Annotated in this window: 91 protein-coding genes and 3 pseudogenes (1 of these 94 only partly in view); 32 read left to right on the top strand and 62 right to left on the bottom strand. The window is 69.9% G+C overall.

Going from position 1 to position 107,992, the window contains the following annotated elements:
* The 3 genes and pseudogenes from ACIA8E_RS24670 to ACIA8E_RS24660 form a co-directional block, all read right to left on the bottom strand.
* Window positions 1-81: pseudogene (locus ACIA8E_RS24670) on the bottom strand (electron transfer flavoprotein subunit beta); the annotation flags it as partial.
* A gap of 200 nt (window positions 82-281) precedes the next feature.
* Window positions 282-788, bottom strand: a complete 507-nt coding sequence (locus ACIA8E_RS24665) for a flavin reductase family protein (protein WP_399301481.1) — start codon at window positions 786-788, stop codon at window positions 282-284.
* A gap of 196 nt (window positions 789-984) precedes the next feature.
* On the bottom strand, window positions 985-1,311 hold the full coding sequence (locus ACIA8E_RS24660; RefSeq protein WP_399301480.1) for a TlpA family protein disulfide reductase: 327 nt from the start codon (window positions 1,309-1,311) through the stop codon (window positions 985-987).
* 218 nt (window positions 1,312-1,529) lie between these two features.
* Here ACIA8E_RS24660 and ACIA8E_RS24655 point away from each other — a divergent pair, with 218 nt between their 5' ends.
* Window positions 1,530-2,252: a lysophospholipid acyltransferase family protein gene (locus tag ACIA8E_RS24655; RefSeq protein WP_352268088.1), complete on the top strand. Its 723-nt coding sequence runs from the start codon at window positions 1,530-1,532 to the stop codon at window positions 2,250-2,252.
* Between the two features lie 30 nt (window positions 2,253-2,282).
* On the opposite strand, the gene ACIA8E_RS24650 is transcribed toward ACIA8E_RS24655, so the two are convergent.
* The 5 genes from ACIA8E_RS24650 to ACIA8E_RS24630 all read right to left on the bottom strand — a co-directional run bounded on the left by ACIA8E_RS24650 (window position 2,283) and on the right by ACIA8E_RS24630 (window position 6,926).
* Window positions 2,283-2,975: a B3/4 domain-containing protein gene (locus ACIA8E_RS24650; RefSeq protein WP_399301479.1), complete on the bottom strand. Its 693-nt coding sequence runs from the start codon at window positions 2,973-2,975 to the stop codon at window positions 2,283-2,285.
* A 23-nt stretch (window positions 2,976-2,998) separates the two neighbouring features.
* The gene (locus ACIA8E_RS24645; RefSeq protein WP_399301478.1) at window positions 2,999-3,598 is read right to left on the bottom strand and encodes a transglutaminase domain-containing protein; all 600 of its coding nucleotides are present in this window, start codon (window positions 3,596-3,598) and stop codon (window positions 2,999-3,001) included.
* Between the two features lie 78 nt (window positions 3,599-3,676).
* Entirely contained in the window at window positions 3,677-4,738 is a 1,062-nt protein-coding gene (locus ACIA8E_RS24640) for a threonine aldolase family protein (RefSeq protein ID WP_399301489.1), read from the bottom strand.
* The gene (locus ACIA8E_RS24635) at window positions 4,735-5,502 is read right to left on the bottom strand and encodes an SDR family NAD(P)-dependent oxidoreductase (protein WP_399301488.1); all 768 of its coding nucleotides are present in this window, start codon (window positions 5,500-5,502) and stop codon (window positions 4,735-4,737) included. Before ACIA8E_RS24635 ends, ACIA8E_RS24640 begins: the two co-directional genes overlap by 4 nt.
* 26 nt (window positions 5,503-5,528) lie before the next feature.
* Window positions 5,529-6,926, bottom strand: coding sequence for a DUF6421 family protein (locus tag ACIA8E_RS24630; RefSeq protein ID WP_399301477.1), 1,398 nt, complete (start codon window positions 6,924-6,926; stop codon window positions 5,529-5,531).
* A 337-nt stretch (window positions 6,927-7,263) separates the two neighbouring features.
* Here ACIA8E_RS24630 and ACIA8E_RS24625 point away from each other — a divergent pair, with 337 nt between their 5' ends.
* Both ACIA8E_RS24625 and ACIA8E_RS24620 read left to right on the top strand, forming a co-directional pair.
* The gene (locus ACIA8E_RS24625) at window positions 7,264-7,389 is read left to right on the top strand and encodes a hypothetical protein (protein WP_388739764.1); all 126 of its coding nucleotides are present in this window, start codon (window positions 7,264-7,266) and stop codon (window positions 7,387-7,389) included.
* 90 nt (window positions 7,390-7,479) lie between these two features.
* On the top strand, window positions 7,480-8,163 hold the full coding sequence (locus tag ACIA8E_RS24620; protein ID WP_399301476.1) for a glycerophosphodiester phosphodiesterase: 684 nt from the start codon (window positions 7,480-7,482) through the stop codon (window positions 8,161-8,163).
* Window positions 8,164-8,231: 68 nt separating this feature from the next.
* Here the strand turns inward: ACIA8E_RS24620 and ACIA8E_RS24615 are convergent, their stop codons facing one another.
* Entirely contained in the window at window positions 8,232-8,789 is a 558-nt protein-coding gene (locus ACIA8E_RS24615; protein ID WP_399301475.1) for a GNAT family N-acetyltransferase, read from the bottom strand.
* Window positions 8,790-8,863: 74 nt separating this feature from the next.
* On the opposite strand from ACIA8E_RS24615, the gene ACIA8E_RS24610 reads away from it, so the two are divergent.
* The 7 genes from ACIA8E_RS24610 to ACIA8E_RS24580 all read left to right on the top strand — a co-directional run bounded on the left by ACIA8E_RS24610 (window position 8,864) and on the right by ACIA8E_RS24580 (window position 13,024).
* Window positions 8,864-9,250 carry a VOC family protein gene (locus tag ACIA8E_RS24610; RefSeq protein WP_329165250.1) on the top strand — a complete coding sequence of 129 codons (387 nt, stop codon included), beginning with the start codon at window positions 8,864-8,866 and terminating at the stop codon, window positions 9,248-9,250.
* Between the two features lie 144 nt (window positions 9,251-9,394).
* On the top strand, window positions 9,395-9,991 hold the full coding sequence (locus ACIA8E_RS24605) for a DUF5134 domain-containing protein (protein WP_399301474.1): 597 nt from the start codon (window positions 9,395-9,397) through the stop codon (window positions 9,989-9,991).
* Window positions 9,992-10,077: 86 nt separating this feature from the next.
* Window positions 10,078-11,013 carry a M56 family metallopeptidase gene (locus ACIA8E_RS24600; protein WP_399301473.1) on the top strand — a complete coding sequence of 312 codons (936 nt, stop codon included), beginning with the start codon at window positions 10,078-10,080 and terminating at the stop codon, window positions 11,011-11,013.
* A 34-nt stretch (window positions 11,014-11,047) separates the two neighbouring features.
* Window positions 11,048-11,767: a phosphatase PAP2 family protein gene (locus tag ACIA8E_RS24595; RefSeq protein ID WP_399301472.1), complete on the top strand. Its 720-nt coding sequence runs from the start codon at window positions 11,048-11,050 to the stop codon at window positions 11,765-11,767.
* A 19-nt stretch (window positions 11,768-11,786) separates the two neighbouring features.
* Window positions 11,787-12,479: an HAD family hydrolase gene (locus ACIA8E_RS24590; protein WP_399301471.1), complete on the top strand. Its 693-nt coding sequence runs from the start codon at window positions 11,787-11,789 to the stop codon at window positions 12,477-12,479.
* A gap of 79 nt (window positions 12,480-12,558) precedes the next feature.
* Window positions 12,559-12,738 carry a hypothetical protein gene (locus ACIA8E_RS24585; protein WP_388739745.1) on the top strand — a complete coding sequence of 60 codons (180 nt, stop codon included), beginning with the start codon at window positions 12,559-12,561 and terminating at the stop codon, window positions 12,736-12,738.
* Between the two features lie 61 nt (window positions 12,739-12,799).
* Window positions 12,800-13,024, top strand: coding sequence for a hypothetical protein (locus ACIA8E_RS24580; RefSeq protein ID WP_267006717.1), 225 nt, complete (start codon window positions 12,800-12,802; stop codon window positions 13,022-13,024).
* A gap of 260 nt (window positions 13,025-13,284) precedes the next feature.
* Here the strand turns inward: ACIA8E_RS24580 and ACIA8E_RS24575 are convergent, their stop codons facing one another.
* The gene (locus tag ACIA8E_RS24575; RefSeq protein WP_399301470.1) at window positions 13,285-14,775 is read right to left on the bottom strand and encodes an LVIVD repeat-containing protein; all 1,491 of its coding nucleotides are present in this window, start codon (window positions 14,773-14,775) and stop codon (window positions 13,285-13,287) included.
* Window positions 14,776-14,933: 158 nt separating this feature from the next.
* Here ACIA8E_RS24575 and ACIA8E_RS24570 point away from each other — a divergent pair, with 158 nt between their 5' ends.
* A complete protein-coding gene (locus tag ACIA8E_RS24570; protein WP_399301487.1) occupies window positions 14,934-15,620 on the top strand; it encodes a DUF305 domain-containing protein in 687 nt (228 codons plus the stop codon).
* Between the two features lie 78 nt (window positions 15,621-15,698).
* Complete coding sequence (locus tag ACIA8E_RS24565) at window positions 15,699-17,081, top strand: FAD-dependent oxidoreductase (RefSeq protein WP_399301469.1); 1,383 nt, start codon at window positions 15,699-15,701, stop codon at window positions 17,079-17,081.
* A gap of 33 nt (window positions 17,082-17,114) precedes the next feature.
* Here the strand turns inward: ACIA8E_RS24565 and ACIA8E_RS24560 are convergent, their stop codons facing one another.
* Both ACIA8E_RS24560 and ACIA8E_RS24555 read right to left on the bottom strand, forming a co-directional pair.
* Window positions 17,115-17,501, bottom strand: coding sequence for an ArsR/SmtB family transcription factor (locus ACIA8E_RS24560; RefSeq protein WP_399301468.1), 387 nt, complete (start codon window positions 17,499-17,501; stop codon window positions 17,115-17,117).
* Between the two features lie 217 nt (window positions 17,502-17,718).
* Window positions 17,719-18,135 (bottom strand): thioesterase family protein, encoded by a 417-nt coding sequence (locus tag ACIA8E_RS24555; protein ID WP_030975907.1) that lies wholly within the window; start codon window positions 18,133-18,135, stop codon window positions 17,719-17,721.
* A 304-nt stretch (window positions 18,136-18,439) separates the two neighbouring features.
* On the opposite strand from ACIA8E_RS24555, the gene ACIA8E_RS24550 reads away from it, so the two are divergent.
* The 3 genes from ACIA8E_RS24550 to ACIA8E_RS24540 all read left to right on the top strand — a co-directional run bounded on the left by ACIA8E_RS24550 (window position 18,440) and on the right by ACIA8E_RS24540 (window position 23,309).
* On the top strand, window positions 18,440-20,200 hold the full coding sequence (locus ACIA8E_RS24550) for a glycoside hydrolase domain-containing protein (RefSeq protein WP_399301467.1): 1,761 nt from the start codon (window positions 18,440-18,442) through the stop codon (window positions 20,198-20,200).
* 37 nt (window positions 20,201-20,237) lie between these two features.
* A complete protein-coding gene (locus tag ACIA8E_RS24545; protein WP_399301466.1) occupies window positions 20,238-21,317 on the top strand; it encodes a peptidoglycan-binding protein in 1,080 nt (359 codons plus the stop codon).
* 174 nt (window positions 21,318-21,491) lie between these two features.
* The gene (locus ACIA8E_RS24540; protein ID WP_399301465.1) at window positions 21,492-23,309 is read left to right on the top strand and encodes an ABC transporter substrate-binding protein; all 1,818 of its coding nucleotides are present in this window, start codon (window positions 21,492-21,494) and stop codon (window positions 23,307-23,309) included.
* Between the two features lie 134 nt (window positions 23,310-23,443).
* Here the strand turns inward: ACIA8E_RS24540 and ACIA8E_RS24535 are convergent, their stop codons facing one another.
* From ACIA8E_RS24535 to ACIA8E_RS24445, 19 genes are all read right to left on the bottom strand, one after another.
* Complete coding sequence (locus ACIA8E_RS24535) at window positions 23,444-24,883, bottom strand: aldehyde dehydrogenase family protein (protein ID WP_399301464.1); 1,440 nt, start codon at window positions 24,881-24,883, stop codon at window positions 23,444-23,446.
* 35 nt (window positions 24,884-24,918) lie between these two features.
* Entirely contained in the window at window positions 24,919-25,698 is a 780-nt protein-coding gene (locus tag ACIA8E_RS24530) for an SDR family oxidoreductase (protein WP_399301463.1), read from the bottom strand.
* Window positions 25,698-26,603: a dihydrodipicolinate synthase family protein gene (locus ACIA8E_RS24525; protein ID WP_399301462.1), complete on the bottom strand. Its 906-nt coding sequence runs from the start codon at window positions 26,601-26,603 to the stop codon at window positions 25,698-25,700. The genes ACIA8E_RS24530 and ACIA8E_RS24525 overlap by 1 nt, the downstream gene beginning before the upstream one ends.
* 13 nt (window positions 26,604-26,616) lie before the next feature.
* Window positions 26,617-27,414, bottom strand: coding sequence for an enoyl-CoA hydratase-related protein (locus ACIA8E_RS24520; RefSeq protein WP_399301461.1), 798 nt, complete (start codon window positions 27,412-27,414; stop codon window positions 26,617-26,619).
* Complete coding sequence (locus ACIA8E_RS24515; protein WP_399301460.1) at window positions 27,411-28,598, bottom strand: CaiB/BaiF CoA transferase family protein; 1,188 nt, start codon at window positions 28,596-28,598, stop codon at window positions 27,411-27,413. The genes ACIA8E_RS24520 and ACIA8E_RS24515 overlap by 4 nt, the downstream gene beginning before the upstream one ends.
* Window positions 28,595-29,986 (bottom strand): FAD-dependent oxidoreductase, encoded by a 1,392-nt coding sequence (locus ACIA8E_RS24510; RefSeq protein ID WP_399301459.1) that lies wholly within the window; start codon window positions 29,984-29,986, stop codon window positions 28,595-28,597. The genes ACIA8E_RS24515 and ACIA8E_RS24510 overlap by 4 nt, the downstream gene beginning before the upstream one ends.
* 13 nt (window positions 29,987-29,999) lie before the next feature.
* Window positions 30,000-31,316, bottom strand: a complete 1,317-nt coding sequence (locus tag ACIA8E_RS24505) for an MFS transporter (RefSeq protein ID WP_399301458.1) — start codon at window positions 31,314-31,316, stop codon at window positions 30,000-30,002.
* Between the two features lie 107 nt (window positions 31,317-31,423).
* Complete coding sequence (locus ACIA8E_RS24500; RefSeq protein ID WP_328335207.1) at window positions 31,424-32,032, bottom strand: XRE family transcriptional regulator; 609 nt, start codon at window positions 32,030-32,032, stop codon at window positions 31,424-31,426.
* Between the two features lie 326 nt (window positions 32,033-32,358).
* Window positions 32,359-33,297, bottom strand: a complete 939-nt coding sequence (locus ACIA8E_RS24495) for an LD-carboxypeptidase (RefSeq protein ID WP_399301457.1) — start codon at window positions 33,295-33,297, stop codon at window positions 32,359-32,361.
* Window positions 33,294-34,433: a M20/M25/M40 family metallo-hydrolase gene (locus ACIA8E_RS24490; RefSeq protein ID WP_399301456.1), complete on the bottom strand. Its 1,140-nt coding sequence runs from the start codon at window positions 34,431-34,433 to the stop codon at window positions 33,294-33,296. The genes ACIA8E_RS24495 and ACIA8E_RS24490 overlap by 4 nt, the downstream gene beginning before the upstream one ends.
* 4 nt (window positions 34,434-34,437) lie before the next feature.
* Window positions 34,438-35,568, bottom strand: coding sequence for an o-succinylbenzoate synthase (gene menC / locus ACIA8E_RS24485; RefSeq protein WP_399301455.1), 1,131 nt, complete (start codon window positions 35,566-35,568; stop codon window positions 34,438-34,440).
* Window positions 35,565-36,365: a hypothetical protein gene (locus ACIA8E_RS24480; RefSeq protein WP_399301454.1), complete on the bottom strand. Its 801-nt coding sequence runs from the start codon at window positions 36,363-36,365 to the stop codon at window positions 35,565-35,567. Before ACIA8E_RS24480 ends, menC begins: the two co-directional genes overlap by 4 nt.
* Complete coding sequence (locus tag ACIA8E_RS24475; protein WP_399301453.1) at window positions 36,355-37,341, bottom strand: ABC transporter ATP-binding protein; 987 nt, start codon at window positions 37,339-37,341, stop codon at window positions 36,355-36,357. Before ACIA8E_RS24475 ends, ACIA8E_RS24480 begins: the two co-directional genes overlap by 11 nt.
* Window positions 37,338-38,330 carry an ABC transporter ATP-binding protein gene (locus tag ACIA8E_RS24470; RefSeq protein ID WP_399301452.1) on the bottom strand — a complete coding sequence of 331 codons (993 nt, stop codon included), beginning with the start codon at window positions 38,328-38,330 and terminating at the stop codon, window positions 37,338-37,340. The genes ACIA8E_RS24475 and ACIA8E_RS24470 overlap by 4 nt, the downstream gene beginning before the upstream one ends.
* Window positions 38,331-38,332: 2 nt before the next feature.
* Window positions 38,333-39,247, bottom strand: a complete 915-nt coding sequence (locus ACIA8E_RS24465; RefSeq protein WP_399301451.1) for an ABC transporter permease — start codon at window positions 39,245-39,247, stop codon at window positions 38,333-38,335.
* Window positions 39,244-40,314: an ABC transporter permease gene (locus ACIA8E_RS24460; RefSeq protein ID WP_267006696.1), complete on the bottom strand. Its 1,071-nt coding sequence runs from the start codon at window positions 40,312-40,314 to the stop codon at window positions 39,244-39,246. The genes ACIA8E_RS24465 and ACIA8E_RS24460 overlap by 4 nt, the downstream gene beginning before the upstream one ends.
* Window positions 40,315-40,390: 76 nt before the next feature.
* A complete protein-coding gene (locus ACIA8E_RS24455) occupies window positions 40,391-42,235 on the bottom strand; it encodes an ABC transporter substrate-binding protein (RefSeq protein WP_399301450.1) in 1,845 nt (614 codons plus the stop codon).
* A gap of 145 nt (window positions 42,236-42,380) precedes the next feature.
* On the bottom strand, window positions 42,381-43,745 hold the full coding sequence (locus tag ACIA8E_RS24450; RefSeq protein ID WP_399301449.1) for a M20/M25/M40 family metallo-hydrolase: 1,365 nt from the start codon (window positions 43,743-43,745) through the stop codon (window positions 42,381-42,383).
* On the bottom strand, window positions 43,742-44,644 hold the full coding sequence (locus tag ACIA8E_RS24445; protein WP_399301448.1) for a MurR/RpiR family transcriptional regulator: 903 nt from the start codon (window positions 44,642-44,644) through the stop codon (window positions 43,742-43,744). The genes ACIA8E_RS24450 and ACIA8E_RS24445 overlap by 4 nt, the downstream gene beginning before the upstream one ends.
* A gap of 114 nt (window positions 44,645-44,758) precedes the next feature.
* On the opposite strand from ACIA8E_RS24445, the gene ACIA8E_RS24440 reads away from it, so the two are divergent.
* Window positions 44,759-45,382: a helix-turn-helix domain-containing protein gene (locus tag ACIA8E_RS24440; RefSeq protein WP_399301447.1), complete on the top strand. Its 624-nt coding sequence runs from the start codon at window positions 44,759-44,761 to the stop codon at window positions 45,380-45,382.
* Window positions 45,383-45,387: 5 nt separating this feature from the next.
* Window positions 45,388-48,789, top strand: a complete 3,402-nt coding sequence (lysA, locus tag ACIA8E_RS24435) for a diaminopimelate decarboxylase (protein WP_399301446.1) — start codon at window positions 45,388-45,390, stop codon at window positions 48,787-48,789.
* Window positions 48,790-49,202: 413 nt separating this feature from the next.
* Here the strand turns inward: lysA and ACIA8E_RS24430 are convergent.
* Window positions 49,203-49,694: pseudogene (locus ACIA8E_RS24430) on the bottom strand (SDR family NAD(P)-dependent oxidoreductase); the annotation flags it as partial.
* Between the two features lie 40 nt (window positions 49,695-49,734).
* Window positions 49,735-49,959: a hypothetical protein gene (locus ACIA8E_RS24425; protein WP_399301445.1), complete on the bottom strand. Its 225-nt coding sequence runs from the start codon at window positions 49,957-49,959 to the stop codon at window positions 49,735-49,737.
* A gap of 332 nt (window positions 49,960-50,291) precedes the next feature.
* Here ACIA8E_RS24425 and ACIA8E_RS24420 point away from each other — a divergent pair, with 332 nt between their 5' ends.
* A complete protein-coding gene (locus ACIA8E_RS24420) occupies window positions 50,292-51,200 on the top strand; it encodes an MBL fold metallo-hydrolase (protein ID WP_399301444.1) in 909 nt (302 codons plus the stop codon).
* A 75-nt stretch (window positions 51,201-51,275) separates the two neighbouring features.
* The gene (locus ACIA8E_RS24415; protein ID WP_399301443.1) at window positions 51,276-51,950 is read left to right on the top strand and encodes a TIGR03086 family metal-binding protein; all 675 of its coding nucleotides are present in this window, start codon (window positions 51,276-51,278) and stop codon (window positions 51,948-51,950) included.
* 257 nt (window positions 51,951-52,207) lie between these two features.
* Here the strand turns inward: ACIA8E_RS24415 and ACIA8E_RS24410 are convergent, their stop codons facing one another.
* From ACIA8E_RS24410 to ACIA8E_RS24385, 6 genes are all read right to left on the bottom strand, one after another.
* The gene (locus ACIA8E_RS24410; RefSeq protein WP_399301442.1) at window positions 52,208-52,483 is read right to left on the bottom strand and encodes a hypothetical protein; all 276 of its coding nucleotides are present in this window, start codon (window positions 52,481-52,483) and stop codon (window positions 52,208-52,210) included.
* A gap of 355 nt (window positions 52,484-52,838) precedes the next feature.
* Window positions 52,839-53,861, bottom strand: a complete 1,023-nt coding sequence (locus ACIA8E_RS24405) for an ABC transporter ATP-binding protein (protein WP_399301441.1) — start codon at window positions 53,859-53,861, stop codon at window positions 52,839-52,841.
* Window positions 53,858-54,898 (bottom strand): ABC transporter ATP-binding protein, encoded by a 1,041-nt coding sequence (locus tag ACIA8E_RS24400; RefSeq protein WP_399301440.1) that lies wholly within the window; start codon window positions 54,896-54,898, stop codon window positions 53,858-53,860. The genes ACIA8E_RS24405 and ACIA8E_RS24400 overlap by 4 nt, the downstream gene beginning before the upstream one ends.
* The gene (locus tag ACIA8E_RS24395) at window positions 54,898-55,809 is read right to left on the bottom strand and encodes an ABC transporter permease (RefSeq protein WP_399301439.1); all 912 of its coding nucleotides are present in this window, start codon (window positions 55,807-55,809) and stop codon (window positions 54,898-54,900) included. Before ACIA8E_RS24395 ends, ACIA8E_RS24400 begins: the two co-directional genes overlap by 1 nt.
* A 3-nt stretch (window positions 55,810-55,812) precedes the next feature.
* Complete coding sequence (locus tag ACIA8E_RS24390) at window positions 55,813-56,811, bottom strand: ABC transporter permease (RefSeq protein ID WP_399301438.1); 999 nt, start codon at window positions 56,809-56,811, stop codon at window positions 55,813-55,815.
* Between the two features lie 132 nt (window positions 56,812-56,943).
* Window positions 56,944-58,776 carry an ABC transporter substrate-binding protein gene (locus tag ACIA8E_RS24385; RefSeq protein ID WP_399301437.1) on the bottom strand — a complete coding sequence of 611 codons (1,833 nt, stop codon included), beginning with the start codon at window positions 58,774-58,776 and terminating at the stop codon, window positions 56,944-56,946.
* Between the two features lie 281 nt (window positions 58,777-59,057).
* Between ACIA8E_RS24385 and murQ the strand changes: the two genes are divergently transcribed.
* Window positions 59,058-59,966, top strand: a complete 909-nt coding sequence (gene murQ / locus ACIA8E_RS24380) for an N-acetylmuramic acid 6-phosphate etherase (RefSeq protein WP_399301436.1) — start codon at window positions 59,058-59,060, stop codon at window positions 59,964-59,966.
* 62 nt (window positions 59,967-60,028) lie between these two features.
* On the opposite strand, the gene ACIA8E_RS24375 is transcribed toward murQ, so the two are convergent.
* Window positions 60,029-60,976, bottom strand: a complete 948-nt coding sequence (locus ACIA8E_RS24375; protein ID WP_399301435.1) for a MurR/RpiR family transcriptional regulator — start codon at window positions 60,974-60,976, stop codon at window positions 60,029-60,031.
* Window positions 60,977-61,062: 86 nt separating this feature from the next.
* A complete protein-coding gene (locus ACIA8E_RS24370) occupies window positions 61,063-62,139 on the bottom strand; it encodes a serine hydrolase domain-containing protein (RefSeq protein WP_399301434.1) in 1,077 nt (358 codons plus the stop codon).
* A 136-nt stretch (window positions 62,140-62,275) separates the two neighbouring features.
* Between ACIA8E_RS24370 and ACIA8E_RS24365 the strand changes: the two genes are divergently transcribed.
* Together ACIA8E_RS24365 and ACIA8E_RS24360 are read left to right on the top strand one after the other, a co-directional pair.
* Entirely contained in the window at window positions 62,276-63,196 is a 921-nt protein-coding gene (locus tag ACIA8E_RS24365) for a GNAT family N-acetyltransferase (RefSeq protein ID WP_399301433.1), read from the top strand.
* Between the two features lie 68 nt (window positions 63,197-63,264).
* Window positions 63,265-64,797, top strand: a complete 1,533-nt coding sequence (locus ACIA8E_RS24360) for a glycoside hydrolase family 3 protein (protein ID WP_399301432.1) — start codon at window positions 63,265-63,267, stop codon at window positions 64,795-64,797.
* Between the two features lie 199 nt (window positions 64,798-64,996).
* On the opposite strand, the gene ACIA8E_RS24355 is transcribed toward ACIA8E_RS24360, so the two are convergent.
* The 6 genes from ACIA8E_RS24355 to ACIA8E_RS24330 form a co-directional block, all read right to left on the bottom strand.
* Window positions 64,997-66,079 carry an aldose epimerase family protein gene (locus tag ACIA8E_RS24355; protein ID WP_399301431.1) on the bottom strand — a complete coding sequence of 361 codons (1,083 nt, stop codon included), beginning with the start codon at window positions 66,077-66,079 and terminating at the stop codon, window positions 64,997-64,999.
* Between the two features lie 124 nt (window positions 66,080-66,203).
* Window positions 66,204-67,238, bottom strand: a complete 1,035-nt coding sequence (locus ACIA8E_RS24350) for a LacI family DNA-binding transcriptional regulator (protein WP_093778711.1) — start codon at window positions 67,236-67,238, stop codon at window positions 66,204-66,206.
* A gap of 88 nt (window positions 67,239-67,326) precedes the next feature.
* Entirely contained in the window at window positions 67,327-68,391 is a 1,065-nt protein-coding gene (locus ACIA8E_RS24345; RefSeq protein ID WP_399301430.1) for an ABC transporter permease, read from the bottom strand.
* Complete coding sequence (locus ACIA8E_RS24340; protein WP_399301429.1) at window positions 68,388-69,362, bottom strand: ABC transporter permease; 975 nt, start codon at window positions 69,360-69,362, stop codon at window positions 68,388-68,390. Before ACIA8E_RS24340 ends, ACIA8E_RS24345 begins: the two co-directional genes overlap by 4 nt.
* Entirely contained in the window at window positions 69,359-70,999 is a 1,641-nt protein-coding gene (locus ACIA8E_RS24335; RefSeq protein WP_399301428.1) for a sugar ABC transporter ATP-binding protein, read from the bottom strand. The genes ACIA8E_RS24340 and ACIA8E_RS24335 overlap by 4 nt, the downstream gene beginning before the upstream one ends.
* 107 nt (window positions 71,000-71,106) lie before the next feature.
* Window positions 71,107-72,192 carry an ABC transporter substrate-binding protein gene (locus ACIA8E_RS24330; protein ID WP_399301427.1) on the bottom strand — a complete coding sequence of 362 codons (1,086 nt, stop codon included), beginning with the start codon at window positions 72,190-72,192 and terminating at the stop codon, window positions 71,107-71,109.
* A gap of 520 nt (window positions 72,193-72,712) precedes the next feature.
* Here ACIA8E_RS24330 and ACIA8E_RS24325 point away from each other — a divergent pair.
* Window positions 72,713-75,022 (top strand): beta-L-arabinofuranosidase domain-containing protein, encoded by a 2,310-nt coding sequence (locus tag ACIA8E_RS24325; RefSeq protein ID WP_399301426.1) that lies wholly within the window; start codon window positions 72,713-72,715, stop codon window positions 75,020-75,022.
* A 76-nt stretch (window positions 75,023-75,098) separates the two neighbouring features.
* Here the strand turns inward: ACIA8E_RS24325 and ACIA8E_RS24320 are convergent, their stop codons facing one another.
* On the bottom strand, window positions 75,099-78,353 hold the full coding sequence (locus ACIA8E_RS24320; RefSeq protein ID WP_399301425.1) for a LamG-like jellyroll fold domain-containing protein: 3,255 nt from the start codon (window positions 78,351-78,353) through the stop codon (window positions 75,099-75,101).
* Window positions 78,354-78,590: 237 nt separating this feature from the next.
* A pseudogene (locus ACIA8E_RS24315) lies at window positions 78,591-79,262 on the bottom strand (glycoside hydrolase domain-containing protein); the annotation flags it as partial.
* A gap of 135 nt (window positions 79,263-79,397) precedes the next feature.
* Here ACIA8E_RS24315 and ACIA8E_RS24310 point away from each other — a divergent pair.
* On the top strand, window positions 79,398-80,018 hold the full coding sequence (locus tag ACIA8E_RS24310; protein ID WP_399301424.1) for a DinB family protein: 621 nt from the start codon (window positions 79,398-79,400) through the stop codon (window positions 80,016-80,018).
* Between the two features lie 72 nt (window positions 80,019-80,090).
* Here the strand turns inward: ACIA8E_RS24310 and ACIA8E_RS24305 are convergent, their stop codons facing one another.
* From ACIA8E_RS24305 to ACIA8E_RS24260, 10 genes are all read right to left on the bottom strand, one after another.
* A complete protein-coding gene (locus ACIA8E_RS24305; protein ID WP_399301423.1) occupies window positions 80,091-81,188 on the bottom strand; it encodes an NADH:flavin oxidoreductase/NADH oxidase in 1,098 nt (365 codons plus the stop codon).
* A 155-nt stretch (window positions 81,189-81,343) separates the two neighbouring features.
* Entirely contained in the window at window positions 81,344-81,724 is a 381-nt protein-coding gene (locus ACIA8E_RS24300) for a hypothetical protein (RefSeq protein ID WP_399301422.1), read from the bottom strand.
* A gap of 28 nt (window positions 81,725-81,752) precedes the next feature.
* Window positions 81,753-84,935, bottom strand: a complete 3,183-nt coding sequence (locus ACIA8E_RS24295) for a glycosyl hydrolase 115 family protein (RefSeq protein WP_399301421.1) — start codon at window positions 84,933-84,935, stop codon at window positions 81,753-81,755.
* Between the two features lie 96 nt (window positions 84,936-85,031).
* Window positions 85,032-86,567, bottom strand: a complete 1,536-nt coding sequence (locus ACIA8E_RS24290) for a sodium:solute symporter family protein (protein WP_399301420.1) — start codon at window positions 86,565-86,567, stop codon at window positions 85,032-85,034.
* A 61-nt stretch (window positions 86,568-86,628) separates the two neighbouring features.
* Window positions 86,629-87,897 (bottom strand): glucarate dehydratase family protein, encoded by a 1,269-nt coding sequence (locus ACIA8E_RS24285; RefSeq protein ID WP_399301419.1) that lies wholly within the window; start codon window positions 87,895-87,897, stop codon window positions 86,629-86,631.
* A 37-nt stretch (window positions 87,898-87,934) separates the two neighbouring features.
* Window positions 87,935-89,035 carry an endo-1,4-beta-xylanase gene (locus tag ACIA8E_RS24280; protein WP_399301418.1) on the bottom strand — a complete coding sequence of 367 codons (1,101 nt, stop codon included), beginning with the start codon at window positions 89,033-89,035 and terminating at the stop codon, window positions 87,935-87,937.
* Window positions 89,036-89,131: 96 nt separating this feature from the next.
* Window positions 89,132-91,522, bottom strand: a complete 2,391-nt coding sequence (locus ACIA8E_RS24275; RefSeq protein ID WP_399301417.1) for a glycoside hydrolase family 3 N-terminal domain-containing protein — start codon at window positions 91,520-91,522, stop codon at window positions 89,132-89,134.
* A 52-nt stretch (window positions 91,523-91,574) separates the two neighbouring features.
* Window positions 91,575-92,468: a carbohydrate ABC transporter permease gene (locus tag ACIA8E_RS24270; protein ID WP_399301416.1), complete on the bottom strand. Its 894-nt coding sequence runs from the start codon at window positions 92,466-92,468 to the stop codon at window positions 91,575-91,577.
* Window positions 92,469-92,472: 4 nt separating this feature from the next.
* On the bottom strand, window positions 92,473-93,402 hold the full coding sequence (locus ACIA8E_RS24265) for a carbohydrate ABC transporter permease (RefSeq protein WP_399301415.1): 930 nt from the start codon (window positions 93,400-93,402) through the stop codon (window positions 92,473-92,475).
* A gap of 2 nt (window positions 93,403-93,404) precedes the next feature.
* Complete coding sequence (locus ACIA8E_RS24260; RefSeq protein ID WP_399301414.1) at window positions 93,405-94,652, bottom strand: extracellular solute-binding protein; 1,248 nt, start codon at window positions 94,650-94,652, stop codon at window positions 93,405-93,407.
* 224 nt (window positions 94,653-94,876) lie between these two features.
* Between ACIA8E_RS24260 and ACIA8E_RS24255 the strand changes: the two genes are divergently transcribed.
* Together ACIA8E_RS24255 and ACIA8E_RS24250 are read left to right on the top strand one after the other, a co-directional pair.
* Complete coding sequence (locus ACIA8E_RS24255) at window positions 94,877-95,935, top strand: LacI family DNA-binding transcriptional regulator (RefSeq protein WP_399301413.1); 1,059 nt, start codon at window positions 94,877-94,879, stop codon at window positions 95,933-95,935.
* A gap of 387 nt (window positions 95,936-96,322) precedes the next feature.
* Window positions 96,323-98,977, top strand: a complete 2,655-nt coding sequence (locus ACIA8E_RS24250) for a SpoIIE family protein phosphatase (protein ID WP_399301486.1) — start codon at window positions 96,323-96,325, stop codon at window positions 98,975-98,977.
* A 102-nt stretch (window positions 98,978-99,079) separates the two neighbouring features.
* Here the strand turns inward: ACIA8E_RS24250 and ACIA8E_RS24245 are convergent, their stop codons facing one another.
* The gene (locus ACIA8E_RS24245; RefSeq protein ID WP_399301412.1) at window positions 99,080-99,796 is read right to left on the bottom strand and encodes a cupin domain-containing protein; all 717 of its coding nucleotides are present in this window, start codon (window positions 99,794-99,796) and stop codon (window positions 99,080-99,082) included.
* Window positions 99,797-100,032: 236 nt separating this feature from the next.
* Between ACIA8E_RS24245 and ACIA8E_RS24240 the strand changes: the two genes are divergently transcribed.
* The 4 genes from ACIA8E_RS24240 to ACIA8E_RS24225 all read left to right on the top strand — a co-directional run bounded on the left by ACIA8E_RS24240 (window position 100,033) and on the right by ACIA8E_RS24225 (window position 103,904).
* Entirely contained in the window at window positions 100,033-101,121 is a 1,089-nt protein-coding gene (locus tag ACIA8E_RS24240) for a WD40/YVTN/BNR-like repeat-containing protein (RefSeq protein ID WP_399301411.1), read from the top strand.
* Window positions 101,122-101,155: 34 nt separating this feature from the next.
* Window positions 101,156-101,833 (top strand): uracil-DNA glycosylase, encoded by a 678-nt coding sequence (locus tag ACIA8E_RS24235; RefSeq protein ID WP_399301410.1) that lies wholly within the window; start codon window positions 101,156-101,158, stop codon window positions 101,831-101,833.
* The gene (locus ACIA8E_RS24230; protein WP_399301409.1) at window positions 101,830-102,861 is read left to right on the top strand and encodes an N-acetylglucosamine kinase; all 1,032 of its coding nucleotides are present in this window, start codon (window positions 101,830-101,832) and stop codon (window positions 102,859-102,861) included. Before ACIA8E_RS24235 ends, ACIA8E_RS24230 begins: the two co-directional genes overlap by 4 nt.
* Before the next feature lie 119 nt (window positions 102,862-102,980).
* The gene (locus tag ACIA8E_RS24225) at window positions 102,981-103,904 is read left to right on the top strand and encodes a sirohydrochlorin chelatase (protein ID WP_399301408.1); all 924 of its coding nucleotides are present in this window, start codon (window positions 102,981-102,983) and stop codon (window positions 103,902-103,904) included.
* 129 nt (window positions 103,905-104,033) lie between these two features.
* Here ACIA8E_RS24225 and ACIA8E_RS24220 read toward each other — a convergent pair whose 3' ends face one another.
* Window positions 104,034-105,095, bottom strand: a complete 1,062-nt coding sequence (locus tag ACIA8E_RS24220; RefSeq protein WP_399301407.1) for a lactonase family protein — start codon at window positions 105,093-105,095, stop codon at window positions 104,034-104,036.
* A gap of 131 nt (window positions 105,096-105,226) precedes the next feature.
* Entirely contained in the window at window positions 105,227-106,741 is a 1,515-nt protein-coding gene (locus ACIA8E_RS24215) for an FUSC family protein (RefSeq protein ID WP_399301406.1), read from the bottom strand.
* A gap of 477 nt (window positions 106,742-107,218) precedes the next feature.
* Here ACIA8E_RS24215 and ACIA8E_RS24210 point away from each other — a divergent pair, with 477 nt between their 5' ends.
* Window positions 107,219-107,368, top strand: coding sequence for a hypothetical protein (locus tag ACIA8E_RS24210; protein ID WP_399301405.1), 150 nt, complete (start codon window positions 107,219-107,221; stop codon window positions 107,366-107,368).
* Between the two features lie 123 nt (window positions 107,369-107,491).
* Window positions 107,492-107,992, top strand: partial view of an APC family permease gene (locus ACIA8E_RS24205; protein WP_399301404.1) — the start only. 933 nt of this gene lie beyond the right edge of the window; the window shows 501 of its 1,434 coding nt (coding positions 1-501); its start codon is at window positions 107,492-107,494; its stop codon lies beyond the right edge, outside the window.

Here is a 107,992-nt window from a genome sequence, read left to right as displayed (position 1 = left end):
CAGCGTCAGATCATCGGCGAAATGCCGGTCACCGGTGGCGTCGGGCACGTACTTCACACAGACAACGATCCTCAAGCTCACGCCGGCTCTCCTACTGCATCGTCATTTCTGGGCTGCCTTGATGCACGCAGCATAGGCGCCTGATGGGGCGGATTCCGGTCGGGGCGACCGACGCTCCGACCGTAATATTACTCGTCAGTACACCCAGTGCGGCACCCCTGAGCAAGCGCTTTGACTGTGACCTAGCCGACGCTCGGCGCCCATGCGCCGCCTGGGATCTCTCAGTCCCGCAGCGCCGTGAAACGACCCTGATGGTAGAGAAGCGGACGGCCGGCTCCGGTCGGATCGCCGACGACGGCCTCCGCGATCACGATCCGGTGGTCGCCCGCCGGGATGCGTGCCACCACGCGGCAGACCAGCCACGCCAGCACTCCGTCGAGCACCGGCACTCCTTCCGGTCCGTTGCGCCAATAGGTGGACGGGCCGAACCGGTCGGCGCCGCTGCGCGCGAATGTGGCGGCCAGTTCCTGCTGGTGCTCGGCGAGTATGTGTACGCCGACATGCTCGGCCTCCGCCACGACCGGCCAGCTGGACGACGAGGTCCCCACACCGAAGGAGATCAGCGGCGGCTCGGCGGCGACGGAATTCAGGGAGGTGGCGGTGAATCCGACCGGCCGGTCACCGGCGGCGGTGATCACGGCGACACCGGCGGCGTGCTGCCGGAAGACGGAGCGGAGGAGGTCGGGGGATGCCGTGCGGGCGGTGCCGAGCTCGGGCGAAGCCGTCATGGAGGTGTCCTTCTGCGAGGGAGGCGTACGGGGCCGTGGGTGCTCAGGCACCCGGACAGCGCGCACTCGCGTTGCGGGCCAGATCCACGTGGGCCCGGCTGTGGAGAAGGAGTTCCGGCGGCATAGCGTCAGACTGACGATGCGTGGTGGGTGCAGTCAAGCAGGTTCCGCAATGTGGGAGATGCATCACGGTCCGTCACATCGCGTGCCCCAGTGCTGCGACGACATCCACGGTGCGTGGCTGCCCGACCGCTCGCCGGACGATCCGGCCGGCCGCGTCGAGCACCAGCACCGTCGGGGTGCGGCTGATGTCGAGTTCGCGTACGAGAGTGAGATGCGCCTCGGCGTCGATCTCGACGTGGGCGACGCCGTCGACCATTCGCGCCACCTCGTCGAGAGTGCGGCGGGTGGCCCGGCAAGGCTGGCAGAAGGCGCTGGAGAACTGCACGAGGGTGGCCCGGTCCCCCAATTCCGCGCCGAGTTGGGCAGCGTCCAGCCTTCTTGCATGTGTCGGCCCGTCCACCTTCGTCCTCCTGTCAGAGCTCTTCGCAAAGGGTCAGCACCACGGGACGCAGAGGCATTCCCGGCCGCTCCACGTGACGAGAATCTCGCGCCCCGTGGCCGCGGAGACTGGCCAGCGCGACGCACATGGGGCACCATCGGCGCAATGCCGAAAACCTACGGCTGCGTAACTTCCGCCGGGAGAACCCTCCTCAGGCGCAGAAGAAGGGTCTTCACCAGATGGCAGAACTCGTCTATCGGCCGGTCATCGGCGCCGCTCGCACCATGTTCAAGGCGCTGGACCTGAAGATCGACACTCAGGGTTCGGAGCACATCCCGAAGACCGGCGGTGCCGTACTGGTCAGCAACCACATCAGCTATCTCGACTTCATCTTCTCCGGGCTGACCGCTCTGCCGCAGAAGCGGCTGGTCCGCTTCATGGCGAAGGAATCGGTCTTCCGGCACAAGGTCTCCGGTCCGCTGATGCGCGGCATGAAGCACATCCCGGTCGACCGGAAGCAGGGCGAGGACGCGTATGCGCACGCACTCGCCTCGCTTCGGTCCGGCGAGATCATCGGTGTTTTCCCCGAGGCGACCATCTCCCAGTCGTTCACCCTGAAGAGCTTCAAGTCGGGCGCCGCACGACTGGCCCAGGAGGCCGGCGTACCGCTGATCCCGATGGCGCTGTGGGGGACCCAGCGGATCTGGACCAAGGGCCGGCCGCGCAACTTCAAGCGCAGCCACATCCCGGTGACGATCCGGGTCGGTGAGCCGGTCGAAGCCCCCACCGACCAGTACGCAGGTGCGATCACCCGGCGGCTCCGCGAGCGGGTGCAGGAGCTTCTCGAAGCTGCCCAGCGCGCGTATCCGGTACGGCCGAGGGACGCGAGCGATACCTGGTGGGTGCCCACGCATCTCGGCGGTACGGCTCCGACGGCGGCCGAGGTGCGCGAGACGAGCTGACCCGACCGGGTCACGGCCACGGCTGAAACGTCACTCCGGGGTACGGACGGTGATCTGCGCTCCGGGACTGAGCTTCTCCAGCGATTCGGCGAGTTCGGTGCCTGCGGCTTCGAGCTCGCCGATCGTCATGGGGGCGAGGCTCTCCAGCAGGAACAAGGCATTGACGGACTCCTCGGTGAGCCGGGTGCGTACGCCCTGCCGCCAGTTCCACCGCCGGCAGGTGACGCCCTCGTCGTCGCACCAGACGACTTCACCGGGCTCGGGTTGCTCCACGGCCTCCTCGCCACCCGCGACGGTGCGGAACGGCTCCTGGCCGGTGGAGCGCACCAGCCGCATGGCGCCCTCGATGCGGTCGGTGTCCTCACCGCCCACCGGGATCAGATGGGCGACGCTGATCGCGTTGTAGAGGTCGACCAGCAGGTTGATGCGCGGCAGACCGGCGTCCGTGAGGGCCCGCCTGGCGAGAGCCTCGGCGGAGTTGCGGGTACGGGACGGCTTGGCGCCGAAGGCGGTGTAGGTGTCCCGCCAGGCGGCGACATGAGGGTCCTCGTGCGGCGCCCTGCTGTCGAGCCGCGCGACGAGCCGTCGGGTGGCATCGTCGAGCAAGGCCGAACTGTCTTCGTTGCTCTCCCCGTTGACCAGGCCGCGCGCCTCGACGGCGAGGCAGGTGAAGCCGGGGGCGAGCGTGCGTACGTCGTCGGAAACGGTGAGCGTCGGAGTCATCGGCTGCCTTGCCTCGAAACGGTTCAGAGCGCGGTCGGGAGAGTGCGCCAGAGCTGCGTGCGGTCCTCGGCACACTGCATGGCGCGCAGAACTGCCGGGTGGGGTGCTGCATAGAGTACTGGATAGTCCACTCCATTGGACTGCGGTCCGGTCGCCCAGGCCAACCGCTCCTCGTCGAGCGAGAACCGGGCGTCGATGCCGGGCTTGTTGCCGCGCGGGTCCTGACGGTCCCACCGGTCCCGCCCCGGCAGGCGCACAGCGATCAGGCCGTGCAGGACGTCCGGACTCCCGTTGTCGTCGGCGAAGCCCTGATAGCAGAGCGCGGCCGGGATGCCCGCAGCGCGCAGCAGGGCGGCCAGCGCGTGGGACTTGGAGTGACAGATGCCATTGCGGGTGGCCAGGACGTCGGAGGCCCGCCAGGTGACCCGCAGATCACCCGAGTCGACGGAGTGCTCAATGGTGTCGCGTACACACTCATAGGCCGCGACTGCGTATGAGTATGCACCGACAGTCTCGGCGCGGAGGCGGTCGACGGTCTCCCTCACGACCGGATGCTCATGATCGATTGCCTCGTCAGCAGCGAGATAGGCGGAGATCTCGGGGACTTGCTGCGTCAGCTCCATGCGTACAGAGCATACGAAAGCGGTCGACCGGAAGGCAATCAATTTCCGATCGACCGCATATTCATACGATCACTCGCGCTACTTGGCCATCTCTTCCTTCAGCGCGAGAACGAATGCGTCGACGTCGTCCTCCGTGGTGTCGAAGGCGCACATCCAGCGCACATCACCGGCTGCTTCGTCCCAGAAGTAGAAGCGGAAGCGCTTCTGGAGCCGCTCACTCACCTCGTGGGGCAGCCGTGCGAAGACGGCGTTGGCCTGTACCGGGTGGAGGATCTCCACACCGTCGACCGCACGGACGCCCTCGGCGAGCCGCTGGGCCATGGCGTTGGCATGCCGGGCGTTGCGGAGCCACAGGTCCCGCGCGAGCAGCGCCTCCAGCTGCACCGACACGAAGCGCATCTTCGAGGCGAGCTGCATGGACAGCTTGCGCAGGTGCTTCATGGCCCGTACGGCGTCCGGGTCGAGGACGACGACGGCCTCGCCGAACAGCGCCCCGTTCTTGGTGCCGCCGAAGGAGAGGACATCGACCCCGACCGCGTTGGTGAACGTGCGCATCGGTACGTCCAGCGACGCCGCGGCGTTGGCTATCCGCGCCCCGTCGAGATGGACCTTCATGCCCCGCTCGTGGGAGTGCTCGCAGATGGCCCGGATCTCGTCGGGCGTGTAGACCGTGCCGAGTTCGGTGTTCTGCGTGATGGACACGACCTGGGGCATGGCCCGGTGCTCGTCGTCCCAGCCGTACGCCTGCCGGTCGATGAGCTCAGGGGTGAGCTTGCCGTCCGGCGTCGGGACGGTCAGCAGCTTCAGGCCGCCGACACGCTCCGGGGCACCACCCTCGTCCACGTTGATGTGCGCGGACTCGGCGCAGATCACCGCGCCCCAGCGGTCGGTCATCGCCTGGAGGGAGACGACATTCGCGCCCGTTCCGTTGAAGACCGGGAACGCCTCCGCGGTGGAGCCGAAGTGGCTGTGCATGACCCGCTGGAGGTGTTCGGTGTAGTCGTCCTCGCCGTAGGCGATCTGGTGACCGCCGTTGGCGAGGGCGATGGCCGCGAGAACTTCCGGGTGGGCACCCGCGTAGTTGTCACTGGCGAAACCGCGCACCTGCGGATCGTGGTGACGTCGCGCGTCGGTCCTTATGGTTGCGGGGTCAGCCACAGACGCTTTCCGTTCACTTCCGGGGCGGGCCGCTCCCATACGCCGGCGATGGCATCGGCCAGCTCCTTGACGTCGGTGAAGCCCGCGAACTTCGCATTCGGGCGCTCGGCGCGCATCGCGTCGTGCACCAGTGCCTTGACGATCAGGATCGCAGCCGCGGTCTTCGGCCCCTCGTCGCCCCCCGCCTTACGGAAGGCATCGGCGAGCGCGAGGGTCCAGGCCTCGGCGGCAGCCTTCGACGCGGCGTAGGCGGCGTTGCCCGCGGTGGGCCGGCTCGCCCCGGCCGCGCTGGTCAGCAGGAAGCGGCCGCGGTCGCTGCGCAGCAGGCCGTCGTGGAAGGCCAGCGACGTGTGCTGCACGGTACGGATCAGCAGCTTCTCCAGCAGATCCCAGTCGGCGAGGTCGGTCTCGGCGAAGGTGGCACTGCCGCGCCAGCCGCCGACGAGATGGACCAGGCCGTCGATCCGGCCGAATTCCTTCTCGGTCTTGGCCGCCCATTCGCGGGTGGCGGCCAGGTCGAGCAGATCGACGGTGTCGCCGGTGACGGTGGCGCCGCCGTGGGCGTACCGCGCGGCGTCGACGGCCTCGGCCAGCCGGGTGGGGTCCGCGTCCGAGGCGACGACGATCGCGCCGGCGTCCGCGAGCCTGAGCAGCGTCGCCCGGCCCGCCGGTCCCGCGGCTCCTGCGACCGCGATGACAGCGCCTTCGAGCACGCCGTTGCCGTTGCCCGTGCCGTTTGCGTTCATGGCCATCGCCTCCTCGGTACGGGCGCTCACGCGGCTGCCTGCTCGGCGTGCGCGGCGGTGATCCCCTTGGTGGAGGCGATCACATGCTTCAGCTTCTTGGAGAGCGCCTCATAGAACATGCTCAGGGGAAACTCGTCCGGAAGCACGTCGTCCACGAGCTTGCGCGGCGGCTGCGTCAGGTCCAGGGCGTCCGGGCCCTTGGCCCAGCGGGAGCCGGGGTGCGGCGCGAGGTAGGTCGAGACCAGGTCGTACGCGGCGAACCAGTGGACCAGCTTCGGGCGGTCGATGCCGTCGCGGTAGAGCTTCTCGATCTCGCCGCAGAGCTGGTTGGTGACCTGCGGGGCACGGTCCCAGTCGATCTTCAGGGTGTTGTCGGTCCAGCGGATCACGTCGTGCTTGTGGAGGTACGCGAAGAGCAGCTGGCCGCCGAGACCGTCGTAGTTGCGGACGCGCTCGCCGGTGACCGGGAAGCGGAACATCCGGTCGAACAGCACGGCGTACTGCACATCGCGGCCCTGCGGGAAGCCGTCGGCCTGCAGCTTCACGGCCTCCTTGAAGGCGGTGAGGTCACAGCGCAGCTCCTCCAGGCCGTACATCCAGAACGGCTGGCGCTGCTTGATCATGAACGGGTCGAACGGCAGGTCGCCGTGGCTGTGGGTGCGGTCGTGGACCATGTCCCAGAGCACGAAAGCCTGCTCGCAGCGCTGCTGGTCGCCGACCATGTCGCGGATGTCCTCGGGCAGCTCGACCCCGAGCAGTTCGACGGAGGCCTCGGTGACACGGCGGAAGCGAGCGGCCTCGCGGTCACAGAAGATGCCGCCCCAGCTGAAGCGCTCGGGCGCCTCGCGCACGGCGATCGTCTCCGGGAAGAGCACCGCGGAGTTGGTGTCGTAACCGGAGGTGAAGTCCTCGAAGGTGATGCCGCAGAACAGCGGGTTGTCATAACGGGTGGCTTCGAGCTCGGCGAGCCACTCCGGCCAGACCATCCGCAGCACGACCGCTTCGAGGTTGCGGTCCGGGTTGCCGTTCTGCGTGTACATCGCGAAGACGACCAGGTGCTGCAGGCCGTCGGCGCGGTTCCTGGCAGGCTGGAAGGCGAGCAGCGAGTCCAGGAAGTCCGGCACGCCGAAACCGCCGTGCGCCCAGCGACGCAGGTCCATGACAAGGGCGCGGTGGTAGGCGGCGTCGTGCGGGAGCAGCGGGGCAAGCTCCTCGATCGCGGCGATCGCCCGGTCCAGCGTCGCCCGGACGGTGGCCGGGGAGGGCGCGCCGTCGGCGTCGAAGTCGATCGAGCCGTCCTTCGACTGCCAGGGGCGGATCTCCTCCACGGCATTCTTGAGCGCAGGCCAAGCCGGCTGCTCAACCACCCGCTGGGCAGCAGTTATCGCGCCGGCGGCGGCATCGTGCACAAGAATTTCCGTCATCACACTTCCTCCACGGGAGAACCTCGCGTTAAGCAACCGTATCCGTGTGCGGTTCTCCGAGACAAGTGGGCCCCAGAAAATTATCCTGCCTACCCCCCATGGTCACCGCCATTTTTCCTGTCACACCCCGCTCCCGCGACCGCTTCCGTCGGCCGGACGGGAAGCGCGGCGCCTCCGACCCGCACGCCAGTTCGTTCAGGCCGCGCACGGCGCGCCCACGCACGAGTGACCCGGCTCGCGGCATACCTGCCGCCGGCGGTAGGACGGACGGCATCCACCCCCGCCGCCTGCCGTACCACCCCCTGTCGCACCACCCACCCAACGGGAGAGTTTCCGCGTGAGCATCCGCGCCGTCCTGGTCGCAGCCGTCATCACGGGGTTCCTGCTCGGCGCCGCCGAGATCCAGGGTCACGGCGCCACTCCCCCGCGCGGGGCCGCCCACCTCGTCGCGCCGGGTCGCTAGGCTGCCGAATTGCCGCAAGGCTGTAGTGCCGTACTGCCGCGTGGGTAGGAGCAGCACGCGGGGACCGCCGTCGACGGAAGCGAGATTGCCTTGACTTTTCTCACCATCGGTCATCGCGGGGTGATGGGTGTCGAGCCGGAGAACACTCTGCGGTCGTTCGTCCACGCCGAACGGGCCGGAATGGACGCCATCGAGCTGGACCTTCATCTCAGCAAGGACGGCGCGCTCGCCGTCATGCACGACGCCGACGTGGACCGTACGACCGACGGCACGGGCCTGATCGCCGAGAAGACCCTCGCCGAGCTGCGTGAACTCGATGCGGGGCTGGGCGAGCGGGTGCCCGTCTTCGAGGAGGTGCTCGACGCCGTGCGCTCCCCCGTACAGGCGGAGATCAAGGACGTGGCGGCCGCTCGCGCGCTGGCCGATGTGATTCGGCGGCGCGATCTCGTCGACCGGGTCGAGGTGTTGTCGTTCCACGACGAGGCGGTCGCCGAGATCGCCCAACTCGTGCCGGGGGTGCGGACCGCACTCGTCGCAAGCCGATGGAAGAGCGATGTGGTGGACCGGGCCAAGGCGGTGGGCGCGACCACGCTCGTGCTGAACATCCGCCGCCTCACCCTGGAGGTCGTCGAGCAGGCGCACACCGAAGGTCTGAAGGTCATCGGCTGGGTGGTGAACACCCAGGATCATCTGCGGCTGGCTCGCGGCCTGGGGCTGGACGGCGGGACCACCGACTTCCCGGAGATCCGCCGCGCCGGCCGCTTCACCGCGTAGTCGCAGTACGCGGTACCGCTGGCTGTCCTGGTGTACTGCGTGCGACCAGCCAGTCGTACCCGGTACTGCTAGTCGTCCTTGAGATCCTTGATCAGCAGTTCGAAGGCGAGATCGTCGCGCTGCGGGATGCCGAAGCGTTCGTCGCCGTACGGGAACGGGGTGAGCTTTCCCGTACGGCGATAGCCGCGGCGTTCGTACCAGGCGATCAGCTCCTCGCGCACCGAGATCACGGTCATGTGCATCTCGGTCGCGCCCCAGCTCTCCCGAACGGTGCGCTCGGCCTCGGCGATGATGATCTTGCCGAGTCCGCCGCCCTGCAGCTCGGGGCGGACCGCGAACATCCCGAAGTAGGCCGCCTCACCACGGTGTTCCAGCTGGCAGCAGGCGATCGGCTCGCCGTCCCGTTCCACCACGAGCAGTCGGCTGCCGGGAGCCTCGACCACCTGACGGACCCCGTCCGGGTCGGTCCGCTGCCCGTCCAGGATGTCCGCCTCGGTGGTCCACCCGGCCCGGCTGGAGTCCCCCCGGTACGCCGACTCGATCAGCGTCACGAGTGCGGGCACATCGGCGTGGCTCGCGTCGCGGAAGGTCAGCTGTCCCGAGTCACGGGGCGGGGCGGTGTCCATGGTGAGGCTCTCCGTTTCTCTGCTGGGCCGTGCCGCAGCAGCGTAACCCGGAGCCCTGTGCCTAGGGTCTGGCCATGGTGCATGTGCTGAGCAGCAGGGTCCTGTTGAGCCCGACGGATCCCGAGCGGTCACGGGTGTTCTACGGAGAGTCCCTCGGGCTCCCGGTGTACCGGGAGTTCGGCACCGGTCCCGAGCGGGGCACGGTCTACTTTCTCGGCGGTGGCTTCCTGGAGGTCTCCGGGCGCTCAGCAGCACCGCCCTCGCCCGCGCTGCGGCTGTGGGTCCAGGTCGCGGACGTCCAGGCGGCGTACGAGGAGCTGTCGGCCCGCGGCGTCGACGTGGAGCGGCCACCGGTACGCGAGCCGTGGGGGCTCGTGGAGATGTGGATCTCCGATCCTGACGGGGTCCGGATCGCGGTCGTCGAGGTGCCGGCGGACCACCCGTTGCGTTCCCGGCCCTGATCCCTCGACGGCGCGGAAGTGGTGTTTCCTTCCGGCGAGTTCCTGCCACGCGCTCCCCTCGTACATCAGTGCGCCGCGTACGACCTGCCCGGCTGGGGCATCGACTAGTCGATACCGACGTCGTACGTCCAGGGGAGGTGCGCTGTGCACGGACCGGCGATGTCCAGTTGGCTGCTGATGGCGTTGTGCGGAGTGACGGGCGCGTACTGCCTGCTGCGGATGCGCAACGGGACGCAGGAGGAGCGCAGAACGGCGCGCGCGGAGGCCCTGATGGGCTTCGGCATGGCGGCCATGGCAGTGCCCGCCGCGATAGTCACGCCGCCCGTGTGGGGATGGGCGGTGTACGTGGTGCTGTTCGGCGGGGCCGCATTGCGCGCCCTGTGGTTCGCCCGGCACAAGGGGCACCATCTGCACCATCTGGTCGGCTCGCTGGCGATGGTCTACATGGCGGTGGTGATGGCGGCGCCCGGCAGTGGCGCGGCGACGCACGGGGGTCACACCGGGCACGGCGGGCATCAGATGGCACAGGTCGCCGGGGGGCTGCCGCTGCTGACCGGGGTACTGCTGGTCTACTACGCCGCGTTTGTGCTGCGGTCCGGGGCGCAGCTGATACCGGTCGCAGCCACAGTGGGCGCGGGCGGCGGGCCGACCGGGGGCACCTGGGGCGCACGGCCCGAGCTTGCGCTGGCCTGCAGGCTGACGATGGGGATCGCCATGTTCGCGATGCTGCTCACGTTGTGAGACAGGAGGCACGGCGATCCGTGGCGTACGTCACTTGCCGAGCGCAGCCATACCCGTGGGTAGTGCGCCGCTCATAGGCTGACGCCATGTTGGTCTCGCTTGCGCTGCTGCTGCTCGGTGCACTGGCCGCCGTCGTGACCCCGCGGCTGATGGCGCGGGCCGAATGGCCGGAGCGCGAGCCCGTCGTGGCGCTGTGGGTGTGGCAGTGCGTGGTCGCGGGGGTGCTGCTGTCCTTCGGGCTCTCCATGACCTTCAGCGCGGCCGCCGCCTGGCAAGCGGTACGCGGGCAGGTGTTCGCGCCCGCGCCCCATGCCGTGGTGGAGGCGTACGCGCTGGCCGCGTACGGGCCGTGGTCCGCCGTCATCGCCGTGCTGCTGGCGCTCGGCGGCGTCTGGAGCGGTGCGATGCTGACCCGGGAGATCAGCCGGGCCCGGCTGCGGCGCAGGCGGCGCCGGGCCGAGCTGCTGGTCCGTTCCCCGTTGATGCCCGGCGAGGAGGCCGGCGGCGGCCCTCTCGTGGTGCTGGAGGGCGAACGCCCGGATGCCTGGTGGCTGCCGGGGACCGCACCCCAACTCGTCATCACCACCGCGGCACTTGGCCGGCTGAAAGGCCGCCAGCTGGATGCGGTGCTGGCTCATGAGCAGGGGCACGCCCAGGCACGGCACGACTGGCTGCTGCACTGCTCCGCGGCGCTGGCGACAGGGTTCCCGCAGGTTCCGGTGTTCGCCGCGTTCCGCGACGAGATGCACCGGCTCGTCGAACTGGCCGCCGACGATGTGGCGTCGCGGCGGTTCGGACGTCTGACGATCGCTCTGGCGCTGGTCGAACTGAACGAGGACCGGGGCGTGTTCGGCCCCTGCCCGACGCCGGACGCGCAACTGCCGCTGCGGGTGAACCGGCTGCTGTCCCCGGTGGAGCGGCTCACCGCCGGACGCCGGCTGCGGCTGACCGCGGCGGCCGCCCTGGTGCCGGTGGTGCCGCTCCTGGTGGCCTTCGTGCCGGGGCTCAGCGCGCTGGGATAGCCGGTGCGGCGGTCCGTCCGCGAAGATCACCCCCATGCGCTCCCCCTCGCCGCCCCTTTCCCCGCCGGACCGCCCGCCCGCCCCCGTGCCGGCCCTCGGGACGGGCATCGTCTGCGGATCCCTCGCCCTGGTGCTGTTGATCCTGGTCACCGTGGGCTGGTCCCCGTTGATGTCGCTGGACCGTACGGTCGCCGACGCGCTGCACCGGCGGGCGGTGACCGAGCCCGGACTCGTCCACGCCAACCGGATCCTGACGGACTGGGTGTGGGATCCCTGGACGATGCGTGCCCTGATCGCCGTCGCCGTGGTGTGGCTGTGGTGGCGCGGCGCCCGGATGCTCGCGGGATGGGTGGTGGCGACGAGCCTGTTCGCCACCCTGCTGCAGCAGGGGCTGAAGTCCGCCGTCGGCCGGGAGCGGCCGCGGTGGCCGGACCCGGTGGACTCCGCCCATTACGCGGCGTTCCCGTCCGGACACGCCATGACGGCCGTGGTGAGCTGCGGCCTGCTGCTGTGGCTGCTGCGCCGGCACGGCGCAGGGCGGCGGGTGTGGTGGGCGGCGCTCACGGTGGCGTGCGTCTCGGCGATCGGGGTGGGGACAACCCGGCTCTATCTGGGGGTTCACTGGCTGACCGACGTGCTCGGCGGCTGGCTGCTCGGGGCGGCGGTGGTCGCGTTCTCGATCGCCGGGTTCGCACGGTACGAGGGGCGTGGGCGGGGCGGCGCAGGCGGGACGGCCTTGCCGCGACGTCCCTGAAGCGGCAAGGATCGGACCCATGGTGTTCAAGGGTGCGCTCTTCGATTTCTCCGGGACCCTCTTCCGCGTCGAATCGGTCCGGTCCTGGCTGGGCACGGTCCTCGCCGAGCGGGGGGCGACCGTGACCGATGAGGACTTCGACCGGTACGTGGAGGGGCTGACGACCGCCGGGGCGCTGCCGGGCGGCCCGGACCCGGAACGCGTACCCGACCGGCTGGCCGAGGTGTGGGCCACCCGTGACGAGAGCGCGGAACGGCACCGTGCGGCGTACACCGGGCTGGCCCGCCAGGTCGGCCTGCCGGATCCGGGGCTGTACGACGCGCTGTACGACCGGCACAAGTCACCGGCGGCGTGGCGCCCGTACCCGGATGCGGCCGAGGTGCTGGGGGCGCTGCGCACGAGCGGGGTCCGGATCGGCGTGGTCAGCAACATCGGCTGGGACCTTCGACCGGTCTTCCGTGCCCACGGTCTGGACGCCTTCGTCGACGCCTACGTCCTGTCGTACGAGCACGGCATCCAGAAGCCGGACCCACAACTTTTTCACATTGCCTGCACGCTTGTCGGACAGGATCCCGCGGATGTGGTGATGGTCGGTGACAGCCGACACGCGGACGGTGGAGCGGCGGCCCTGGGGTGCGAGGTGCGCTTCGTGGACCATCTGCCTGTGGAGCAACGGCCGGACGCACTGCGGGCGCTCGGGTTGGTTCCATGATCCGGACAAGGAGACATGTGAGAGATGTCCCTGACGCCCAATGGGTCGGATTGTCACATCGGGGCCTTAGCCTGTAGGCATGTCCCGCTCTCCGCACTCCTCCAATTCCCTGCGTTCCGCCGCAGTGGTGAATGAAGAGATTCGTGACCTGTGGCAGCGCTCCGGCGGATGTCTTTCACCGGACGACGAGCAGGAGTACCAGCGACTGCTGGTGGAGTGGGCCGCGGTGACGGGCGGGAGTGCGAGGTCTGCCGCCTGACGACCCGACCGGCTGGGCCATTCGCTGTGCAGTCGCCTTCGGCGCGTCGCACCCTGAAGGCATGACTTCTCCCCCGATCGTGATTTTCCGCCCGTCCCCCTCCGGCGGGCGCCGCGTCACCGTGCAGCGTGACGGGCGGTTCCAGATCCTGGGGCTGGCCCACTCCGATCACGATGTGATCGTCTTCCTGGAGGGTGCGGGGCTCGACGACCCCGAGCACATCCTCGACAGTCCCGAATGGGTCGAGTGGCGGGGCGGACGGGCCCACCGGTACGAAGCCGCATAAGGAACAGCCGATTCCGGCGATCCCCCGCGTCGCCGGAATCTGGCAGCCACCCCGGTCGACCGGGTCCGTAGGACACCGGTCGGGGCCGCGCTGATGACGGACGGCATGAACCGGTCAACGCAGAGATACAGCATGCGCCCGCGCCTGACGCCGGTCAACGAGGCGTCGCACCGCCGTTGCCGGCCGAGTGCCGCCGGGCGGGGATCCGCCCGGCGGCACTCGGCGTGAGCATGCGGTTCGGCCATGTCCGCGCGGCCGGGTCAGTGGTCGAAGTAGTCCGGCTGCGTCTGCACGTTGAGCTCCGGCATCCGCACCCGCTTCGCGGGGTCGGTCCGCCGGTCGTCGAGCTTCAGGACGTCGAAGCCCTTGGCGATGTCGTTGGAGTAGATGTAGCCGTTGTAGTAGTACGCCGACCAGGGGCCGGCTGTGGTGACGGCGTCCAGACTGACGGGGCCGCGCTCGAAGTACGCGATCTCCTTCGGCGCCGAGGAGTCGGTGAAGTCCCATACCGAGACTCCGCCCTGGTACCAGGCCTGGACCATCAGGTCGCGGCCCTTGACCGGGATGATCGAACCGTTGTGGGCGACGCAGACCTCGGTGGCGGCCTGCGGACGGTCGATCTTGAAGTAGCTGCGGAAGACCAGCTTGCGGTGGTCTCCCCGGCCGACGATGTCGTAGATGCCGTCGGCGCCGCGCTTCGGCCCGATCTCCTCGTTGCAGGTGGCGGCGCCACCGCCGCCGAGCTCATCGGTGAAGACGACCTTGTCCGCCTTCTGGTTGAACGTCGCCGAGTGCCAGAACGCGAAGTTCACATTGTCCTGGACCCGGTCGATGATCTTCGGGTTCTCCGGGTCCTTGATGGAGAACAGCAGGCCGTCGCCCATGCAGGCGCCGGCGGCCAGGTCCTTCGAAGGCAGCACCGTGATGTCGTGGCAGCCGGTCGTCTTGGAGACTCCCGGGTTGGTGGGCGCGCCCGGGTTGCCGCCGTCCGGGAAGAGCACCGGGAAGTTCACGATCGCGGCCTTCTCGGGCGCCTTGCGCGGCACCTTGATGACGGAGATCCCGTCGTGCGGCGGCTGGCAGTCGGGGAACGTCTCGTTCGGCGAGTACGAGGACACGTACACGTACACGCTGCTGCGCTCCGGAACCAGCGTGTGGGTGTGCGAGCCGCACGCGGTCTCGACGGCGGCGACGTACTTCGGGTTGCGCTTGTCACTGATGTCGAAGATCTTCATGCCCTCCCAGGAGGACTTCTCCGTGGCGGGCTGGGTGGTGCTGGCGCACGAGTTGTCGCTGCGCGAGGAGTCGGTGGACAGGAACAGCAGGTTCCCGGAGACCGAGACGTCGTTCTGCGATCCGGGGCAGAGGACCTGGGCGACGGTCTTCGGGGACCTCGGGTTGCTGATGTCGAAGATCCGGAAGCCGTCGTAGTTCCCGGCGAAGGCGTACTTCCCCTGGAACGCCAGGTCCGTGTTGAGGCCCTTGAGCGCGTCCTTCGGGATGTTCGCCAGCGGGGTGATGTTGTCACTGTGGACGATCTCGTCCACGCCGGGTATCTCGCCGTCCTCGATGGCGGCCGCGGCCACAGCCTCCTGGCTCACGGAGAGACCGGTACCGATGGCTGGGTGATCACCGGGGTCGGGTGTCGCGGCCGCCGGTCCGGCCATCAGCAGCGTGGCGAAGAGCCCGGCGGCGGCTGCCGCCACACCCAGACGTCTGCGCCGCACTTGGGTGGTGTGCAACGAAGTCACTGCGTCCTCCCCTGTACCAATGCGTGGTTGAACGGTTGACTGACCTCGGCAGTATCGTCCTTCCCATGGGTATCCCAACAGATGGCAACAGGAACGTAATGAAAGTTCCCGACACTTGAGATCGCGCAAGTGCGCCGAACGATTTACAGCCACCCCAAATACCGTTGGAGGCAGCCTTGTTGATATGCCGTCAGGTTGCGCAGGTGCGCAGATCCCTGGTCGTCGCCGCCGTCGCGGCCGCCGCGCTCTCCCTCGGCGCGTGCGATGCGGGCGGCGGAGACCACGACGCGAACGCTCAGGCAGGCGGGGGCCCTTCGGTCGTGGCACCGGGCAAGCCCGGTGAGCCCGCGCAGACGCTGTCCGCCGAGGAAGCGGCGAAGGCCACCGTCGACGACACTCCCAACTCGGCGGACTTCCGCTACGTGCAGCTGATGATCCAGCACCACGCCCAGGCGCTGGAGTTGACGGCCCTGGTGCCGTCCCGTTCCTCGTCCATCCCGGTCAAGCGGCTTGCCGAGCGCATCTCCGCAGCCCAGAAGCCGGAGATCGGTGCCATGGAAGGATGGCTCAAACACAATGGCGGCGAGAAGCGCACGGGTGGCCACGACCACGCCGGGATGCCCGGCATGGCGACACAGGCGCAGCTGAAGCAGTTGCGTGCGGCCGAGGGCAAGGCCTTCGACGAACTCTTCCTGAAGCTGATGGTCACCCACCACCAGGGCGCGATCACGATGGCGACCGAGGCTCTCTCGGAGGGGAACAACGTTCAGGTCGAGGAGATGGCGGGCGATGTCGTCGCCCAGCAGACGGTCGAGATCGACCGGATGCGCGCGCTGTCCTCCTGACGCGCCGCGCGGCCGCGTCTCTCCCCTGCCCCGCCGACCGGTGCGATGCTGGAGGCACACTCCGGGAAGAGGTGCACCGTGCTCCGTGTCGCCGTCGTCGGCTCCGGACCCAGCGGGGTCTACACCGCACAGTGTCTGGTCCAGCAGTCCCGGGTGCCCGATGTCCGGGTGGACGTGCTGGACAGGCTGCCCTGCCCGTACGGCCTCGTGCGTTACGGCGTCGCCCCCGACCACGAGAAGATCAAGTCGCTGCAGAACAGTCTGCGGACCGTCCTGGAGCACGAGCGGATCACCTTTCTCGGCAATGTCCAGGTGGGCGGGGAGGGACTGCCACCCGATCGGCTGAGCGAGCTCTACCACGCGGTGGTCTACTGCGTCGGGGCGGCGACCGACCGCGGTCTCGGCGTTCCCGGCGAGGATCTGCCCGGCAGCCACTCGGCGACCGAGTTCGTCTCCTGGTACAGCGCGCACCCCGATTCGGCCACCGACAACTTTGCTCTGCAGGCCCGTTCGGTCGTGGTGATCGGGGTCGGCAATGTGGCGGTCGACGTGGCGCGGATCCTCGCGCGCAGCGCCGAGGAGTTGCGGCCCACCGATGTCCCGCACCCGGCACTCGGTGCGCTGGCCGGCAGCCGGGTGCGCGAGGTGCACATGGCGGGCAGGCGCGGACCGTCCCAGGCCAGGTTCACCACCAAGGAGCTGCGCGAGCTGGGCGGGCTGCCAGGGGCGCGGGTCGTGGTCGACAGGGCGGAGCTGGCCCGCGATCCGGCGTACGCCTCCGCCGGGATGCCGGCGGCTTCAACGGTGCCGCTGCCGGCGGTGGCGCGACGCAATATCGAGGTGCTGCGCGGGTGGGCGGAAGCCGATGTCCCTGCCGCCGGACCGGACCCGGTGCGCACGATCCACCTGCGGTTCTTTCTGCGCCCGGTCGAGCTCCTCGAACGGGACGGGCGGGTCGCCGCGGTGCGGTTCGCGCGTACCGCACCGGACGGCGGCGGAGGCATACAGGACACCGGTACCTACGAGGAGATCGACGCCCAGCTCGTACTGCGGGCCGTCGGCTACCGCGGGCTGCCGCTGCCCGGTCTGCCGTTCGATCCGGCCCGCGGCACCGTGCCCCATCTGGCGGGGCGGGTGCTGCGCGACGGCGTTCCGTCGCCCGGCGAGTATGTCGCGGGATGGATCAAGCGGGGGCCGACCGGAGTGATCGGCTCGAACCGGTCGTGCGCAAAGGAGACGGTCGCGTCGCTGCTGGACGACGCGCCACTGCTGGCGGGGCGGCCGGCGGCGCCCGATCCGGTGGCCGCGATGCGGGCGATGGGGCTGCGGCCGGTGGAGTGGGACGGCTGGCAGTCGATCGAGCGGGCGGAAGCGGCACTGGGGCGGTCGCTCGGCCGTGGGCCGGTGAAGATCCCGGACTGGGCGGGACTGCTGGAGGCCGCACACAGCGACCGGGGCTGAATCGAGGACCGCGGACGGACCCGCGGCGCGCTGTCAGCCTTCGCCGAGCCGGTCCGCCTGCCGGGTCGCGGCGGCGAGAACGCTGTCGAGCAGTCCGGGGAAGAGTGCGTCCAGGTCGTCGCGGCGCAGCCCGTTCATCTTGGCGGTGCCCCGGTAGGTCTGACTGACGATGCCGCTCTCGCGCAGCACCCGGAAGTGGTGCGTGGTCGTGGACTTGGACACCGGCAGTTCGATACGGGAGCAGGTGAGCTCACTCCCGGCGGCCGCCAGCTCGCGGACCACCCGCAGCCGCATCGGGTCGGAGAGCGCGTGGAGCACCGCCTCTATGCGGATCTCCTCACGTGCCGGGTGGGCCAGCACGCGGGCACCGGTGCCCGGGGCGGCGGTGCCACTCGCGGCAGTGGCGCTGGTGACGGTCACGTCGGCTCCTGTCGTCGCTTCGTCCGGAAGCCCCATGGTACGAGACCCATCGTACTTTGCCGTGCACCGCACCACGGCCGCGGGACGGACAGCACAGATCTTGTCCGGTGAACGAGAGCGGCCCTGCGCCTGAACGACAGCGGGCCCTGCGCCGACGCCACACATGAGGCGGGGGCCGCCATGGGCGCCGCCTCCCGCACGGCCGGACCGCCTGCGGTCAGCCGCTGAGCAGGTCCGGGTTCCCGGCGAGCGAGGCGAGATGACCGGCCGGATCGGCGATGAGCCTACGGGCGGCCAGGTCGAGCATGCCCGCCACACCCGTGACCTCCGCCGCGACCGTGCCGTCCTCCTTGATGATCTTCTGCACCACCTCGAAGGTCTTCCCGCTGCCGTAGACGAACTGACAGGTGACCCGCACCCGTTCGCCGCCGCGCAGCTCCCGCAGGAACTTCACCGTCACTTCCAGCGCGACCGGACCCACGCCACTGGCCAGCAGCTTCTCCTGCGGCAGGCCGGCGGCTCGGAGCAGCTCCCACCGGGCGTGCTCGGCGTACTGCAGATAGACGGCCTGGTTCAGATGTCCCTGCGTATCGAGTTCGTAGCCGCGCACCGTCACGTCAACAAAGAACGTCATGAACGTCGCAACATCGCTGCGCAGTCCGTCATTCCCAGTGCCAGGGCCCGAAACTGCCGCATCCGGGGGCTTCGCTCGTGAGGTTTGACCTCGAACTTCCGGACCGGTCAGCGCGGTTGGCGATCGGCACGACTTCGCGAGCTTGGTAAGAAATTTTCGGCAATAGATAGTGCAACGCAACTCAATGACGCGCTACCTTTCGCCTGCCCTGCCCACGGCGGCGCCGCACGACGATGCGAGCCGGCCCCGTGGTCCGGGTGAAAGGCGCATGTCCTGTCCATCCCAGAGGCCGACCTGGAGTGCCATGAGACTGCCCGCACCACCACGAGCGCATCTGCGCGCCGCGACCACCGTGCTCACCGCGCTGGCCGCACTGAGCACCGCCGCCCTGGCCACCGCCGCGACACCGACCGGCGCCGCCGACGGCGCCAAGGATGTCTCCTACCGGGGCTATCACGTACGTGTGCCCAGCAGTTGGCCGGTCATCGACCTGGCCGCACACCCCGATACCTGTGTGCGCTTCGATCGCCACGCGGTCTACCTCGGCCACGCCACCGATGCCGGTCAGGCCACCTGTCCGGCCGGGCTGGTCGGCCGCACCGAAGCGCTGGTGATCGAGCCGCTGGACGCGACCGGCCGGAAGTCGGTGGACAGCTCCACCCGCATCGCGCCCAAGGGCGCCGCCAGTGCCGCGGCCCCGCGGACCGGGGGTGCGCCGTCCGGGCGGATACGCCAGGCGGTGCCGGCAGCCGGAGTGCTGGTCACCGCCTCGGTGGGCGCGGACGATGCCGCCGCGCAGACCATCCTGAACAGCGCCGATCTCGACGCCGACGCCGAGGCGGTGACCCTGTCCGCAGCCCCGGCAGGCCGGGCCGAGGCCATGTCCGCGTCCTCCGTCGCAGCGCAGCCCGGCACGTACACGGGTCTCGGCTTCGACCCGTGCGCCGCACCGTCCAACGCGCAGATGTCCGCCTGGTCCGCCTCTCCGTTCCGGGCCATCGGGGTGTACATCAGCGGCATCAGCGCCGCCTGCGACCAGCCGAATCTGACCGCGCCGTGGATCCAGACGCAGACCTCGGCGGGCTGGCACATCATCCCCATCCATGTGGGACTCCAGGCGCCGTGCAACACCTTCAGCCACAAGGTGTCGTCCACCCTTGCCACCGCCGCGAGCCAGGGTCACAGCGAGGCGCAGGAAGCCGTCGCCGCCGCTGCCGCGCTCGGGCTGCCGCAGGGCAGCGTGCTCTACGACGACATGGAGGCGTACGACCAGACCAACACCGCATGCAGTGACGCCGTGATGACCTTCCTCAGCGCCTGGACCGAGGAACTGCACACCAGCGGCTACCTCTCCGGCGTCTACACCTCCGCCACCTCCATGGCCGACCTGGCCGGGGAGTACACCACCGGCACCTACACGATGCCGGACCACATCTGGTTCGCCCGCTGGAACGGCAAGGCCGACAACGACGCCACGCCCTACGTTCCCGACGAGTACTGGGCCGACCACCAGCGCATCCACCAGCTCAGCGGGGACACCGACGAGACCTGGGGCGGCGTGACCATCAACATCGACCGCGACTACCTGGACGTCGGCGTGGGGCCGTTCGCCGGTACCTGCACGGCGAGCCTCGACTTCTCGGCGTACGGATCGATTTCCGCGGGCTCCTCCGGCAGCCTGGTCAGCGCCGCCCAGTGCCTGCTGACGCGCCAGGGGTACTTCACGGGCACCGTGGACGGGGCCTTCGGATCGGGCACCACGAGCGCCGTCCAGTCCCTCCAGAGCGCCAAGTCGCTGCCGGTGACCGGCACCGTCGACTCCCACACCTGGACCGCCCTGCTGTCCGCGGGTACCAGGCCGACCCTCCAGTCCGGCTCCACCGGCACCGACGTCAAGCGCCTGCAGCGTGCGCTGATCGCGGCCCGCGGTCAGACGCTCACCATCGACGGCGACTTCGGCCCGGCGACCACCACCGCGGTCAAGGCGTACCAGACCGCCCAGGGCCTGACCTCGGACGGGATCGTCGGCAATCTGTCCTGGTCCGCCCTGCAAGCCGGCAAGTAACCCCCGATCCATGGCGATTCAGACTCCTGGGAGAACCATGCCTGCATACGGAAATCTCCGCCGGGCCGGCCGCGGTTTCGCGGTCGCGGCGGCAGCGGGACTGCTCGCGCTGAGCACCGCGATGCCCGCGGCGGCGGCAACCATTCCCGCACGGACCAATCTGCTCTCCTCCGACTGCCCGAGCACCGTCAAGCAGGGGCAGCTGAGCGGCTGTGTGACCGAGCTTCAGACGCTGCTCAACTTCGGCGGCGCCTCGCTGACGGTGGACGGCGACTTCGGCCCGGCGACGACTTCGGCGGTCCAGTCGTACCAGGCCTCCAAGGGCCTCACCTCGGACGGTCTGGTGGGCCCCGCCACCAAGTCCGCGCTGTACTACGAGGACCCCACGGTCGCCATCGACCTGCGCACCCTGCGCTGCCCGGTGGACCTGGAGACCGACGAGAACGACGGCTGCGTCACCGAGCTGCAGAACAAGCTCAACACCCACGGCGCCTCGCTGACCGTGGACCATGTCCTCGGCACCGGCACCACCAGTGCGGTACGCACCTACCAGTCCTCGGTGGGGCTGCCGGCCACCGGTGTGGTGGACCCGGCCACCAAGGCGAAGCTGTACGGTGACCCGGCGCCGCAGCAGCCGACCGACCTCGGCTCGGGCCGCTACGCGGCGGTGGTCAATTTCGGCGAGCAGGCCACCGGCCAGAACATCCAGTACGTCTGGGGTGGCGGCCACGAGACGGACTTCGGCCCGTCGATCGGCATCTGCGACGGCTACGGCGGCTCGATCACACCGTGCCCCGCCGACAGGGAGGTGGGCCTGGACTGCTCGGGATTCGCCCGCTGGCTGTACTGGCGGGCGGGGGCCGGCGACATCGGCCAGACCACCAAGGACCAGGTGGTCAACCCGCGCTTCACCAAGGTCACCGCTGCCACCGCGATCCCCGGTGACCTGGTGTTCTTCGGCGGCTCGGCGGCGACCGTGCACCATGTCGGGGTCTACACCGGCACCGTGAACGGGGTGGCGATGATGGTCAACGCCCCGGAGACGGCCTCGTACGTGCGCGACGACACCATCGCTTCGCACAGCGACCTGCTCGGTTACTACCACCTCACCGGCTGACGCTCAGCTCAGGCAGCCGGCTCCGCACGACGGGGGCCGGCCGCCGCTTTCGTCAGTGGATCTTTGTAAATTCTTGCCGTCGCTATGGACTTTGGCGCATGTCACTTACGAAGATGCACACCAGCCAATGCGCCTCCGCTGCATTCCCGTCCCCGCCCAAGGGAGTTGCCCCCTGTGAACGTGCGCATCCCGCGCAGAGCCGCCGCCACCCTCGCCGCGCTCGCCCTGCCGATCCTCGCGCTTCCCGTGCCCGCCGCCCAGGCCGACGGCGCCGGCACCACCCTCCGGGTGACCATGGACACCTCCGGAGTGGACACCCTCAATCCCTTCCTTGCGTACTTCGACGGCGCCCTGGACATTTTCGGACAGGTCTACCCGTCGCTCAACTCGCTCCGCCCGGACGGCAGCGCGGCGCCCTACCTCGCCGACTCCTGGACCACATCCGCCGACAAGCTCAGCTGGACCTTCAAGATCCACAAAGGCCTGAAGTGGTCCGACGGTCAGCCGATCACGGCCGAGGACGCCGCCTGGACGCTGAACCTGATCATGACGAACGAGACCGCCGCCACCGCCAACGGCTCACTGGTCCGAAACTTCGCCAAGGTCGAGGCCACGGACGCGAACACCCTGGTGATCACCACCAAGGATCCGCAGTCGAACATGCTGTACGTCTCCACCCCCAGCAGCATCCCGATCGTGCCCAAGCACATCTGGGAGAAGCACACCGGTGACCTGAAGAGCTTCAAGAACAACAGCTTCCCACTGGTCGGTTACGGCCCCTGGAAGCTCGCCACCTACAAGACCGAGCAGTACGCCAAGCTCGACGCCAACAAGGACTTCTTCCTCGGCGCCCCCAAGTTCGACCACCTGCTCGAGCAGCAGTACAAGACCACCGACGCCGCGGTGGCCGCGCTGCGCAGCGGGCAGCTCGACTACGTCACCAAGATGAACTCCACCCAGTTCAAGGCCCTGCAGAGCGAGAAGAACGTCAAGGCCTTCCAGACGCCCGGCCACCACTGGAGCGCCATCGAGATCAACGCCGGGGCGAAGACCCGTAACGAGAAGGCGATCGGCACGGCGAACCCCGTGCTCGCCGACCAGGCCGTGCGCACCGCCATCGCCTACGCGACGGACAAGAAGACGCTGGTCAAGAAGGTCCTCAACAACCTGGGCGCGCCCGGTGTGGGTTACCTGCCGCCCGCCTGGAGCCAGTGGGCGTGGACTCCCGAGCCCGGTGAGGCGACGGACTTCGACCCGGCCAAGGCCAACGCGCTGCTCGACGAGGCCGGTTACAAGAAGGGCAAGGACGGCATACGCACGGCCCCGAAGTCCGGCAAGAAACTGAATCTGCGCCTGGGTATCCACTCCGACACCACCGGCGACGCGCAGATCTCGTCCTACGTCAAGGGCTGGCTCAGGGACATCGGCATCGCGGTCACCATCCAGCCGTTCGGCATGACCAAGCTGAACGACAACCTCGCCAAGGGCGACTGGGACATGCTGATGGACAGCTGGGGCACCGGCCCCGACCCGAGCTACATGCTCGGCATCCAGACCTGCGACACGCGCCCGCAGGACGACGGCACCAGCGGCTCCACCGACGCGTTCCACTGCGACAAGGAGTACGACAAGCTCTTCCAGGAGCAGATCAAGGCCTTCGATCCGGCCGAGCGCGCTCGGATCGTCGGTCAGATGCAGGACATCCTGTACCGGCACAACCAGGACATGATCCTTTACTACGACAACGGCCTGTACGCGGCCCGTACGGACACCGTGAAGGGCCTTGTCTCCGGCAAGGCGGACGCGGCCGGCGTGATGCCCACCCAGCTGACCTTCTGGAACTACGCCAAGGCCGCACCGGCCGCGAAGAGCGCCGACTCCTCCATGTCCACCGGGACCGTGGCCGCCGGTGCCGGTGCTGTGGCAGTGCTCGGCGTCGTCGGCGGGCTGGCGGTCCGCCGCCGCAAGGCCGGCGCGGGCGACCGCGAGTAGCCCGCGCGCCGGGTGGGCACCGAGGCCGCCACGGCTTCGGTGCTCCGGCCGACGACAGAACCGCTGCGATTGCCGGGGCTGAAGGGGCTCCGGCAACCGCAGCGGTCCGCGGGATCGTGCGGCTGGTCAGTGGCTCACTCGTCCCAGCCCATGTAGACGGACTTGGACCAGGAGTAGAACTCGGTGGCCACTGTTCCCTGTTCGCGGTAGGTGTTGCCGGACGAATCCTTGACACCTCCGAAGGGCACGTTCAGGTCCAGTCCGGTCGTCGGGCGGTTGACCTTGATCACGCCGGCCCGCACCCGCGCAACGAACCGCTGGGCGTGGGCGAGGCTCCGGGTGCACACGCCTGCGGCGAGCCCGTACCGGGAGTCGTTGACCAACTCGATCGCGTCGTCGAGATCCTCGGCGACGAGCACGGCCACCACAGGGCCGAAGATCTCGTCACGCGCGACGGCGCTGTCCCGGCCGACACCGGTGAGCACGGTGGGTGCCAGCATCAGGCCCTGGGGGGCGTCACCGCCGGCTGCGACGGTCGCACCCTCCTCCCTGGCTTGCTCGATCGCCGCCGCGATACCGGCGAGCTGTTGCTCGCTGACCACCGGGCCCATCAGCGTGCCACCGTCCAGACCGTTGCCCGGACGGTAGCGCTCCGCCTGCTTGGTGAGCGCCGCGACGAAGACCTCGTACACGCCCGGGGTGCAGATGACCCGGGAGGACGCGGTGCAGGCCTGTCCGGTGAGGGCGAAGCCGCCCGCCGCGGCGATCTGTGCGGCCTGCTCGACGTCCGCGTCGTCGAGCACCACCAAGGCGTTCTTGCCGCCCATCTCGACCTGCACCCGGCCGCGTCGCTCGTGAACGGTGCGCTCGATGTGCATGCCCACCGTCGTGGACCCGGTGAACGACACCGCCGACACCCGGAGGTCGGTCACCAGCGCTTCACCGACGACCGGTCCGGCGCCGTGCACCACATTCAGCACGCCGGCCGGCAGACCCGCCTGCACCAGCGCATCGGCGAGGTGTCGGGGCGACACCGGGGTGAGCTCGGCCGGCTTGAGGACCACCGCGTTGCCCGCGATCAGTGCCGGCGCCATCTTCCAGGCCGGGATGGCGATCGGAAAGTTCCACGGGGTGATCAGTCCGACCACGCCCAGCGCCTCGCGGCGGGTGTGCACCAGGGTGTCGGGCTGCGAGCTGGGCAGCGTCGGGCCGCCGAGCCGCCAGCCCTCGGAACCGAAGAAGCGGAACACGTCGATCGCCCGGCGGACTTCGCCCCGGGCCTCGGCCAGCGTCTTGCCTTCCTCCCGCACCAGGTCACGGGCGATCTCCTCGTGACGGCCGCGCAGAATCTCCGCCGCGTCCATCAGGACGGCGCCGCGCGCGGGTGCGGGCAGTGCCGCCCAGTCCGGCTGGGCGTCGCAGGCCGCCGTGACCGCAGCGTCCACGGCATCCGGGCCGGAGGCCGGCGAGACGGACACCAGGTCGGACGGGTCCGCGGGATTGCGACGCTCGTAACCGTCGCCGGGGAAGTCCTTGCCACCGATCAGGTTGCTGATCCGATGCACAGTGCTCATGAATTGTGGTCCTTCATCGGGTGTGTTCCGGCCGGTCACAGGCTGCGGACGAGGCCGCCGTCGCACCGGAGTGCCGTTCCGGTGACGTACGAGGCGGGCGCACTGCAGAGGAAGGCCGCTGCTGCGGCGAACTCCTCCGGGGTGCCGTACCGCCCGGCGGGGATGGCGGCCCGGGAGTCGGCCGCGACATCGGCGACCGGCCGCTGCTCCCGGTCGGCGCGCGCGGCGTCGAGCTGCGCGACCCGGTCGGTGGCGATCCGGCCCGGCAGCAGCAGGTTGACGGTGACTCCGTCGCGGGCGACCTCGGCGGCGAGGGTCTTGAGGTAGGCCGCGAGGGCGGCCCGGCCGGCGTTGGACAGCACCAGGCCGGCCAGCGGCTCGGCGACTCCGCTGGAGCCGACGGCGAGGATCCGCCCCCAGCCGCGCTCCCGCATGCCGGGCAGCACCTGTGCCACCAGACGTTGTTGGGCAAGCAGGAGCGAGTCCACGGCCGATCCGAGGTCCGTGCCGGCGCCGTCGATGTCGACGGCGCGGCCGGGCTTCGGGCCCGGGCCGTTGAGCACCAGGATGTCCGGGTCGCCGTACGCCGCGCGGGCTGCCTCGATCAGTTCACGCGGCCCGCCCGGTGCCGTGAGGTCGACCTGGACGCCCACGGCCTCGGGCAGCCCGGCGGCGATCTCCTCGGCCAGGTCACCGCGCCGTCCGGCGACGACGACAGCGGCCCCCTCGGCCGCGAGCGCCTCGGCCACCGCACGTCCCAGGCCACCGGTGGAGGCGGCGACGACAGCCGTACGTCCACGGATTCCGAGATCCATCACCGCACCTCCTTCTGCAGAACGGCCAGGGCGGGACCCAGGTGCCGTTCCAGTTGCGGGACGAGCGACTCCGGCATGGCAGCGGCCGGCGGCCTCACGCCGGACTCCATGACCAGCCCGCGGCGCCTGATCGCCTCCTTGCGGACGGCCAGTCCGATTCCCGCCTGGGCCTCGAAGTTGACCAGCGGCAGATACGGCAGGTACGCCTCGCGGGCGGCGTCGTAACCGTCGCTGCGCCAGGCGTCGACGCAGGCGACCAGGCCCTCCGGGCAGGAGAAACCGGTCATCGCGCCGGCTGCCCCGGCCGCCAGCTCGTCCAGCAGACCGAGCCCGCCGAGGCCGCCGAAGACGGGCACTTCGAGCTGGGCGGCCAGGACCGCGACGGCCGCCGGGGTCGGCGGTGCCTCGGCCTTCACGCCGACCGCCGAGGGGACTGCCTGTACGGCGCGGACCAGGTCGGCCGTACGGATGGCGACTTTGCTGGCCTCCGGGTAGTCCTGGACGACGATGCCGGCGCCGGTGGCGTCGTGCACGGCGTTCAGGTGTGCGGCGACGACGCGCGGGTCCGGGGAGTTGACCTGGACCATGAGCCCGGCGAGGCGGTCCCCGACCACCTCGCGTACCAGCCGGGCCTCTTCGATCACCGGTGCCGTGGCGAGTCCGGTGACGCCGACGACGAGCGGCAGTTCCACGGATGCGGCGACCACCTCGAGCACCGTGCGGCGCTCCTCGACGGACAGCCGGGCGGCCTCGCCGAAGACGCCGAGCACGGTGAGGCCGGTGACACCGATCCCCTCGTAGTGCTTCACCAGCCGGGAAAGGCTGGTCTCGTCGACCTCCAGGGACGGGCCGAGGAACGGTGTGGCGACCACTCCCCAGACGCCGGAGGACAAATTGTCGACCATGAGTTGCTCTCCTTTACCGGCCCGGCCAGACGGGCGCGCGCTTCTCCTGGAAGGCGAGCACGCCCTCCTTGCCGTCCTCGCTGTCCAGCGCCTCGGTGAGGGCCGGCAGCCGCATCGCGTGGGCCTCCCGCGCCGACAGGTGCTCGGTGCGCTGCACCATCTGCTTGATGGCGCGCAGCGAGGTGGGGGCACAGGCGAGGATGTCGGCGACCCAGCGGTCGACGGCCTCGTCCAGCTCCTCGGCCGGTACGACCTCGTTGACCAGTCCCATGCGGTGCAGTTCGGCCGCGGGCACCTTGCGGCCGGTGAGCAGCAGTCCCATGGCCTGAGTGTGCGGCAGCCGGCGGACGAGCCGGAAGACGCCGCCGTCGAGCGGAATCCGGCCGACGCGCGGTTCGGTGAGGCCGAACCTGGCGTGCTCGGCGGCCACGACGATGTCGCAGCCGAGCACCATCTCCATGCCGCCGCCGAGCGCATAGCCGTTGACCCGGGCGATGACCGGGACGTCGAGGCCGGTGCGCAGGCTCAGGCCGCCGAAACCGTTGGGGTCGAGGTCGGCCCAGTACTGCAGGCCGGTCTTGTCGACCGCGTCGGCGGACATGTCGGCGCCGACACAGAACGCCCGGTCGCCGTCGCCGGTGACCACGACGACGCGGACCTCTCGGTCGGCCTCGATCTCGGCCCAGATCTCGTTGAGCCGGGCCAGCGTCTTGGCGTCGACGGCGTTGAGCACCTTGGGGCGGCTGATGGTGACCCGGGCGACGTGCCCGTCGCGCTCGTAGCGCACCTCGTCGGTGTACGGGTCGCTCATCGCAGGATGCCCTTCTCACGCAGCACGGTTATCTGCTGCGTGTCATAGCCGAGTTCGGCGAGGATCTCCTCGCCGTGCTCGCCCAGTTGCGGCGGCACCCGGCGGACGGTGGCCGCGCCCTCGGACAGGTGGATCGGCGCGTTGAGCGCGCGGATGCGGCCCGCGACCGGGTGGTCCATCTCGACGATCATGTTGTTGACCGCCGTCTGTTCGTCGTCCAGCGTCTGCTCCAGACTGCGCACCGGGGCGCAGAGGATGTCCTCCTCCTCCAGGCGTTTGACCCAGTAGTCGGTGGACTTGCCTGCGACCGCCTCGGCGAAGATGCGCTGCAGCTCGGGCCTGTGGGCGAACTGCTTCTCGAGGGTGTCGAACTCGGCGCGTTCGCCCAGGTCCTCGTCGAGCTCCAGGGCGCGGCTGATGTGGTGCAGCGGGTTGGTCTTGAATCCGCCGACCATGATCAGTGCACCGTCGCTGGTGGGAAGCACGGCGGTGAGCGGCATGGCGGCCCAGTTGATCTCGGATCCGCGGTTGAGCTGCTGACACGCCTCCTGCATCTGCATGTGGAGCATGGAGTCGTACATCGACACCTCGACCTTCTGCCCCTCGCCCGTCCGGTCGCGATGCAGCAGGGCGAGCAGGATGCCCTGGAGCAGGTGCATGCCGGTGGTGTAGTCGCACAGCGTGGTCGGGTAGAGCGTCACGGGGTCGTCGTCGGCGACCCGGCGCCACATCACACCGCTGTACGCCTGGGCGATGGCGTCCTGGCCGCCCTTGTGCGCGTAAGGCCCCGAGGTGCCGAAGCCGGTTCCGGATGCCCAGATGATCCGCGGGCTCAGCTCCCGAAGTGCCTCGTAACCGAGGCCGAGACGCTCCATGACACCGGCCCGGAAGTTGCTGACCACGACGTCGGCGCCGCGCACCAGCTCCTGGACGGCCTTGAGGCCCTCCTCGGTACGGGTGTCGATGCTGATGCTCCGCTTGTTGCGGTTGATCGACAGGAAGATGGGGTTGTCCAGGCCCGCCGGGTCCGGGATCGAGGTACGGGCGATGTCGCCCGTACCGGGCCGCTCCACCTTGATCACATCTGCGCCGTAGTCGCCGAGCAGCTGCGTGCACGACGGGCCCATGAAGACCTGGGTGAAGTCGACGACGGTGATGCCGCTCAGCGGCTGTACGGTGCTCATGCGCGGGCCTCCATGGTCGCGTCGACGGTGGCGTTCTCGGCGGGGATGTCGCCCGGGTCGGCGCCCTGGTCTCGCATCCGGCTCTGGATCATGGCCGGGTCGACGTCCCGCACCAGCACGCCTTGCTCGACCGCGGTCGCCGCGGCGATACCGGCGGCCTGGCCCATGGCCATGCAGGGCGGAATCTCACGCGAGATGCGCTGTGCCTCGGGCGTGGCCGAGTAGTGGCGGCCGGCCACCAGCAACTGGTCGACGCCGCGCGGCAGAAGCGAGCGGTACGGCGTGTAGTAGTCACGGCCGCGCGAGACACTGTCGGCGAAATGGCGACGGGAGGTGACGTCGTCCTTGGTGACGACGTATTCGCCCTGCAGCAGACGGGTCTGGCGGACACCCATCTGCTCGGCGACATCGAGCAGATACGCACTCTCGAAGCCCGGCAGGTCCGACCTGATGTGGTCGAGCACGTTGCCGATACGGTTCCGCGCCTCGAACTCGGCCTCGGTGAGCGACTCGGGGTCGGTGCCGTCGAAGCCGGTCATGTGCGGCGCGTTGCACCACACCACACCGGGTACGGGCGTCTTGAGCCACCACAGCTCCCAGGCGCCGCCGAGCAGCCGCTTGATCTTGCGGTTGATCGCGCGGGCCTCCCGCGGGTTCTCCTGCTCGAAGCGCTCCGCGGCCGCGGTGTCCACGCCGCCGAGCCGGAAGACCAGGGTGACGAGATAGTTGTCCTTGTCGTACGTGGCGCCGGCGCGGGAGGCCACGTCGATGTCACCGGTGGTGTCGATGACGACATCGCCCATGACCGCCTGCGGACCGGACTTGGTCTCGCAGACGACGCCCTTGACCGCCCCGTCCTGGACGATCGGCCGAGAGAACCAGCTGTGCAGCCGGAGGTCGACCCCGCTCTCGCGGACGAGGTCGTTGGACACGCGCTTCCAGCCGTCGGGGTCGAAGGCGACCGCGTAGCAGATCGGCTTGGGGCTGGTGTGGGAGTGGAAGTCAAATGCCCCCCAGCGGCCCCACTTGTTCCACATCTCCTGGGAGGAGACGCGTTCCTCGGCCGGCGGGTAGACCGCGAGTCCCAGCTTGGCCAGCCGTTCGACGTACTCGTCGACGATGCCGGTGACCGTGATCTCGTTGCCGTTGATCATGTCGTCCAGGACGAGGACCATGCCGCCTGAGGCGAGCCCGCCGAGCGCCGAGTAGCGCTCCAGCAGCGTCACGCTCGCCCCGCTGCGGGCGGCGGAGACCGCGGCGCTCACACCGGCGGGGCCTCCGCCGACCACGACCACGTCCGAACGCCGGACGACCGGCGCCTCGATGGCGTCAAGTGTGACGGACTGTCCGTGGACAAGTGCGCCGGACGGCGCGGCTGTTGTGGACATGGTGGGACTCCTTTCAGCTTCCGGCGCGAACGGAACCGCGGCGGAAGGCGAGCATGTAGAGCAGAACGCTGAGCAGGCACAGCACGGCGACGTAGACGGGGAAGGCCCATCCGGCGCCGGCGTCCTGCAGCCACAGCAGGACGTACGGGGCGGTGCCGCCGAAGCCCGCTACGCCGACGGCGTAGCCGAGACCGACGCCGGTGACGCGACAGCTCGTCGGCATCAAGGTGGCGGAGACCGTGTTGTAGAGGCCCATCGTGAAGGCCAGTACCGGAGCGCCCACCAGCATCACGAGGGCGAAGGTGGTCATCCCCTTGCCCTGGTAGGCGAGGACGACGAACACCAGGGGCACGACCGCGAGGCGGGTGACGATGAACGTCCGCGAGATCCGCTTCCGGTCGGCGAGCCGGCCGACCAGAGGGTAGAGCGCGCCGACGACCACGCCCGACAGGGTGGTGACCGCGAACACGGTGCTGGGGTCCTCCGCGTATGCGGAGCGCGCCAGGTTGGGCAGACCGGTGGTCCAGGTGTAGTTGATCGCCTGGGCGGCTGCGACGACGAAGATGATGGTGAGCAGCGCCAGCTTGTGGTGGGCCACCTCTGCCCACACCTCCCTCGTCCTCCGGGGCGTCCCGGCGGTGTCGGGGTCCGCGGCCTCGGCCGCGGTGTGCAGGGTCTCCGGCAGGGAGCGGCGCAGCCAGAGGAAGAAGAGGCCGCCCAGGGCGCCGATCACGAACGGGATGCGCCAGCCCCAGTCACCCATGGCCTCGGAGCCGACGGCCTCGCTGGTGAGGAAGCAGACCAGTGACGCCGCGACGATGCCGACCTGGACGTAGATGCTGATGATGCTGCCGAAGCGGGCGGTGCGACCCTCCGGCGCCATCTCCACGATGTAGGCGGAGTTGAGCGGTGCCTCGATGCCGGTGGACAGCCCTTGCAGGATCCGGCAGGCGAGGAGGATCACGCCTGCCCACACGCCGATGACCGCGTGGGAGGGCAGCAATGCGATGACCGTGGTGGTGAGGACCATCGATCCGATGGACAGCAGCATGACCAGCCGCCTGCCCAGCCGGTCGGCCAGCGTGCCGAAAACGATGGCGCCCAGTGGCCGGGCGGCGAACCCCACCGCGAAGACGGCCAGGGCGGACATGGTGGATGAAAGGCCGTCGGTGGCGGGGAAGAACTGCGGTCCTATGGAGGACGCGAGCAGGCCGTAGACCATCCAGTCGTACCACTCGACGGCGTTGCCGCCGCCGAGCGCCAGCAGTGCGCGCCGCTGGGAGAGGGGAGTACGGACTGCGGTAGCTGATCTTTCGTGGAGCGATGCCATAGCGGGGGCACCTCGCGGTGAAAGGCGCACGGCTCAGGCCGTGCGGGACCTGCGCCCGGGCCGACGGCCGGGGCGTTGAGGGAGCGGAGTACGGCGGAGGCCGGGGCCTACCAGCTGGGCGGGGTGATGACCCAGACGGAAGTGGACGGCTCGTCGCCGGGGTTGGCGTACCAGTGCGGGACGCTCGACGAGTACGTGATCGAGTCACCGGCCTCGAGCCGGTGCCGGACGCCGTCGAGATAGACGTCCTTGACGCCGGAGAGAACGATTCCGAACTCTTCGCCGTTGTGGCGGAAGGGGGTGCTGCTGGTGTCATGTCCCGGCTGGGTCTCGACCCAGAGGACCTCGAGCGCGCCGTTCAGCGTAGGGGTGAGCAGCTCGTAGCTGGCGTCGTCGAGTCCATCGGTGCCGTGGAAATCGAGAGTGCGCCGTTCGGCACGCCGCACCACGGGGCTGATCTGTTCGGTCAGGTGGAAGAGCCTGCCGATGGGGATGTCCAGGCCGTGCGCGATCTGGACCAGGGTGGCAAAGGACGGATTGCCCTTGCCCCGTTCGATCTGACTGATGAGTCCGGTACTCACACCGGATCCTCGGCTGAGGTCGTCGAGGGTGTAACCGGCTTGCTTGCGCAGTGCCTTGATCTGGATTCCCACTGTGGCGACGAGCGCGTCCAGATCCGGCTGACCGTCCTGGGGTACGTAGGTTGCGTCACTCACAGCTTCGACCTGCCTCAGTGGCGTGGGGACGGAAGGAGCTTCGCCGTTGAACAACGAGCGCTTCGGCGGAGCATGTGCGGCCTCGGCGACCCGGGCTTGGTCATATTGAAGAGCTTCATTAGATTGAAAACAACCCTTCGGAGTGAAGAACTTCAACCGAACAAGCGGTGGTCCGTATCGCGTCCGGCGCAGCGGTCGCCCGGCGAATGACCAACCTGCTCAGGACATGCGGACGCGACGAGGAACTCCTCCCCGCCGCGTCCGCACTTCACCATCCGGTGTTCCCGGCCACCGCCCGAAGGGCACCCGACCGGCCGTCGGTCCGTTCAGGCGAGCACCGGTCCGTCGAAGGTGAGCGTGCCCCCGTCGGCGTCGAGGCGGGCCGGGACGCCGACCGGGAAGGTCTGCATCGGGACGCCGTGGCCGATGTCGGCGCCGGCCAGCACGGGGGCGCCGAGGTCGCCGAGCCGGTCGATGAGCAGGGCGTCGATCTCGGCCGGGTCACCGCAGCCGGTGAAGGTGCCGCAGAGGATGCCCGCGACCCCGTCGAGGTAGCCGGACCGGCGCAGCTGGGTGAGGATGCGGTCCAGCCGGTACGGCTCCTCGTCGACGTCCTCCAGGAACAGGATGCCGCCGCGAGCCGGACGCGAGCTGGGGGTCGCGAGCGAGGAGCAGAGCAGGCTCGCGGTGCCGCCGAGCGTGACGCCCTTGGCCGTGCCGCCCACCAGGGTGCGGGCCGCGGGGAAGGTGAGACGGATGGCCTCGGCCGGGGTGAAGAGAGTCCTGGCCAGGGAGTCGAAGGCGTACGAACCAGGGGTGAAGTCGTCCGAGACGGGCATCGGTCCGAACAGCGACACCCAGCCCAGGTGCACCGAGACCGCCTCGATGAGCGCGGTGACGTCCGAGTAGCCGACGAGCACACGCGGCGCGGGGGTACCCAGGGAAGCGAAGTCGACGCCCTCCAGGCTGCGTTGGGCGCCGTAACCGCCGCGAGCCATGAAGACGGCACGGTAGCGGGGGTCGGTGAGAGCGGTGGTGAGGTCGGCGGCGCGGGTGGCGTCGTCGCCTGCCAGATAGTCGAGAGGCACGCCGGCGGCGCGCGCCGAGGGCAGCACGTCGACGATCAGGCCGAGACTCTCCAGGGCCGCGACGCCCTTCTCCAGGTCCTCGGCGCGCGGCGCGCCCGAGGCGGCGGTGACGGCGACCCGGTCACCTGCTCGGAGAGCGGGCGGGCGGAGCAGGCCCGTGTTTTCGGGGGAGGTCATGCGGACTCCTCGGGTGCGATGAGGTAGGCGGCGAGCAGAGCGGCACGGTCCAGCAGTGAGGCGACCGAGGCGCGTTCGGACATGGAGTGGGCGCCCGCACCGTCCGGGCCGAGGCCGTCGGCGGTGGGGATGCCGAGCGAGCCGGTCAGATTGGTGTCACCGGCGCCGCCCGAGGTACCGGTGAGCAGATCGGTGCCCCGCTCGGCGGCGAGCGAGGCAAGTCGCGCGGCTAGGGGGTTCGCCGGGTCGCGCTCCCAGGCGGGGCGGTACGAAAGCCGGGTAACGGTCACCTTGGCGTCGGGGCGGACCGGGGCGAGGGCGTCGAGGGCGCCGAGTACGGCAGCCTCGGCGGCAGGCGTGGCGAAGCGCAGGCCGATCTCGGCCGAAGCCGTACCTGCGACGACGTTTGCGCGGGTGCCGCCGCTGATGGTGCCGATGTTGAACTCGGCGGCGGGCGGAGCCGGGACGGCGCCCCGTACAACCGCGATCTGGTCGATGAGCTCGTCGATCGCGGAGGTGCCGAGTGAGGCGTCGAGCCCGGCGTGCGCCTCCACGCCCTGGACGTCGATACGCACCCGGGCCACTCCCCGCCTGCCGGTCTTCAGTGTGCCGCCGGGCAGCGGGGGTTCGAAGCCGAGCGCTGCGAAGGCGCCCTCGGCATGGGCGGCGATGATGCGGCGGCCGTCCGGGGAGCCGATCTCCTCGTCGTTGACGACGACCAGGCACACCGGGCGGGACGGGCGGAGGTCCTGTTCGCGAAGGAGAGCGAAGGCCAGCTCGATGGCGACGAGGGAGCCCTTCATGTCGTACACGCCGGGGCCGGTGACGGTGTCGCCGTCCTCGTCGAGCGTGAAGGGGCGCTCGGCGGTGGTGCCGACGGGAAGGACGGTGTCGCTGTGGCCGATGAGGAGTATGTGTGCGTCATCGGGGGCCGTGCCCGGCCACTCGCAGACCAGGTGGTCGCCGTGCGGTCCGCTCTCGCGGGTGACCCGGGCTCCGAGAGCCCGATAGGCCTGTTCCAGATCGGCGTTGACGGTCCGGAGGAGTTCGGGTTCTCCGGACGGGCTCTCGGCCATGACGAGGGTTTCCAGGCGGGCGAGTGCCCGCTCGCGCAGTTGCTCGGCGTCGAATCGCATCGGCTCAGCCTTCCTTCAGTACGGCGTGCCGCAGCCGGTTCGCCCGGATGAGGGACTCGTCGACATGGACACCGAGCCCCGGGCGGGCGTCGGGCACCGGGACCAGGCCCTCGGTGGCACGGATCGGCGGGGTGACGATGTCCTGGCGGTAGTACTTGTCGGAGCCGGAGACGTCCGAGGGCAGGGTGAAGCCCGGCAGCGAGGCGACGGCGAGGTTGGCCGCGCGCCCGATGCCGAACTCGTGCATTCCCCCGCACCACACCGGGATTCCGGCCTCGCGGCACACGTCGTGCACCGCGACGGACGGTCCGATTCCGCCGAGCCGGGACACCTTGATGTTGACGATGTCGGCGGCGCCCAGGTGCAGTGCGGTGGCCAGTACGGCGGGTGAGGTGATCGACTCGTCGAGACAGACGGGGGTGTCGAGCCGGGCGGCGAGGCCGGCGTGGCCGAGCAGATCGTCCTCGGCGAATGGCTGCTCGATCATCAGCAGGCCCTGGTCGTCGAGGGCGGTGAGGGCGGCCAGGTGCTCGGCGGAGTCGGCCCGGTAGCCGGTGTTGGCGTCGACCTGGAGGGCGATACCGGGGAAGGCCGCGCGTACCGCCCGTACCGGTTCCAGGTCCCAGCCCGGGCGGCACTTGAGCTTGATGCGGCGGTAGCCGTCGCCGACATGCCGGGCGACCTGGTCGAGGAGAGCGTCGACGGTCGGCTCGATGCCGAGGCTGACACCCGCGCTGATCCTCTCGGCGGTGCCGCCGACGAGGGTGGCGAGGGTCTCGTCGCGGGCCTGCCCGTACAGGTCCCAGCAGGCCATGTCGAGCCCGGCGCGGGCGAAGTGGTTGCCCGAGAGGCGGGTGGTGAGAGCCGCCGCGTCATCGGGGTGCTCCCAGGGGCGGCCGAGGACCATGGGGGCGAGGTGCTCGCCCAGTACGTACCAGCAGCTCTCGGTGGATTCGCTGCAGTAGTACGGGTCGCTGGGCGAGGCGCACTCGCCCCAGCCGACCGTGCCGTCGGATGCGGTCGCCTTGACCACGATGTGGTCGAGGTGCGACTTGCGGTGGGAACTGGTCTCGAACTCATGGATCAAGTCCAGCCGTACAAGGGAGAGTTCGATCTCGGTGATGGTGATCGTCATGAGGCGCCCTCCTGGTCGGTGCCGCGCGGAACGAACCGGTAGACCGCGAGGTCGTCGGTGACACGCAGGCAGGAGACCCCGACATGGGTGGCCAGGGCCTCGGTGAAAGTTTCCCTGAGCGAGGTGCGCAGTGCGGCGGCGGCGGGCGCTCCTATGGCGGTGCGGTGCAGATCCCAGCGCGCGGGCACGGCGATCAGCAGGTCGTCGCCCCGGGCCAGACACTCACCGGGTTGCCAGGCCCGGTCGGGGAGTCCGGGCTGGACCATGGCCGGCCGCGTCAGGTCCCAGTCGAGGAGGAACCGGTCGGTGGGCTCGCCCGCGTCGTCACCGAAGCCCTCGCCGCCGTACATCGACGGTTTGAGTACCCGGACCCGCCCGCCGAGCACATCCAGGTTGAAGTGCGCGTTACGGGTCTTCAGTGGGTCGTAGGACCAGCGGATCCGGGTCAGTCCCATGGCCAGGGTCCGCTCCCGCTGCGCGTGCTTGAGGAGCCGCCCCACCCCCTGCCCCTGGAGGTGGCGGGCGACCACGGCGAGCTGCGAGAACTGGAACAGCTCGCCGCCCCCCTCACGGGCGAGGAAGCTGTACGCGAATCCGACCGGCCGCGCCAGGTCGCCGTCGCCCTCGTACGCGGCGACGACGATGCCTCCGTTGGACTGGAGCGCGGTCAGCAGGCGGGGATTGAGGCCCCCGTCCGACGGCCGCAGGCCCATCACCTCGGCATACAGACCGATACAGGCCGCCATGGCGGCAGGACCTTCGACGTCGCGTACGACGAGTGCGGGGTCAGCGTCCATGGGCGAGATGGCAGGCCGCCTGGGCGGGCGCCGGGTCGGCGGTGAGTACGGGCAGCTCGCGTCTGTCGCAGCCGGCGGCGGCCCGCTCGGCGCCCTCCAGTTCCGGCCAGAGCGGGCAGCGCGGGTGGAAGCGGCAGCCGGACGGGATGCGGGTCGGGTCCGGGGGCTCACCGGTCAGTACGGTCGGCCGCTGGTCGCGTCCGGCCTCGGGCAGCACCGAGAGCAGGGCCTTGGTGTACGGGTGCTTGGGGTGCAGCAGCACCTCCTCGACGGTGCCGACCTCGACGATCCGGCCGAGGTACATCACGGCGACCCGGTCGGCGATGTTCCAGGCCAGGCCCAGGTCATGGCTGACGACGAGGGCGGACAGGCCGAGGCTGTCGCGGAGTTCGAGAATCAGCTTCAGGATCTCGCCGCGCACCGAGGCGTCGAGGGATGCGACCGGCTCGTCGGCGACGATCACCGAGGGATCCAGGGCAAGGGCGCCCGCGATGACGACGCGCTGCTGCTGGCCGCCGGACATCTCGTGCGGGAAGCGGTGCAGGAACCGCTCCGGAGGACGCAGTCCGGCACGCGAAAGAGCCGTGTGCACACGGGAGTTCAGCTCCTCCGTCACGCCGTGCAGCCGGGGCCCCTCGGCGACCGCGTCGTAGACGTTCTGCCGCGGGTTGAGGGCGCCGCCCGGGTCCTGGAGTACCAGCTGGGCATGGCGGCGGTACTCCTTGAGCGCCCGGGCCGAGTAGGCGAGGGGCTTGCCCTGGTAGCGGATCTCGCCACTGGTGGGCCTGATGAGGCCGACGAGCGCGCGGGCGAGGGTGGACTTGCCACAGCCCGACTCGCCGATCAGGGCGACGATCTCGCCCTGGCCGACGGTCAGGTTGGCTCCGTCCACGGCACGGGCGGGCCCACGGCCCGCGCGCGCCGGGTAGGTGATGCGGAGGTCGCTGACCTCCAGGGCCGGGGCGGTGGTGCTCATGCCTGGCTCCCTTCGGTTACGGGGGTGTGGGCGTCCAGAACGCGCAGACAGGCGGCGCTGCGCCGATCGCCCGCGGGCCACAGCTCGACGGCCTTCGTACGGCAGGCGTCGACGGCGTGCACACAGCGCGGGACGAAGGCGCAGCCCGCGCCGAGCGCCGAGACGTCCGGCGGGTCGCCGGGCAGTCCGGAGGGCGCGAACCGGGACGCGGGGTCGCCGATGGTGGGGAACGCCCTGGCCAGTGCGTCGGTGTACGGGTGCCGGGGACCTTCGATGACCTGCTGCGAAGGGCCGGTCTCGACGATCTCGCCGGCGTACATCACGGCGAGCCGTCCGCACATCTCGGAGAGCACCGAGAGGTCGTGGCTGATCATGATGACGCCGACGCCGGAGTTCCGTACCAACTCGGTGAAGAGCTCCATGATCTGTGCCTGAACCATCACATCGAGGGCTGTGGTGGGCTCGTCGGCGATGATCAGGTCGGGGCGGCAGGCGAGCGCCATGGCGATCATGATGCGCTGGCGCTGGCCGCCGGAGAACTCGTGCGGGTAACTGCCCATGCGCTGCGGCGATATGCCGACGCTGCCGAGCAGTTCGGCGGCGCGTTCGCGGGCGGTGCGCGGGGACACCTTCTCGTGGAGCAGGATCGGCTCGCAGATCTGCTCGCCGATGGGCCGCACCGGGTTGAGGGCGCTCATGGCGCCCTGGAAGACCACGGACGCGCCGTTCCAGCGCACGGTGCGCAGTGCGGACCACTTGGCGGTGAGCAGGTCCTCGCCTTCGTACAGCACCTGTCCGGTGACCTTGGCGCTCTTGGGCAGCAGCCGCAGCAGGCTGAGCACCATGGTGGACTTGCCGGAGCCGGACTCGCCGGCCACGCCGAGGGTCTCGCCCCGGTCCAGGGTGAAGCTGACACCGCGCACGGCGGGGATGAGGCTGTCGCCGTCGCGGTAGGTGACGGAGAGGTCGCGTACGTCGAGCAGGGTCATGGTCAGCCCACCATCCGCGGGTTGAGGACGTGTTCCACGGCACGCCCGGTGAGGGTGAAGCCGAGGACGACGAGAAGGATCGCGATGCCGGGCGTGCCGACGTACCACCAGGCACCGGAGGTCATGGCGCCCTGGTAGAAGGCGGCATTGAGCATGGAACCCCAGGAGACCCCGGTCGGGTCGCCGAGACCGAGGAAGGTCAGGGTGGCCTCGGAGAGGATCGCCGAGGCGACGGTGAGGGTGGCGGAGACCAGGATCAACGGAGCCACGTTCGGGAGTACATGACGGATCATCACCTGACGGTTGCCCGCGCCGAGGACCTTGGCGCGCTCGATGAACGGGCGGGCCTCCACGGCGAGGGTCTGGGCACGGACCAGGCGGGCTGTGGACGTCCAGGAGGTCACCGCGATGGCGATGGTGATGGACGCAGTGCCCTGGCCCAGGACCGCGGCGAGGGAGATGGCCAGCGGCAGGCTGGGCAGCGCGATGAACCAGTCGGTGACATGCATCAGGGCCTTGCCGAGCTTGCCCGGGTAGTGGCCTGCGAGCAGTCCGATCGTCGAGCCGAGCACCATGGTGAGCACGGTCGCGATGACGCCGATGGACAGCGAGGAACGCGAACCCCAGATCAGCAGGTCCACCACGGAACGGCCGGCCTGGTCGGTGCCGAGGAGGTAGCCGGAGCCGGGCGCGGAGAGCAGCGGGCCGTCGACCTTGGTGACGTCGAGCTGCTCGGGGCCTATGAAGAGCGGGGCGCAGAGCGCGAGGATCGTGGCGACGATCAGGATGCCCAGGCCGACGAGACCGGACGGGCGCTTGGCGTAGGCGCGCGCGAAGCGGCCGACGGAGGCCAGCCGGGGAGGCGAACCGGCCGGGGCTGCCGCGGCGGTGATGTCAGTGGTGTCGGAAGTCGTCATCGCACACGCACCCGGGGGTCGAGGAAGCGGTAGAGCACGTCGGCGAGGAGGTTCATCAGGATCACACTGGCGCTGAAGATGATGAACGTGCCCTGCAGTACGGGGATGTCGGGCACCTTGAGTGCCTCGATGGTCAGCGAGCCGAGACCCGGCCAGCTGAAGACGGTCTCGACCGTGATCGCACCGCCGACCATCGTGCCCAGGTGAAGAAAGATCACGGTGACCGAGGGAAGCAACGCGTTGGGCACGGCGTGCTTGCGGCGAACGGCGTCGTCGACAAGTCCCTTGGCCCGGGCGGTCAGCAGATAGGGACTGCCCAGCTCATCGATGATCGACGAGCGCATGATCGACACGTACTGGGCGAAGACCACGAGCACCATCGTCAGACACGGCAGCACCATGTGGCGGGCCACGTCGAGAACATGGCCGAAGCCGGTGGCACCGAGCGACGGGTCGGACATGCCGCCGGAGGGGAACAGATCGAGGCCGACGCTGAGCCAGATCAGCAGGATCATGCCCAGCCAGTAGGTGGGGACCGACCAGAAGGTGAGCGCTGCCGAGGAAGTGATCTTGTCGAAGAGGCTGCCGTGCCGCCACCCGCTGCGCACCCCCAGCCACAGGCCGACCACCACGGATATCGCGGTGGCCGTGCCCATCAGGAGCAGGGTGGGGCCGACGCGTTCGCCGATCAGGGAGGAGACGGACTGCTGGTACTGCCAGGAACGGCCCAGATCCAGGTGGACGATGTCGTTCACGAAGTGCAGGAACCGCTCCCACACCGGCTGGTCCAGGCCCAGTGTCTGGCGCAGATGAGCCATCTGCGCATCGCTGGTGGGCCGGCCGCGGGTCATCGTCTGGACCGGGTCCGAGGGCATCAGCTGGAAGATCACGAAGCCGATGCCCAGGACGATGACGAAGCTCACGGCGGCTGCGGCGAGCTTGGTGCCCAGGAAGCGGAGGAAGTCTGCCCGCCCCGAGCCCGGGCGGGAGGCGGCGTCGGCAGCGTCGCTCCCGGGCACGGGGCCGACGGCGCTCGCGCTGTCGGACGTATCGGACGTAATGGTCATGAGTTCTCGATCTGCTCGGTCTGGTGGACCCCGCGCACCCGGTGCTGCGACCGGGTGCGCGAGGCGGGCGAGGTGGTTACTCCCGCTCGTCGGCCGACGAGCGGCGCTTGATGCCGAAGGCGACGCCCGCCACGACGAGCACGCCGATTCCGATGCCGGCCCACAGAGTGGTGGAGCCCGACGAGGCTTCCTTGACGGCGGCGACCGGGGTGGCGCTGCGGAACTGGCCGAAGGTGTACTGCATCGGGTAGACACCGGCGGAGTCCGCCTTGCCGACCGCGAGGTTCTTCACGGTGCGGGCGTTCGTCGCGCTCAGGCCCGTGGCGTAATACAGGATGACGTTGTTGTCAGCCTTGTAGAGGATGTCCTGCATCTTGCCGACGGTCGCCGCGCGCTGCGCCGGGTCGAACTCGGTGACCTGCTGCTTGAAGAGCTTGTCGAACTCCTTGTCGCAGTGGAAGGAGTCCGTGGAGCCGTTCGTGCCGTCGTCCAGCGGCAGCGCGTCGCAGTTCTGGATGGAGAGCAGGTACGTCGGGTCGGGGCCGGTGCCCCAGCCGTCCATCAGCAGGTCCCAGTCGCCCTTGGCGAGATCGTCGTTGAGCTTGGTGGAGCTCAGCGGCTCCGCTGTCAGCTCGACACCGATCTGCTTCATCCACCCTGTGAGGTAGGTGGCGATCTGGGTGTCGGTGGCGGCGTCGGAGTGGGTGCCCAGGCGCAGCTTCAGCGGCTTCTTCGTCTTGGGCGAGACGCGTATTCCGTCCTTGCCCTTGGTGTAACCGGCCTCATCCAGCAGGGAGTTGGCCTTTGCGATGTCGTAGGACTGCTCGTCGCCCGGGGCGGGCTTCCACGCCCACTGCTTCCAGGTGGGCGGGATGTAGCCGGAGCCGACCTGGCCCAGGCCGTCGAGCACCTTGTCGACGAGGGTCTGCTTGTCGGTCGCCAGCGCGATGGCGCGGCGCACGGCGGCGTCGGCGAGAGCCGGGTTCCCGGTGCCGATCTTCTTGCCGGAGCGGGTACGGGCACCGGAGTTGAGGGCCACGCTCATCCAGCGGCGGCCGGCGTTCTGGAAGGCGGTGGTCCGCTTGTCGCTCTGCAGCGCCTTGAACTGGGTGGAATTCAGATCGGATACGTAGTCGAGCTGGCCGCTGCGCAGTGCGGCGACAGCACCGTCGACGGCCTTGTAGCGCTGCTGGACCAGGTGGTCGAACTTGGGGGCGCCGAGGACGAAGTCCTTGTTGGCGTCGTACTTGACGTACTGCTCGGCCTTGTAGGCCGTGAGCGTCCAAGGACCGTAACCGACGATGTCGCCGGAGTCGTTCTTGAAGTCCTTGAGGTCCGTGACGTGCTTTTCCCAGACGTGCTTGGGGACGATCGGCACACCGCTGTAGGGGATGGACACGAACGGGGTGTTCGCCTGGGGCTTCTTGGTCTTGATGACCAGCGTCGTGGCGTCGGGCGCGGTGACCGAGGCGAAGTTCTCGACGAGCGAGCCGTTGGCAGTGCCTGCCACCTCGTTCGTCCGGATCAGATTGAGGGTCCAGGCGGCGTCCTCGGCGGTGATCGGCTTGCCGTCCGACCACTTCAGTCCCTTGCGGAGGGTGAAGGTCCAGGTGAGCTTGTCGGCGGACGGCGTCCACTCGGTCGCCAGGTACGGCGCGGGGGTGCCGTCTGTGTTCAGGGAGTTCAGGGAGGGGTAGACAGCGCTGAAGACATCCAGCGAGCCGGCGAAGTACGCCAGGAACGGATTCAGCGAGTCGATGCCGTTGCCGGTCATCGCGGCGCGCAGGGTGGTGCCCTTGGTGTCGGCGGCGGCCCCGGGGGCCAGTGCGACCGAGCCGAGGGCGAGAGCACCGGTGAGGGCTGCGGCGGCCAGTGCGGTGGCACGTCGGCCTATCGCGCTGCGGACCATTGTGTGTGTCATTTCGTGCCAATCCAGGAGCGTGGGCAGGACGCGGACCACGGAGGTCCGCGTCGTACCGGTGAACGTGCTGTGTGCTGCCTTGCTGTGGCGAGCCGGGGCAATGCCGCGTGGCTCGCCTGTCGTTCGGCCGGTGACGGCCGTCGGGTCAGCCCGATGCGGGGCTGGAGGGATCCGCCCGGAGGAAGGTGTCCAGGACCCGGACACCGAAAGCGAGGCTGTCGGTGAGCACCTGCTCGTCGACGCCGTGTACGTAGTCCCAGCTGTTGAAGCCGGGCGGGGTGGTGCCGGGGGCGAAGCCGTAGCCGGCGATGCCCAGCCGGGCGAAGGCTTTGGCGTCGGTACCGCCGGACATGCAGAACGGCAGGACCAGGGCCTGCGGGTCGTGGGCGCGCAGGGCGTCCGCCATGGCCGCGAACTCGGGCGAGGTGTGGTCGGCGGCGACCGGCTCGGTCCAGCTGGCGAACTCGCGGGTCACCCTGGTACCGAGCACCGCGTCGACGGCAGCGAAGAACTCCTTCTCGGCGCCGGGCAGGACCCGTCCGTCGATGCCGGCGGTGGCTTCGCTGGGGATGACGTTGTGCTTGTATCCGGCGCTCAGTCGGGTCGGGTTGAGGGAGTTCGACATGGTCGACTCCACCAGCCGGACGGCCTCACCGAGTTGGGCGACGCTCGCCGGGTCGGCCGGGTCGATCGTGATGCCGAGCTCCGAACCGAGCCCGTCGAGCAGTGCCTGGACCGGCGGGATCAGATGAACCGGCCAGGTGTGCGCGGCCAGTTCGGCCACGGTGCGTACCAGAGTGGCCACGGCGTTGTCGGGGTTGCGGCGGGATCCGTGGCCCGCGGTGCCGTGCGCGCTGAGGGTCATCCAGGCGCTGCCGCGCTCGCCGGTGGCGACCGGGTAGAGACGGCGGCCGTTGGGCAGATGGACGCTGTAGCCGCCGGACTCACTGATGGCGGCGGTGACGCCCTCGAAGAGTCCGGGGTGCTTGTCGACGAGGAACCCCGCTCCGTACGCGCCGGTGTCCTCCTCGTCGGCGACGAACGCCATCACGATGTCGCGCGGCGGGCGGGTGCCGGTCCGGGCGAATCCGGTGGCGCAGGCCAGCATCATCGCGTCCATGTCCTTCATGTCCAGGGCGCCACGGCCGCGTACCGAGCCGTCGGAGATCTCGCCGCTGAACGGATCGAAGGACCAGTCGGAGGGTTCGGCGGGCACGACATCCAGATGGCCGTGGACCAGCAGTGCGGGGGCCAGCGGGTCGGCGCCCGGAATCCGGACCACGGTGGAGGCTCGGCGCGGCTCCGACTCCAGGACCTGCGGCGCGTATCCGGCGTCGGTGAGGACTTCGGCCACCCACTCCGCGGCTTCCCGCTCGCCGCGCGACTCGCCGCCGCCGTAGTTGCTGGTGTCGAAGCGGATCAGCCGCGAGCAGTGGTCGATCGTGTCGGTGGCCAGTGCCTCGTGGTGGGTGAACTGTTCCGCGGAAGGGTCGGTGGGCTCCTGGATCACGGAGCAGTCCTTTCAGGCGGGCCGGCGGGGGTGGCGCTCTCGCCGTCGCTCAGGGCCCAGGTGAGTGCGTACCGGCGCTGTGCGCGACGGGCCGCGCCCTTCGCGCCGGCCGCGGCAAGTGAGGCGAGCAGATGGCCGGTTGCGGTAACGGCGGTCGGCGAGTGGGTGCGCGACTCGCTTCGGGTGTTCACCGCGAGGACGTGGGTGGCGTACGCGCACACCGGGCTGTCGTAGCCGTCGGTGATCGCTACGACCGTGCCGCCCAGCGCATGGAACTCACGGGCCAAGCGCACGGTGTGTCGGCTGTAGCTGCGAAAGCTGAAGGTGATCAATACATCCTGGTCGCCGGCGTCGGCGAGCGCGGTGACGGCCGCTCCCACTCCCGGCTGGACGAGGGTGACGTCACGGAGCGCGGCGGAGAGATCGGCGGCAACCAGAGCCGCGTAGCCGATGGACTTCATGTCGCCGAACACCCAGCGGCGGCGGCCTGCTACCACAGCGCGCGCGGCAAGTTCCAGGGCGCCGTTGGCGTGCAACGCGTCGAGGGTGCCGGCCAGGTTCTCCTGCTCCCGGGCGAGAATGCGGCGCAGCGCGGTCCGGTCACCGGGCTCGCCCTCGCGGTCGGCGATGCGCTGGTCGGGAACGGGCAGCCGGCGGCCCGTCTCACGGGCGGCGCAGGCACGCAGGTCCTCGGTGTCGGCGAAGCCCGCCATGGCGAGCAGCTGGTCGAGATCCTCGGCGTTCGCGTCTGCGGCCCGCAGTAGCTGGGCGGGGCGCCGGGACAGTACGGCGGGGAAGTCTGCAGCGAGTACGGCGTGCAGGCGAGCGGCCCCGGGACCGCATTGGGCAGCAGCACGCTCCAACAGGCGGAGCGCAGGATCGGGCGTCAGGACAGACATCAAAACCTCCCTCCAAGCCGTGAACTCCACCGCTGCGACCAGGTATTTCTTCCCTGAGTATCACTTGCTGGCGGATACATTGATCTAAGGTGGCGCGAGTATTACTGTCACCGCATGCCTGAGTCAAGGGATGTTCCAGCCCCCGCCCCGACGACCGTCGACTCATCGGCCGAGGCGTCCGCAGCCGATCGGGCAACCGCCCAACTGGCCAAGGTCGTTGCCTCGGCGCGCAGGACGGCAGGACTGACGCTGGCCGCCACCGCGGCCGGGTCGGGCCTCTCGCCCGCATATGTCTCGCAGATCGAATCCGGCTCCGCGAATCCGACCGTCCGCAGCCTGGCGCAACTCGCCGGAGTGCTGGGGCTCGAACTGCACGAGCTGCTCGGCGCCGGACGTGGCGACACCTCCGACAAAAGCCCGTTCCCGGCGCGATTCACCACACTTCCGGGCTTGACCGCAATGTCGGACGGTCAAGGAATCTGGAACATGACGGCCCATGACGCGACCGTGCTCCATTCACGCCTGATAAGGGGCGAACCGGGCGATCACGCCCATCCGATCCGGCACGCCGGAGAGGAACTCGTGGTGGTGCTGGCCGGGCAGTGCCGGCTCCGTGTCTCGGACACCGCGCGCGTGCTGAATCCGGCCGACGCCTGCCATTTCGCCGCATCCGAAGAGCATCAGATCACGCAGACCAGCGACGACTTGCTCCTGCTCGTCGTCCTCACGAAGGAGTGACGCAGGTGGTTCCACCCGCCGACAACTCGGCCGACGCCGCCCCCACCCGAGCCGCGGGCCCGGACGAAGCACCGGACATCTGGCCGCTCACCGCCAAGGACATGGACGGCGAACTGCACGTGGGTTCCGTGCCGATGACGGGTCTCGCTCAGGCGTGCGGCACTCCGCTCTACGTCGTGGACGAGGCGGACTTCCGCGAGCGGGCCCGCCAGTGGCGGGAGTCCGGCGCGGACCGCGTGCACTACGCGTCCAAGGCCTTCCTCTGCCCGGAGATGGTCCGCTGGGTCGGCGAGGAGCGTCTGCACCTGGACGTCTGCAGCGTCGGTGAGCTCGAACTCGCCGTCGCCGCGGGCTTCGACCCCGCCCACATCGTGCTGCACGGCAACAACAAGCTCCCCGCCGAGCTCAGCTCGGCCGTGGCACACGGCGTCGGGGTGATCGTCGTCGACTGCGCCGAGGAGATCGACCGGCTCGCCGGCTACGCGGCCGACGCCGGCCGGGTCCAGGACGTGTATCTGCGCATCGCGCCGGGCGTCGCCGCCGCCACCCACGACTACATGGCCACCGGCAGCGACGACGTGAAGTTCGGCTTCCCGGTCAACGGTGGCTTCGCCGAACGGGCGGTCCTCACCGTCAACGGCATCCCCTCGTTGCGCCTGACGGGCATCCACTCCCACCTGGGTTCGCAGATCCTCGACCCGTCCGGCATCCGGCGGGCCGCCTCGCGGGTGGCCGCATTCGTCCGCATGCTCGCCGAGCGGCACAGCATCGGTATCGACGAGCTGGACCTCGGCGGCGGCGCCGGGATCGCCTATGTGCCCGGCCAGCAACGGCTGGCGCCCGCCGAGTTCGTAGCCGCGCTGCGGGCCGGGGTCGCCGAGGAGCTGGACCCTGCCTCCGTCCGGCTCGCGGTGGAGCCGGGCCGCTCGCTGATCGGCACCGCCGGCGTCACGCTCTACGAGGTCGGTGTGGTCAAGCAGGGTCTCGAGCGACGCTTCGTCTCCGTCGACGGCGGTATGAGCGACGCCCTGCGCCCCGCCCTCTACCAGGCCTCGTACACCGCCTGGACCGCAAACCGCAGGCTGACCGGCCGCCCCGTGCACTCCCTCGTCGTCGGCCGGCACTGCGAGAGCGGCGACATCGTCGTACCCGACATCGCACTCCCCGCCGACCTGTCCGTCGGCGATCTCCTGGCGGTGCCGGCGACCGGCGCCTACCACCACGTCATGGCCAGCAACTACAACTTCCAGCCGCGCCCCGCCGTCGTCGCCGTACGCGACGGCCAGGCGCGTCTCCTGGTGCGTCGCGAGACCCCCCGCCGACCTGTTGCTCCGCGACGGCGCCGGCGCCGCCATAGACCTCTCAGGAGACCTTCGATGACCGAGCGCCGCGTCCTCCCTTACGGCGAGTGGCCCTCACCGCTGACCGCCGATTCGGCCGCGTCCGGCTCCAGGGCCACGAGCTGGCCGTCCGGCGTCGGCGAGGAGACCTGGTGGTGCGCCAACGACCCGGCGACCGCCACCGTACGGCTGTTGCGCACCGGCCCCGGGCACGCCCCCGAGCCGGTGCTGCCGACGGGTGTCAGTGTGCGCAACCGTTCGCTGGGCTACGGCGGCCGCCCGTATACGGTCCGGCCCGGCCAGGACGGCGCCCCGCATCTGCTGGTCTTCACCGACCACCGTGACCAGCGGCTGTACGCGGCCGGCACCGCCCTGCTGGGAGGGGGCGGTGCGAGTGACCTGACCCCCCTGACCCCTGCCGACCCGCCCGAGTACGAGACCTGCTGGGCGGACCCGGTGTTCGCGCCAGGTGGCACCGAGGTCTGGCTGGTCCGGGAGGTCACCCGGTCAGCCCGGGAACCGGGCGAGGATCCGGCCCCGCGCACCCGTCGCGACCTCGTCGCCGTGCCGCTCGACGGCTCGGCCGCCACCGCGCCGGACCGGCTGCGGGTGGTCGGCGGCTCCCACCACTTCCTGTCCACCCCGCGGATCAGCCCGGACGGACGACACCTGGCGTGGCTCGGCTGGGACCACCCGCAGATGCCGTGGGAGACCACCGAGTTGATGGTCGCACCGCTGGCCGACGGAGTCGCGGGCGAGCCGGTGCGGGTGCTGGGCGGCGGTGCGGTGTCCGTGCCGCAGGCGGCTTGGGCGCCCGACGGCACGCTGTACGCGATGGCCGACCCGGACGGCTGGGCGAACCTCTTCCGGATCACCCGGGCACCCGACGGGGACTGGCACGCCGAGTGCGTACTTCCCATGGAGCGGGAGTGCGCGGGTGCCCTGTGGCGGGTCGGCGGGAGCTGGTTCGCGGCCACGGCGGCGGGAGTGGTGCTGCGGCACGGCGTCGGTGAACAGCGGTTCGGGCTGTGGGATCCCGCCGACGGCACACTGCGCGATCTGGCGCCCGAGTGGACGGAGTTCGGCTCCGACCTGTGGGCCGACGACCACGCCGCCGTGGTGCCGGCGGCCTCCCCCGCGCTCGGCCACGCCGTGCTGCGGGTGCCGCTCGACGGCAGCACTCCGGTGCGCTGCAACGGTGAGCGCGACACCACGTACGACGCCTGGCGGGCGGTGCCGGAGCGGCGGGTCGCCAAGGCCGCGGACGGCGGCGAGGTGCAGTACGTCTACTACCCGCCCACCAGCCCGGACTGCACCGGCCCGGCAGGCGAGGCACCGCCGCTGCTGATCCACATCCACGGCGGGCCCACCAACTCCAACGGCGCCGCCCCCGATGCGGAGTTCTCACTCTTCTGCAGCCGGGGCTTCGCCGTCGCCGCCGTCGACTACGGCGGCTCCACCGGCTACGGCCGCGCCTACCGGGACCGGCTGCGGCACACCTGGGGTGTCACCGACGTCGAGGACTCGGTGACGGTCGCCTCGGAGCTGGCCTCCGCCAGGCTCGCAGACCCGTCGCGTACCGCGATCCGCGGCGGCTCGGCGGGCGGCTGGACAACGCTCGCGGCACTGACGTCGACCGACACCTTCTGCTGCGGAGCGGTGTACTACCCCATCAGTGACCCGGAGACCTGGATCTACGGACAGACCCATGACTTCGAGTCCCGTTATATGGAGTATCTGGTCGGGAAGTTGCCCGAGGACCAGGAGCGGTTCGACCGGGTGTCGCCGATCCGCAAGGCCGGGCAGATCACCAGCCCGCTGGTGATGCTCCAGGGAGCCGATGACTTCATCTGCCGCCCCGACCAGGCCGAACGCATCGTCGACGCAGTGGCCCGACGCGGGCTGTGGCACCGCTACCTGCTCTTCGAGGGCGAGGGGCACGGCTTCCGCCAGGCGTCCAGCGTGAGCGCCTCACTGCGCGCCGAGGCGGAGCTGTACGCGCATGTGATGCGCATCCACGTCGATCTCTCGGACACCAGCGGCGCAGCGCCGGAGGCGCAGGGCTGAGCAGCCTCCCGCGCCCGGAGGAGTGTCACGGTTCGGCCCATCCGGCCGGTTCGTTCGCCCTCCGGGCCGGGTAGGCACGAAGGCGGAGTCAGCAGCTGAAGCGGGCGGCAGCCGGGGCCCCGGTCAACGGCTCCGGCAGCCGCAGCGGCCCGTGACCCGGGCTGATCCGGCCCAGCAGCCGCCCTCCCGTCGCCCCGGTTCAGCTGGGCAGCGTCCCCGGCAGCCCGCGACGGGACGACTGGTTTCGGTTGCAGTTGTCAGGAGGCAGCGGGAGCGCGCTCCAGCTCGGAGACGGTTGTGGGCTCCTCGGTTCCCGCTTCGTGGCGTCGGGTGAGGTGGCGGTCCAGCAGAACGCTGCCCATGTGGGCGACCCCGAAGGCCGCGCCGATCCAGGCCGTACCCGCCGGCCCCAGGTGGCCGCGGGAGCTCAGCGACACGATCCGCGCGTTGCCGGCGGCCGCGAGCGCGTCGTGCAGGCCGAGCGCGAGCGCGAAGTGGCCGAGATGGTTGGACGCGAACTGCAGCTCCCAGCCGTCCGGTGTGGGTTCGAGCGTGGGCAGTGCCATCACGCCGGCGTTGTTGACGAGGATGTGCAGGGGCCCGGTCCAGGCGTTCGTGAAGGCGGCGATCGACGCCTGGTCGGCGAGGCCGAGCCGGCCGACATGGACGGCGTCGTTTCCGGTGGCCCTGCGGATGTCGGTCGCGTTGCGCTCGCCGGCGTCCGTGTTGCGGACCGCGAGGGTGACCGAGGCACGGGCGCCCGCGAGGGCGCGGGCGGTCTCGGCGCCTAGACCCGAGGCGGCGCCGGTGACGACCGCGTGCTTGCCGGAAAGGTCGATGCCTTCGATGGCGTCGGCGGCCGACGACCCTTCTCCGAAGGGAGTCTGGATGAGCGTGGACGTCATGGCCTCAAGTCCTCGTCACTGATCGGCTGCCTGTTCCTCATCAGCCGTACGGTGCCTGGGAGGGGGCGGCCTCGTGTGTGTTCGTCGGTGTGGTCCAGCCGGCGAGCAGGCGGAGTGTTTCCGCGGAGGCGGAGCCGGGTTCGGTGGCGTAGAGCACGATGCTCTGGTCGCGCGCGCCGCCACTGAAAGCCGCCTCCGCATCCTCGGAACGCAGACGGGCCCGCCGCGAGCGCAGGAAGTCTCCCAGTTCGCCGTTGTCGTTCATGCGGCCAGTGTGCTCCCCATAGCGGCGTGACGGGCCGCTGAAGGTGGACCAGCCAGACCTAGGTTCAGCAGGGCGCCCTCGGAGCGTCCACACGCACGCAAAGCAGGTCATACTGACTGAAAAGCGGCTATCTTTTTCCGGCGAGGAAGCCAGAGGACCTCCCGGCACCGGGCTGGAGAAAGGAGCGGCTGTCCTGCACCGGCCCGCTGTCGCCTCGAAGACCGCGCTGCCGCAGGCCAGGCCCGAGCCAGCCCTCACGTGGCCCTTCAGGACCCCATCACAAGACGCCCCTCCGCCCCAGCCCTGGGGCGGGCCACCCAAAGGAGATCACCATGACCGAGTTCGCGCCTGTACCCGACTTCGCCCTGGGCCCGGACATCCCGGAGTCCGGGTATGTCGTCCAGGACCTGGGCGGCGGTGCCCACTTCGTCACCCAGGGGATGATCAACACGATGTTCGTGGAGACGAAGAACGGTGTCGTCCTCGTGGACGCCTCACCGTTCCTGGGGGACAAACTGCTGGAGGCGATCGAGTCGGTCACCCCCAAGCCGGTCACCCACCTGATCTACAGCCACGCGCACGCCGACCACATCGGGGCAGCTCACCTGCTGAAGCGGGACGGACTGAAGATCATCTCCCATGAGATCACCGGCGAGTTCATCAAGGAGGTCAAGAACGACGACCGGCGCCCCCTGCCCACCGAGACCTTCAGCGGCCGGCACAAGCAGATGGACATCGACGGGGTACGGTTCGTCCTCGACTACACGGGAGACTGGCATCAGGCCGGCAACCTCTTCATCCACCTGCCGGAGCTGAAGCTCATGGGAGCGATGGACAGCTTCGCTCCGAAGAGCGCGCCGTTCTTCCGCCTGTACTTCTCCGCACACGTTCCCGCGTACTTCGACGCCATGGACCAGTTGCTGGACTACGACTACGAGACCATCGTCACCGGCCATATGGCCCTGCCCGGTACGCCCGAGGACGTGGCGACGAACCGGGAGTACATCCGGGACCTGCGCGCCGCTGCTTCCGAAGCACTGCGCACGGTCGACATGAAGGAAGCCTCGGCCGCCGCCAAGGTGCCGGCCGACAACAAGCAGGCGGAAATCAAGGTCTGGATGGATGCGGTCACCGCCCGCGCGGCCGAACTCATGCCGTCCTGGGAAAAGCGCCTGGGAGGAACCGACATCTTCCTCTCCGACAACCTCAACGCCACCGCGTGGAGCGCCTTCATCGACTAGGACGACGCCCTACGAATGAGGGGCGAACCGCGGTGATTGCGTTCGTCGCAGTCGACTTCGCAGGAGGGATGCCGCATGCTGCCGGCGACGAAGGTGGAGCAGTTGGCGCAGAGCATCGATCTGGTCGTGGACGCCGTGCGCGGTGCACCGGTCGACCAGTATCACAACCTGACGCCGTGTTCGGCGTGGACGGTGAAAGACCTCGTCAATCACATCGCCATGATGCTGCTGATGACGAGAGACGCGGGCACCCGCACTGCATCGGATCCGGGCCTGCTGACCGCGAACCCGGTGCCCCTCCTCGCCGGGCGGCCAGAGTCCGAGTGGGCGTCGCTCCTGGCCGGCAGAGCGGAACCGGCGGTCAGGGCCTGGTCCGAGCCAGCAGCGTGGGAGGGCGAGGCCGGCCTCAGCGGACCGCCCATGCCCGCGACCGCGCTCGGCGGGATCCTGATCGCCGACTTCACCGTCCACGCCTGGGACACGGCAGCGGCCACCGGGCAACGGCGCACCATTCCCGCGGCCTTGGCCGAAGCCACGTTCGCGACATACTCGCGTGAGGCACCGCGCATGCGCAGTCTCGGCCTTCTGGGTGACGAAGTACCCCAAGACACAGACGCACCCGTGTTCGACCGCGCACTGGCCCTCAGTGGCAGAGACTCCCGATGGACACCAGTGGCGCATCAGGGTGTGCCCGACGGTCCACCGGGGCCTTCATCGCCAGCGAACCTTCCTGCCTCGCGTAATACCTGATGCGTGATTCACAGGACACTGCCTAGATCCGGCGACGCCGTGGGCCAGACCCTACGCACGCGAAGCCGCCCCGGACTCAATCCGGAGCGGCTTCGCTGAACGGGCTGCCCGCTGAACGAGGCGAGGTTGCCTGGGGCGCTTCAGCGTGTCGGGCCGGTGGTGAACTCGGCGCGTACACCGGGTCTGAGCCGACCCCTCCACGAGCTGGTCACGGAGACGTCGGACAGGAAGCCAGAACCCCAATTGCACGCAGCTCGTTACGCCTTGTCGGTCGCGATGCGACCCATCCCGCCGCTGGACCCGCTGGTGTCCGACCAGAAGCTATAGGTATGACCTTCTGTCAGATTCTTCGTCCCGGGCGTGCACTTGCCCTTTCCGCCAGCCTTGACGGTGTAGATCTTCTTTCCGCCTGCGGACTCGTCGTACACCGTGACCGAGACGCTGTATCCGTCTGCCACGGTGTCACAGACCGTGAGCCGGTCGCCCTTGGCGACGAAGGACGCAGAGCCCGCGACCTTTCCCGAGGGCTGCACGCGGATCGCCCTGCCGCTCCAGTTGGCATGCGCATTCCCGGCGCTCAACGCGAGGGCGGCGATACCTGCAACACCTATCGTCAGAGCCTGAGAGACCCTGGATCGACGACTGATCATGCGTCAAATTCCCCCATCAATGAACCTTCGGCTTGGATGGACAAGCCGCCGGAAGCCTAACCTCCGCGCACGCCATGGCTTTTCGGCGGGCCGGTCGGTCAGGGCGCGGCGGTCAGTCTTCGTCGCCAGGCGCTGGGAAGCTGAGTCCCAGGACTCTCACAGGGTTCCTTTCTGAACATGGGTGCGGGCGGACCCGCCCCATGGATGGAGCGGGCCCGCCCGATGCCGGGGCCGGAGGTCAGACGGCGGCCGGCGCGATCTCCACACCGACCACACGCCGCGCCGTGGGGTGGAAGCAGGCGTGCAGTTGCCCGGACTCCCCCACCGCTTCGAGGACGGGCCGTTCGGCCGTGCAGTGCTCCGTGGCGAAGGGGCAGCGGGGTGCGAACAGGCAGCCGTCCGTGGCCACCTTCTCGTCCAGCGGGGCCAGTGGCGCCAGCCGGTCGGGGCCGGGCTCCTCCAGACCCCGCATGATCGGGATCGCCGACAGCAGGCACTGCGTGTAGGGATGGACGGGCCCCTGGATGACGTCGTCGGTGAGGCCACTTTCGATGACCTGGCCTCGGTAGATGACGTGCAGCTCGGCGCCCTCGCCGACGTACCGCGCCGTCGCCACGTCGTGGGTGATGAACACCAGCGAGATACCCAGTCGTTCGCGCAGGTCGTGGAGCAGGGCGAGGATGCCCAGGCGCATCGAGACGTCGATCATCGAGACGGCCTCGTCGGCGATGAGCACCTCGGGGTCCACGGTGAGCGCGCGGGCGATGACCACACGCTGACGCTGACCGCCCGAGAGCTGGTGCGGGTACTTGGGAAGGACCCCGTCCGGCTCCAGACCCACCAGTTCAAGGAGTTCCGAGGCCCGTGCCCTTACACCGGACGCCGAAGCGGCGCCGCCCGTCTCCTTCGCGCGCATCCGCAGCGGGTCGCCGAGGATCTGCTCGATCGTACGGGTGGGGTTGAGGGCCGAGTACGGGTCTTGGTGAATCATCTGGATGCGGCGGAAGTACGGGGCACGCTTACGCGGCGAAAGTTTGGAGAGCTCCACGCCGTCGACCACGAGTTCGCCGCCGTCGAAGGTCTCGATCCCTGTAAGGATCTTGCCCAGCGTCGTCTTGCCGCAGCCCGATTCGCCGATGAAGGCGACGGCACCGCCCTTGGGGAGCGTGAAGTCCACGCCGCGCAGGGCGTGGACCGTGCGCTCGCCGGTGAAGGCCCCGCGGGAGTGGTAGGTGCGGGTGATGCCGCGCGCCTCGATCACGACGCGTCTCCCTTCGAGGTGGTGGGGCTGACCACGGCGGCGTCCACGTGGCACGCCCGCCGGTGGCCTGCCGAGTGCTCCGCGAGCTGCGGCTCGTCCTCGGCACAGATGTCCGTCTTGAAGACGCAGCGGTCGCGGAACACGCAACCCGTCCTCGGGATGGTGGTGAGGTCCGGCGGGCGGCCCGGCAGGGCGCGGGCCGCGGCCGGGTCGCCGACGATGCGTGCCGTGGCGCCGATCAGAGCCTTGGTGTAGGGGTGGGTGGGGTTGCGGAGGAGATCCAGCGTCGGGCCGTGTTCGACGATCCGGCCGCCGTACATCACGGCCAGGTTGTCGGCGAGCTCCGAGACCACGCCCATGTCGTGGGTGACGATGAGGGTGCTGAGGTTGTTCTCGTCGTGCACCTGGCGGATGATCTTCAGCACCGCGGACTGGGACAGTACGTCCAGAGCCGTGGTCGGCTCGTCCAGGATGAGGACCTTGGCGTTCAGAACGAGAGCGAAGACGATGCCCAGGCGCTGGCGCATGCCGCCGGACAGCTCGTGCTGATAGGAGTCCAGAACGCGGTCGCCGTCCAGGCCCATCCGCTCGGCGAGCTGTTTGGCGCGGGAGAGCAGGCCCGGGAGATCCTTGACGTCGTGCGAGCGGCCCAGATCCAGGATCTGCTTGCCGATGGTCTTCAGCGGGTTCATGGAGTTCTGCGACGCCTGGAAGACGTATCCGAGCGCCGAGCCCCGTACCGCCCGCATCGCCTTGGCGCTGAGGGTCGTCACGTCACCGATGCCGTCGACGTGGATGGCGCCGCCTGCGATCCGGCCCGGCTCGGGCACGGCGTTCATCAGGGACAGGGCCAGGGTCGACTTGCCTGAACCGGACTCCCCCACCAGGCCGGTGATCTCACCGCGGCGCAGGTCGAGGGAGGCGTTCGCGACAGCCGGGTACTCGGTACCGTTGATGCGGTAGTGGACCCTGAGGTCGCGCACGCGGACCTCGGCCTCTCCGGCCTCGGGCGCGGACTTCCGCGTCGTCGTGGTCATCAGCGCTCCCTGAGTCGCGGGTTGAAGAGCTCGTCGATCGCGTCCAGGAACAGCACCACGCCCATGATCAGGAGCAGGATGCAGGTGAGCGGGGCCAGCAGGTAGAAGATTGCCTCGGGGCTCTGCAGCGCTCCTCCGGAGAACACCGCCTGGTTGATCATCACGCCCCAGTTGGTGCTGGTGAACGGCACGATGCCGAGGAAGAACAGCCCGACCTGGGCCTCGACGAAGCCGATGACCGACAGGAGCAGGTGCATCGCCACGTACGGGGCGATGTTCGGCAGGAGTTCGCGCAGGATGATGTGCCGGCTGGGCAGCCCGAGGCCGCGTGCGGCCTCCAGGAAGCCGCGCTCGCGCAGGCTCAGCGCCTGGGATCGGACGGCGCGGGCGATGCCGCCCCAGCCGACGACGCCGAGCACGAAGCCCATCTCCAGCGGGCTGTCGAACTTCCACACGGTGGTGAGCACGACGAGCAGCGGCAGGCCGGGGACCGTGAGTACGAAGTCGGTGACGCGCATCAGCGCGGAGTCGGGCAAGCCGCGGTGGAAGCCTGCCAGAAGCCCGACGGTGGTGCCGATCGTCGAGGCGAACAGAGCGGCGAGGGAGCAGGTGAGCAGTACATAGCGGCTGCCGACGACAGTGGCCTGGAGCACGTCGGAACCGGCGAAGTCGGTTCCGAGCCAGTGCTCTGCGCTCGGCGGCTGATAGATCGAGTCCGGGTCGATGGTGAGCTGCTCGCCGTAGAGCATCGGGCCGAAGGTGCCCATGAGGACGAACAACACCAGGATGGACAGGCCGATGATCCGGCCGGGCTTGCGCGTGAGGACGCGCCGGATGCCGGTCCAGCGGGAACGCCTCGCCGAGGGGGCATCAGCCGGACGGGGCGGCTCGGTGAGCGTCGCGGTTGTCATTGGTCAGCGCCTCACTCGGGGGTCGATCACGGAGTAGAGGAGGTCCGCGACGATGTTCGCAAGCACCACCGCGGTGGTGATCAGCAGGAAGGCACCGGTCATCAGGGGATAGTCGCGCTTGCCGATGCTGTCCAGCAGCAGTTGCCCGACGCCGGGGTAGTTGAAGGTGGCCTCGATCAGGATCGCTCCGCCGAACAGGGTGCCGAACGAGAGGGCGAGGGTGGTGAACAGCGGCAGGATCGCGTTGCGGCCGATGTAGCGCATCCTCGTGCCGGGGGTGATGCCGCGCAGCTCGGAAGCGAGGATGAAGTCGTCACCGAGGACGGACACCACGCTGGAGCGCATGCTGAGCATCCAGCCGCCGTAGGAGATGAGGACGTACGTGGCGACCGGGAGGATCGCGTGGTACGCGATGGACGACACGTACTCGACGTTCCATCCGGGGTCCACCAGGAGCGTCTCGGAGACGGTGCCGCCGTACGGCAAGGCCCCCAGGTTGGTGTAGAAGACGGTGATGAGCAGGATCGCGATCACGAACGACGGGATGCCGGCGATCATCGAGGCGGCCAGGCTCAGCCCGCTGCCCAGGCGGGACGACCGCTTCACCGCCGCGACCACACCACTGCTGACACCGATGCAGAAGCTGATCAGCAGGCCGCTCATGATGGGGATGACGGTCCACGGCAGGGCGTCGCCGATGACATCCGCGACCGGCACTCCGCTGTAGGAGATCGAGATCCCGAGGTGACCGTGGAGCAGGTCGCCGATGTACTGCGTGTACTGCGTGAGCAGGGGGTCCTGCGAGGTGAACCCGTAGATGATCGAGGCCTTGGCCTTGGCGTCCTGGGAGTTCATTCCCATCGCGACGTACTTCTCGTACGCCACGTCGCCCGGTTTGCCGGGCAGGGCGTGGACGAGGAAGAACGTAAACGTGGCTACGATCCAGATCATGACCGCGCCGCCGACCAGTCGGATCGCGATGGTGCGCGCCAGTCCCTTCACGTTCCTGCACCTCCTTCCTTGTCGTAGGGGTTGTTGTGGATCAGCGCGCGAGCGGGGCGACGGCCTGGTGCGGCTGCCGCCCCGCGGTGGTGCGCCGTGCGGTAGTTGCTCGGTGCGGTTACCCGGCCTGGATCACTTGCCCTTGGCCTGGATGTAGCCCTGCATCATCCACACGCCGGGCTGGTTGGCGAGGATCTCGTCCTGCCCGTTCTTCGGCCAGTTGGTGAAGTTCTTGTCATAGGTGAACTTCACGTTGGTGTAGTCCCAGATCGGGAGGACGGGAACTTCCTGGTTGGTGGCCTTGACCAGCTGCGAGATGACGGGCTTCTTGGCCTCGGTGTCGAGGCCGGCGAGGCCGGCCGTCAACTGACCCGGGTTGATGGACTGCCCGTCGACCGTGAAGGTCTCGTCGCCGTGCATCCAGTTGCCGTCACCCTTCTTCTCGGTGTGGGTGACCTTGTTGCCGTTGGCGACGAAGCCGTCGCTCTCGCCGTACAGGCGCTGGAAGTTCTGGCGCGGGTCGGAGCCGACGGCGGTCAGCCACCAGCCGACGTCGAACTTCTCGGCGGCCATGTCCGTCTGGTAGGCGCCGAAGTCGGCGGAGAGGGACGGCTTGGTCTCGATGCCGAAAGCGGTGAGCTCATTGGCGACGACGGTGGAGGCGGCGATCCAGTCACTGAAGCCGTTGACGGTCTGCAGCGTGATCTTCCACTGCTTGCCGTTCGCCAGGTACCACTTGCCGCCCTTCTGCTTCAGGCCTGCGCCCTTCAGCAGCTCGGCGGCCTTCGCCTCGTCGTGGGCGTACGGGTTGAGCTTGCCGACCGCGTCGGCGCCCAGCCACTGCTCGGTGGACTTGCGGATCATGCCGGCGGGGGCGGTGGAGGCCATGCCGCCGACCGGCTGGCCCACCTTGGTGATGGCCTCGCGGTCGAGGATGTACGCCAGGGCCTGGCGCACCTCCTTCTTGTCGTACGGCGCCTTGCTCTGGTTGAAGGCGATGGAGGCGTTGACGTAGGAGGTGCCGTCGGCGCGCTTGTAGCCCTTGGCCAGGATCTGGTTCAGGACGTTCGTGGGGATGGCGGTGAAGGGCGCGGCATCCAGGTCACCGTTCTTCATGAAGCCCCAGATCTGCTCGTTGCCGGAGTAGTGGCGGATGACCACCTGGCTCGGAGCGATCTTGTCGAGGTCGTAGAAGTACTTGTTGCGGACGAGGATGGCCGAGCCGGGATTGACGCGCTTGACCACGAACGGGCCGGCCGAGACGTCCGTCTTCGGCGCGAAGGCCGCGATGGCCTTGCCGGTCTCGTTCAGCTTGTCGACAGCGGACTGGGCGGCGGTCGCCTGGGCCGCGTCCACCTGCTGGCTTGCGGCGATGGTGTCCCAGATGTCGGCCGGCACGAGGTGGCCGTAGACCGACTTGGGGACGATGGACTGGCCCAGGATCTGCTTCGCGAAGTTCGCGTTGTTGGTTCCGGCGGCCTGCTTGAACTCGATGTCGTGCTTGCCGACGGAGGTCACGGAGGCGACGTTGAGGCCCTCACTCAGCTGGCCCGAGCCGACCGAGGCAGTGCCCTGGGTGAGCGCGATGGCCATGGACATCTTGATGTCCTCGACGGTGACCGGCTTGCCGTCGGACCACTTGGCGTCGGGCTGCATGTGCGCGACCAGCGTGTCGCCCTTGATCTCCCAGCTCTTGGCGAGGCCGGGGAAGGCGTCGTTCGCATCCATCGGGTTCTTCTTCTCGAACCCGAGGCGCATCGAGTTGTAGCTGAGGAACGTGTTCCCGTTCGGGCTGTACGGGTTCATCGGCGCGCCCGGGGTGATCGGGTTGTTCGCGTCGACCGTGGTGAAGACGCCACCGCCGTTGGCGCCGTTCTTCGCACCGGAATCCGGTGCGCACGCGGCGAGGGTACCGAGGGTCGCGAGGGCGGCGGACGCTGCGACAAAGTGCTTGAACCGGACCATAGCGCGTGGTCTCCGATCGGCAGGCTGAAGTGGAGTGTGTGGGACAAGGCCTGGGGGGTGTGCAGACCGTAGGAGCGGCGCCATGGGTATGTCAATGAGTTGCGTTGGCTGAATCCAGTTCGTAATTTACCGCCACACGCGAGGGCCGAGATCGCCCGAATCGCGGCGAGAGGTCGACAACGGCCCAGCACGCCCTGGCGGAAACTTACGCTCAACTCTCAATCCATGTGGCAAAGTTACGCGCGCTCACCGCCCCGCCCTCCCACCGAGAGGAAACCGCGATGCACCCGCAGCTTCCGGTACGAATCGACGCCCCCACCGAACGCCGTAACCCCCGCACCCGCGACATCGACGACGTGCCCACCCTGGAGGTGCTGCGTCTGCTCAACGCCGAGGACCGGATCCCGGCCGAGGCAGTCGCCGCCGTACTGCCCGACATGGCCCGGCTGGTGGACGAGACGGCGCGCCGGATCCGGGCCGGTGGCCGGCTGCACTACTTCGGCGCGGGCACATCGGGCCGCCTCGCGGTGATGGACGCCGCCGAACTGATCCCCACCTACAGCCTCCCGCCCGGCGTCGTGGTCGCCCATCACGCGGGCGGACTGCGCGCACTGGTCGAACCGGTGGAGGGCGTCGAGGACCAGGAGTCCGTCGGGGCGGCCGACGCTGCCGAGGTGGGACCGGGCGACGTCGCGGTCGGCGTAGCCGCCAGCGGCCGCACTCCCTACGTCGGCGGCGCCCTGCGCGCCGCTCGGGCGGCGGGCGCCTTCACCGCACTGGTCAGCGCCAACCCCGGGGCCGAGCTGGCGGACCAGGTGGACGTCCATCTGGGGGTGGACACCGGTCCGGAGGCGATCGCGGGCTCCACCCGGCTGAAGGCCGCCACCGCGCACAAGATGGTGCTCAACAACCTGTCCACGGCCGTGATGGTGGCGCAGGGTCGTACGTACTCGAACCTGATGGTCGATGTGGCCGCCACCAACGACAAGTTGCGCGGCCGGGTCCTCAACATCGTGGTGGAGGCCACCGGGCTCGACGAGGACCGCTGCGGCGCTGCCCTCGCCGCCTCGGGAGGGGAGTTGAAGACGGCTCTGGTCGGCCTGCTCGCCGACTGCTCCCCGCAGCAGGCGCGCGAGGCGCTGGAGGCCGGCGGCGGGAGCGTCCGCGCGGCCCTGCGCACCCTCACCTGAGAGCGGGCGAGGATGCCCCGCGACCCGGTGGGTCGCGGGGCATCCTTGTCACCGGGGACCGGTCACTGCGGGGATCGCCGCCGGTGCACCGCCGTGTACGTGCGCTCCAACGCACGTGTCGTACGGCTGTAGTTGCGCTGGGCCACCCCGACGAACAGGCAGTCCACCAGTGTCAGCGCGGCGATCCGGCTGGACATCGCGCCGGACCGGAAAGTGGTCTCACGCACCGCGGTGGTCAGCACGTGGTCGGCCACGTCGGCGATGGGCGAACGCGGGAAGTTGGTGATCGCGATCGTGGTGGCACCGTTGTCCCAGGCCTCGCCCAACGCTGCCACGGTGTCCTCGGTGGCGCCGGTGTGCGAGATACCGATCGCCAGGTCCCCGCGGCCGAGCAGGGCGGCGGACGTGAGCGCACCGTCGGGGTCGGGCCAGGCGGTCGCCCGGCGCCCGATGCGGTGCAGCTTCTGCTGGAAGTCGAGCGCGATCAGCGCGCTCGCGCCGACGCCGTACAGGTCCACCGCGCTCGCCCCGACCACCTCGTCGATGGCCCGCTGCAGGATGTTGAGGTCGAGCTGGGCAATGGTGTCCTCGACCGCGTGGGCGTCGGCGAAGCCCAGCTTGCCGACCACGTCGGCAAGCGAGTCGCCGGGCCCGATGTCGCTGCCGGCGCTGGACCAGGCGGGGCCGCTGTCCTCGCTGCCGGCCGCCGAGGCCAGTTTGATCCGCAGGTCGGGGTAGCCCTTGAGGCCCACGGCCCGGCAGAACCGGACGACGGTGGTCTCGGAGGTGCTGCATTCCGCGGCGAGTTCGCTGATGGTCTTCCCGGCCACCCCGACCGGATCGGCGATCGCGGCTTCGGCGACCCGCCGCTCCGAGGGTGGCAGAGACGGCAGCAGGGCCCGGATCTGCACCAGGACCGTCTGTGGCGGCGTCGCGCGCTCTGCGATGGGTGCTGCGGAGCGCCGGGAGGCGTCGCCGCCTCCGCGCTGTCGGTCACGTGAGGCAGCCATGTGGGAATCCTACGGGTTCGTTGGGGTACGCGTCGCTGAGTATCCGGGATATGTACGATTCGGGCACGTGATGCACCACTTGGCGCTCAGCCGCGCACAGGCTCGGCGCGGGCCGCCACGGCGGCGTGCACAGCACGTCGCAACTCCTTCGCCCGCGCCCCGCGTCCGTAGTGCACGGCGTTGGTCAGCAGCACCACCCAGATCCCGGTGACCGGGTCGAGCGCCAGACTGGTGCCGGTGAAGCCGGTGTGCCCGGCCCCGGTCGTTGGCCACTGCGGGGACATGTGGTCCCAGACGTCGCCGGGCAGCGTCCAGCCCAGCCCCCGCGCGCCGTCCAGCCCCACGGTCTGCAGGCTGAGCGCCTCGGAGCGGGTGCGGGCCGACAGCGGCGACTCGTCGGCCAGCCAGCAGGCACGAAGGTAGTGCGCGAGGTCGGGCGCAGTGCCGAACAGCCCGGCGTGCCCGGCCACGCCGCCCAGGCTCTCGGCGTTCTCGTCGTGCACCACGCCACGCTTGGGCTCTCCGCCGGGCGGTGCCTCGGTCGCGGCGGTGACCGCCCGCCAGGCCGCGGGCGGCAGGTAACGGGTGGCGGTCAGGCCCAGCGGGTCGAGCACCAGCTCCCGCACGGCGGTGTCGAGCTGCTGTCCGGCCACCTTGGCGACGATCTCGCCGAGCAGGATGAACCCCAGGTCGGAGTAGTTGACGACAGTGCCGGGCAGGTGCTCGAGGGGCTCCGCGAGGACGGCGGCGAGCCGGTCTGCGGGGCCGCCGGGAAGCTGCCAGTAGTCCCGGTGCGGAGGCAGTCCGGAGGAGTGCGACAGGAGGTGACGGATCGTCACTTCATTCTTGCCGGCCCCGGTGAAGCCCGGCAGGTAGCGGCGCACCGGGTCGTCCAGCCGCAGCGCCCCCGTGTCGGCCAGCCTCAGCACGGCGGGCGTGGTGGCCACCACCTTGGTGAGGGAGGCCAGGTCGAAGACCGTGTCCGCGGCGACCGGGCGCCCCGACGGACCGTCGGCGGTGGTGCCGAACGCGGCGGTACGGACGGGACCGTGCGCACCGCGACCGGTGATCAGGACGGCTCCGGGCACGACACCCTGCCCCACCGCGTTCCTGACGAGGTCTGCTGGATCGGGGAGACGTGCGGGATCTTCGCGGACGGTCATCACGGCCTGCTTTCCGGTGGGGCGCGGGGGGCTGACAGCCCGATCATCCCGCTGGTAAATTTCCACCGCAATACCGAGCCCCGATGTCATTCACTTACAATCCGGTGTCCCCGGAGCGAACCCGAGGTGAGCAGGCATGACGAACCTTCCGGCGGCACGCACCGCGACCGAGCACGACCTGCCCGCCCTGCGAAGCCTCGCCCGCGCAGCCCTTGCTCACGACAGCGACGCCGAGGACGTATTCGATCTGCTGTGGGCGCAGGCCGCGGGCCACCCGCAGCTGCGGATCCTCGCCGAGGACGAGGGGGAGCCGGTCGGCGTCGCGCTCGCCGCACTCCGCCCCGCCACTGCGAGCGCCCCCGCCACGGGCCACATCGACCTCGTCGCCGTGCACCCCGAGGCACAGAGCCGCGGAATCGGCCGCGCTCTGCTCACCCACGCGGAGGAGCTCCTCGTCACCGCCGGGGCCGACCGGCTGATGATCCGCGGCAGGCCCCCGTACTACGCCTGGCCCGGCATCGACATCCGCTACACCCGCGCCGTCTGCCTGGCCGAATCCAGTGGCTACACCCGGGGCCCCGAGGGCCTCAACCTGGGCGTCGACCTGCGCACCGCCCCGCTCGGCACCGCCGAGGACGAGGCGCGCCTGGCGGCTGCCGGGGTGCAGGTCCGCCGCCTCACGCCCGCGGACGAGAAGCCGTTCCTCGCCTGGATGAACCAGTGGGGCGGCTCCTGGGACGGTGAAGCGGCTCGCGCCCTGACCTACTCCCCTCCGCGCGGCCATGTCGCCGTCCGCGAAGGTGCCGACGGCCCGGTGTACGTCGGCTTCGCCTGCCACGGCGTCAACCGCCGCTCCTGGTTCGGCCCGATGGGCACCGAATCCTCGGAACGCGGCCTCGGTGTCGGCACCGTGCTGCTCCGCCGCTGCCTCGCCGACCAGCGCGCCTCCGGACTCGACGAGGCGGAGATCGGCTGGACCGCACCCATCCACTTCTATGCCCGCGCCGTCGACGCACAGCTCGGCCGGGTCTTCTGGACGTACAGCAAGGACGTCTGACCTCTCGGTGGCCCCGACCGCCCCGGGCCGTCCCGAGGAACCGACCGTCCAGCCCGAGAGGAACCGCCATGCCGCCCACCCCCGCCCCCCGTCCCACCCGGGCCGACGGTGAACTCCTCGCCCTCGCCGACCGGGTGCTGCAGCCCGGCTTCCGTGGCACCACCGCCCCCGACTGGATCCGCCGCCGACTGGCCGGCGGACTCGGCTCGGTCCTCCTCTTCGGCCCCAACATCCGGGACCGCGCGCAGACCGCCGCGCTCACCGCCGCCCTGCGCGCCGAGAACCCCGATGTACTGATCGCCGTCGACGAGGAGGGCGGCGACATCACCCGGCTGGAGACCGTGACCGGATCCTCCTATCCGGGCAACCTCGCCCTCGGCACGGTCGACGACCTCGAACTCACCGCCGCCGTCGCCACCTCCATCGGCGGCGAACTGCGCGCCGTCGGCATCGGCCTCGACTACGCCCCCGACGCCGACGTCAACTCCAACCCCGACAACCCAGTCATCGGCGTCCGCTCCTTCGGCGCCGACCCCACGCTGGTCGCCCGGCACACCGCCGCCTGGGTGCGCGGGCTGCACGACGCGGGGGTCGCCGCCTGCGCCAAGCACTTCCCCGGCCACGGCGACACCGACACGGACTCCCATCTCGACCTGCCCACCGTCGCCATGGACGCCGACCGCATCGCCGAGCTGGCCCTGCCGCCGTTCCGCGCCGCCCTCGCCGCCGGCGCCCGCGCGGTGATGACCGCCCACCTGCTCATCCCCGCCTACGACGCGGACCGCCCCGCCACCGTCAGCCCCCGCGTGATCATCCAACTGCTGCGCGAAGAGCTGGGGTTCGACGGGCTAGTCGTCAGCGATGCCATCGAGATGCAGGCGGTCCGTGCCCGCTACGGACTGGCCGGCGCGGCCGTCCGCGCGCTGTCCGCCGGGGTGGACCTCGTCTGCCTCGGTGACCGATCCGGCGACACCGAGTTCGCCGGCCTGCGTGCCGCCGTCGCGGACGCGGTGGTCCGCGGCGAACTCCGCGAGGAGCGGCTCGCCGAGGCCGCGGCCCGTACCGCCGAGTTCGCCACCTGGCAGCGGGCCCTGGCCGGGGCCGTTCCCGCGCCGTCACCCGATCGGGCGCTCGGGCTGGCCGCCGCCCGCCGCGCGCTGCGCATCAGCGCCGATGACCCTGCCGCGCTGCCGCTGCAAACCCCCGCCGTCCTGGTCGAGTTCGGCGTCCCCGGCACTGTGGTCCAGGGTGACGCGGTGCCGTGGGGTCTGGGTCCCGCTCTCACCGCGCTGATGCCCGGGACCGTACGCACCACCCTGCCCGCCCTCGCTCCCTTCGATCCGACGCAGGCCGACCGGATCCTCGCCGAGGCCGCCGGCCGGCCACTCGTCCTCGCTGTCCGCGACGCCCACCGTCGGCCCGCCGTGCGGGACTGGCTGCGGGTGCTGCTCGCCCGACGCCCCGACGCGATCACGGTGGAGCTCGGCGTCCCGCACCCCGGCCCGGGCGGCGCCGTCCGCATCGACACCTACGGAGCCGCCCGCGTCTGCGGGCAGGCGGCCGCGGAGGCCCTCGCAGGGCGGACGCTTCCCGGAGTGTGACCGGCGCTGTGCAGTGATGCCGGCCGGTCGCGACCGGCCGTGCCGCGAAGGGCAATCTTCCGGTGTACGTACTCGACCTCGGCGGCAGGAACGCGGCGCCGGGCAGGATCGGGAGCGACGGTCCCGATCTGAAGTAGGCGCGGGCACCGACAGGGGTGACGGGCGTGCTCCGGGCACGCCCGTCACCTGCGGCGACGGCTCAGCGCGCGGACGCGTCGAGGTGCGGGAACCGGAACTCGGTGCGGCTGCGCGCGACGTCGCCCGGCCGCAGCACGGTGCTGGGGTATGCGGAGCGGTTGGGTGAGTCGGGCAGGTGCTGGGTCTCCAGGCACAGCGCCCCGTGCCGCTCGTGGCGCCCGCCCGCGGTGTCGGCGAGCGAACCGTCCAGCTGGTTGGCGGTGTAGACCTGGATGCCGGGTTCGGTGGTCCAGACTTCCAGGATCCGGTCCGTCGTGGGGGCGGTGAGCCGGGCGGCCCGTCGAAGGGCTTCCGGGGTCCCGGGCGCGCGGACGACCCAGCAGTGGTCGAAGCCGCCCGCCATGCGCAGTTGTTCGTCCGGCAGCGCGATCCGCTCCCCGATGAGCTGCGGGGCGGTGAGGTCGAACGGCGTGCCGCGCACGTCGGCGGCGGGGCCCTGCGGGATGCCGTCCGCGTCGACGGGCAGGTAGGTGCCGGCGTCCACCTGCAGCGTGTGGTCGAGGATGTCGCCCTCCGCGGTCAGGGCGAAGTAGGCGTGGTTGGTGAAGTTGACGACCGTGGGACGGTCGGTGGTCGCGGTGTAGTCGAGGGCGAGTGTGCCCGCGGTGTCGAGGGTGTACGTCACGGTGACGTCGAGCGCTCCGGGGAACCCCATGTCGCCGTCGGGGCTGTGCAGGGTCAGCCGGACGACCGCGGCGTCGTCGCCGGTGTGACCGGTGGCCTGCCACATTCTGGTGTGGAAGCCCTCGGGGCCGCCGTGCAGTGCGTGGCCACGGTCGTTGGCTGGGATCTCGTGGGTGGTCCCGTCGAGGGTGAAGCGGCCGTGCGCGATGCGGTTGGCGAAGCGGCCGATGAGAGCGCCGAAGAAGGGGTTCTTCCCCATGTAGTCGTCGAGCGTGGCCAGGGACCGGACGACCGAAGCGGCGGCTCCGTCGGTGTCGGGCACGGTGAGGCTGTGCAGGATGCCGCCGTAGGTGAGGATCTCGGCCTGGACTCCCGTACCGGAGTCGAGCGTCCAGACATCGACGTCGGAGCGGCCGCGGGCAGCGCCGAACGGTTGGTGGTGCACGGTGGGGCGAGGCATCGGAGATCCTTCTTGGGAGAACCTGGTGACGGGCGGCGGACCAGGCGATTTTACGGACGGGCCCCGGACAGCCCCGGGGGTGTCCGGCCGGCGGGCCCGGCTTGCTCGGCCGGACAGGACCCCCTCAGGGTCCGGACTGCTCGGCGGGCGGCCGCATCACGGTCGATTCGCGGACGATGAGCCGGTAACCGGGACGGGGCCGTCGAGGTTCGGGTACCGGGCTGCCGGAGAGCCGTTCGACGAGACTGTCGACGGCGAGCCGGGCGATGGCTTCCTTGTCCGGTGCGATGGTGGTGAGCGTGGTGGCTCCGTACAGGCTCTCCTCGATGTTGTCGAAGCCGACGACGGCGACGTCGTCGGGAATCCTCAGCCCGCGCTCGGAGAGGGTGCGCATGGCGCCGATGGCGATGAGGTCGTTGTACGCGAAGACGGCGTCGGGGCGTTCGCCGCGGTCGAGGAGGGCCGCCATGGCGACGGCCCCGTCCTCGCGGCCGTATCCGTCGGTGACGACGACCAGGGACTCGTCGGCCTCGATGCCCGCGGCGGCGAGCTCCTCGCGCCAGCCCCGCAGCCGCAGGTGGGCGGGCTGACGCTCGCGTCCGGTGCGTGAGCCGAGGAACGCGATCCGGCGGTGCCCCAGGTCGATGAGGTGCCTTACGGCGTCGCGGGCGGCCGCCACATTGTCGATCGCGATGTGGTCGTAGGGGGCCTCGTACTCACGCTCGCCGAGCAGGACCAGTGGCGCGGTCTCCGTGCGCGCCATCAGGTCCTCGGTCTCCAGATGGATGGGGCTGAGGATGAGGCCGTCGATGACATGGGACCGGAAGCCCTGGCTGACCAGGAGTTCCTTCTCCCGGAGGCCGCCGGTGTGGTCGACCAGCACGGTGTAGTCGTGCCGGGCCGCCGCGTCGACGACCGCGCCGGCCAGCTCCGCGAAGTACGGGTTGCCGAATTCGGGCACGGCAAGGGCGATGATGCCGGTGCGGCCCTTGCGCAGATGGCGTGCGGTGAGGTTCGGACGGTAGCCGAGTTCGTCGATGGCCTGCTGCACCTTGGCGCGCATCTTGGGTGTGACGTGCTGATAGTTGTTCACCACGTTCGACACGGTCTTGATGGACACGCCCGCCCGTTGCGCAACGTCCTTGAGGCTGACGCCCACGGCACTCCCTGACTCGACTCGGCGCGCGGTGTCGCGCATGGGATCGCTTGCTCCGGCCCGGGACCGGCGGACCCGGGCCCGGCACGGTTCAGGTGGTTCTGCGGCTGCGCGCCAGATAGCGCTGTGCCACGACGACAACGATAAGGAACCCACCACTGACCACCGACTGGTAGGAGGAGTTCAGCGAGCCGATCTGGTTGATCAGATTCTGGATGACGGCGAGCAGCAGGACACCCCAGAGCGTGCCGCTGATCGATCCGGCGCCGCCGATGAGGAGGGTGCCGCCGATGACGACGGCGGAGATCGCGTCCAGTTCCATGCCCACGCCGATGATGGTGACGCCGGAGGACAGTCTGGCCGCGTTGAGTGCTCCGGCGAGTCCGGCCAGCAGACCGCTGAGCGTGTAGACGAGGATCTTCGTACGGGCGACGGGGAGGCCCATCAGGGTGGCCGCGTCGCTGCTGCCGCCGACGGCGAAGAGCGTCTGTCCGAACGAGGTGCGCTGCAGGAGCAGCCCGCCGCCGCCGAACAGCACCAGGGCGATCAGGATCGGATAGCCGAAGCCCCAGATGCTGCCCTGCCCGAGCTCGGCGAACGCGGAGCCCTTGGGCACCAGGTACGTGGTCGCACCCTCGTCGGTGAAGGCGAGGAGGATGCCGCGGGCGGCGAGCAGGGTGGCGAGCGTGACGATGAACGGTGCCATCCCGGCGCGGGCGATCAGGAACCCGTTGAGCAGACCGATCGCCGCACACACCAGGAGTGGTACGAGCAGGGCGGGCAGGAGACCCCACTGCGAGGCCCAGGCGGCGAGTACTCCGCCCAGGGCGAAGACGGATCCGACGGACAGGTCGATGCCGCCCGTGATGATGACCATCGTCATGCCGAGGGCGACGACGGCGAGGAAGGACGCCTGCACGGTCACGCCACGGGCGTTGTCCAGGGTGGCGAACGTCGGATACACGAACGAGGCGACGATCACGACCGTGAGCAGTACGGCGAGCACGCCCTGGCGCTGCACGAGTTCGGCGAGCCGCTGTCCGCGGGTCGGCTCGGTGCCGCTGGACGGCGGGCGGGGCACGGTGCGGCCGGCGGACGCGGGCGTCTTCTGCGGCGCGAGCGCCGGGGCTGCGGGGGCGGGTGTGGTTTCGTTCATCGGGACCGACGCTCCCGGGCGACGTAGACGGCGGCGATGATGATCGCCGCCTGGGCGATCTGTGCGGTGGAGTCGGGCAGGTCGTGCTTGACGAGGGTGGCCCGCAGCAGCTGCATCAGCAGGGCGCCGGCGACGGTGCCGAGCACCCTGATGGAGCCGCCGTTCAGCGGGGTGCCGCCGACCACGACGGCCGTGATGGCGGAGAGTTCCATGAGGGTGCCGAGCGAGGAGGGGTCGCTGGCGGTGAGCCTGGCGGTGGCGAGGATGCCGGCCAGGGCGGCGAGCACCCCGCAGAGCACGTACACACCGATCAGTACGCGCCGGACGGGCAGCCCTGCGAGGGCGGCGGCGGGCCGGTTGCCTCCGACGGCGACGATCTGACGGCCGAAGGTGGTGCGCTGCACGAGGAACGCGACGGCGACGGCGAGCACTGCGGCGATCAACACGACCAGCGGGATGCCGAGGAAGGACCCGGTGCCGAGCGAGAGCAGATCGGGGTTGACGATCTGCTTGAGCTGACCGTCGGCCATGACCAGGGCCAGGCCCCGGCCGCCGACGAACAGGGCGAGCGTGGCGACGATCGGCTGCAGCCCGATCAGCGAGACCAGGGTGCCGTTGACCGCTCCGACGACCGCGCCGGCGAGCAGCGCGACGGCGAGCGCCGGCACGAGCCCGTATCCGAGGTAGAGCGGGAGGAGGGCGGCGGCCAGCGCCATGGTCGAGCCCACGGACAGGTCGACGCCCTCGGTCCCGATGACCAGGGCCATGCCCAGGGCGACGATGACGATGGGGGCGACCTGGACCAGCTGGGTACGGAGATTGCCGGCGGTCATGAAGTGCTCGGTGAACACGGCGTTGAAGACCAGCAGCACGGCCACGGCCGCGTACACGCCGTACTCCTGGTACCAGGCGGGGTTCCGCAGCCACGCGAACGGACGGGCGGGTGGGGCGAGTGTCGCCTGGGTGGTCATCGCGGGTCCTCCTGAGCTGCCGGGGCCTTCCCGGTGGGCGCCGGTGCCGACTCCACGTCGGGGCGGGGCGCCGGTGAGTGGTCGGCGAGCACTTCGAGCAGTTGGCTCTCGCCGACGTCGTCGCCCGTCAGTTCGCCCGCGACGGATCCGCCGCGCAGGACGACGATGCGGTCGGCGCCCTCGATGAGTTCCTCGATGTCGGAGGAGATGAGCAGGACGGCCAGCCCCTCGCCGGCGAGGTCGTCGATGAGGCTCTGGACCTCGGCCTTGGCGCCGACGTCGATGCCGCGTGTCGGCTCGTCGAGCAGGAGGACCTTGGGCTCCAGACAGAGCCAGCGGGCGAGGAGGACCTTCTGCTGGTTGCCGCCGGAGAGTTCACCGACCTTCTGCTCCGGGCTCGCCGCCTTGATCCGCAGTCGCTTCATGAAGATGTCGACGATGCGGTCCTGCTTGGCGCGGGAGACAACACCGGCGCGGGACAGGCGGGGCATGGCGGCCAGCACGATGTTCTCGCGCACGGAGAGACCGGGGACGATTCCTTCGGCCTTGCGGTCCTCGGGCAGCAGACTGATGCCCGCGCGGATGGCACCCGCGGAGGTGAGCCGGCGCAGCCTGCGGCCGCCGACGGTGAGCTCGCCCGCGTCCAGGCTCAGGGCGCCGGCCAGGGCCTTCGCCGTCTCGCTGCGGCCCGAGCCGAGGAGGCCGCCGAGTCCGAGTACTTCACCGGCGTACAGCGACAGGGATATGTCGTGGAGCTGGCGGTCGCGGGAGAGCCCGTTCGCGGTGAGTACGGGGGTGCGTGCCGCATCGTGTCCCTCGGCGGCGAAGCCGGTCGTGCCGTTGCGGCGGACCTCGGCCAGGTCGCGGCCGAGCATCATCGAGACGAGCTGCATGCGGTCGAGGTCGGCGAGGTCGCCGGTGTGGATGTGGCGGCCGTCGCGGAGCACGGTGACGCGGTCGCAGATCCGGTAGAGCTCGTCCATGCGGTGGCTGACGTAGAGGACGGCGATGCCCTGGCCACGCAGGTTCTCGATGACCCGGAAGAGCGTCTCGACCTCGCGCGGTTCGAGCGAGGAGGTGGGCTCGTCCATGACGACGACCCGGGCGTTGACGGAGACGGCGCGGGCCAGCGCGACCATCTGCTGGGTGCCGATTCCCAGGGTATGCAGGGGCCGCCGGGGATCGACACGTACGCCGAAGCCGTCCAGCAGGTCGGCCGCTTCGCGGTGCATACGGCCGAAGTCGATGAGGCCGATGCGGTTCTTGGGCTCGCGGCCCAGGAAGATGTTGCGCGCCACGCTCATCAGCGGGACGAGGTTCACCTCCTGGTAGATCGTGGAGATACCGGCCTGCTGGGCCTCGAACGGCCGGGTGAACCTGACCTGTTGGCCGGTCATCCGCAGTTCGCCCTCGTCGGGCCGGTACACGCCGGTCAGCACCTTGATCAGGGTGGACTTGCCGGCGCCGTTCTCACCCACCAGCGCGTGGGTCTCCCCCGCGCGCAGGGAGAAGGTCACGTCGTCGAGAGCGACGACGCCCGGAAACCTCTTGCTCACCGAGCGGGCTTCGAGGACGGTGTCGTTCCCGGGCGGGGCAGTCGCCTCCGGTGCCCGAGGTACTGCTTCGGGTGGTGCCATGGGTCTTGGCCTTCCGCTGTTCCAAGGTGTGGCCCGGAGCCGCCGTGGCGGGTGGGAGCGCCACGGCGGCGGTGAACCTGAGGAGTCGGTACGGGAGTCGGGACGGCTCAGAACGCGCCGCCGAGCGAGGCCTTGGCGTTGCTCTCGTCGTACGCGCGGTCGGAAATGATCACGTTCTCCGGGATCTCCTCGCCGCCGTAGAACTTCTGGGCGGTGGCGAAGGCCAGCGGACCGAAGCGCGGGTTCGACTCGATGACGGCGTTGTACTCGCCGTTGACCAGTGCCTGGACGGCGTTGCGGGTGCCGTCGACGGAGACGATCTTGACGTCCTTGCCGGGCTTCTTCCCGGCGGCCTTCAGTGCCGTGACGGCGCCGAGCCCCATCTCGTCGTTCTCCGCATAGACGGCGGTGATGTCGGGCTTGGACTGGATGAGCTGCTCCATGACCTGCTGCCCCTTGTCGCGGGCGAACTCACCGGTCTGCTGGGCGACGATCTCCATGCCGGGCGCCTTCGCCTTGATCTGGTCGACGAAGCCCTTGGTGCGGTCGGTGGTGACGTTGTTGCCCGACGCTCCGAGGAGGATGGCGATCTTGCCCTTGCCGCCGGTCGTCTTGATCATCGCGTCCGCGGCGCGCTTGCCCTGCTCCACGAAGTCGGAGCCGAGGAAGGCCACGTAGTCCTTGCAGGCGGTGGAGTTGACCTTGCGGTCGATGGTGAGGACGGGGACCTTCTTCGCCGCGGCCGCCTTGAGGGCCGGCTCCAGGCCGTCGGAGTTCAGCGGTGCGACGATGAGGAACTGGGCTCCCTGGGACAGCATGTCCTGGATGTCGCTGATCTGCTTGGAGAGCTGCGACTGCGCATTGGTGGTGAGCAGCTTCTTCACGCCGATCTTTGCGGCCTCGTCCTTGATGGACTGGGTCTCGGCGATACGGAACGGGTTGGCCTCCTTCTCCGACTGCGAGAAGCCGACCACCGCGTTCTTCAGGTCCAGCTTCGGCGCGCCATAGGTCTGCAGCGAGCAGCCGGAACCCGAAGCGGCCTCGGGGGTCTTGGCGGCCTGGGCTTCCTGGCTGCTGTCGCCGCCGGCGTTGTTCGAGGTCTCCGACTTGGAGCAGCCGGAGGCGGCCAGCGTGGCGGTGGCGGCGAGCAGGCAGGCCGCGGCGAGGGTACGGGTTCGACGCTGGATCATCATGCGCGGGGACGCTCCTTGGCGGGATGACGGCACACCGGCGGGCGTGCGGTCGGGGCATGGCTGGACGATGCATCAGCCACTCGGCGGCTGATGTCACTGCATTCCTCACGGCCCCGCTTCGAGCTGCACGGACTGCTGCTTCCAGCTGCGGTCGTGAGAGCCTGCGCGGCCTGTCGGCGGCTCGGTTTACAACGTTATATAGGCGGTGCGGCACAGGCGGCAAGAGCGTTGTCGATGCGTTTCCAAAATGTGTCGGCGCCGCACGCCCGCGACTGCCCAAGACCGGCCCGTGGAGGGCCAATCGATGGCGCGACACCTCTGGACAGCCTCCGAACGGCGTGCTGTCATACGGCCGAACGCCAAATTTCCAACGTTGCAAGGCCGTTGACGTCCGAGCCACGCCCGGCGCGACGGCAGTTCTTGTCATGAGGGGAAACGGCGGCCGGTCCCGGACCGGCTCGTCACGGCCGCACCACGCGTCCCCTTGCCCGCACAGCCGGCAGAACAGGAGCTCTCCCGCATGCCCCTGAACCGCAGACAGCTCATGACCAGCGCACTGGCCACCGCGGCCGCCACGACCGCGACCGGCCGCTGGGCCACGACCGCGACCGCCGCCGAGAACCGGGCGGATGCCGCCCACGGAGGCCACTACTCCCCCAACGCCGCTCCTCTGCATCCGACGGCATTCCTGAAGCTGCCGCCGGGCCGGATCACTGCGCGCGGCTGGCTGGCCGGTCAACTCCGGCTCCAGCTAAACGGGTTGTGCGGCCGCTACGAGGAGTTCTCGCACTTCCTCGACTTCACCGCCACCGGCTGGGTCCGCCCCGAGCTGGGCGGCTGGGAGGAGGTCCCGTACTGGCTGCGCGGGTACACCGATCTCGCGATCGTCACCGGGGATGCCACGGCCCTGGCATCGGTACGCCGCTGGTTCGACGCGATCCTCACCACGCAGCAGCCCGACGGCTTCTTCGGTCCCAAGGCGCTGCGTACCTCGCTGAACGGCGGCCCGGACTTCTGGCCGTTCCTCCCGCTTGTCCAGGCGCTTCGCTCATGGCAGGAGTACAGCGGGGACAGCCGCATCATCCCGTTCCTCAGCAGGTTCTTCCGCTACATGAACGCCCAGGGGCCGGGCGCGTTCAACACGAGTTGGATCGCACTTCGTTGGGGCGACGGCCTGGACAGTGTGTTCTGGCTCTTCAACCGCACCGGAGACTCGTTCCTGCTCGACCTGGCCGACAAGATCCATACCAACGGGGCGGACTGGGGCGACAATCTGGTCAACCTGCACAACGTCAACATCGCGCAGGGCTTCCGCGAGCCCGCCCAGTACGCGCTGCGCAGCGGTTCGTCCGACGACACCCGGGCCACGTACGGGACGTACGGCAAGGTCATGGACCGGTACGGGCAGTTCCCCGGCGGCGGCTTCGCCGGCGACGAGAACGCGCGCCCCGGCCACCGCGATCCACGGCAGGGGTTCGAGACCTGCGGCATCGTGGAGTTCATGGCCAGCCATCAGCTGCTGACCAGGATCACGGGCGACCCGCTCTGGGCCGACCGCTGCGAGGAGCTGGCCTTCAACTCGCTGCCCGCGTCGCTGGATCCGTCGGGACGGGCGATCCACTACATCACCAGCGCGAACAGCGTCGATCTGGACGACGTCCCCAAGAGCGGGCGGCAGTTCCAGAACGGCTTCGCCATGCAGGCGTATCTTCCGGGCGTCGATCAGTACCGCTGCTGCCCGCACAACTACGGCATGGGGTGGCCCTACTTTCTCGAGGAGCTCTGGCTCGCCACCCCGGACGGGGGCCTGGCCGCCGCCATGTACGCCGCGTGCGAGGTCACGGCAAAGGTCGCCGACGGCACGGAGGTCACCGTCACCGAGGAGACCGGCTATCCCTTCACGGACACGGTCTCGCTGACCGTGAGGACGCCGAAGCACCTGCGCTTCCCACTGGTGCTGAGGGTTCCCGCCTGGTGCTCCGAGCCCGAGATCACGGTCAACGGGCGTCGCGTCGACGCACCGGCGGGCCCGGCCTACACCCGTATCGAGCGGAACTGGTCCGACGGGGACAAGGTCACCCTGCGCTTCCCCCAGCGCACCACCGTGCGCACCTGGGCGGACAACCACGGCGCGGTGAGCGTCGACCGCGGGCCGCTCACATACTCGCTCCGCATCGGGGAGGAGTACCGGCGCATCGGCGGCACCGAGCAGTTCCCGGAGTACGAGGTGCACGCCACCGGCGCCTGGAACTACGGGCTCGTACTGGACAAGCAGCGGCCGACCGCATCATTGCGGCACCGCTCCACCGGCCGCTCGCCCGGCGACAACCCCTTCACCCTCGAAGGCACGCCGCTCACCATGACCGCACGCGCGCGCCGTATCCCCGAATGGACCGCGGACGGCGAGCATGTCGTGGCACCGCTCCAGGACAGCCCCGCGCTGAGCACCGAGCCGGTGGAGGAGGTCACACTCGTCCCGATGGGGGCGGCCCGGCTGCGCATCACAGCGTTCCCGACGGCTGAACCCGACGCTTCCCGGTGGCTGTCCGACGGCTGGTTCCGGATCCGCAATCTGCACTCGGGCAAGGTCCTCGGCGTCGACAACATGTCCACCGCCGACAGCGCCCACGTCGTCCAGTTCAGCGACAACGGCACCGACGACCACCTCTGGCAACTCGTCCCCAACGGCGACGACTGGTACCGCATCCGCAACCGCAACTCCGGCAAGGTCCTCGGCGTCGACAACATGTCCACCGCCGACAGCGCCCACGTCGTCCAATTCGGCGACAACGGCACCGACGACCACCTCTGGCAACTGCTGGCGCCGTGATCTGACGGACCGCTCCGGACAGAGGCCGGCCCGGCAGCGACGGTGTTCCGTCGCTGCCGGGCCGGCCTGTGTCGTGCTACGGCTGCTCGCTGTCGTGGAGTGCGCTCACCTCGTCGGCGGTGAGAGCCCTGTCGAACACGCTCACCTGGTCGATGGAGCCGTTCCAGAAGTCGCCCTTCTCCGCCGCGTACTGGGCACGCCCCACGGAGAGCGGTCCGGTGCTGACGTCGGCGGGACCGGCCGCGGCGGTCGACACGAGTTTCCCGTCGAGGTAGAGCTTCACCTCGTCACCGTCGCGCACACCCACGAGGTGGTACCAGGTGCCGAGTTCCGGCTTCATCTCCAGCCGCGCCCGGTTGCCGCCCGGCGTGCTGAACGCGAAGGCGCCCTGCCCGTACTGGAGGTAGAACGGATTCTCGGTCCGCCTGCCGTCCTGGCTCACGGCGGTCGCGTAGTTGCCCGGGAGCGAGTCCAGCGACACCCATGCCGAGACCGTGTAGTTCCCGGTGGTGTCGACGGCGGGACCACTGGTCTGGGCGTACTGTCCCTGACCGTTGAACTTCAGCGCGGAACCGTGCACACCAGGCGTCCAGGACGTGCCCTCGCTCAGCGTGAGGCTGCTGTGGTTGGGGCCGAGGTCGGCGGAGGTCGCGCCCTTGCCCTCGTCGAGCGGCCAGTCGGCGCCGCCCTTCACCTCGTCGCGGTGTCCGGCGGCCGCGCCGGCGGCGATGACCTGCTGGTTGATCTGCCGTACCTTCTTCGGGTCGACCTTGATCTCGCGCCGGTCGTAGGTCCAGAGTCCGTTCAGCTCGTTCTCCAGGTCGCTGACCTGGGTGTAGACCGAGCCGGACAGCTCGGCGTTGGCCGCCGCGAGATAGTACGTGCGGGTGTTGTCGACGTACTTGGCCGTCAGGGCGTCCTTGTCCGCCACACCGCTGTAGATCGCGGCGGGCGCCCCCGGCCACATGTGTCCGGGGGTACGGAGTGTGAAGCCGCCGTGCTCACCGTCCATCGCGGCACGGTCGTCCGGGAACGGCGCCTCGCGGTTGAGGTAGTCGTGGTGGTCGATGATGTCGCCCTTGCCCGAGTCGCCCTTCGAGGAGCAGCAGTTGACACCGCTGTGGGCGTTGACGACTCGGGACGGGTCGGCCGCCTTGACCGACTCGGCGATCTTCCCGGTCTCGGTGCGGTCCCACTCGCCCCAGCCCTCGTTGAAGACGATCCAGCCACCGATCGACGGCGAGTTGTGGAGCTGCTGCATCATCTGCTTGCCCTGGGAGAGGAAGGCCTGCTGCCCCTTCTCACCGGTGATGTCGCTGGAGACGAAGTCCTGCCAGACCAGCAGGCCGAGCTGGTCGGCGTGGTAGTACCAGCGGGCGGACTCCACCTTGATGTGCTTGCGCACGGCGTTGAAGCCGAGGTCCTTCTGTGCCTTGAGGTCGAAGGTGAGCGCGGCGTCGCTGGGCTGCGTGTAGAGACCGTCGGGCCAGAATCCCTGGTCCAGCATGGCGAGCGAGTAGAACGGCTTCCCGTTGAGAACGAGCTTCTGGTAGCCGCCCACCTTGGCGATCCCGATGGAGCGCATCCCGAAGTAGCTGTCGACGGTGTCCTTGGAACGGCCGTCCGTCAGGGTGACGTCGAGGTCGTAGAGGTACGGGTCGTCGGGGGTCCAGAGATGCTGCTTGCTGACGGGCAGGCTCAGCGGGGTGTTGGCCCGGCCGCTGACCGTACCGACGACCCGGCCCTTCGTGTCGCGGGCGACCGCCGTGACGCGGGCGCCGGACGAAGCGGCGGCGGAGTTGACGGTCAGGGCGAGGGTGCTCTTGTCGATGTCCGGCGTCGTGGTCAGCGAGTCCACGGAGGCCGCGGCGACCGGCTCCATCCACACCGTCTGCCAGATTCCGGAGGACGCGGTGTAGACGATGCCGCCCGGGTTGCCGGACTGCTTCCCCTTCGGCTGGTCGGGGCCGGTGGTGTCGGTGGCGGCGACGACGATCTCCTGCGGGCCGCTGCCCTTGATCGCGTCGGTGATGTCGGCGCTGAAGGAGGTGTAGCCACCGGTGTGTTCGGCGACCTTCGTGCCGTTGACCCAGACCACCGACCGGTAGTCGACGGCGCCGAAGTTGAGCTTCAGCCGCTTGCCGTCCTTGCCCTTGCCGACGGACCAGCTCTTGGGAACGGTCACGAGCTTGCGGTAGAACATGTGGTCTTCATGGCGTTCGAGTCCGGAGAGCTGCGACTCGACCGGGAACGGCACGGTGATGCGCTCGCCGAGCTTCTTGCCGAAGACCGGCTGCTCGTCGGCGGTGGCGCCGGCGAACTCCCACGGGCCGTTGAGGTTCTTCCACCGGTCACGCACCTGCTGCGGGCGGGGGTACTCGGGCAGCGGATGGTTGCGGTCGAGCTTGTCTCCCCAGGTCGTGGTCAGCCGGTGCGTGGAGAGGTTCTTCGCCGTGCGGCTGATCTGGGGAACCGTCTCGCCGCCGGACTGGAGCCCGCCCTTCCCGTCGTACGCCACCCGGACCTGCTGGCCCTTCTGGACGGGCGCGGTCAGGTCGACGATCACGGCGTGGGAGTTGTTGGACGCCTTGACCACGGACTTCACCGGCATGGGCGAGGTGTCGGCCTCGATGGCAAGGTGGTCCTGCACGGAGCCGAGGTTCTTGACCTCGTCCTCGAAGGTCGCCTGCAGGCGCTGTCCGTCCTCCGCAATGCTCAGCGCGACCGGGTAGACCTCGAAGTCGGCCGGCGGCGTGAAGGCCGACTCGGGCACGATCTGCTTCTTGAGCTTCGCGCTGGACCAGCGCAGGAACATGTTGGCGCCGCCGGTGTCCTGGAACATCTCCAGGCGGAACTGGTGCGGCTCGCCCGCAGTGAGGGCAACCGGCTTACTGGTCTGCTCGTTGTCCCAGTCCGGCAGCCAGTGGTCGATGACAACGTTTCCGTCGATGGAGAGCCTGAAGCCGTTGTCGCCGCTGGCGGCGAAGGTGTAGTCACCCGTCTCGGGAGCTGTGATGCTGCCGGTCCAGCGGGCTGTGGTGTTCTCCGTCCTGCCCGTAGTGGACTCGAACGCCCCGGTCAGACCGGGAAAATTGATCTCCGGGTCGAGTGCGACCCCGCCGAGCTCGGCGAAGTCGCGGGCGCCCGGGGCGGACATCCGGAAGTACTCGCCCTTCAGCCCGTGCACATCGGCGGTCGGGTCGTCGTCGGCGAAGGCCTTCGCGGTGGCGGTCGATGCGGCGCTCGCGGGGACGGTGGCAGCAGGGGCGGCCGCAGCGGCAGGGACCAGAGTGGCCCCGAGGGGAACCAGCAGCGCGGCCGTACAGGCCATCGATCTGAACAGGACTCGGGGGCGGGGCAGTTGTCGTCTCAAGGCGTCGTCCTCGTCGAGAGCTGAAGTGCCTCGCACACAACGAGGCACGCACACAATCGAACATTGAGCCACAACGTCAAACGCATAACAACGGTCGTGCACAGAGAATTTTCAACGATAGAAAACGGTGACCGGCACCCCGGCGAGCAGGCCGTGCGACCCGCTCGCTTGGATCCGGAACCGATCGGTATGCCCCTACCGCGGCAGTCCGGAAGTTGCCGTGCCCCAGCTGGAGTTGGGTGCTTCAGCCAACCGGAAGGCGAGGGTGCCGCCACGGGTGACCAGGCTCGCGTCCGTCCAGGACCGGGCGCTGCTGCGCCCGTCGACCCGAACCGCGTCGACGTACGGATGGCCGGCATCGGCGTCCGGGGCACCGATCGTGATGTCCCTGCCGTGTGCGCGGTCGATCAGCGCGTCGGGGAAGAGCAGGGCGCCCAGCAGCATCGTGGCGCTGCCCGGCGTCTGCGGGTACAGCCCGAGCGCCGAGAAGACGTACCACGCGGACATGGTCCCCAGATCGTCATTGCCGGGCAGGCCGCCGGGGCCCGTACCGTACACGGCGTCGAGGATCTGATGGACCGTCGCCTGCGTCTTCCACGGCTGCCCCCGGGCGTTGTGGAGCCAAGGGGCGTGGATGCCGGGCTCGTGGGTCGGGTCGTAGCGCAGCGCGTCACCGCCCTTCACCGACCAGGATCCGTCGGCCTTGTGGAAGAAGGCGTCGAGCCGCTCAGCGGCCCGGTCCCGGCCGCCCATGGCCTCGACCAGGCCCTGGACGTCCTGCGGAACCATCCAGGTGTACGTGGCGCCGGTGCCTTGCGCGAAGCCGAGGTCGCTCCCGGGGTCGAACGGGGTCACCCACGAACCGTCGGCTACCGCCGAGGAGAGCCGCCGATCGTCAAAGAAATGGAGCGCGGTGTCGAACCGGCTGTGACAGGGTCCGGACGAGGGTGTGCCCCCGAGAGGGTGTCCGCACAGTCCGACAAGCCACTCCAGGAGCGTCCGATGGCGACACCACCACGCCTGATCCCTCTGCTGCAGCAGTTCGACTTCGCGCGGGGGCGCCTCGCCGACCGTATGACCGGCCCCCTCGTGGACAGCGGCAACGGCACGGACGTCGAGGTCCCGTCGATGACCGACGAGGAGTACCTCTGGGAGCCGGTGCCGGGCTGCTGGTCGGTCCGGCGGCGCGCGGCGGGACCCGGGCCCGGAGCGACCGTTCTCGTCGGCGCGGGTGACTGGGGCCGCGACTCGGCGCAGCCGCCGCACCCCACGCCGCCGCCGTTCACCACCCTGGCGTGGCGGCTGAGTCACCTGAGCGAGTTGCTTGCCCTCCGCGCCGACCACACGAACGGCAGCCACACCCTGACGCGGGACGACTTCGTGGTCACCGGGGACGTCGCCGGGGCGATCGCGGCCTTCGAATCCGCCGCCACCGCTTGGCGGGAGGCGCTGCTCGGCGCCGACGACGCGGCGCTCGACACCGTGGGGCACAGTACGTACCCGTATGGCAGCGACCCGGAGGATCCGTTCATCGATACGGTCTGGTGGGTCAATCAGGAACTGCTGCACCATGGGGCCGAGATCGCCCTGATCCGCGACCTGTTCCGCGCGCGGCGGGGCTGACGCCGAGCCCTGCGTCGCGGCCGGCCGCAACGTACCGGGCCCCCGTCGGATGTCCGGCGGGGGCTCGTGGTGTCAGACGGCTCGAAGGTACTGGGCGGGCTTGTGGACATCGCCGCCCAGTTCGCGCGCCGCGTGCTGCGCCCACGACGGGCTCCGCAGCAGCTCCCGCCCGAGGAGCACGGCGTCGGCCTGCCCGTCGGCCACGATCTTCTCCGCCTGCTGCGGCTCGGTGATCAGTCCCACGGCCGCGACGGGCAGCGAGGTCTCCTCGCGCACCCGGGCGGCGAAGGGGACCTGGTATCCGGGGCCCGTCGTGATGCGGGCGTTCGGAGCATTGCCGCCGCTGGAGACGTCCAGCAGGTCGACGCCGTGGGCCCGCAGCTCCTTGGCCAGCCGTACCGTCTCGTCGACGGTCCAGCCCTCACGGTCGTCCTCGTCGTTCTCGGTGAGCCAGTCCGTGGCCGAGATCCGGAAGAATACGGGCAGGTCCTCGGGCCATACCTCGCGCACGGCGTCGACGACCTGCAGGGCGAACCGGACGCGGTTGTCGAAGCTGCCGCCGTACTCGTCCGTGCGCCGGTTGCTGTGCGGGGAGAGGAACTGTCCGACGAGATAGCCGTGGGCCCCGTGCACCTCGGCGACCTCGAAGCCCGCCTCGAGCGCCCGGCGAGCGGCTTCGCGGAACTGGTCGACGACGCCGTGGATCTCGTCCACGGTCAGCTCGTGCGGAACGGGATGACCCTCGTCGAACGGGAGCGGGCTGGGGGCGACGGGCTGCCAGCCGTGCTCGTCCGGTCCCACGGGCCCTCCGCCCAGCCAGGGGGCCGCTGTCGATGCTTTGCGCCCGGCATGGGCGAGCTGGATGCCGACGGCGGAGCCCTGGCTCTTGATGAAGTCGGTGATCCGCCGGAGGGCGGCCACCTGGGTGTCGTTCCAGATACCGAGGTCGGCGGGGCTGATCCGGCCTTCCGGGCTGACGGCCGTCGCCTCGGTGAGAATGAGGCCGGTCCCGCCGGCGGCGCGCGCCACGAGGTGGGCGAAGTGCCAGTCGGTCGCGACGCCTGCATTCGGCCCCACCGCTTCCGCGCTGTACTGACACATGGGCGCCATCCACACCCGGTTGGGTATGACAAGCGACCTCAAGGTGCAGGGCTCGAACAGGACACTCACGGCGGACTCCGTTTCGCCGGGACGACAGGATCGCTAGTACGATACCTCCCGTACTACGACGCCCGTCAAATTACGATGGTTCCCGTACAACGCGAGAGTGCGGACGAGGCCCTCCCCGACTCCGGGAAGGGCCTCGTCCGCGAGCCGTTCGCGACTCAGGCGCGGCGCCGCAGCGTGATCTCCACGTCCGCGTCGTAGCCCTGGGTCCAGCTGCGCCCGGCGCCCGACTTCCAGGTGACGTAGGCGGTGGCCCCGTCGACCCTGACGGCTTCCACCGTCATGGCCCGGTCGCCGTCCCGTACGTCACCGCGGCGCAGCTCCTGCGCCGTGACGGTGACGGGCTCGGCCGACTGCGCGCTCTCCACCTCGTCCGCCGCACGGGTAAGAGCCGCAGCCAGTTCCCGGGACCGGGCAGGGGTGCAGATCAGTGAGAGCTCCCCCGAGGGACCCGCCACCCGGACCTCGACCCCCGCCCCAACGGGGGTCACGCCCAGGATGGCACCGTGTCCGTCGGCGTCCTCGATCTCACTCTTCATCGCTCTGTCCCCTTGCCCGTCCCATGGCTCACTTCAGCCGGAGGCTCTCCTGCGGGCCCAGGTAGCTGGGCTTGAGGCCGCCGGTGTCGACCACCAGGTTCTGCAGCACCACCGTCGGGTCGACCATCCAGAATTTCAGCACATGCACACCGGCTCGGCCGATGTGGTGCACCGTGCTGGTGCGGTTGACGTTGTCGGAGGTGTTGCGCGCCCACTGGACGTTCATGGTGCCGTCGTCGGATCCCGTCACCGCCGTGACGTTCACACTCTGCGGCGCGTCGTCGTCGAAGGAGACGGCGTACGTGAGGCCGTCGGACGCCAGCGCGTTGTTGCGGGGCGACAGGTACGCATGCACGGTGACCGGCCCGGTCGTGAACAGGCTGACCTTGTACTCCAGCCGCGGGCTGCTGCCGCCGGGGGTCTGGCGGGCGGAGGTGACCGGGAAGGGTTCCATACCGGCGCCGGTACGGCCGATGCCCGGGATACGCGTCCAGGTGATCCCGTTGCTGCCCACGGACCGGGAGTAGTGGTCCGCCTCGATGGAGACGTACCCGTTGGCCTCGACGAACCCTTCGAGCTGCGAGCGCCGCTCCTTGGGGTGGTCGATCACGGCGCGGACCACGACCTCGCGGCCGTCCGGACCGCTGACCGTGATCGGCACCTCCGTGACACCCTTGGGAGCCCGCGACCAGTCGACGCGGAAGGTGATCCGGTCCTGCTTGTAGACCCGCCCCCTGACCCGGTCGGCGACGAGCCAGGAAGCCCCTGTCCGGACCCGGTAGTCGAACGGGGCGGCGCCCCGGTTGAACACCTCGATGTACTGCGCGGCCTGGCTCTGGTACGGGCTGAAGGCCGGCAGCACGGCCGGGGAGCTCTCCTCGGGCCACCACTTGTCCGAGCCGTCGACGGCCACGCCCATCTCGGCGCCGGCCGGGAGGTCGATGCGCTTGACCGCGGGGAACAGCACGTCCTTGAGGGCGACGTTGTTGAGTTCGGGCTGCTGCCAGGGGGCGTTCGGCCCGTAGCGGGCCACATCGCCGTAGTCGATGTGCGGCTGGGTCTGGAACCCCTGCCACTTCCCGTCGGCGACCTTCGTGTTGAAGCGGTCCGACAACGCCAGGTCGTCGGCGAGTCGGGCCTCGGCGGCGGCCGCCAGATCGTTGGTGAGAGCCCGGCCCTGCGCCGCATAGTGCAGGTTCTTGAACTCGGCCTCACGCAGGGCGTACAGGTTGGCGGTGGCCTGCACCTCGTAGCCGACCAGCTCGTACCAGGCGTCCTGGACGGAGGCGGGGAGCTTGCGGCCGATCCGTTCGGCGTCGGCCCCGAGCTGCTGCCACTCCTCGGTGACGCGCTCCAGCTCGCGGTAGTCGGTGAGGCTGAACGGGCTGGCCTGGTCGTCGTTGCTGATCGCCGACGCGTCCTTGGCGGGGTCCTTGGCCGGGTCGAGGGTGATCTTCCGGTTGAGCAGCTCGGGCTTGCGCCGGGACTGCAGCTGCGCATATGTGCGGAGCACCTCGGCGATGTCCTCGGCCTGCTGCTCGCCGAAGTTCTGCCGGGCGTACTGCTCCTCCCACTCCGGCAGCCGGTCAAGGGTCCAGCGGTCGGGGTTCCAGGCGTACTCCAGGAAGAACTGCGTGGGCAGTTCGTTGCCCTTGAAGTCACCGACGTTGGTGATCCAGAGGCCGTGGTTCCCGTAGGCGACGGACTGGTGGAGCTGGTCCCACATGTTCGGCAGCGAGGTGGTGTCCACCCACTTGTAGTTGCGGCCCGCCCCGACGTAGTCGAAGTGGTAGTAGAGGCCGTAACCGCCTTCGCGGGCATCGCTCTTGAGGTCGGGGACCTTGCGGATGTTGGCCCAGTTGTCGTCGGTGAGGACGACGGTGACGTCGTCCGGCACCCGCAGACCGCGGTCCCAGTACCGCTGGACCTCCTTGTAGAGCGTCCACACCTGCGGAATCGTGGTGACGTCCTTGCCGGAGACCTCGGCCAGGATCTGCCGCTGGGTGGCGATGATCTCGGTCATCAGCTCGATGCCGTCGCCGTCGGGCAGGCTGACGTCGCCGTTACCGCGCATGCCGAGGGTGACGACGCCCTCGAAGTCCTCGTCCTTCATCCGGCGTATGCCCTCGGACCAGTACGCCTTGAGCGCTTCGGCGTTGTGGCGGAAGGACCACTCGCCGGTGCCGCCGTAGGGGTCGTGACCAGGCGTGGTGATGTTGCCCGCACTGTCGCGCACAGCTGCGACGGCGTGCCGGTTCCACTCCTCGATGCCGCGCATCATGGGCGCCTCGTGCGAGGTGCCCATGACGACTCCGTACGCCTTCGCGGTGGCGTGGTTCTGCGGGTCGTCCTCGGCGAACGCGCGTCCCCAGACAGCCGGCCAGAGGTAGTTGGCCTTGAGCCGCAGCATGACTTCGAAGATCTTGGCGTAGAAGTCGGCGTTGAAGCCGTTCTCGAAGCCGGGCGCCTTGCCGGGGCCGAAGAACGCCGGAGCCCAGGTGCCGAGCGCCGGGTTCTCGTCGTTGATGAAGAATCCGCGGTACTTCACGGCCGGGGTGCCCTGGGTGTGGCGGCCGGGCAGGACGTAGAGCCCGTCCCGGTGCACGGGGGTGACGTCGTCCCACCAGTACCAGGGCGATACGCCGATTCCGCGGGAGACGTCGTACGTACCGTAGATCGTGCCGCGCTGGTCGCTGCCCGCGATCACGAAGGCACGGTCGACGCCGGGCAGCGGCTTCTCGACGATGGTCTGGAGACTGGTCTCCCACTTGCCCTTGATGCCGGAGACGTTGAGCTTGCCGGCGGCGATCAGTCCGTCGATCAGCGGGCTGCGCCCGATGGTTCCGACGATGACGATCTCGCGGCCCTTCGGGGTCGCACCGCGCGAGAGGACCGGGCGGACGCCGGTGACGCGCTCGATGTCGGCCTGGAGGTCACCGGCCACCCGGACGACGCCGGCGTAGTCCCGGTCGCTGACCAGGATCGGGGCCGCCGTGCCCGCTCTGAAGAGCGGGAAGCTGCCGGAGCGGGGCGTGAAGGAGATGTACGCGCCGGGGTCGGTCGGAAGTCCGGCCGCGCCCGGCGCGGCGGCCAAGGCCTCCGACGAGAGACCGAGCAGCGATCCGAGAGGTGTTGCCGTCAGGGCGGTGAGCCCCAGTCCGAGCCCCAGAATCGATCTGCGGCTCGCGTGTTGCGGGAAGTGCTTGTCCATACTGCTCTCCCTGATTTGTTCACACTCATGACAAATAGGACGGATGTATGCCCTGCCGATTTACCGAGGGCGGCGGGTCGGGATTCGGACGCCCCGTCAGTCGCTCGCGGCCGGCACCGCGGTCTGCGGTGCCTCGGCAGCCACGAGCTCGCCCTCGCCGTCGGAGCCGGGGGAAACCGCGGCCACGATCGCGTCGGCCGTGGCGTCGGGCTCGGGGCTGAGCAGGCCGACCACCACGTACACCACCAGAGAGGTCACCAGCGGGGTCGCGATGATGGCGGTCTGGTCCGCGCTCCCCAGTACGAACTTCACCAGGACGTAGCCCAGCAGCCCGAGCGCCCACGAGGACAGCGCGGCGCGCGGACCGCACTTGCGGAAGGCGGGCAGCAGACCGAGCAGCATCGGGATGGAGATGGGGCCCATCACGGCCGCGACCAGGCCGACGATGATGCCGAGCACACCGCCGAAGTGATCGGCCTCGATGGCGACGAGCATGCTGACGGTGATGAACACGACCGTGCACACACGGGCGATGAACAGTCCGGTGGCCGCCGGGAGGTCCTTGGCGCGGCGCACGACCGCCGGGATGATGTCGCGGGTGACGACCGCGGAGACCGCGTTGGCGTCCGACGAGGCCATGGCCATCGTGTGCGAGAACATTCCGGCGAGCGTCAGACCCACCAGTCCGGCCGGCAGGTACGACTCCGCCATCAGCGCGTAGACCTTCTGCGGTTCGGTGATGTCCGGCAGGAGGACGGCCGCGGCGACGGGCGGGAACAGCAGGACCGCCGGCCAGATCACGTACAGCACCGCGGAGAGCCCGGCCGAACGGCGGGCGGCCTGCGGGGTGTCCGTGGCCATGTAGCGCTGGGCCAGGTTCCACATGCCGCCGTTGTACTCGAAGAGCTTCACGACGACGTACGCACCGAGGAAGGTGGCGGTGTAGGGGTCGACCAGCGGGTGGCCGTGTCCGTCGGGCAGCTTGTGCCAGATCGTGCCCAGTCCGGATATGCCGTCGCCCAGACGGTCCAGCACCACCCAGACCATGGCGAGCGCCGCGATGCCCTGGATGACGAACTGGCCGAAGTCGGTGAGTGCATCGGCCCAGAGCCCGCCGACGGTGCAGTAGAGCAGGGTGACGACGCCGGTGATCAGGATGCCGGCCGTCATCGACATGCCGGTGAACACATTGAGCAGGATGGCGACGGACGCCCACTTTGCGGCCACGTCGAACACCTTGAGCAGGGCGCCGCTCCAGGCGAGCGCCTGCTGGGTGGGCACGTTGTAGCGCTTGGCGAGATATTCGAGCGGCGAGGCGACCGCGTACCGCTGCCGCAGCCGGTTCCAGCGCGGCGCGAACAGCCAGGCACCCACACCGGTGGCCAGCGCGAGCGGCAGGAACGCCCAGATGTAGACGGTGATGCCGACGCTGTATGCGATGGCCGCGTAGGCGACGAACACGGCGGCGCTATAACCGGACATGTGGTGGGAGATGCCGGAGAGCCACCAGGGCATCCGGCCGCCACCGGTGAAGTAGTCACTGACATCACCGACGCGTCGGTGCGACCAGAGGCCGATCAGCAGCATCACCAGGAAATAGCCGCCGAGGGCGACCCAGTCGAGGAAAGCCATGAATGCTCCTTGAAATGCTGTGGAACGCGCGGGGAGTGCGGCGGCCGTCGGCCGCCGCGGCTCACCAGCGCGGAGTCTTCTTCTCGTAGTGGGGATCGATCCGCTGCATGTACCCGGTGTCGTCACGGTTGCGCAGACCGCAGGTGAGGTACTGCTCGTGCAGGCGGGCGAGCGCGTCCCGGTCGAGTGCGACGCCGAGGCCCGGCCCCTTCGGGACCCGCACGGCGCCGTCGGTGAACTGCAGCACACCCGGTTCCACGACTTCCTCGGTCTTCCACGGCCAGTGGGTGTCACAGGCGTAGGTGAGGTTCGGCGTGGCGGCCGCCAGGTGGGTCATCGCAGCCAGACTGATCCCCAGATGCGAGTTGGAGTGCATGGACAGGCCCATGGAGAAGTTGTCGCAGATGCCCGAGAGCAGCTTGGAACGGTGCAGGCCGCCCCAGTAGTGGTGGTCGGAGAGCACCACCTGGACCGACCCCTGCTCGACCGCGGGCGCCAGATGCTCGAACGCGACGACGCACATGTTGGTGGCCAGCGGGATCGGGGTCTGCCTGGCCACCTGCGCCATGCCGTCCAGATCGGGGGTCGGGTCCTCCAGGTACTCGAGGACCCCCTCCAGGCGGCGGGCCACCTCGACCGATGTCTCCACGCTCCATGCCGCGTTGGGGTCGAGCCGCAGCGGTACGTCGGGGAAGGCCTCGCGCAGCGCGAGGACCGCCTCGACCTCCTCCGCGGGCGGCCGGACACCGCCCTTGAGCTTGATCGCGGTGAAGCCGTACTCGGAGATCATCCGGCGCGCCTGGGCGACGATGGCCTCCGGATCCAGTGCCGCGCCCCAGTCGTCCGGCTCCTGTCCCGGGTGCGCGGCCCACTTGTAGAAGAGGTACGCGCTGAACGGCACGGATTCCCGCACCGCCCCTCCGAGCAGGTCGCTGACCGGGCGACCGGCAGCCTTGCCCTGGAGGTCCAGGCAGGCCACCTCGAACGGGGAGAACACCCGGTCCACGGCGCTGCTCGTGGTGATCATTCCGGTCAGTCCGGAGCCACCGACTCCGCTGTCTCCGGAGAGGACTTCGGCGACCTTGCGGTGCATGGCACCGAGCGCGTACACGTCCATTCCGACGACGGCGTCCGCGACGGCCCGCAGCCGGCTCAGATGCCCTTCGTCGGCATAGGTCTCGCCGAGGCCGACGAGGCCCTCGCCGGTGTCCACCTCGACGATCGCGCGCAGGGCGTACGGTTCGTGCACGCCGACCGCGTTGAGCAGGGCCGGGTCCCGGAAGGCGACCGGGGTTATCTTCACTGCATGGATCCGGAGGCCGTCCGTCACTGTGCTGCCTCCTCGGTGCTGTTGATCATGTGCGCTCTCAGTCCCTGCCTGCGGCCAGCGTGAGGTCGTCGCTCATCGCGTTGTACGCGGCCTTGGCCTTGTAGTTCTCGTCGAGGACGTTCGCAGCGCCCTCGCCCGTGAAGACGCCGGGAACCCAGGAGTACTTGTCGGTGAAGCCCCACACCGTGAAGTCGGTGCAGTGCTCGGTGAGCAGGCAGCCGCGCAGCAGTACGTCGTAGGCCTCCGCCTGCGCCTCCACCTCGGTGTTGTCGGCGGGCATCGGGATGCGGACGTCGGCCTCGGTGATCGCGGTCTCCAGACCGAGGTCGTCGAAGCGCTTCATGTTGGTGGCGATGTCGTGCGGGGCGTTGTACTGGACGTCCAGGTGTCCCTGGATGCCGACGCCGTGAACCGGCACGTGCTCCTTGCGGAGCTGTGCGACGAGGTTGTAGAGGGCGGTGCTCTTCGCGTTGACGCTCTCGATGTTGTAGTCGTTGATGAAGAGCGTGGCCTTGGGGTCGGCCTGGTGCGCCCATCGGAAGGCGTCGGCGATGTAGCCGGGGCCGAGCTTCTGCAGCCAGATGCTGTCACGCATGGTGCCGTCGTCGTTGAAGGCCTCGTTGACGACGTCCCACTGCCAGATCTTGCCCTTGAAGTGGGTCACCTCGTCGGTGATGTGCTTGTGCAGGATCTCCCGCAGCTCATCGGCCGTGAAGTCGCCGTTGTTCAGCCAGGCGGGCAACTGGCTGTGCCAGACCAGGGTGTGGCCCCGGACCAGCTGGCCGTTCTCCTTGGCGAAGTCCACCAGCTCGTCCGCGGGGGCCCAGTTGTACGTGCCGCGCTGCGGCTCGACGGCCTCCCACTTCATGACGTTCTCCGGGGTGACGGAGGAGAACTCGCCCGCGGCCTTGGCCCGGTAGGTGGCGTCGGAGGCAAGTGCCGACATGTCGACCGCGGTTCCGATCCGCACGTTGGCACGCTTGCCCAGAGCGCCGAGGGTGTTGGCCGCGGCGTCACTCTTCGGCTTGGTGTGGTGGGCGGCGTGCTCGGGGGTCGCGCTGGCGGCGACGGTGAACGTGGAGACCAGCAGGGCTGCGGCGGCGGTGCCGACGACGGCAGCCTGAGTTGCCTTGCGCATGACATGTCCCTTCGATGGAATGTACCGCGTCGAAAGTTTCGGGATCCTCCCCGCAGCTGTAGCGGGGAGGCCCGGGCCCTCAAGTAACAGGCAGATTCAGATCAGTTCGATCGACGTGTCGCAGACGAGCCGGCGCCGGTGATCGACCGTGCGCTCGGGACCGGTGAGCCGCAGCTTCACGGTCTGCTTGACGTCGTCGGCCGCGCTGGATGTCGCGAGCCGCAGTTCGAGATCGCCGGGTTCGACGATCCGTCGGCCGCCGATGCCGGTGAAGGACACCAGATCGGCATGGAAGTGGAACCGCACGCGGCGGGCCTGCCCGGCGGCGAGCTGCACCCGGGCGTACCCGATCAGCCGTGACTCCGGGCGAGTGGTCTGGGCGACCGGGTCGTGCGCATAGAGCTGCACCACCTCGGCGCCTTCGCGGTCCCCGCTGTTGCGGACGGTGAGTTCGATGTCGGCGGAGCCGTCGGTGGGTAGCTCGGCCGGGGCAGCGGCGCCGGCCTCCCACTCGAACGAGGTGTACGACAGACCGTGTCCGAAGGGGTAGAGCGGCGTCGGGTCCAGGTTGCTGACCCCGCTCGCCAGCCCCAGCGGCGGTTGCAGATACGTCCACGGCTGGCCGCCCGGGCCGTGCGGGACACCGACCGGCAGCCGGCCGGAGGGGTTGACCCGGCCGGAGAGCACACCAGCCAGTGCCGGACCGCCCTCCTCGCCGGGGAAGAACGCCTGCACGGTGGCAGCCGTCCGGTCCGCCCAGCGGCCGAGCGCATACGGACGGCCCGTCAGCAGCACCAGGATCACCGGGGTTCCGGTGGCCAGCAGTGCGTCGAGCAGCTCGCCCTGGACACCGGGCAGGGCGAGGTCGGCGGCGTCGCAGCCCTCACCGGAGGTGCCGCGGCCGAACAGCCCGGCCCGGTCGCCGAGCACGGCGACGCACACATCACTGTGGCGGGCGAGTTCGGCCGCCGCCTCGATGCCGGAGGTGTCCGTGCCGTCCACGTCGCAGCCGGCCGCCGAGCCGATGTCCGCGCCGGGGAACTCCCCCCGCAGCGCTTCGAGGACGGTCGGAATGTCGATCCCCATCGGCACCTCGGGGTGCGAGACCCCGACGTGGCTGGGGAAGGAGTAGCAACCGAGCATGGCCAGCGCGTCGTCGGCGCGCGGCCCGACGACCGCGATCCGGCCGTCGCCGCGCAACGGCAGCGCATCGCCGGGGTTGGCGAGCAGCACGACTGCCTGCTCGGCCAGCTGCCGGGCGAGTGCCCGGTTCTCCGGCGGGTCGAGGTCCACCGTGGCACGCGCCTGCTCGGGGTCGGCCCCGATCAGCGCGGCCGGCAGCGGCGACCATTCCGGGTCGAGGAGTCCGAGTTCGCACTTCTGCAGCAGGACCCGGTTCAGCGCCCGGTCGACCAGTTCCTCGGCCACGGAGCCGTTCCGTACGGCAGCGACGAGCTCATCGCCGTAACTGCGGACGGTGGGCAGTTCCACGTCGACCCCGGCACTCAGCGCGAGGCGGGCGGCATCGCCGCGGTCCGCGGCGACCTTGTGCAGTGTCTCCAGGAAGCCGATGCCGAAGTAGTCGGCGACGACGGTGCCGTCGAACCCCCAGGTGTCCCTGAGCAGTTCGGTGAGCAGCGCCGGGTCGGCCGCCGCGGGGACACCGTCGATCTCGGCGTACGAGTGCATCACCGAGCGGGCGCCCCCCTCCCGCAGTGCCATCTCGAAGGGCGGGAGGATGACGTCGGCCATCTCGCGCGCACCTGCCCGGACCGGAGAGAGGTTGCGGGCGCCCGCCGAGGCGGCGTATCCGGCGAAGTGCTTGAGAGTGGCGACGATCCCGGCGGATTCCAGGCCGCGGACATACGCGGTGCCGATGGTGGCGACCAGGTACGGGTCCTCCCCGATGGTCTCCTCCACCCGGCCCCAGCGCAGATCGCGCACCACGTCGAGGACCGGTGCGAGTCCCTGGTGGATCCCCACCGACCGCATGTCGCGGCCGATCCGGTGGGCCATCTCCGTGATCAGAACCGGGTTCCAGGCGGCTCCCCAGGACAGCGGGACGGGGTAGGCGGTGGCGCCCCAGGCGGTGAAGCCTGCGAGGCACTCCTCGTGGGCGAGCGCCGGGATGCCGAACCGGCCGGTCTCCACGATCCGCTCCTGGGCGCGGGCCAGTGAGACGGCCCCGACGCCGGGGTCCACCGGGGCGGTGCCGAACGGCCTGGTCAGCTGGCCGAGGCCGCGAGTGGTGAGCTCGTCCCAGTCGACCGGGTCGACCATGTCGTTCTGGTGCGGTGCGACCCCGTCGCCGTCGGCGTCGGCGCCCACCCAGACTCCGTACAGCTGCGCGGCCTTCTCCTCGAGCGTCATCCGGGCGACGAGGTCGGCCACCCGTGTCTCGGGGGTGAGTGAAGGGTCGCGCCACGGCCCGTCGACGGCGCTGGGCCGGGCGGCCCGGTGGGCATGCGGGACAGGGGGGATTGCCATGGGGGCAGGGGTTCCTCTCAAGAGTGCGGTAGTGCGGGGCGGCGTGGGTGTGTTACTTGCCGCCCACCCCCATCAGTCCGTTGATCAGCGCCTTCCGTGCCACGAGGTACACGGCGAAGATGGGTACGACGGAGAGGACGATCGCGGCCAGAACGGCGGGGATGTTGACTCCGAACTGGGTCATGAAGTTGAAGAGACCGAGGGTCAGTACCCGGTTCTCCTCCGACTGCGTCAGGATCAGCGGGAAGAGGAAGCCGTTCCACGCCTGGAGCGCCGTGTAGATCGCCACCGTGCTGATGCCGGCCTTGGACATGGGGATCGCCAGCTGCCACAGCATCCGCAGGGGCGAGGCGCCGTCGAGCGCCATCGCCTCGTACATCTCCTCGGAGACATCGCGCATGGTGCCGCTGAGCACCAGGACCGCCACCGGCATCGCGAAAGCGGCGGTCGGCAGGATGATCGCGGGCAGCGTGTCGTAGAGCCCCATCTTGCCGATGAGCAGATACAGCGGCACGATCACCGCCTGCGCCGGGATCGCCACGCCGAGCAGGAAGGTCCGGAAGGCGAGCGAGGAGAGCCGGCTGCGGGTGCGCACCGCCACGTAGGCGACGGGCACCGCGAGCAGCAGCACGATGGCCACGGTGGACGCGGCGACGATCGCCGTGTTGGCCAGCATCGTGGAGAAGCCGCTGTGCAGCACGGTGTTGTAGTTGTCGAGCGTCGGGTGCGTGGGGAAGGCCAGCGGGTCCCCGTTGAGCGCCTCGTCCTGGTGCATCAGCGACGAGGAGATCAGCGTGTAGAGCGGTACGACCACGATGATGAGCCAGACCAGCGAGCCCAGTCCGGCCAGTGGGTTGCCCCAGCTCCTGCGGCGGCGGGCGGCGGCCCCACGGCGTCGGATCGCGGGCGACATGGCCGACGCCTCGGGGCGGGTGTCGATTGACATCTCGTCACATACCTTCCCGGGTGGACCGCATGTTCCCGAAGCCGCTGAAGCGGACCAGGATCAGCGACAGGGCGGTGGCCACCACGACCAGGGCCGTGGCGATCGCCGCGGCATAGCCGAGGTCGTAGGTCTGGAAACCGGTCCGGTACATCAGGTACGGCAGGACCGTGGTGTCCGTGCCGGGACCGCCCTTGGTCATGATCAGCACGGTGTCGAAGTACGTCAGCGAGCCGACGATCATCAGAACCGACGAGGTCGTGATGGTGTGGCGCAGCTGCGGCAGCGTGATGTGGAAGAACTGCCGGAACATGCCGGCACCGTCCATCTCGGCCGCCTGGTACAGCACCTCGGGTATCTGCCGGGCGCCGCCCTGGTAGATCAGGGTGTGGAACGGCATGAACTGCCAGCCGCCGACGAACGCCACAGTGAGCAGGGCGCCGGTGGAGGATCCCATGATGTTCGGGTCGATCCCGAACCAGGGCCCGATCTCCTTGATCACGCCGAAGTTGGGGTCCAGCAGGGCGTGGAAGAGCATGGCGATGGCGGTGGTGGAGAGCAGCAGCGGGACGAAGAAGACCGCGGAAAGCACGGCCCTGCTGCGCTGCCGGCCCGCCGCCCAGACACCGAGGAGCAGTGCCACGGGGGTCTGGAAGGCCCAGCTGACGGTGGTCAGCAGAAGGCTCAGCCAGGCGGCCTGGCGGAATTCCGGGTCCTTGAACAGCCGGGTCCAGTTGTCCAGGCCTGCCGGGGTCGGGGAGTTCAGCCCGTCCCACCGGCAGAAGGAGAGATAGACGGCGATCGCCAGCGGGACGATCGCGAAGACGGCGAAGAAGAGGATGCCGGGCAGCGCCCAGCTGACCGGAGGACGGCCGACGTTGCCGACGGCCGTCTTCCTGCCCCCACGCGTCTTCACGTGCGGAGTGTGGTGGGACATGCTTAGTTGACGGCCTTCATCGCTGCGACGAACTGCTCAGGGGTGGACTTGCCGGCGAACAGCTTGCTGATCTCGGTGAGCAGCGGGGTGGCGTACTGGGCCTCCAGCGCCTGGTCCCACGAGAGCGTGAAGCTGGGCGCCTTCTGGACCAGGCTGTACTGGTCGTTGGCGAACTGCGGGTTGGGCGACGTGGTCAGCATCGAGGCCGCGTTGGCGGTGGTGGGGATGTCGCCGTTGTCGACCAGGGCCTTGGCGTACTCCTGCGAGGCCATCGTCTTCAGGAAGGCGATCGCGGCGTCCTTGTGCTTGGTGCGCGCGTTGATCGACCAGTAGTTGGTCGGGTTGCCGACCACGTCCGCGGCGTCGCCGACGCCGCCGGCCACGGTCGGGAAGGCGGTCCAGCCGAGGTCCTTCTCGGCGAACTTCGGCGCCTTGCCCAGCTGGGTCGAGTACTCCCACGAGCCCATGAGGTGCATGGCGGCCTTGCCCTTGTTGAGGAGCGTGGGCGCGCCACCGTTGCCGTAGTCGACGGAGTTGAAGTTCTTGCCGAACGCACCCTGGTCGACGAGCTCCTTGACGGTCTGGGCCGCCTTCAGCACCGCCGGGTCGCCCCAGCCGGAGGTGTCGCCGTTCTGGATCTTCTGGAAGACCTCGGGTCCGCCGATCCGGTCGAGCAGGTACTCCATCCACATCAGCTCGGGCCACTTGTCGGCGCCACCGAGAGCGAAGGGCGTGATCCCCTTGGCCTTGAAGGTGGTGATGGCGTTCTGCAGGTCGTCCCAGGTCTTGGGGGCCTCGAGCTTGTTCTCGGCGAAGAGCGACTTGTTGTAGAAGAGCATCACGGGCTGCATGCCGCGCATCGGCACCCCGTAGATCTTCCCGTCGAGGCCGCCGGCCGTCATGATCGACGGAAGGAATCCGTCCTTGAGCTCAGGGGTGCTGTTGACCGTCGACGTGAGGTCGACCAGCTGCTTCGCGTCGACGTACGGCTTGATCGAGCCGCCGCCCCAGTTGAAGAAGACGTCCGGGGCACTGGGCGAGCCCATCGCGCTGCGGAGCTTGTTCACGTAGTCGGTGCCGGGCACCGACACCAGCTTGACCTTGACCTTCGAGGTCTTGTTGAACTTCGTGACCGCGGCCTGCTGAACCTTGACCGCGTCATCGCCGTAGACGTATGCGGTAATGGTTCCACCGTCGCTACCGCTGCCCCCGCTCGTACCGCAACCCGCCAGCAGACCGGCCATTACCATGGCCGCACCCGCTGCGGTCCATCTCGCCGTACGTGTGCCCTGAGTAAAAATGCCCGACCGCATGACCGCACCTCTGTCGAATGTTTCGGGGTGTCTTTCGAATGTTGCCGGAACCGTACGGGCGTGTTTCGGGCACGTCAAGAGGTTGAGGGAAGGATGGGGGAAGGATTTTGCGAACCCTGACCCCTTCCCCGATCCGGGCGACATGAAGCTACGATTCCCGCATGAGCCCTGCAAAGGTCCAGTCACCACAGGAGAAGGCGTCGGCCGACGTGCCGTCGCAGAGCGCCGCCACGTTGGCGGAGATCGCTCGCGCGGCCGGAGTCTCGGCTCCGACAGTTTCGAAAGTGCTGAACGGCCGAGCCGACGTCGCCCCCGGTACGCGTACCAGGGTGGAGGAGTTGCTGCTGCTCCACGGCTACCGCCGCAGGCGGGGGTCCACGGCACAGTCGCAACTGATCGATCTGGTCTTCCACGAGCTCGACAGCAGCTGGGCCATGGAGGTCGTCCGAGGCGTCGAGAACGTCGCCCGCGAGGAGGGGCTGAGCCTGGTGCTCTCCGAGAGCGCCGGCCGGCTGACCCCGGGCCAGACCTGGGTGGACGGCGTGCTGGCCCGTCGCCCGGTGGGCGTGATCCTGGTGCTCTCGGATCTGACCGCGGCCCAGCGTGCCCAGCTCACCAGCCGCAACATCCCGTTCACGGTGGTCGATCCGGCGGGCGACCCGGGTGACGACGTGCCGTCGGTCGGGACGACGAACTGGCAGGGCGGACTGGCCGCCACCCGCCATCTGACCGGTCTCGGGCACCGGCGGATCGGCGTCATCAGCGGCCCGTCCCGGATGATGTGCAGCCGGGCCCGGGTCGACGGCTACCGGGCCGCGATGGAGACCGCGGGGCTGCCCCTCGATCCCGATCTGGTCCGGGAGGGCGAGTTCTCACACGAAGACGGCTACGCCGCAGGGCTGGAACTCCTGCAGCTGCCTGAGCCTCCCACCGCCATCTTCGCGGGCAACGACCTGCAGGCACTCGGCGTCTACGAGGCCGCTCGCCAGCTGGGCCTGCGTATCCCGGAGGACCTCAGCGTCGTCGGTTTCGACGACCTGCCGCTCACCCGGTGGATCGGGCCGCCGCTCACCACGGTGCGCCAGCCGCTCACGGAGATGGCCGAGACGGCGGCCCGGCTGGTTCTCGATCTCAGCCGGGGCCAGCAGCCCGCGACCACCCGGGTCGACCTCGCGACCAACCTGGTGGTGCGCAGCAGCACGGCGTCCCCCCGCCTCTGACGTCTCGTCCCACCTGCGGCCGGACCCCCAACGGTTTCGCCGCCGAGGTGATCGATCGTCCGGGGGCGGGCAGCAGGTCGCGGGCGCCGCCGACGACGGCCTCGGTGGCAGCGGTGGGCACCCGCCGGCCACGCCACGGGCGACAAGCCCTGCGGACGGGCGTCGCCGACGAGGACAGGGACCGGCAGGGCCACGATCCGCCGGAGGGGCACGGTGACGGCCCCACCCCCGGGGTACCGCGCCTGTTGCCCGTGCAAGCAATACTCCTCCGAATTCTCGTATGGACATAGCTGATAAAAATGAGTTATGGGCGGCTTTGGCAGATATGTGGCAAGGCTCCGATCATCGCACCCTGGTCACTCCCACACCTTGCTCGGCGTGCGCTCCGTGGCCGGGCAGGTGCTGCTGCTGGAACTGGCCATCGTGGTGCTGCTCGTCGCCGTGGCCGCGTTCTCGCTCGTGTGGCAGGGCCGGCACGCCGCCATTCAGGAAGCCCGAAGCCGTTCGAACGCCGTCGCCGTCACGTTCGCCCACTCCCCGGGCATCGTGGCGGCGCTGGACGGCCCCGATCCCACCACCACGCTGGAGCCGCTCACGGAAGAAGTCCGGAAGAGCACACACGTCGAGTACGTCGTCGTGTCCAGCACACGCGGTATCCGCTACACCCACCCCGATCGCGCGCTGATCGGCAAGCACATCCTCGGCCCGTACAAAGAGGCGGTTCTCGGGCACGGCTTCACCCGAACGTTCCCGGGGAGCCGGGGGCCGGCCGTGAACTCGGTGGTGCCCGTACCGAGGGCCGACGGCTCGACCGCCGGCCTGGTGTCCGTCGGCATCACGGTCACGAACGTGACCAAGATGGCCGACCGCGAACTGCCGGTGCTGGCCGGCTCCGCGGCGACCGCACTTGCCCTCACGTCCGGCGGAGCGGCGCTGGTCAGCCGACGTCTGCGGCGGCAGACGCACGGCCTCGGCCCCGCCGAGATGACGCGCCTGTACGAGCATCACGACGCGGTGCTGCACTCCGTACGCGAAGGGGTGCTCATCATCGACGGCGACGGACGGCTGGTGCTGGCCAACGACGAGGCCCGGCGGCTGCTGCGCCTGCCCGCGGACGCCGAGGGGCATCCGATGACGGACGTCGGCCTGCCTCCTCCCCTCGCGGAACTGCTCGCCTGCGGCCGTGTCGCCTCTGACGAGGTGAGCGTGGCCGGCGACCGGCTGCTGGCCGTCAATCTCCGGCCCACCGACGAACACGGCGGACCTGCCGGGACGGTCGCGACCCTGCGGGACACGACGGAACTGGCCGCCCTTGCCGGCCGGGCGGCAGAGGTACGGGGGCGGCTGCTTCTGCTCCACGCGGCCGGTGCGCGCATCGGGACGACCCTGGATGTGACCCGGACCGCGGAGGAGCTGGCGGAAGTGGTGGTCCCCCGTTTCGCCGACTTCGCCTCGGTCGACCTCGCCGAGTCCGTGCTGCACGGTGAGGAACCGCCGGTGCCGCTCGGCACCGTGCTGGACATGCGGCGGACGGCCACGGCAGGCGTGCGCGGCGACCACCCCTTCTATCCGATCGGAAGAATCATCGGGTTCGTTCCCACCAGCCCGCCGGCCCTGGGCCTGATCAGTGGGCACACGATGCTGGTGCCGGACCTGTCCGCCGAGCCGCGCTGGCAGGGACCCGACCCCGGACAGGCGGCGAGAATCCTCGCGTACGGTGTCCACTCCCTGCTCTCCGTTCCGCTGCATGCCCGCGGTGCGGTCCTGGGCATGGCGAACTTCTGGCGCGCGGAGAATCCGGAACCCTTCGACGAGGACGATCTGACGTTCGCCGAGGAACTGGTCGCCCGGGCAGCCGTATGTGTCGACAACGCCCGCCGCTACACCCGCGAGCACGAGATGGCGGTGACGCTGCAGCGCAGCCTGCTGCCCCGCGGCCTGCCCGAGCAGGACGCTCTCGACGTCGCCTACCGCTATCTGCCGGCTCAGGCGGGGGTGGGCGGCGACTGGTTCGACGTCATTCCGCTGCCCGGCGCCCGCGTCGCCCTGGTCGTCGGTGACGTCGTCGGACACGGTCTGCACGCCGCCGCGACGATGGGCCGCCTGCGCACCGCGGTCCACAATTTCTCGACGCTGGACCTGCCGGCCGACGAACTCCTCGCGCGCGTCGACGAACTGGTGGCGCGCATCGACCTGGAGGAGCAGGCCGACGGCGACCGCGCGGAGGTCACGGGGGCGACCTGCCTGTACGCCGTCTACGACCCGGTGGCCGGCACCTGCTCCGCTGCCCGGGCCGGCCATCCCGGTCCCGTCCTGGTGCTGCCCGACGGCACGGTGCAGTTCCCCGACGTCCCCGCCGGCCTGCCTCTGGGCATCGGCGGACTGCCTTTCGAGGCAGTGGAGTCGCCACTGCCGGAGGGGACCCGTCTGGTGCTCTACACCGACGGTCTCGTCGAGTCGCGCGAGCGGGATTTCGATACCGGGCTCGACACGTTGCGCGACACGCTGGCCGGACGGCACCGGACTCCGGAGGAGACCTGCGACGACCTGATCACTGCGCTCCTGCCCACCCCTCCGGGTGACGACGCCGCCGTCCTGGTAGCCGCTACGCGCATCCTCGCCCCCTCCCGTATCGGCGAATGGGACATCGAGCCCGACCCGTCGGCCGTCGCCGGCGTCCGCAAGGAAGTGTCCCAGTGGCTCACCGAACGGGGGCTGGAGGAAGAGATCTTCGCCACCGAGCTGATCCTGAGTGAACTGGTCACCAACGCCATCCGCTACGGCGGCGCCCCCATCCGCGTCCGGATGCTGCACGACCACGCGCTGATCTGCGAAGTGTCCGACTCCGGGAGCACCGCACCACATCTGCGCTATGCGTCGACGACGGACGAGGGCGGCCGCGGCCTGTACCTCGTCGCCCAGTTCGCCGACCGCTGGGGCACCCGGTACACAGCCGAGGGCAAGGTCATCTGGTCCGAACAGACGCCGGGCTCGGGTGGCACGCCGGCATTCGAGTGGGCCGACGACGCCTTGGGGCTCTGAGCGCACCACCAGGAGCACCGGAGGCCACGGAGCACGGCAGAGTGCCCACCGGCTGCGGGTCGCACCCGGTGAGCACGGCCTGCGCCGCCGCCCGCCGTGGAATCAGCCGCTGTAGACGTCGAGACGGCCGCACATTCCGAACTTTCCGTACGCCGACGGCTGTTCGGCGTACACACGGGCACGGGCGAGATGGCCACCGTCCCCCTGCGCCAGGGAGTCCAGCTGTTCACCGGTTGCCCGGGACGCTGCGGCGGCGCCCTGTTCCCAGCGCCCCCGCCAGTCGTCCGTCCGACGCCTCACGAGCGCGGCGGCCGCCCGGTGGAAGGCGGCGAGCGGCTCGGGGTCGCCGGCCTCGGTGGCGCGGCGCAGCGCGAGAAAGCCCTCGACGGCGAGATCGCGGCGGGCGCGGGCGGCGCGTTCCTGTTCCTGCTCTGCCGCGTCGGCGGGGATTGCGGCCGCCGCGCGGTAGGTGTCCGGGTCCGTCAGGTACCGGGGCGGCAGGGTGAGAACGGCATCCCCGGCTTCGGGCAGTCCGCTGTTCTGCATGAGGACGACGATGCGCAGGGCGTCGTCGTTGACGAGGCGGTGGATCGTGCCGGGGGTGAACCACACCAGGGACCCGGCGGCCAGGGGCGTCTGCCGGAAGCCGGACGCGGTGAGGGTCTGCACGGAGCCGGCGCCGCCGACCACCACATACCCCTCGGAACAGGTGAGGTGGAGGTGGGGCGTACCACCCCGCAGTCCGTCCTCGGTGGGCCAGTCGTAGACCCGGAGGTGGGAGACGGCCACGGCGCCGGGCAGTCCTTCGAAGGTCACCACAGGTGCTCCTGGGTCCGGATCGACGACGGGGCAAGCGCTTTCTTCCGCACGCTACGGCCCGCTCCGGACGGTGGTCAAGACGGCCCGCGCGGGTGGCATCCCCCCTGCCGGAGGTCCGACCCTTCGCCCGCCACCCCCGTCCGACCTGCACAGACATCGTGTCTGCACACCACTGTCAGTGGCCGGGTGCAGACTGGCCCGTGTCCGCGACAAAGGCGTTTCGGGAGGTGTCGGCCATGACCGACGTACTGCTCACTGTGGGAACCCGTAAAGGACTTTTCATCGGCCGAAGGCGTGGTGACGCCTGGGAGTTCGGCGCTCCGCACTTCAACGCGCAGGCGATCTACTCGATCGCCATCGACACCCGCGGTCCGGTGCCCCGGCTGCTGGTCGGCGGGGACAGTGCGCACTGGGGGCCATCGGTGTTCCACTCCGACGACCTGGGCGCGACATGGGTCGAGCCGCAGCAACCTGCGGTGAAATTCCCGGCGTTCACCGGCGCCTCCCTGGAGCGGGTCTGGCAGCTGCACCCGGCGGGTGCCGAGGCGCCCGACGTCGTGTACGCGGGGACCGAGCCGGCCGCGCTCTTCCGCTCGGAGGACCGTGGGGAGTCCTTCGAGCTGGTCCGCCCGCTATGGGAACACCCGACACGTTCGAAGTGGGTGCCGGGCGGGGGCGGCGAGGGGCTCCACACGATCCTGACCGATCCGAGGGATGCCCGGGACGTGACGGTGGCGGTCTCCACGGCCGGGGTGTTCCGCACCAAGGACGGCGGCGCGAGCTGGGCCCCGTCGAACAAGGGGGTGTCGGCGGCCTTCCTGCCGGATCCGAACCCGGAGTTCGGCCAGTGCGTCCACAAGGTCGCCCGGGACGCGGTCGATCCGGACCGGCTCTATCTGCAGAACCACTGGGGTGTGTTCCGCAGCGACGACGCCGGGGACAGCTGGACGGACATCGGCGTGGGGCTGCCGTCCGACTTCGGCTTCGCCGCTGCGGCCCACCCGCACCGGGCGCAGACGGCGTACATCTTCCCGATCAATGCCGACGTCGACCGTGTCCCGGCCGAGCACCGCTGCCGGGTGTTCCGCACGAGCGACGCCGGCAGCAGCTGGGAGCCGCTGTCCGCAGGACTGCCCGAGGAGACGCACTACGGCACGGTGCTGCGTGACGCGCTCTGTACGGACAACGCCGACCCGGCCGGGATCTACTTCGGCAATCGCAACGGCGAGGTGTACGCGAGCAGGGACGACGGGGACAGCTGGGAGCAGCTCGCCTCGCATCTGCCGGACGTTCTCTGCGTTCGGGCGGCGGCCGTCGGCGGTTGATCGGTCCGGTCGTATGAGCAGTAGAGTGCGGCCCGTGGCAGCAAGACCGTTGAAAGAGATCATCGAGCCGGGATGGGCTCAGGCCCTGGAACCCGTGGCCGAACGCATCGCCGCGATGGGCGACTTCCTGCGCGCGGAGATCGCCGCGGGGCGTACCTACCTGCCCGCGGGACCGAATGTGCTGCGGGCGTTCCAGCAGCCCTTCGACGAGGTGCGAGTCCTGATCGTCGGTCAGGACCCCTACCCGACGCCGGGACATGCGGTGGGGCTGAGCTTCTCGGTGGCACCCGATGTGCGGCCGCTGCCGGGCAGCCTGGAGAACATCTACCGGGAGCTGCACACGGATCTGGGACTGCCCCGGCCGTCCAACGGCGACCTGACGCCCTGGACCCGGCAGGGGGTGCTGCTGCTCAACAGGGCACTGACCACGGCGCCACGGCGGCCTGCGGCGCATCGCGGCAAGGGCTGGGAGGAAGTGACCGAGCAGGCGATCCGGGCGCTGGTGGCGCGGGGCACACCGCTGGTGTCGATCCTGTGGGGGCGTGACGCCCGGAATCTGCGGCCGTTGCTGGGGGACTTCCCGGCGATCGAGTCCTCGCACCCCTCCCCCATGTCGGCGGACCGTGGGTTCTTCGGCTCGCGGCCGTTCGGCCGGGCCAATGAACTGCTGGAGCGCCAGGGAGCACAACCGGTCGACTGGCGGCTGCCGTGACCGCCGCCGCGAGGCCGTACGTCCTCGGGGTGGACTCGGGCGGTTCGGGATTGCGGGTGGCGCTCGGCGTGGTCGGGACCGAGAAGCCGGTGGCCACCGCGGTCTGCGCCGCACCTGTGCGTACCGGACCGGCCGGGATCGATGCCGGACACCTGCTGGAACAGCTGCTTCCCGCCACCCGGGAGCTGCTCGCCCAGGCCGGTGAGCAGGAGCGGGCCGCCGAGGGAGCCTCCATCGCCGCCGTGGCGATCGGCGCTGCCGGCATGGCGACGCTGGGGGGCCAGCTGCGCGCCGAGCTTCCGGCGGCCCTGGAGAGCGCGCTCGGGGTACGACTGCTGGCGCTGGCCGCCGATGCGGTGACCGCGTACGCCGGAGCGGTCGGACAGCGACCGGGGGCGGTCGTCGCCGGCGGCACGGGCATGATCGCGCTGGGCACGGATCTGACGAGCTGGCGCCGGGCCGACGGCTGGGGTCATCTGCTGGGCGACAGCGGTGGCGGCGCCTGGATCGGCCGGGCCGGTCTCGATGCCGCCATGCGCGCGCATGACGGGCGGCGCGGCGGATCGGCCGCGCTGCTGGCCCGGCTGGAAGCGGTGTTCGGTCCGGCGGCGGACCTGCCCGGCGTGCTCTATCCGCGTACCGACCGGCCCGCGCTGCTGGCTTCGTTCGCCCCCGAGGTCGCCGCGTGCGCCGGGGACGATCCGGTCGCCGCCGGCATCCTGCGGGACGCCGCCGGACATATCGCGGAGGCGGCCGCGGCGGTGTGCCCGCGGCGCGGGACGGACGACGAGCGGTGCGAAGTGGCCCTGACGGGTGGCTTGTTCCGGATGGGCGACCCGCTCCTCGTACCGCTGCGCGAAGAGCTCGCCCGGCAACTGCCGCAGGCGCGGACGGTCCCCGGTTCGGGTGATCCGCTGACCGGTTCGCTACGCATCGCCGAGGCGCTGGCCACCGGTGATCTGCGGCTGCCGCTTCACCCGACGATGCTGTGCGTACCCGCCTACGGGCCCGGACAGGAGGGACCGTAAGGACCGACAGAGCAGGGCAGTTGGCCGGTAAGCCACTCATCGGATAAAAGCGGACAGATAACGCCCGACTGGACCCTCCCCGAACAGTGGGGCACCCAAAACCAGTAGCATGCGGCGCCATGAGCACCCCCACTGGGCCCGCTTCCGGCCTGCCTGTACGAATGCCGCGACCTCGCCAGTCCGGACGGCACCGCCGCCCGGAGCCCGTGGTCGCACCTGAGGGCGCTGCCGCGCTCGTTCTTGCCGTTCCCGGTACCCCCTCGGCGGCCACCCGAAGCCTGGCCGAAGAGGTCATCAGCATTGCCCGGTCCGAGCTGCCCGGTCTCAATGCCCGGATCGGTTATCTCGACGGCGACGACGCCGAATACCCCACGCTCGCCTCCGTGCTCGCGAACGCAGCCGCCGAGCGCATCGCACGCTTCGAGCAGGCGAAGGCCGCAGGCCGTGAGGTCGCCGAGCCCGAGGGTCCGGCCGCCGTCGTGGTGCCGCTGCTCGCGGGTCCGGACAGTGCCCTGGTCCGGCGGATACGCCAAGCCGTCATGGACAGCCGCGCGCAGGTCGAGCTGACCGATGTGCTCGGTCCGCACCCGCTGCTCGCCGAGGCGCTGCACGTACGCCTCTCCGAGGCCGGTCTGGCCCGCGCCGACCGCGCCAGGCTGTTCACCGTGGCCACGGCCGCCGACGGCATCGTGCTGGCCACCGTGGGTGGCGAGGAGGGTGTGCAGGCCGCCGGGATCACCGGCATGCTGCTGGCTGCCCGGCTCGCGGTGCCGGTGATGGCCGCGGCGCTCGATGTCGAGGGTTCGGTCGCGTCGATCGCCGAGCAGCTGACGGGCTCCGGTTCGGTGCAGCTGGCCCTGGCGCCGTACCTGGTGGGTCCCGAGATCGCGGAGGGGCTGCTGGACGCCGCCGCGAAGGAGGCGGGCTGCGCGACGGCCGAGCCGCTCGGTGCGTACCCGGCGATCGGCAAGCTCGTGCTGTCGATGTACATGACGGCGCTGGGCATCGCCCCTGGAACGCCGCAGGGGGCCCAGGCCCTCTGACCTGGCCGGCACAGTGCAGCGGGGCCCGCACCGGAGGATTCGACCGGTACGGGCCCCGCTGTGTGCTGTGTGGACGCGTGCTCCGTGACGGGCACTGCGCGCTGTGTTCGGCCGGGTGATCCGTCCGCGTCAGCCGAAGACGACGCAGGAGGCCGCTGGAGCTGTCAGGGAACCCCTGTGGCACGGGATGCCGGTCGTCGCGTCCACGGCGAACCAGCTGACGTTCCCGGCCCGCTCATTGGCCGCGTACAGCCACTGGCCGGTGGGGTCGAGGGCCAGGTCGCGCGGCCAGTGGCCACCGCAGCCCACGTTCGTGACCAGGGAGGCCTTCTCGCCCGATTCGTCGAGAGCGAGGACGGCGATGCTGTCGTGCCCCCGGTTGGCGGCCCAGAGGAACCGTCCGTCGTACGAGACGACCACCCCGGACGGGTAGACGACGGCCTCGGGGTCGGCGACCACGTCCTCGGGCACGACGGCCGTCTCGCCGAGGGGTTCGAGGACTCCGGTGGCCGGGTCCCAGCGGCAGACGGTGACGGTCGGTTCGAGCTCGTTCAGGACGTAGGCGTGCGCGCCCGCGGGGTGGAAGGCCAGATGCCGCGGCCCGGTGCCCGGCCGCAGCGCGGTCTCGCCGTGCAGCCGCAGCGTCCCGCTGCTCGGGTCGAGGGCGCAGATCCGTATGGAGTCGGTCCCGAGGTCCACGCTCAGCACCCAGTTCCCCGATGGGTCGGGCTGCACCTGGTGGGCGTGCGGGGCGTGCTGGCGGTCGGTGCGCGGACCGCTGCCCTCGTGCTGGAGCACGGAAGCGGCGGCGCCCAGCGATCCGTCCGCGCGCACCGGGAGGGCGGTGACGCTGCCGGAGCCGTAGTTGGCGGTGATCAGATGGCCGCCGGCGAGTGCCAGATGGGTGGGGCCGTCGCCCTCCACGGGCCGTATCTCACCGAGGGGCTGTGGCACATCGCCGGTGATGTCGAGCGCGGCGGCCGCGCCGGTCTCGGTCTCACTGACCGCGTAGAGGGCGGTGGAGCCGGATCCGGGGCCCAGGACGAGATACGAGGGATCGGGGACGGCGTCCGTCGCACCGAGGACGGTCAGTGCCCCGGTCTCCCGGTCCACGGCGGCGACGGTGACCCCCCGCCCGCCCGCCGACGTGAACGACCCGATGAATGCCCGTCCGGCACCGTTGCTGTTCACCGCTGCTGCCCCTTTCCGCCGACTGATCGCGACGGTCCGGGTCGCGATCTTCCGGGGCGACGGTAGCAGTGCACCCCTTGCGGTCTAGACCAGGGCCGTGACGTCGTCGACCGTCTCCGCGGAGCCGCAGGTCAGGCGGGGACGAGCGGGGACCGCGGCGAGGTGTGCAGGGGTGCGGCCAGCTCTGCGAGGGCCCCCTCCAAGGCGTGCAGATGCGTGAGCGCGGCCTCCGCGCCGGGGTGGTGGTGCGGCGCGTGCGCGGGAGCGACAAGGAGCTCCGTACGGACCGGGCGAGGCTGCGCCAGAGCCAGCACCGCGGACTCGACCCGGCGGCAGGCCGCGTCGAGCCGGGCGTCGTGCGAGGCGTCCGGGTCGGCGGCCACCGCGGCGAGGCCGCGCACCTCACGTGCGCAGAGGTCCAGCAGTACGAGGACCTGCCGGGCGCGCGCCTTGCGGGCCCGCAGCGGGTTGAGGGGGTGCACCAGCGGGGCGAGCGAGAGCCGGACCCGGCCGAGCAGCGCCTCCAGTTCGGTCACTCGCGGGGCGGGGTCGGCGGTCGGGGAGCCGGCGAGGCGCGCGGCGGCCTCGGCGGTACACGCGTGCACGCAGTGCAGCGCCCGCTGGATCCAGGCGTCGGTGGTCGCGTGGAGGGTGACGGGCAGCACGAGGAGGACGGCGAGCGCCGCCCCGAGAGCTCCCGCCCCGGTCTCCGTGAGCCGCAGGACGAGGAGTCCCGGGTTCAGTACACCGAGCAGCCCGTAGAGCAGTCCGGCCATCACGGTCACGAAGAAGACCATCCAGCTGTAGGAGACAGCGGCGGTGTAGAAGATCCCGAAGACGCAGACGGCGACGAGGACGGCGGTGAGAGCCGTGTCCCCGTGCAGCGGGACGGCGACCAGCAGCCCGACGGCGATGCCGACCACCGTGCCGAGGACCCGGCGGAAGCCGCGGACCAGCGTCTCGCCCCGCGAGGCGGTGTTCACGAAAATCCACCAGACGGTGCCGACGGCCCAGTACCAGCGGTCCGCGGAGAGAAGCTGTCCGACGCCCAGCGCGAAGGCAGTGGCAGCGGTCGCCTGGATCGCCTGTCGCGTGGTCGTGCGGGCCAGACCGATGCCGCCGTGAAGCGCGGGCACAGCAGGCACCGGCAGTCGCCGTTCGTAGCACCAGAGACCGAAGCGGACGGTCGACGACGTGACGAGGGAGAGCGCGACGGCGGCGTACAGCTGGGGCAGCTGACCCGGTACGGCGTGCAGGAACTGCGCCATGAAGAACGCCATGAACGCGAAGATCCCGAGGGCATGACCGCGCGGCCCCCAGCGGCGCGCGTACACCCCGGCACACACGACGGCGAGGAACGCCAGGTCGCGCGCGAGCGGATGGTCGTGCAGCGCCGTCGCCAGCGCCAGCACCGGAAAGCCGACGAGAGGCAGCAGCGAGGTGGTGAGCGCCTGGTCCCTGACCCTGGCGTCGGTGACCGTGAAGAGTGCGAGCAGTGCGGCGAGGCCGCCGGCGACGGCCGCGGGAAGTGAGTGCGAGGCGAGGCCCGAGAAGGTTACGGCGAGGCCGATCCCGAAGACGGCCCGGGTCGCGTTGCGCAGCCGCAGCCGTCCCGGGTCCGGAGCCACCAACATCCGCTTCAGCACCGCTTGGCTCTCCCCACTACGTCATGGCATGAAAAAGGCGCCGCGGGATCCGCAGCGCCATCGACTGGGTTCATGACAGCATCCGAACACCACCCGGCTCAAGTCATGTCGATCCGACTGTGCCATTGGCACAGTCGGCTGCCCTTTCGGTGTGCCACGGGAACACCAATGGACGGTGCCGGGCCGGACCGTCCCGCACAGCTCACCCAGGCGTGACCTCCGATGCTGCCGGGCGGCGCCCGCAGGCCCGGCCCTCCGCCGCGACCGATGCGGCGAGCGGCCCGCGAAGACAGCCTTACCGGTCACGGTGGCAAGCCTCCCGCACACGGTCCGGGCCGATGCCGTCGAACGGGCCCCACACTCCTCGCGGCCCCCAAGGCAAAAACCACGCAACGTGACCGGTAACACTCTGCGCTTCCCGTCGCGACCGGTCCGCTGATCGCCCCCACTTCCACGTCCTACATATCGCAGGCAACTGTGCCGAAAGACATCACATTCGAAGGTCATAAGCGCGAAAGTGGCGCCGATTTCGCCAGTCGTCAATATGGCGTCAACAAGGCCGTCATCTACGAATACCGCCAGCAGATGGCTAGAAGGCAACGAATTCCGAAGGTAATTGACGGTTGACGTGACGGATCCCACAGGTTTCGATAACGCGCCGGGAGCAGACGAAACCAACATCGCAGCAAGCCACGGAGGCGATAGCGCTCCCGCCGTCACCCGTCACACCCAGTCGATCGGAACCGCTCCATGACCGACATGCTCAGCCAGCCCGTCACCTCCGGCGCCGCACCGGCGGCAACCGATCCCGGCGGCCAGGACGGCCCGCGCGCCCTCAAGCGTTCCATCGGCGTCGTCGGCGGAACCCTGCTCACCCTGTCCTGCGTGACACCCGCCTCCACGCTCTTCGTCGTCGTGCCCGACCTGTTCGGCGACCTCGGGACCGCCACCGCGCTCACCATCGCGATCGGCTCGCTGCTCTGCATCGCCGTGGCGTTCTGCTACTCGGAGCTGGGCACGCTGATCCCCAGCGCGGGCGGCGAGTACGCCATGGTCACCACCCTGACCGGCCGGCTCGCCGGCTGGCTGGTGTTCGTGCTGTCGCTGCTGGTCGTGATGATCGTGCCGCCGGTGATCGCCATGGGTACGGCGGACTACCTCGCTCCCCTCGTCCATGTACCGGCGGAGGCCGCCGGCGCCGGGGTGATGGTGCTCGCCACCCTGGCCGGTCTGCTGGACCTGCGTGCCAAC

The organism is Streptomyces sp. NPDC051664 (genome assembly GCF_044453545.1).
Lineage (GTDB): Bacteria > Actinomycetota > Actinomycetes > Streptomycetales > Streptomycetaceae > Streptomyces.
Note: the sequence above shows the minus strand (reverse complement) of the source record. Positions and strands in the feature narration are given on the sequence as shown.

Excerpts from the sequence above, each read along its gene's own strand:
- ACIA8E_RS24665 (WP_399301481.1), bottom strand. The coding sequence starts at position 788 with ATGACGGCTTCGCCCGAGCTCGGCACCGCCCGCACGGCATCCCCCGAC.
- ACIA8E_RS24655 (WP_352268088.1), top strand. The coding sequence starts at position 1,530 with ATGGCAGAACTCGTCTATCGGCCGGTCATCGGCGCCGCTCGCACCATG.
- ACIA8E_RS24650 (WP_399301479.1), bottom strand. The coding sequence starts at position 2,975 with ATGACTCCGACGCTCACCGTTTCCGACGACGTACGCACGCTCGCCCCC.
- ACIA8E_RS24645 (WP_399301478.1), bottom strand. The coding sequence starts at position 3,598 with ATGGAGCTGACGCAGCAAGTCCCCGAGATCTCCGCCTATCTCGCTGCT.
- ACIA8E_RS24635 (WP_399301488.1), bottom strand. The coding sequence starts at position 5,502 with ATGAACGCAAACGGCACGGGCAACGGCAACGGCGTGCTCGAAGGCGCT.
- ACIA8E_RS24630 (WP_399301477.1), bottom strand. The coding sequence starts at position 6,926 with ATGACGGAAATTCTTGTGCACGATGCCGCCGCCGGCGCGATAACTGCT.
- ACIA8E_RS24615 (WP_399301475.1), bottom strand. The coding sequence starts at position 8,789 with ATGGACACCGCCCCGCCCCGTGACTCGGGACAGCTGACCTTCCGCGAC.
- ACIA8E_RS24610 (WP_329165250.1), top strand. The coding sequence starts at position 8,864 with ATGGTGCATGTGCTGAGCAGCAGGGTCCTGTTGAGCCCGACGGATCCC.
- ACIA8E_RS24600 (WP_399301473.1), top strand. The coding sequence starts at position 10,078 with ATGTTGGTCTCGCTTGCGCTGCTGCTGCTCGGTGCACTGGCCGCCGTC.
- ACIA8E_RS24595 (WP_399301472.1), top strand. The coding sequence starts at position 11,048 with ATGCGCTCCCCCTCGCCGCCCCTTTCCCCGCCGGACCGCCCGCCCGCC.
- ACIA8E_RS24590 (WP_399301471.1), top strand. The coding sequence starts at position 11,787 with ATGGTGTTCAAGGGTGCGCTCTTCGATTTCTCCGGGACCCTCTTCCGC.
- ACIA8E_RS24585 (WP_388739745.1), top strand. The coding sequence starts at position 12,559 with ATGTCCCGCTCTCCGCACTCCTCCAATTCCCTGCGTTCCGCCGCAGTG.
- ACIA8E_RS24580 (WP_267006717.1), top strand. The coding sequence starts at position 12,800 with ATGACTTCTCCCCCGATCGTGATTTTCCGCCCGTCCCCCTCCGGCGGG.
- ACIA8E_RS24555 (WP_030975907.1), bottom strand. The coding sequence starts at position 18,135 with ATGACGTTCTTTGTTGACGTGACGGTGCGCGGCTACGAACTCGATACG.
- ACIA8E_RS24550 (WP_399301467.1), top strand. The coding sequence starts at position 18,440 with ATGAGACTGCCCGCACCACCACGAGCGCATCTGCGCGCCGCGACCACC.
- ACIA8E_RS24545 (WP_399301466.1), top strand. The coding sequence starts at position 20,238 with ATGCCTGCATACGGAAATCTCCGCCGGGCCGGCCGCGGTTTCGCGGTC.
- ACIA8E_RS24535 (WP_399301464.1), bottom strand. The coding sequence starts at position 24,883 with ATGAGCACTGTGCATCGGATCAGCAACCTGATCGGTGGCAAGGACTTC.
- ACIA8E_RS24530 (WP_399301463.1), bottom strand. The coding sequence starts at position 25,698 with ATGGATCTCGGAATCCGTGGACGTACGGCTGTCGTCGCCGCCTCCACC.
- ACIA8E_RS24525 (WP_399301462.1), bottom strand. The coding sequence starts at position 26,603 with ATGGTCGACAATTTGTCCTCCGGCGTCTGGGGAGTGGTCGCCACACCG.
- ACIA8E_RS24520 (WP_399301461.1), bottom strand. The coding sequence starts at position 27,414 with ATGAGCGACCCGTACACCGACGAGGTGCGCTACGAGCGCGACGGGCAC.
- ACIA8E_RS24515 (WP_399301460.1), bottom strand. The coding sequence starts at position 28,598 with ATGAGCACCGTACAGCCGCTGAGCGGCATCACCGTCGTCGACTTCACC.
- ACIA8E_RS24510 (WP_399301459.1), bottom strand. The coding sequence starts at position 29,986 with ATGTCCACAACAGCCGCGCCGTCCGGCGCACTTGTCCACGGACAGTCC.
- ACIA8E_RS24505 (WP_399301458.1), bottom strand. The coding sequence starts at position 31,316 with ATGGCATCGCTCCACGAAAGATCAGCTACCGCAGTCCGTACTCCCCTC.
- ACIA8E_RS24495 (WP_399301457.1), bottom strand. The coding sequence starts at position 33,297 with ATGACCTCCCCCGAAAACACGGGCCTGCTCCGCCCGCCCGCTCTCCGA.
- ACIA8E_RS24490 (WP_399301456.1), bottom strand. The coding sequence starts at position 34,433 with ATGCGATTCGACGCCGAGCAACTGCGCGAGCGGGCACTCGCCCGCCTG.
- menC (WP_399301455.1), bottom strand. The coding sequence starts at position 35,568 with ATGACGATCACCATCACCGAGATCGAACTCTCCCTTGTACGGCTGGAC.
- ACIA8E_RS24480 (WP_399301454.1), bottom strand. The coding sequence starts at position 36,365 with ATGGACGCTGACCCCGCACTCGTCGTACGCGACGTCGAAGGTCCTGCC.
- ACIA8E_RS24475 (WP_399301453.1), bottom strand. The coding sequence starts at position 37,341 with ATGAGCACCACCGCCCCGGCCCTGGAGGTCAGCGACCTCCGCATCACC.
- ACIA8E_RS24470 (WP_399301452.1), bottom strand. The coding sequence starts at position 38,330 with ATGACCCTGCTCGACGTACGCGACCTCTCCGTCACCTACCGCGACGGC.
- ACIA8E_RS24465 (WP_399301451.1), bottom strand. The coding sequence starts at position 39,247 with ATGACGACTTCCGACACCACTGACATCACCGCCGCGGCAGCCCCGGCC.
- ACIA8E_RS24460 (WP_267006696.1), bottom strand. The coding sequence starts at position 40,314 with ATGACCATTACGTCCGATACGTCCGACAGCGCGAGCGCCGTCGGCCCC.
- ACIA8E_RS24455 (WP_399301450.1), bottom strand. The coding sequence starts at position 42,235 with ATGACACACACAATGGTCCGCAGCGCGATAGGCCGACGTGCCACCGCA.
- ACIA8E_RS24445 (WP_399301448.1), bottom strand. The coding sequence starts at position 44,644 with ATGTCTGTCCTGACGCCCGATCCTGCGCTCCGCCTGTTGGAGCGTGCT.
- ACIA8E_RS24440 (WP_399301447.1), top strand. The coding sequence starts at position 44,759 with ATGCCTGAGTCAAGGGATGTTCCAGCCCCCGCCCCGACGACCGTCGAC.
- ACIA8E_RS24425 (WP_399301445.1), bottom strand. The coding sequence starts at position 49,959 with ATGAACGACAACGGCGAACTGGGAGACTTCCTGCGCTCGCGGCGGGCC.
- ACIA8E_RS24420 (WP_399301444.1), top strand. The coding sequence starts at position 50,292 with ATGACCGAGTTCGCGCCTGTACCCGACTTCGCCCTGGGCCCGGACATC.
- ACIA8E_RS24415 (WP_399301443.1), top strand. The coding sequence starts at position 51,276 with ATGCTGCCGGCGACGAAGGTGGAGCAGTTGGCGCAGAGCATCGATCTG.
- ACIA8E_RS24400 (WP_399301440.1), bottom strand. The coding sequence starts at position 54,898 with ATGACCACGACGACGCGGAAGTCCGCGCCCGAGGCCGGAGAGGCCGAG.
- ACIA8E_RS24395 (WP_399301439.1), bottom strand. The coding sequence starts at position 55,809 with ATGACAACCGCGACGCTCACCGAGCCGCCCCGTCCGGCTGATGCCCCC.
- ACIA8E_RS24385 (WP_399301437.1), bottom strand. The coding sequence starts at position 58,776 with ATGGTCCGGTTCAAGCACTTTGTCGCAGCGTCCGCCGCCCTCGCGACC.
- murQ (WP_399301436.1), top strand. The coding sequence starts at position 59,058 with ATGCACCCGCAGCTTCCGGTACGAATCGACGCCCCCACCGAACGCCGT.
- ACIA8E_RS24375 (WP_399301435.1), bottom strand. The coding sequence starts at position 60,976 with ATGGCTGCCTCACGTGACCGACAGCGCGGAGGCGGCGACGCCTCCCGG.
- ACIA8E_RS24370 (WP_399301434.1), bottom strand. The coding sequence starts at position 62,139 with ATGACCGTCCGCGAAGATCCCGCACGTCTCCCCGATCCAGCAGACCTC.
- ACIA8E_RS24365 (WP_399301433.1), top strand. The coding sequence starts at position 62,276 with ATGACGAACCTTCCGGCGGCACGCACCGCGACCGAGCACGACCTGCCC.
- ACIA8E_RS24360 (WP_399301432.1), top strand. The coding sequence starts at position 63,265 with ATGCCGCCCACCCCCGCCCCCCGTCCCACCCGGGCCGACGGTGAACTC.
- ACIA8E_RS24355 (WP_399301431.1), bottom strand. The coding sequence starts at position 66,079 with ATGCCTCGCCCCACCGTGCACCACCAACCGTTCGGCGCTGCCCGCGGC.
- ACIA8E_RS24345 (WP_399301430.1), bottom strand. The coding sequence starts at position 68,391 with ATGAACGAAACCACACCCGCCCCCGCAGCCCCGGCGCTCGCGCCGCAG.
- ACIA8E_RS24340 (WP_399301429.1), bottom strand. The coding sequence starts at position 69,362 with ATGACCACCCAGGCGACACTCGCCCCACCCGCCCGTCCGTTCGCGTGG.
- ACIA8E_RS24335 (WP_399301428.1), bottom strand. The coding sequence starts at position 70,999 with ATGGCACCACCCGAAGCAGTACCTCGGGCACCGGAGGCGACTGCCCCG.
- ACIA8E_RS24330 (WP_399301427.1), bottom strand. The coding sequence starts at position 72,192 with ATGATGATCCAGCGTCGAACCCGTACCCTCGCCGCGGCCTGCCTGCTC.
- ACIA8E_RS24325 (WP_399301426.1), top strand. The coding sequence starts at position 72,713 with ATGCCCCTGAACCGCAGACAGCTCATGACCAGCGCACTGGCCACCGCG.
- ACIA8E_RS24320 (WP_399301425.1), bottom strand. The coding sequence starts at position 78,353 with ATGGCCTGTACGGCCGCGCTGCTGGTTCCCCTCGGGGCCACTCTGGTC.
- ACIA8E_RS24310 (WP_399301424.1), top strand. The coding sequence starts at position 79,398 with ATGGCGACACCACCACGCCTGATCCCTCTGCTGCAGCAGTTCGACTTC.
- ACIA8E_RS24300 (WP_399301422.1), bottom strand. The coding sequence starts at position 81,724 with ATGAAGAGTGAGATCGAGGACGCCGACGGACACGGTGCCATCCTGGGC.
- ACIA8E_RS24295 (WP_399301421.1), bottom strand. The coding sequence starts at position 84,935 with ATGGACAAGCACTTCCCGCAACACGCGAGCCGCAGATCGATTCTGGGG.
- ACIA8E_RS24290 (WP_399301420.1), bottom strand. The coding sequence starts at position 86,567 with ATGGCTTTCCTCGACTGGGTCGCCCTCGGCGGCTATTTCCTGGTGATG.
- ACIA8E_RS24280 (WP_399301418.1), bottom strand. The coding sequence starts at position 89,035 with ATGCGCAAGGCAACTCAGGCTGCCGTCGTCGGCACCGCCGCCGCAGCC.
- ACIA8E_RS24275 (WP_399301417.1), bottom strand. The coding sequence starts at position 91,522 with ATGGCAATCCCCCCTGTCCCGCATGCCCACCGGGCCGCCCGGCCCAGC.
- ACIA8E_RS24270 (WP_399301416.1), bottom strand. The coding sequence starts at position 92,468 with ATGTCAATCGACACCCGCCCCGAGGCGTCGGCCATGTCGCCCGCGATC.
- ACIA8E_RS24265 (WP_399301415.1), bottom strand. The coding sequence starts at position 93,402 with ATGTCCCACCACACTCCGCACGTGAAGACGCGTGGGGGCAGGAAGACG.
- ACIA8E_RS24260 (WP_399301414.1), bottom strand. The coding sequence starts at position 94,652 with ATGGTAATGGCCGGTCTGCTGGCGGGTTGCGGTACGAGCGGGGGCAGC.
- ACIA8E_RS24255 (WP_399301413.1), top strand. The coding sequence starts at position 94,877 with ATGAGCCCTGCAAAGGTCCAGTCACCACAGGAGAAGGCGTCGGCCGAC.
- ACIA8E_RS24240 (WP_399301411.1), top strand. The coding sequence starts at position 100,033 with ATGACCGACGTACTGCTCACTGTGGGAACCCGTAAAGGACTTTTCATC.
- ACIA8E_RS24225 (WP_399301408.1), top strand. The coding sequence starts at position 102,981 with ATGAGCACCCCCACTGGGCCCGCTTCCGGCCTGCCTGTACGAATGCCG.